The organism is Paenibacillus provencensis, assembly GCF_042678545.1.
GTDB classification, from domain to species: domain Bacteria; phylum Bacillota; class Bacilli; order Paenibacillales; family Paenibacillaceae; genus Paenibacillus; species Paenibacillus provencensis.
The window spans coordinates 1,095,358-1,210,700 of sequence record NZ_JBHTKX010000001.1; the positions used below are offsets into that span (position 1 = coordinate 1,095,358).

The window sequence follows — 115,343 nt, forward strand, 5'->3', positions numbered from 1 at the left end:
TCTGGCTGTGGTTGCTCGTTTGGAAAGGAAGCTTTCTGATCTTTTATCCCATAGATGTGATCACACAACCCATGTCTTTACTTTATTTTGATGGTGGGGAACGCGGAAGATGGATAGCAAGTCTGGTTACGGCTTCCTATATCTGGTACAGAAATTCGAAACAAAATTTAAGCGTCAAAATGTGGATCGATATGGGGATTTGGTTTACTTTATCGGGCTGGTTGGTCTATCACTTGTTGTTGCTTATTACAGGCGAGGAGTCTTCCTTGTATCATACAGCAAACGCTGGAATGACTGTTCTTCTCCTGATCTCATTATTGGTTTCTCAAAAAGGATCCGATTCGGGAAGTGGATTAAACCATGCCGTTTGGTTTTCGATCGGAAATGTGTTGCTTTCGTTTCTGGTTGCCGATCGTCCGGTATGGTTGTTGTCCTTCAGTAAACAGCAGATCATTTTTCTATTGGCTGCCGCGTGTTTAACAGGATGGTCCTGGTTGGATGAAAAGCAACAGAAAGGAGGTCCTCATGGATAATCTTACAATCCTGGTAGCCTTTGCAGCGGGGATGCTTTCTTTTTTATCCCCTTGCGTATTTCCGCTTATCCCCGCTTATATTTCCCATTTAACAGGCTCTACCTTTCAAGATGGCAAACTTGTCGTGAATCGGTGGAATCTGAGCCTTCAGGCGTTTAGTTTTATCGTGGGGTTTAGTCTGATTTTTATTACGATGGGTGCGTCTGCAAGCTTCATTGGACGCTTCTTCGCGCAAGAACGCGAGCTGGTACAAAGAATAAGCGGTCTGTTGATTGTTGTGTTTGGTCTGCAAATGGCCGGATTTCTAAATTTTCGTCTGCTGATGTCCGGTAGAACGTGGCAAACCAAACCAACTGCGAGCCGCGGCATAATCCGTTCGCTTCTTACTGGTGTGGCGTTTGGAGCAGGTTGGAGTCCATGCGTTGGGTTGGCGTTATCGTCTATTTTGCTTCTGGCCGGATCTACGGAGACACTGTGGAACGGAATAGGGATGCTGGCCGTGTATTCGTTTGGGTTGGGAGTTCCTTTTCTATTGATTTCGTGGTTGTTGACGTATTCGATGAGCATGATGAAAAAAATGAATCGATGGATGCCTCTTCTGTCGAAAATTAACGGTTGGCTTCTTATTGGAATGGGACTGCTGCTATTTACCGGCCAATTGCAAAAGATCAGTGCTTGGCTTTCTCAATATACATTTTGGGACATTACATTCTAACAAGGGGGATCAATAGAGATGAAGAAAAGTGTGATTGCCATCATTGCCCTCGTTATGCTTGTTGCTTATGGGGCTTATGATTATTATGAAAAAAAATCGTCTGAAGGGACTTCTGTCAGGGAATCCGCAGGCCAGAATATTAAAGTGGGCATTCAAAAGGGACAACAGGCGCCGGATTTTACCTTGAATGATTTGCAAGGCAATCCTGTCAAGCTATCCGATTATAAAGGAAAAACAGTACTTATTAATTTCTGGGCAACCTGGTGTCCGCCTTGCAGAGTAGAGATGCCCCATATGCAGCGGTTTTATGAAGACTATAACCAACAAGACGTCGTCATTTTAGGGGCTAATTTAACACCGACGGAGGAGAAAACGGACAAAGTTATGTCATTTGTTAAAGACTATGGCTTGACATTTCCTATCTTATTAGATTCGGAAGGAACGATCATGCAGACGTATCAGGTCGTCGCGTATCCAACTACGTATCTGTTAGACTCCAGCGGAGTTATTCGCGAGAAATATCAAGGAGCTATCAATTATGACACCATGAAAGAAGCTGTTTCCAAAATCAAATAATGGAAAAGAGGTGTTCAACATGAATTTGCCCGTTAAAAAAATGATGTTGTTTACGTTGTCGGCGTGCCCATTAGGCAGATCTATGAACAATGTGCTTCGCGAAGTTCAAATATGTCAGGATGAACTTTCTTATGAAGTCGTACATGTGGATGTTCATCCCGACCTCGCGAACCATTACCGGATCAAGACAAATCCGACTACGCTTCTTGTAGACGCAAGCAACCAAGAGTTATATCGGTTCGAGGGCTTCAAAGAGACAGAGGAAACGCTCCGAATCATCGGACAAGTCAATAACAAATCGTTGCGGTCATCAGACGATCTTCCTGAGAACCAGGAAATTACAGAAACCTATGTTATTTATTTATATCAGAACGGTATGGCAGTGCCAGTCGAGACTTTCTATGTGAATAAAACGTCCATTAAGGCACCTCGAATTACAGCTATTGGGCAACTGTTAAATACTCGTATTGATAAATATGATAACCCGTTTCCGCCGTCTTCTGCTCTGGAAGGGGTGCATTTTGAACAAGGGATTGGCGAGGTGACGATTCTAGTTCATCCTTCGGAAGCAGAATTGGATCAGGAAAAGATGAAGATTGTATTGGAACATACCTTAGCGCCATATGGGATCAAGAGTGTAAATATAAAGTGGATAGTCAGCGGGGACTCACAGTCATAACCCTGAAGTTAACTATTCTCCCCTGTTGACAATGCCTTTCTTTAGGATGTAATATACCTATAGGGGTATGAGTAATTATATTATGTGAATCCGTAGGGTAAACTCGTACAGGATATGTAAGCCCCGGCAAAACACCAATATAGGAGGGTTACGATTTGACTGCACATTCAGAAATCAAAGCAGATCAGACGCTCGATTGCAAAGGTTTGGCCTGTCCCATGCCTATCGTCAAAACCAAGAAAGCGATGGATCAGTTGCATTCCGGGCAGGTCATCGAGGTTCAGGCAACCGATAAAGGTTCACTGGCGGACATTCAGGGCTGGGCCAAGAATACCGGCCATCACTATTTGGGCACGATTCAGAATGGCGATGTGCTTAAGCACTTTATCCGTAAATCGAGCGCGGATGAGATCAAGGAAGAGAAAAAATATCCTCACACCGTGACCAATGATGAGCTGGAGAAAAAGCTGGGCAGCGTAACCGTTCTCGATGTTCGCGAGCCTGCCGAATATGCGTTTAACCGGATTCCTGGCGCCGTCTCCATTCCGCTTGGGGAACTGGAAGAGCGCCTAGGCGAGCTGAATACCGAAGATGATATTCATGTTGTATGCCGTACCGGCACGCGCAGTGATCTGGCTTGCCAGTTGCTGTCCGAGAAGGGTTTCAAGAACGTAAAAAACGTGGAGCCCGGCATGTCTGGGTGGTCCGGACCGATAGAAAAGAACTTTCAAATCTAATCATGGACCAAGGAGGTCGTTTAAAATGAGCACGAAAGTAGCGATTATCGCAAGCAATGGTGGAATGTTCGATGCCTATAAGGTTTTCAACATCGCGACGGCATCTGCAGCAACCGACGCGGAGGTAGCCATCTTTTTCACCTTCGAAGGACTGAACCTGATTCACAAGCAGGTCCATCACCAGCTTCCGCTGCCGGCAGGCAAAGAATATTTTGCGGAAGGCTTCAAGAACGCCAACATTCCTTCCATCCCGGAACTGGTGAATATGGCGCAGGAAATGGGCGTGAAAATCATCGCCTGCCAAATGACGATGGACGTCATGAACTTAAAGAAAGAGGATTTCATTGAAGGAATCGAAGTCGGCGGCGCCGTCACATTCCTGGATTTCGCGAAGGACGCAAACGTGTCCTTGACGTTCTAATTCATCAAAGGGGGAATCAACATTGACTACTGCAACCGGACTCCGCCCGATGACAGCGGGAGAACTGACGAAAATCGTTCTGAACAAAAAAGAACTCTTCATTCTCGACGTGCGCAATCAAAGTGACTTCGACGATTGGAAAGTGGAAGGAGAGAGCGTCGAGATAATCAACATTCCGTATTTTGATTTGCTTGACGGCGTGGATCCAGTGCTAGACCAAATTCCAAGCGACAAACCTTTGCTTGTGGTATGCGCCAAGGAAGGTTCGTCCAAATTCGTGGCAGAACAATTGGTTGGAGCAGGAAGAACTAACGTCTCTTATCTGGAAGGCGGCATGAAATCTTGGAGCGAGCATTTGGAGCCGGTGAAAATCGGAGATTTGAAAGACGGGGGCTCCCTGTACCAGTTCGTGCGGATCGGAAAAGGCTGTCTTTCCTACATGGTCATTTCCAGCGGTGAAGCAGCTGTAATCGATACGCTCCGAATGACGGATGTATTCGAACGCTTCGCTGAGGAACAGGGAGCGGCCATTAAACATACGCTGGACACGCACTTGCACGCGGACCACATTTCCGGCGGGCGCAAATTGGCGGAGCAAACAGGTGCAACGTACTGGCTGCCGCCCAAGGACGCGACAGAAGTAACGTTCCAATATGAGAAACTGGAAGAAGGTCGTGAGATCTCGGTAGGGAATATCAAGATCAAAATTCAACCTATATACTCGCCGGGTCACACCATCGGAAGCACGTCGTTTATCGTGGATGATCAATATCTGCTTACGGGCGACATCCTGTTCATCGAATCGATCGGCCGCCCGGACTTGGCCGGCAAAGCAGAGGACTGGGTCGGCGATCTTCGCAACACCTTGTACAACCGTTACAAAGGCTTGGCTCAGGATTTGATCGTACTGCCTGCCCACTTCGGCAAAGTGACGGAGCTTGGAGATGGCGGCCGCGTCATGGCCCGATTGTCAGATCTCTACCGCGACAATCCGGGCTTGAACATTAAAGACGAGGAGACGTTCCGGCGGACGGTAACCGTGAATTTGCCGCCTCAACCGAACGCCTATCAGGAGATTCGACAAACGAATATGGGTAAGATTACACCGAACGAAGACGAGCAACGCGAGATGGAAATTGGTCCGAACCGCTGTGCGGTTCATGATAAATAAAGGAGGACATCAAAGTGAATACAGATATCACGGTAGATACGAAAGGTATGGCCTGCCCGATGCCGATCGTTAAGGCGAAGAAAGCCTTGGATAGTCTGCAACAAGGTCAAGTTATGGAGGTCCTGTCTACAGACAAAGGCTCCGTCAATGATTTTCAAGCCTGGGTTAAACAGACGAAACACGAACTCATTCAGCACGTCGAAGAAGACGGCGTTTATAAATTTTACGTTCGCAAAGTATAAAAAAAGCGGGACCCGGAAGGGCCCGGAAGGGCCCGCTTATTTCGCCTCGTCATATACGATAGTGATGCCAAGGGAACAGTAACTTTCTTCGGTATAATGGCCATGGGGGCAAGTTTTCGTGCTGCAAGCCATATCGATTTTCGCTTGCAGTCTTTGATTGCACACCGGGCATTTATCTTCGAAAAAGCTTTTTAAATGTTGAAGCAATCGGATCACCTTATTTCTGATAAGTTTACTTGGTTTTAATTATAACCTGTATTCAACTTGATGTCACGCATTAGAGAAAACTTTACGACAGGAGGGTGTCATGGATTTCTTACTGCTCATTGTCATGGTGCTCATCGGTCTGGTCGGCTCTTTCTTTTCAGGGTTGCTTGGTATTGGTGGCGCAATTATTAATTATCCCCTCCTACTGTATATTCCATCCCTTTTCGGTGCGGCACACTTTACAGCCCACGAAGTTTCCTCCATCAGCATGTTTCAGGTCTTTTTCGCTTCACTTGCTGGTGTTATCGCGTTCCGGAAAAAAAGCAAAAAGGGCGGAACGGGCGTCGTCAATAAACAGTTGGTCCTTTATATGGGGTGCAGCATCCTCGTCGGCAGCCTGGTCGGCGGCTTTGTTTCGGGTATGTTGAACGGAGATGTCATCAACCTGATTTACGGCATCCTTGCGGTACTGGCGGTCGTGCTAATGCTAATACCCAACAGGGGGACACAACAAGATACGGATGACCTCCGTTTCAACAAAATCATCGCCATTACTGCGGCATTTGTAGTAGGTATCGTTTCTGGAATCGTAGGGGCCGGCGGAGCGTTTATCTTAATTCCCATTATGCTCACCGTGCTCAAAATTCCCACGCGCACAACGATTGCATCCTCGCTCGCGATCGTTTTTATTTCGGCCGTTGGAGGCGTCATCGGAAAAATCACGGGCGGGGATATCCCTCTGTGGGCGACGGTATATACCGTCATCGGCAGTTTGATCGGAGCACCGATCGGCACGATGATCAGTTCGAAAATCAATGTAAAGGTACTTCGATATGGTTTGGTCGTCCTGATCGCACTTACGGCCATTAAAGTGTGGTCGTCCATTTTGTGAATGCATTAATCGTATCTGCAAACATTTGCCGCGGCAGAAGGGTTGCATTCTTTATTATTGTCCGTTAATATACCTATAGGGGTATGAGTAAATATTATGAGAGAGAAGGTATGTGACGTTGGAATTGGAAAAAGATAAAACGACAATCGTGCTCTTCAGCGGCGATTTGGATAAAGCAATCGCGGCGTTTATTATTGCGAATGGAGCGGCGGCTTATGATCACGAGGTGACAATCTTCTTCACGTTCTGGGGATTAAACGCGCTTCGCCGGGACGAACCGATAAAGACAAACAAAGGCCTTCTTGAAAAAGCTTTCGGATGGATGATGCCGCGCGGCGCGAAGAAGCTGGGTTTGTCAAAAATGAACTTCGGCGGCCTCGGGCCCCAGATGATCAAGCATGTGATGAAAAAGCACAAAGCATTGTCGTTGCCCGAGCTGGTTGAACTGGCTCAAGAACAAGGCGTTAAGTTAGTCGCTTGTACGATGACGATGGACTTGCTCGGTCTGAAACAGGAAGAATTGATCGATGGTCTGGAGTATGCAGGAGTAGCCGCATATCTGGGTGACGCCGCGAACGGAAAGGTAAACTTATTCATTTGAACAAGCGTATATGAACTTATAATTTTTTCCTTTATACTATACCCATACTCGTATAAGGAGTTGTTGGACATGAACTACGAATACACGGACGAAATCAAAACCCGGCTGCGCAGAATCGAAGGACAAGTCCGCGGGGTGCTGCGTTTGATGGAGGAAGGAAAGAGCTGCAAAGAAGTTGTGGCACAGTTGTCCGCCGTTCGCAACGCATCGGACAAGGCTATCGCGCAGATCGTTGCAGAAAATTTGCAGCAATGCATCATGGCGGAACATGCTGCCGGTAACGATACAGGAAAGATGGTCAAAGAAGCTGTGGAGCTTCTGGTTAAGAGCCGCTAATACAACAACTAACAATCTGAGGGAGTGAAAAACATGGCATTCAAAATTCCGAAAGCAACAACGCCGCAAGAAGTGGCCGCAAGGTTAAAGAATGGCGAGAAGCTGAACCTGCTTGATGTCCGGGAGCCCGACGAATGGGCATCCGGCCATGTCGCAGGCGCCAAGCACATTCCACTTGGACAGCTCACCGAGCGGCTAAAAGAACTTGATCCGTCGAAAGAGACGATCGTCATCTGCCGTAGCGGCAATCGCAGCGGTCTTGCGTGTGAATTGCTAAGCGAGAAGGGCTTCGACGTCGTAAATATGACCGGCGGATTGAACGCCTGGACAGAAAAGCTTGTATGAGGTTTTGCCTCTCTAATAACCATGGTCTGCGGCAGCTGTGTCATTATTCAGCTGTCGCAGTACTGTAGAAAGGACTTCATATGATAACACTCTTGTATATTCTTGCCGGAGCCGTGATCCTGTGGGTCCTGCGCGGCTTTTGGCCCGTTCCTTCTTTCCAATATGTGCCCTGTCATGAATTGGAGAAAGCACGAAATCAGTCAAGTGTGAAAATACTCGATGTCAGGGATGCATCGGACTATCTGCATGGGCATGTTCCCGGCTCGATCAATATATCGCTCGGACGTCTGCCTTATGTGTGGCATAAAGAGCTCTCTAACGACGACTCCGTCATTATTTTGTCCTCAAGTTGCTATCAGAGTAATAAAGCAGCCCGCATCCTGCATAAGCGCGGCTTCCGGCAGCTGTGTGCCGCGCAGGGGGATTTTTTTCAGCCGACAGGCAAACAAGTGAATACGAAAGGATGTGGAATCTTTGGACACAGGTACAATCATTAATATCGGAATCCTTGTGCTAGTCGTGTGGTTTGCATATTCGCGCTTTAAACCGGCCAAAGGACTCCGAAACCTTAACGCAGAGGAATTTAAGAGCCATATGGGCAAACCCGGCAAACCGCTGGTGATCGATGTCCGAGAACCGAATGAATATAAAGGCGGATATATTGCCGATGCGAAGAATATTCCTCTTTCGCAATTGTCCCGAAGGCTTTCCGAGATTCCCCAGGATCGTGACGTGCTGCTCTATTGCCGCAGCGGTATGCGTAGTAAAAGTGCGGCAAAAATATTGTTGAAGAACGGCCATAAGGAGATCGCCCATCTGCAAGGTGGCATCGGGGCTTGGAAAGGTAAACTGGCAAGCAAGTAAACGAGTGGTGAGCGTGGTTTAGGGCAAGGATAAAAACGGTTAAAGTATTTTAGTGAATGAATGGAGGACAATCCCATGCACGAGCGTCGCTTTAATCCTGAAAATATGGCTAAACTCGACAGTCCCGAACGTAAGGCTGTTCTTCCCCCGGAATCTTTGCTAGAGAAGCTGGCCCTGAATGAGAACGAGTCAGCAACTATTCTGGATCTTGGAGCTGGCACGGGGTATTTTTCCATCCCTGTTTCAGAGCGAACAAGTGGGACCATACTTGCCTTGGATATCGAGCCCATGATGCTGGAGGTTATTCGCAGCAAGACGAAACAGAAGCAGATAAAAAATATTCAGACCATCGAAGGCCGGCTTGAGCAGATTCCTCTGGAGGAAGAGTCGGTGGATCGTGTCATCGCGTCCCTGGTCCTGCATGAAGCGGAGCCGCTTCAACAGGCTTTGTCTGAGATTCACCGGGTCCTTCGCAGAGGCGGCCGGTGTGCATGCCTAGAGTGGGAAAAGCAGGAGACGGATCAAGGGCCGCCGCTGCACCATCGAATAGGCTCCGAGGAGTTGACACACTCGTTTGAGCAAGCCGGTTTTACCATACTGGAAACGGATCACCCCACCGGCGCACATTACGTTCTGGTCGTACAGAAATGATGTAAAGGGAGTTGTAAACGATGTTCCATTATACAGTTGAAACTACCAAAACACCTGAGCAGGCGGTTGAAGCACTGACGGAAAATTTGAAGGCGGAGAAGTTCGGCGTCCTATGGCAACTGGATATGAAGGCGAAGCTGAACGAGAAAGGCGTCGAATTCGACATGCCGTATCAGATTCTCGAGGTCTGCAACCCAGTGGAGGCCAGGCGGGTTTTGTCCGAAAATGCGTTGGTCGGATACTTCCTTCCCTGCAAACTGGCTGTGTATGTGGAGAATGAAAGGACCAAGATCGGCATGCCGAAGCCAACGGCTCTCATTGGACTTGTGGAGAATGAGGCCTTGATGAACATTGCTTCCGACATCGAGAAGCGTTTGACTGCTTGTGTTGATAAGAGCATCTGAGCCACATCCATACAACTGCTACTGAACGCTTGAGTTAGATGAACAGAAAAGGCTGGGACGGCGGGCCTTCGCCTTGTTGGATCGGTATACGTCTTCGAAGTGAAAGCTGCCGTTAGCCAATTACAAAGCGCTAAACGGGGTAAAGTAAGTATGAATGAACTTCAAAGCAGGAAGGCTAGTCTGGTCAATTGATTGAAAAATGAGCTTCCCCGATCGACGGAGGAAGCTCATTTTTCTCTACACACAATGGATACGGGCAGGGGGGCAGCAAGTCACTGCCTTCGAGCTCCATTGTAAACAGCTCAGGGTTGGTGGGAATGATGCAATACAAATCCTTAATTGTCAGCTTCCATGGCAGCATAGGAGTGCTGTATCCAGTACGGGCACCAGCCGATGCTCGAAGGTGATGAGTCGACCCGATTCGATCGATTCGGCCGACGAATGAAACGCTGGCCCTGATTGAATAATGAAGGCCTGTTCTTGCGAATTGGCCGCTTGATTCAGTCATGGCTGTGCGCACTGAGCAAAATATAGATGCTTGAAACCAGGGAAGCCAGCTTGATGTCTAGCGGCAGTCCCATATGACTATGGATGACAATCAAAGCGAAATTTCTTGCTTATAAAGGAGTATTTCGATGGTTACAGGGAAAACCCGGTGCTCTTGTCTTTAAGATGAGAGTGGCATCGCTGAGCGGACGTATCGCCCCATGACGTGCAGGGAACTGAGCTCTATGCACAATGCACAAAAAAAGTGCCAAACCTATATATTTGCCGGTTAAAATAAATATCGAACCGACGATAAGAAAAGCAAAAAGGCAATTCCAAAACATAACCACATGAGCCATTTGTCTTGTCGATCAAAAAGATTCATCTTATTTTCCCCTTTACATAGTCTGCATTGAATAAAAACAAGCGTAACAGCAATATCAATGCCGGTATCAACAACAGCAGCCCCGCCGTGAATGCTGCAACCAGTGCACGCCCCATCACTGGATTGGTCACGCCGCCGGTTAATGTCAAGATGGGATAGAGAAGATACGGGAGATGTGACTGTCCGTAACCGAAAAAGGCAAAGGCGAACTGGGCCATAACCAAGATAAACGCCCATCCATATCGATGCCTGCGCCAGATGAACCACACCGCAATCGCAAAACAAATAAAAGACAAGCCAAACATCCACCACACATCCAATGTGTTTAGGAAATGGTCTCGGTTATGATTTCGCAACGCCATAAACGTAAATAAGCTGGAGATGATGGTCGGAATGCCTCCCCAGAGTGCAAACCGGCGAAGCCATTCCAGCGCCTTTCGATCTTCAGCACGCGCCGCGTAATAAGTAAGGAAAGAAGAACTTATAAATAGAACGCTTGAAATGGCTAGCAGAACCACCGCCCAGGAATAGGTACTAAAAAACAACTCCTCCATCAACAAGTGGACGGAGTGGCCTTCAAAAGACAAAAAACCTCCTTCCGATATGGTGAAAACTGTTGACAGCGCAGCCGGAATCAGTAATCCCGTGGATCCGTAAGCAAGTAAGTAAAGATTGTTTTTTCTTGCCCCGTAATTCGTAAATGCGTAGAAGGATCCTCGGACCGCAAGCAAGATTAGCGCAATACTTCCGGGGATTAACAAAGCGGTACCATAGTAGTAAGCAGTGTCCGGAAAAAAACCGACAATACCTACGAAGAAAAAGACCAGAAACACATTCGTTACTTCCCAGACGGGAGACAAATATCGGGAAATCAGCGGCCCAATAACGGACTCGATTCCGATGACTCTGCCGTAATAAGCATAAAAACCAGCGCCGAAATCAATCGAAGCAACGATCAAATACCCGTACAAAAACACCCAAAGCACCGTAATTCCAAGCTGCTCCAACGACATCTCCATGCTCCTCTACAAAATAATACGCCTTTCCTCTAGTTCCATTTCCGCAGGCTTGTTTCGGAACAATCGACCAAGGACGAATAAGCAAATGACGCCGAGAAGCGCATACAGTGCGGCAAAAAGCCAAAACGTAACACCAACGTTGGGATTTGTTGTGACCGCATCTGAAACTTTCATATATCCTCTGATAATCCAGGGTTGTCTTCCCACCTCGGCATAAAACCATCCCAGTTCAATGGCAAGAAGGGATAATGGCCCTCCTGCAACAATCCCGGTCAGGAGCCATCGATTATAGGCATTCCAGCGCTTTATTTTGTTGATAGTCAGGAACAGAACAGGAATAGCAAGTAAATAAAAGCCGATGCCGACCATCGAATCGAACAAATAATGGACATATAGCGGCGGCCATTCCGATCTTGGAAAATCGTTCAACCCCACTACGGTTCCATTCGGATCGCCTGTGGCGAGAAAGCTGAGCCCCCATGGGATTTCAATTGCACCGGTTACTTCCAACGTGTCCGGGTTCAAATGACCTCCTACAATCAAAGAAACCCGATTTCCGGTTTCGAAATGCCATTCAGCGGCAGCCAACTTTTCGGGCTGTACCTTAGCCAGAAATTTGGCGGACCCATCTCCGATCCAAATGGTCGCGACAGCCAGAATGAGACCTGAATGCCGGGTATTCAAGTAGTTCATCCTCAACCATTTTGACATTTTCAATTACAGCCCGGTCAATTATGTCTTTTTCGGATATGCCAGCGGATATCGCCTTTTCAGCAGCCGGTTCAATCTTATTAACAATGGATTGTAAATAAGCTGGATGCCTCCTTCTTTGTAATGCCTCAATAACCGCGCCGCAGTTCTCATGCCCTAAAACTAACACAATCGGAACGTGTAAATGATCCACTGCATATTGGACACTTCCTATGACATCATCATTCACGATATTTCCAGCAACGCGAATCACAAAGAGATCCCCCAGTGATTGATCGAACACAATTTCCGGTGCTACTCGTGAATCGGAGCAGCTTATGATGACAGCGACCGGTTTTTGTTCGGAGATAAGCTGCCTCCGATTTCGAATGACATGTTTTTCTGCTAAATGCCCCGTAACAAATCGTTGATTTCCTTCTTCCAACAGACGAATCGCTTGCACAGGATTCATTTCCTGCTTTATCTTTTCGCTGAAAGCAGGCTGGTTCAATGAACGACATCCTGTGCTGGACAGCAAACACATCCATACAACCAAACAGAGCAGGCTGCGGGACTTCTTTAATGACACAACAAGGGCCTCCAATAAATATTTGAATTTTTGAATATTTAACTTATCTGTTCCCTCCCTTCGCAAGATTTATTCCCACTAAAACAAAGAGGCACCTTCATAAGGTGCCACCGCTACATATAATCGTTATTTATAATGGAAGAGGTTCGTTAACGACAGGATCAAGCTGTAACCTTACGAGGACGCCCGCATGCACGAGCCCAGCCCCAAACCCATACAGTAAGGCTTTATCTCCCGCACGGATTTTCCCACTCCGAATCCCTAAATCGAGTGAAAGGGGGATCGTTGAAGACGATGTATTACCGAAGTGAGTTAGACTATGCAACGTACGTTCTATAGGGAACTCCAGTTTCTCACAAAGCGGCTCAATCAGTCGCAAATTCGCGCTATGGGGAATAAACCAGTCCACATCGTTTATTGTCTGACTGCTTTTGTTCATCAATTGATGAATCGAATTGGGTATTGTTCGCATCACCCAACGGAATACTTCCCTTCCGTTTTGGACAATGCAATTGTTGTCGCACAACTTTTGCTCGCCGAGTCTATTGGCAAGCCCTGTCCGATAAATATGGACCCCACCTGTGCCATCGGAGCCAACATGATGACTGACGAATCCCTCAAACTGGTCATCTCTTTCCACGAGAACGGCACCGGCGGCATCGCCAAACAAGACGCAGGTTGTACGATCCGAATAATCTGTAATTTTGGACAGCGTTTCACCGGCAATGACCAGAACCTTCCTATGCAATCCAGAAGCAATCAAGCCATGAGCCATGATAAGTCCATAAGTAAATCCAGCACAAGCGGCACTAATATCAATCGCACCAGCGTTTTGAATTTGAAAATGGGCTTCAATTAAGCAGGATACTGTAGGAAAAGGAAAATCTGGTGTAGTGGTGCAAACAATAATAAAATCCACATCCTCGATTGTCTTGTTATACCGAGAGACGAGATTCCTGACTGCACTTATACAGAGATCGCTGGTAAATTCGTCTCGCTCAGCAATACGTCGTTCATGAATGCCTGTCCGCTGTACGATCCATTCATGACTGGTATCCACCATCTTTTCCAAATCATCATTTGTCAGTTTTCGTTGGGGTACATACGTTCCAATGGCTGTAATACGCGAATGAAACACCAATATTCCCACCCTTCATCCTTATTGAAATTGCTACGAAATCGGAAATTTTTGTCGATATTCATGAAGTTCTTTTTGAAAACGGTGGAAAGAACTGGATAACATTTTTATATTCCGTTTTATTTTGGTTTTCCTTTTCCGATTATGCTGACACTCGTGGAGTTGATCAATCTGTTTATCGATTTTTTCCCGTAGGGTTAGGATAAACCCGATCGCAATGTGAGATTTAGCCAGTTCATGAAGATCAGTAGCAAGAGCCTCACTCAAATTGCGAAGATCCGGAAGGTATAACGACTTTGTCACATAAAAGACCTCTGGCGTAAAGTCCTCACGGTAATCTTGTCCCGGGACTTGCTCCCAAAAGTCATTCCATTCTCGTAGTAGACCAGTTTCATACAAAAAGAACTTTAAAAACCCGCATAACCATGCCGTACAACTTGCATTTCGTTTTTGGCATCCAATACCTTTGACAAGATGTCGACACCCTTGACAACAGGAACCTCCATTGGCGATACAAACGTTACAAATGGAATTGGACCCAATCTCATGTAACGCATGAATCCCCATTGTTATGACGGTTTGTCTGCTTACCTGCATGAAAGGTGTAGTCAATTCGTGAGAGGATGACGAATCTTGATGTGATGAGTTATTACTCGTAGAGTCCGGCATTCGTACCCACTCCTTATGTTCTTTTAATCAAATAATCAGATATTTGAATATAATGTGTATTATATAGGAGTTGCAACCAAATCACAATCCATGCTCCGGTATGCCCTTCTTTCCAGAATGTTTTTGGGTGAAGTTGTGTTATGATATTCATATATTCAAAAGTATAGTGATTAAGGAGGCGTTAGCCATGAATCAAAATATCCAACAGTTTAAAGCCGATTTTTTTAAGGCGCTGGCGCATCCCATGCGGATTCGTATCCTGGAGGTTCTGAGTGAAGGAGATAAAAACGTAAATGAGATACAGAGTATTTTAGGATCAGAAGGTTCAGCCGTTTCTCAGCAGTTGGCAGTATTGCGAAATAAAAATGTGGTGACGGGCTTAAAAGATGGTACTTCTGTCATTTATTCGTTACGTGACCCGTTGATTAAAGACCTGCTCGCAGTCACAAAGCAGATCTTCGATAATCATCTCGTTGATGCCATTTCATTACTTGAGGTCATTCGAAATGAATCTTAAACTGAAAAACAAGGGTATCCATGAGCAACATCAAGGATCACCTTGTTTTTTCGTTTTGCAGCCGGAAACATGCGAAGCGACACGAGATTATTACGATTGACATTATTCGATGACAGGAGTAACATTTCATATATATTCAAATAATCAAATATATGAAGAATAGAAGGTAGTTCAGATGAAATGGATGGGAAGATTTGAAGGATACCATGCAGCCGCATTCCGCAAGGATCTCATTTCAGGCCTCATTGTTGGCATTATCGCCATTCCATTAGGGATGGCGTTTGCTATTGCGGCTGGTGTAAAACCGGAATATGGCATTTATACCACCATCGTTGCCGGTATCTGTATTTCCTTGTTCGGAGGTTCTAAATTTCAAATTGGCGGACCGACCGGTGCATTTATTCCGATCCTTTTCGCAATTGTCATGGAATATGGATACGAAAATTTATTGCTTGCGGGATTTTTGGCGGGAATTATTCTCGTTCTCATGGGGCTATTTAAACTCGGTGCATTGATAAAATTTATTCCTCGCCCTGTAACCATCGGATTTACCGCTGGAATTGCCGTCATAATCTTCAGCGGACAAATTGCCAACTTTTTAGGTTTGAGCGGTATCGAGAAGCATGAGAATTTTCTACCAAATATGAAGGAAATTGTAATGCATCTCACAACTACAAATCTCTACAGTGTTATCACAGCGGTGGTTTGCTTGGCTGTCATCCTCCTAACGCCGAAGTTTCTACCGAAGGTCCCTGGTTCCTTGGTAGGGCTCGTCGTATCCACTATAGTGGCGACCGTATTCTTTAAAGGGGAAGTTGCAACGATTGGATCGTCATTTGGAGCTATTCCAAGCACCCTACCCCATTTTCATTTCCCTGATCTAACCTGGGATCGCATTGAAAACTTGATTCGCCCCGCCTTTATTATTGCCATGTTGGGCGGCATCGAATCTTTATTATCGGCGGTTGTTGCCGACGGCATGACCGGCAGTCGTCATAACAGCAATCGTGAGCTGATTGGGCAAGGTGTCGCCAATATGGTAACCCCTCTCTTTGGAGGCATTCCAGCGACAGGAGCCATTGCACGAACAGCAACCAATATCAAAAACGGTGCGGTCTCACCTCTGTCGGGTATTATACATGGCATTGTTGTATTGCTGGTGCTCATTTTGTTTGCACCTTATGCATCGGAGATCCCACTTGCTAGTATGGCACCGATTCTGATGCTGGTTGCTTGGAACATGAGCGAACGAAAAGAATTCGCTCACGTCTTAAAAACCAAAACGAGCGATTCCGTTGTCCTTCTCATTACCTTTTTGCTTACGGTCTTTACAAATTTAACGACTGCCGTTGAAGTCGGATTAATCTTGGCCGTAATTCTGTTTGTGAAACGAATGAGTGATGGCTTACTGGTTTCCAAGGTATTGCCTGACCCAACAGCTAAACATGAAAAAGTGAAAGCCCACATGGTAACCGAAGGCCACGATTGTCCACAAATCGGGATCTATACCATCGAAGGCCCTCTCTTTTTCGGCGCCGCGAACATGTTTGAAAAGTCCATTATGGATACGATTCATCTTAGGCCGAAAGTATTGCTGCTGCGCATGGGAAAAGTACCTTTTATGGATACGACAGGTGAATCGAATCTGTCCAGTTTGGTGAAACATTTCGAGAAGTTTGGCGGGATTATTCTTGTATCCGGAATTCAAGCTCAGCCTTTGGATGTATTGAAGAGAACAGGGTTGTATACGCTGATTGGGGCTGAACATTTTTTTGGACATACCGGTGAGGCACTTAACTTCGCGCTATTGCAACTGGATTTGAATAAATGTCTAGGTTGTAAACATTTCGCTTTCCGTGAATGCGCGGCGTTATCAAACAAGGAGTCTCAAAAAGAAGTAATCACCAGCTTGAAGCCAGATCCATCAAGGACCTAACCTATTCTCACTCGGAGTCGCCCCAAAGACGAAATGAGGTGAATGGGAATGCAACTTGCACTTCAGCAGTACAGAGTAGATGTTTTTAAGGTCATGGCTCATCCGCTGCGATTGCAGATTTTGGAGTTATTATGTGAAGGACCGAAAGGTGTCAATGAGCTTCAAACGCGTTTACAAAGTCAAGGTTCTGCGGTTTCCCAACATTTAGGTATTTTAAAAGCGAAGCATCTCGTAATAGGAATGAAGGTTGGAACTCGCGTCGTCTATTCGGTGCAAGATCCTCTTATATGTGATCTGCTCTTCATGACCAAAAACATGTTTAACAACCAATTAATGAGCGTGATTGACATACTTGATATCAGGACTCATTGAACAGCAAGGGTCAGATCGGAAGTGTATGAAATGAGTCAAATTCATATTCAGCAAAAGGGAGAGGGGTTCTCGATCATTCTTTTGAAGCAAACGACCGGCATTCGTCAAGAATTTGGATACTGTACGGGTTATTGCGAGAGCGTCGTATTTGCTTTGGAAAAGGCGAAACAACTACACATTCCAGAACAAAACATTTTATATCAGGGGAGAAAAATTGGTTTTTTTGCTTATAGAGATCCTCTTTAAGATGAAACAAGGAGCTGCTTGATATGGTTACCCGTTCGTTTCGACTACAGGAGTATATGGAAGTTTCGACCTTGCTTGAAACAACCTTTCGGCTATCTTCTTGGAAAAAACGATAACGGTTTTCGCTAAACAACTTAAGCGAGAGGAGAAGATTATGAACGATTTAAAAAATAAAGTTTTTTGTTTGACTTGTCAGAAGGTCACGTGTATCTCAAAGGCTATTCATGTTCTTTCGACAACAACGGTTTCTGGACAATATCGGAAATCAAAAGGTTGCCATGATTGTCGGGCGGATAATAGAAAAGTGTTCCAACAATCGTATCTTCTATTTAAGCAAACAAGCTTGTGATGTCTTTTTGATCTTCAACTTTATTATTACCTTTATTGCACTGGGAATTATAGTGTATTTATTTATCAAGTCGTAGTCAAACCGATGGTATTAATCTGGAGGTGTCAGTATGTTGCTTGTTTATATCGCGGTTATTGGAGTAGCCGCCTTTATTATATGGATTACCATATGGGCAACTAGTAAAGCGTATTCTAAAAAATGGGATCGACCAGATGAATAGTTAGCTATTCATGTGAAGGATGTAATGTAAGCGGTTGGGTGTGATTGCCTTGTCCAGTAGCATAAGGAGTTCGAATGACTACCCTGAGAAAAGTGGTGGGACGCTGACCTTCGAATCATTTATTCAATATAGAAAGGAGGTCGATTTTGAGCTCCAATGGATTTGGAATTTTGATGGTTAGTGTTGTTTATTTTGGTTTAATCATCTGTTCTTTTGTTATCTTGAAGACAAACAAGACTCATTCTAAGAAGCGAAAAGAAGAGGAACATTCTGATAAATGAAAGTTTTGTATCTATATTAATTATGAACTCCGATCGCGCGATTTACGAATTATGCGTATTGCGTTCACTTAAACAACAGGTAGTTGAGTTTGGTCCGGGTTCCACCGTCCGGGCAACTTTATCTCACGTAAGGAAAGCGCCGATACAATGTTGACACTTGCCCCAGTATGGCACTTATAGGCATAACCCCGTGAATATTTTCTTTAAGTTTCCGAATCTGTTTTTTGGTATTAGAACTTAGAGTTCTATTTTAATTTTACCGGTAAATAATAAGGGGAATAAGCATTAATTGAACACCATTGTTCCGGTTCTGACCATTTTAGGAACCAACGATTACGTTTTACATTAAATACATGTAAACAAAGTGGAAGCCCTTATTTAACAAGGGATTCCACTTTTGGAGTTTGGATAACTGACACTTCGCTGGTACTACCCCTAGAAATAAGAAGGGCTTATATCTTTCCTTCGGGTACAGTGTCCGCGGTACGATCTTTGATAAAAAATGTAGTAAGTAGGGCAATCATACTTCCGATCAATCCGTACAAAAATATGTGATGGATTCCGCTCATAAAATCTTCTGATCTCGTCAGAATTGCCCCCATGATCGTTACGCCTATTGCTGTTCCTATGTTACGAGCAAACATCATAAATGAAGTTGAAATTCCTTTTTCATGCGGTTCAACAAGCTGCTGGGCGCCGATAACGCCTGTTGTCGATAATAAACCGAAAGCGAAACCTTGAATCATCAAAACAAAAAATACATACCAAAATCCATTTCCATCGTGCAAAAAAGCGAGGAAGACTCCGGAAGTAGCGAGCAGAATACTTCCAATAATAAACAGACGGCGATAGCCAAATTTCAAAATCCACTTTCCCGCCGGAACAGATGCAGAAAGCCAACCAAGGGCAGTTCCTAGTAATGCGATGCCACTTTGGAAAACGGAGAGTTTGGTTATGTCCTGTAGAAACAACGGGATATAGCTTGCGGTTCCAAATAAGGCCGCCCAACCAAGGAAACCGTTAATGTTCATCCAGCGAATCGTTTTATCTTTAACAATGGAAAGGGGAACGAGTGGTGATGCTTGCTTTTTTTCAAAGAAGTAAAAGGCGATAATGAATATTGCGCCAACACTGACATAGAGGATTTGATTGCTATCTACGACAGTTGCCAGAAGCAACACACTGACTCCAATCGTAAACAAAAGTGCGCCGATATAATCGATACGTGCTTTTTTGGGAGTATACTCCTCTTTATATGGTAATAAAGTGAGCAACGCTAGAATGCAAATCGGGATATTTATAAAGAAAATCCATCTCCATGTCATATACTCCACGAAAAATGCGCCTAATAGCGGTGCGATGACTGCAGACAGTCCCCACATTGACGTCCCCAAGGCTTGAATTTTTCCGCGCTGTTGAATGGAAAATAGATCGCCTGCAATAATAGCTGGAAAAGGCATCATGAAGCCAGCACCGATACCTTGAATTCCACGGAAAATAACAAGCTGTACCATCGTTTGCGACACACCGCACAGTATAGAACCGATTAAAAATAAAATAATTCCAAAAGCAAAGACTCGTTTCCGGCCGAACAAGTCTGATAATCGGCCTGCAACTGGAGCGAGCACGGTGCTTGCGATCATATAAGAGGCAAACGGCCAAGCAAAAAATTCAAACCCGCCAAGACTCTTTGCTATGATTGGCATTGTTGTATTCATAATCGTGGTATCCATTGATGCTACGAATAGGGCGAGTACAATACTTATCAATATTGTTGTTCTGCTTTTCAATCAAACTCCCTCCCAACATCTTGGGATCAATTATTTTACAACAATAACTGGACACAGTACTCTCTTAACCACTTTATGACTTACGCTGCCCAAGACAAATTCCTGTAAGGCATTTAGCCCGCGGCTTCCAATAATGACCAAGTCCACTTTCTCATTGTTTGCATATTCCACAATAGCTGGACCAGGATCGCCAGTAATAATCTTTGTTTCATGATTGACATTTTTAGCAGAAAGTTGTTCTGCAATAGGAAGCAACTTTTGATGTCGTTTCAACTCTATTTCCTCATGATTTTGAGAATGCAAGACTTCACTTTTAATTTTGGATAAGTCCGCCACAAATAGGATTTCAACGGTGGAATCTGGAATCAAGGATGCAATTTTCGCAGCCTCCTGGGCTGCCCGAATCGAGTTTTTTGACCCATCAGCAGCGAGTAAAATACGTTGATACATATTCATCTCTCCCCTTCATTAGTGTGCTTTTAATTGAGCATTTGCATCTTGGTATACGGCTAACTTATCTATAATTTTTTTGCTAGATGCATTTAGTCCTTTAATTGTGACATGATTATTGTTTTCACGATATTTGATGACTACTTTATCTACTGCGCCTACGCCAGAGTCGTCCCAAATGTGTGCATGAGAGAAATCAATCACAATATTTATATCATCAGCGATATTAAAGTCAAAGGCTTTTATGAAGCCTTCCACAGAGGCAAAGAACAATTGACCCGTTACATCAAATATGATTTCTTTGCTGGTCTGCCGTCTTCTAACCTCTAGTTTTGAAATTTTGGCCACAAAGAAGATAGCGCTAAGAATAACACCGGCTATAACGCCTTTGGAGAGGTCATGAGTCGCCACAACGATAATGACCGTAGTCAACATTACAAGAGCATCCGTCTTTGGAGCTTTACGCAGATACGAAAATGATGTCCAATCAAATGTGCCAATCGATACCATAATCATAATCCCAACCAAAACAGGCATCGGTATTTGTACAACCAATCCGCCTAATACAAGAATCAGAAATATTAAGAACAGACCTGCAACTAACGTGGACAACCTGCCGCGGCCCCCTGATTTGACGTTGATTACAGATTGACCGATCATGGCACATCCAGCCATACCGCCAAAGAAACCTGTAATAATATTTGCGATACCCTGTCCTCTGGATTCTCTGTTCTTGTTGCTTTCTGTTCCTGTCATATCATCAACGATAGAGGATGTAAGCAACGATTCCAGTAATCCGACAATGGCTAAAGCGACAGAGTAAGGAAAGATGATTTGAAGTGTTTCAAAATTAAATGGAATGTCCGGGATAAAGAAAGAAGGCAGGGTTTGAGTGATTCTTCCTAAATCCCCAACCGTTCCTAAATCTAAATGTCCCCAGATGGCAACCGATGTAAGGATGATAATAGCGATTAATGGGGCTGGTATGGCTTTGAAAAAACGAGGCAATACATATACAATAATCAAAGTAATAGCAACAAACACATAAGTCAGAGTTGATATGCCAACAAAATGAGGGACCTGCGCCATAAATATCAGGATTGCGAGTGCGTTAACAAAACCGATCATGACGGCTCTAGGAATAAATTTCATTAGCTTTGCAATCTTGAATAATCCAAAAATAAGTTGTATGATCCCGGTGAGTATAGTGGCGGCTAATAAATATTGTAATCCGTAATCTTTAACTAGAGGTACCATCAGCAAAGCCATCGCGCCAGTAGCGGCGGAAATCATACCTGGACGACCGCCTACAAAGGCTATAATGACTGCGATACAAAAAGAGGCATATAAACCAACCATAGGATCGACACCGGCAATAATGGAAAAGGCAATCGCTTCTGGAATGAGAGCCAAAGCGACAACAATTCCAGCAAGTATGTCGCCCCTTATGTTTGAAAACCACTCTCTTTTTATTCTTTCAACCACGTTTACTTCCACTCCTTATTTATTTTTAGTGTGACTTTTAACTCTCATAAAAGTCAGGTTCCGTATTAGGCTCATTCATTTTATCACCAAAAGGACCAAAATGGAACCTTTTAGGTCCCTTTTTTGTGGTATGCTTTCAAAAGGGCTTCTGCAGTAAGGAGGGCACGTTATGTTAATTGGTTATATGAGACCCTATCAAGATGATTTAAATTGTAAAATCCAAATAGAGACTTTGAAAGAACTGAATTGTGACCAATTCTTCACTGAGGAGCATTCATCCCCTAAAAAAAGAGTAATGTTAATAAAAATGATGAATGAACTTCAACCAGGGGATACAGTTGTTGTTGCAAGGCTATTTTCATTTGCGGATTCTACCCGGCATCTAGCAGAGCTATTAAATCAATTAAATGAAAAAAGGTCATATCTCTATACTGTTGGCGAAGGGATAAATACGAATCAATCATCAGGATACTCATTTCATGACAGCGTAAATTATTTATTGAATTTTCAAAGTGATGTCATTAGTGAGAATACTAAAAAGGGATTGTATGAGGCGAAACAAAAAGGAATGAGTCCTGGCCGTCCGCGAAAGCCTGATGAGAATGTGAAACGAGCCATTCATATGTATCAGAGTCAAAAGTATAGTCTTGCACAGATAAAGGAAGAGACGGGAATTAGTAAAACTACACTATATCGCTATTTGGAGAGTTGATCTAGTCCAATATAGACTGCCTTAGGGGGAGTACCAGCGAAGCTGATACCACCCGGCCTTCTTGGAAATTTATGAGTCATATTCAACAAACTATTTTGTTCCATACTTTTGGACTTCGTGACAGTGACGCTGGTAATACCCCAATTAACCCGGCCTGGGTTCCGGACCGGGACGAAATAAAGTTGGAATAATTGGATTTAACTAACCTTCAGCAGACAGTGCAATTGCTTTTGTTTCATGAACTGTACCATATGGATGCTCAGGAGGCGCATAGATAACGTAAACTTTAAGGGGGGTATTGCCTGTGTTGGTTACATTGTGCCATTTTCCAGCAGGTATCATAATTGCATAGTCATCATAGGCCATTACTTGAAAATCCAATTTGTCCTTCCTATCACCCATTTGAACAAGTCCCTGACCTTCTTCAATACGTATGAATTGATCAGTTGTCGGATGGACTTCTAAACCGATATCATCGCCAACATTAATACTCATCAGAGTCACTTGAAAATGTTTTCCTGTCCATAAAGCGGTACGGTAAGTTTTGTTTTGCTTTGCTGCCTGGTCAATATTCACTACAAGTGGACTTTGTCCATAATCTCTTAATTTCATTTTTCCGTAGGGATTACTATCAGTATTATACCAATTGTAATAGTGAGGATTATAATCCCGATAGTTGTTATTCCAGCTGTTATGCATCGGATTATGCCATTGATAGTGATGGCATGATTTATGGAACATACTCATTCTCCTCTTATGATTCAGTGTTTACTTTTTTATCATATGCAACTGCCTATATAAAGGAGTGCAAAACCTGCAGTAATGGGCAAGAGCCTAAATAATCACAAGACAAATACAAACTATTTACAAATGGTCCTAGATGCCCAACTCCTGGAACTTGACGAACTGTCGTTCCGGTTTTTGATCTTTAGCCGACACACGGCCATATCCCAGCTTCATGTGTACTTTCTCCCCCATATTAGTTCCACCCGCAAAGTCAATGTAATAAAATATAATTGAAAGTGCTTACGTCCTTGAAGCGAAAGGCGAAGCGTATATATGGTAACGCCAACATTTCGGAAATTCTGTACGCTAAGGACTTCCCAAAAAGCGATGTAAAAAAATGTGGGTGCACAAACATTCTCGGTAATGAATTCTTTTTAATTAAAGAGGAAGAATATCTATTTGACCCTGTACTTAAGTACAGGGTTTATACTACGTGTGAGGTGAAGCAAATGCAGTTTCGTATCGGAGAACTTGCTGATAAATGTAACGTTAACAAAGAAACTATCCGGTATTATGAACGAATCGGTTTAATTGCAGAACCTTCTCGTACCGATTCAGGCTACCGAATATATCCAGAACAAACAGCCGATCGTATAACATTTATTAAACGCATGCAGGAATTGGGATTCGTATTAAATGAAATTGACAAATTGTTAGGTGTTGTTGATCGGGATGAAGTAAAGTGCCGCGATATGTATGATTTCACTGTTCAAAAGATAGAGGACATCCAGCGTAAAATTGAAGACCTCCGAAGAATTGAACGGATGTTGGTAGACCTTAAAGAAAGATGCCCCGAAAACAAAGATATTTATGAATGCCCCATTATTAAAACAGTGATGAATTAAAGACTGCACAAGGAGTGATACAAAATGCATAGCTGTTGTCAAACTTCCACTGATAATCCAACAAAATCAATTCAATGCCCTGTTTGTTACCAAAAGGGCAAAACTATTCAATTGATTACGCTCAAGGCATTGCTTCAACCAACCGCGTTAGAAACAATATACCCTGAATTAACTTACACTTTTTGCGCGAATTCATCTTGCGAAGTTGTCTATTTTAGTGATGAGCAGACATTTGGCAAAGATATGCTCAAAGTTTCGGTGTTCCAAAAAGACGCTGCATTGGAAGTACCCGTTTGTTACTGCTTCGGATGGACAAGAGAACGCTTAATACAAGCCGTTCAGGAAAATCAGAATCCAATTGATCATATAAGAGAACAAATTCAAGCTGGTCGCTGTGGGTGTGAGGTTAATAACCCACAAGGAGCCTGCTGTTTGGGCAATGTCACGTCATTCATCCGGAGCCTTGACAAGATCTAATTTCTTGTCAATCTTACGAAATCTATATCGTTTCACCCGGTGAAAATTAATCGAAAACATCGCAGTTCCTTCCCCGGCGGCTGCTTTTTTCTTTTTCAACGTTAATACTGCGATAACAATTGGCATGTAAAATCATATTTGAAATAAGCAAATAATTATATGGCTATTTACAAGGGGTAGGGGAGTGTGGGAGAATGAAACGGGATGTTACGCGGATTTATTTCCTTTGCGGGCAAAATCGGTGCCGAAGTCAGATGGCCGAAGCCTTTGCTAAGTTTTATGGCGGGGATCATGTGGTGGTGGAGAGTGCCGGATTAGAACCATCGAAAGAAGTGCATCCTTACACCGTTGAAGCTATGCGCGAGGTAGGCATCGATCTTTCCCAGCATGTTTGCAAAAAAATCGATATGAAATTTTTTCTAGCGTCGAATGCCATCGTCAAGTTGTGCGAACAAATTGTAGAACGCTGTCCTATCGTACCGTTTAAGATCATGAACGTCGAGTGGAACATCCCCGACCCGTTGGCTGTAGACGGCGGCAACCTGGAAGACGTGAAGAGAGCGCGTGACGAGATTCGGGAGAAAGTAATCGGGTTGTTAAAAGGGATGGACATTCCCGTCGCTTAAAAGGAGTGAAGCAGTTGAGCAAACTAGAAGAAGTAGCGGATGCCTTGAAGCTATTGGGGGACCGGAACAGACTCACTATCGTAGCCTTGTTGCAGGTGAAGGAACTGTGCGTGTGCGAGATCGTGGACATTTTGAAAACGAGCCAGCCCAATATCAGTCAGCATATGCGCAAGCTGCGGGACGGGGGCCTGGTCAAAGAGTCTCGCAGGGGACAGTGGGTTTATTATTCGCTCTGCCTGGAAGACAAGCCTTATATTTTGGATATTCTAAAAGAAATTCCTTCGCAAGCGGCGCTGATTGAGCCTGCCGTTTGCGAAACCAATGATTGCTGTACGTAGTTCAGGAGGAAGCATAAATGGTTTATGTGGCGATTTTCATTTTCTTGGTAACGTTGCTTTTTGTCATTTGGCAACCGAAAGGATTAAATATCGGCTGGTCGGCAAGTGCCGGAGCGATCTTTGCTTTGCTCTTTGGTGTGGTCAGCTTCGCGGACGTCGGCACCGTAACCGGTATCGTGTGGAACGCTACCTTGGCGTTTGTGGCCATTATTTTAATCTCACTGGTGCTGGATGAAATCGGATTTTTTGAGTGGGCTGCATTGCATATGGCGCGGCTGGCCCGCGGAAACGGCCTGCTCATGTTTGTATTTATCATCCTGCTGGGATCGGCGGTTGCCGCCCTGTTTGCCAATGATGGCGGGGCCTTGATTATTACCCCGATTGTACTCGCCATGGTCCGGGCACTTAAGTTTGATGAAAAGATGATCCTGCCGTTTATTATGGCCAGTGGGTTCATTGCGGATACGGCATCTTTACCGCTTGTCGTCAGCAACTTGGTTAACATCGTATCTGCGGATTATTTCAACATCGGTTTTGCGGAATACGCGAGCCGCATGATTGTTCCGAATTTCTTTTCCGTCATTGCGAGCCTCATTGTGTTGTATCTGTATTTCCGGAAGAGTATCCCGAACACTTACAATCTTAAGCAACTGAAAAAGCCGAAGGAAGCCATCAAGGATATGCGGCTGTTTAAGTTATCTTGGGTCATTTTAGCCGCGCTGCTCGTTGCGTATTTCATTAGCGAATTTTTCTCGATCCCTGTATCCATTATTGCCGGGGTTGCAGCGATTGCCTTTTTGTTCGCGGCGAGAAAAAGCCCTGCGATTCATACCTGGAAACTGGTCAAAGGCGCTCCCTGGGCTGTCGTCATCTTCTCTATCGGCATGTATGTGGTCGTTTATGGCTTGCGCAATGCCGGACTTACGGATGCACTAGGCAGCGTCATTCAAGCGGTCGCAGACCAAGGGTTATTTGTGGCTACCGTAGGTATGGGCTTTATTGCAGCCATCCTGTCGTCCATTATGAACAACATGCCCACGGTCATGATCGATGCGCTGGCCATCCAAGGTACGCAAACCGATGGGTTCATTCGTGAGGCGCTGATCTATGCGAATGTGATCGGTTCGGACTTAGGGCCGAAAATTACGCCAATCGGCTCCTTGGCCACGCTGCTTTGGCTGCATGTCCTATCCACGAAAAACGTGAAAATTAGATGGGGCTATTATTTTAAAGTCGGTATCCTGTTAACCATTCCCACGTTGTTCATTACGCTCACCGGTCTTTATGTATGGCTTTATGTTCTCCAGACGCTACAGGTGAATGTATGGTTATGTATCGCGGTGATCGTGATCGTCCTAGTGGTAGTTGCAATGATCATGAAGACTTTTATGAGAAGTAAACAAGCGAAAAGAGTTCATCAAGGCGATTAATGAATTGAAATCAAAGGAGATTGTTCACCATGGAGAAAAAACAGTTAATTTATTTTTTGTGCACCGGAAATTCTTGCAGAAGCCAAATCGCAGACGGGTTTTTAAACGCGCTAGGCAGCGATAAATATGAAGTTAAAAGTGCAGGTCTTGAAGCACACGGACTGAATCCGCGTGCGGTGCAAGTCATGCAAGAAGCTGGCGTAGATATTAGCAAAAACACCTCCGATGTGATCGATCCGGATATTTTGAATCACGCCGATTATGTTATTACCCTGTGCGGCCACGCCGACGAGCATTGCCCTGTGATCTCCAACAAGAATGTAACGAAATGGCATTGGGGTTTTGATGATCCGGCAAAAGCAACCGGAACGGAAGACGAAATTATGAACCAGTTCCGCACCGTTCGCGATTCGATTAAGAGCCGGATTGAACAATTTGTCAAAGAAGGGAAATGAGGTGGCGACGATGATCAAACGAATGCATGTTGCTTTAAACTGCACGGAGCTGAACAAGTCTCTTGAGTTCTATCGCGCTTTTTTTGGAGCCGAACCGAGTAAGGTTAAAGATAACTACGCCAAATTCGAGTTAGAAGAACCGGCGCTTCATTTTTCGCTCAATGTACGTCCCTTCGAACAAAAGGGTGTACTGAACCACTTGGGATTTCAAGTGAATAATACGGAAGAAGTGCTGGCCATGGGGGAGAGGCTTCGTCAAAGCGGACTGCTACTGATTGACGAGATGAATACCACATGCTGCTATGCGGTGCAGGATAAAGTTTGGGTATATGATCCGGACGGCAACGCTTGGGAGATTTTCTACACAAAAGAAGATTCCGAATTCGAATCCGCCGGAGAAGCCAGGGATTTGTCCCTGTGCTGCGCGCCGCCAGCGGCCCCGGTTCCGATTGAGTTTGGATCGTTTAAAAAAGGAGTATAGTCCATGGCGTCTGAAAAAACCTACCATGCTTTGATTCCTGATAAAATTTTTATGGGCGCGGCAGCCGATGTTGAATCGATGGTAAAAAATGAAGGTATCGACGTGATCGTGGATCTGCGCGGCGAAGCGACGGATTGCGCCTATCCAGCGGCGAGTGCGGAATGGATTCAAATTCCGTTAGCAGATCATGCTGCTATGCCGCAAGAAAAAGCCTTCGAGCAAGCGATCCAGGCCGTCATCGAAGCTTATCACCAAAACAAGAAAGTTGCTTTTCATTGTGGCGGTGGAAAGGGACGGACCGGTACGGTAGCCGCTGGCACCTTACTTGCCTTGGGATTAAGCGACACGCTTGACGAAGCCGAGGCCAAGGCGAAGAGCATTCGCAACATCATTGATATTAAACCCTCCCAGAGAGAATCGTTGCACAAATTATATCCCGGCAAATAAGCAATCAGGAGACCACTCAGCCGAGTGGTTTTCTATTGCGATTATTTTATTTGCAATTTGCAAATAAATATTGTATAACTAAGTCATGAGGTGAACCACAGTGGAAAATGTTCGCGAACTATTTCAGATCATGACACGCCGTTTTGGGTTTCTCAATAAAAATTGCTGCTCCGCCGGTGGATGCGATATATCTTTGGTGCAAAGCCATATTCTTTACGAGATCGATCGTCAGCATCAACCGTCCATTCAGCAGGTAGCCGAGGCGTTAGGGACCGATATTACGACCTTTAGCCGACAAGTCCAATCGTTAATTAAAATGAATTTGGTCAAAAAATCGCCCGATCCGGACGACCGCAGGGTGTATGTGCTTTCGCTCACGACAGAAGGGAAGTACGTGGCCACGACGATTGACCAGCAAATGAACGCTTATTTAGCTGAAGTTTTCTCTCACATGAACGATTTTGAAAAAGAAACGGTCATTCGCTCCATTAAGCTTTTGAATGAAGCGATGTCAAAATCCAGCCTTTGCTGTTCCACCCCCATCGGGTGATTTCTTTTCTCTAATACTTGCAAATTGCAAATAAATCGGAGGATGTTGGGTATGAATGAGGTATTGGATACGATTGTCATTGGAGGGGGGCAGGCGGGTCTGGCTTCCGGCTATCATCTTCAGAAGAAAGGACTTCGATTTCTGATTTTGGACGCGGGCGACGAGGCGGGGGGCTCGTGGCCGCGTTATTACGATAGTCTCAAACTGTTCTCTCCAGCACGTTTCTCGTCGATGCCAGGCATGAAGTTCCCCGGCGATCCGAATGGCTATCCCAAGCGTGATGAAGTCATTCGTTATTTACAGGATTATCGGGCAAAATTTCAATTGCCGGTTCGGACCAATCAGCGCGTAGCATCGGTCGAAAGGGATGGAGAAGGGTTTAGGGTCCGTACGATAGCAGGGGATACGTTTCGGGCGCGCACCATCATTAATGCGGCCGGCTCATTTCACAATCCCTATACGCCAGTTTTGCCGGGGCAGGAGGCGTTTCAAGGCCGCACACTTCATTCCTCCGAATACCGGAATCCGGAGCCATTTCGCAATCAACGCGTAGTGGTGGTCGGGCGTGGCAATTCTGCCGTACAGATCGGTGTTGAGCTGGCCGAGGTGAGCAAGACGTCTTTAGCGGTACTCCGGCCGGTCCAATTCATGAAATCGAGGCTGTTGGGTCAGGATGTGCATTTTTGGATCAAACTGATTGGATTTGACACCTTTCCATTTTGGCGGTTCGGGAAAACTGCGCCGAGTTCAAGTGCGGTGAACGATTCGGGCGGGTACAAAGAAAAAGTAGCGGCAGGAAAACCGGATCAACAACCGATGTTTACGTCCTTTTATGAGGAGGGCGTCATTTGGCCGAACGGGACAAAAGAACCGGTGGATACGGTGATCTTTGCGACAGGCTACCGGCCGCATCTTCCCTACCTTCAAGCGATTGGCGCGCTGGATGCGGAAGGGAGGCCGTTACATCAAGCAGGCATAAGCGACGTTCCGGGGCTTTATTATGTGGGGCTGGAAGGGCAGCGTTCCTTTGGTTCTGCTACCTTAAGGGGGGTGGGGCCGGACGCGCAGTTTGTTGTTAAAAAGCTTTTGCATCATCTTAAACACTGAATACTTACATTTTTTGATAAAAGGATGGGACCGACTTGAACCTCAATTGGTTTGCTGCGGAAATACTTATGAAACAACGCCAAGGGGAAATCGAACGATCTGCTAGAGAAGCGTGGAAATGGTCAGACGCTATGCCAAAGCAATCGGCCCGATTCTTTAACCGACGGCCAATCATTCGTGCAACACCAACGGCCTGCTGCGCTGCGAGCTGCTGTTGATTGTATAAAAAAACTAGGAGTGATCTTTCATGAATCAAGTGAGTAATGATCAAATTCGTCAAAACGTTCGGAATCGGTATAAAGAAATCGCCTTACAGGACGTAGGGGCAGGGTCCTGTTGTACGCCAGCGCCAGCCAATGATTGCTGTAGTTCGGCCGCGGATGTTTCCGCTAAAATGGGCTACTCGTCAGAAGAACTGACAGCCGTTCCGGATGGGGCGAACCTGGGCCTCGGCTGTGGCAATCCGCAAGCCATTGCCGCTTTGCAACCGGGAGAAGTCGTGCTGGACCTGGGCAGCGGCGGCGGGTTTGATTGCTTTCTTGCCTCCCGTCAGGTTGGTGCTTCCGGCCGCGTCATTGGTGTAGATATGACACCGGAAATGGTCAGCCGCGCCCGCGAAAATGCCAGTAAAAGCGGATTTACCAATACGGAATTTCGGCTGGGCGAGATCGAGCATCTGCCGGTTCAGGACCATTCGGTTGACGTAATTATTTCAAACTGTGTCATTAATCTGTCCCCATCGAAGCAGCAGGTTTTTGACGAGGCGTTCCGTGTGCTGCGTAACGGCGGCAGACTGGCCATATCGGATGTCGTGGCAACAGCCGATTTTCCGGATGAAATCAAGCAGGATATCGACCGTATCTATTCAGGGTGCATTTCAGGAGCTTCCTCCATCGGTGAACTGGAGGCCATGCTTGCGCAAAGCGGTTTTACCCAAATTGAGATCGAGCCTAACGACGAATCCCGGACGTTCATCAAGGATTGGATTCCTGGCGCAAATGTCGAACAATACCTGGTGTCCGCCGCGATACGTGCCGTCAAGCCTTGAGCCATGACGGGCCGAACTGTTGCAGCTCGAGTTGAGTTGAACATGTTCGGCATAATAATAAGGCGCTGCCGGTAAACTGGCAGCGCCTTCGCCTTGTACGCCCAGCATGGGCGTCATCTCTAGGGTGAAAGTCCCGAATGGGGGCTGGCAAGCGCCTACCATTAGCCAAGGGCAAGGGTGTCCGCCGCGAGGCGGAATCTGAAGGAAGCCGGAGGCAAAAGCACGGCTCGAGGTACACGAATCCAATTTGAGGCGGTTGCAGCCGGATGAGTCACCATACCATGACGAAATCCTAAGCTGCCAAAGGCTGTAGCCGTAAACTTGGGCGAGTACGGGCGGAAAGATGGCGTTCTTATCTGGGGAGGCCTGCGGGATACGCGAAGTAACTTCGTAACCGCGGCTGAAAAGCCGCGCTGAACCCGCAGGAGTCAGCAGAAGCCATAGTACGCGTGTTGTTGCAACAACACACGGAAGGGCTGAACTTAAAGGAGAGAAGAAACCGATGCGTTCGCGCGAAGAGCAACGACAGCAGAATATCCCGCAAGGGAGCTCGCGGCAAAGAGAAACGGTGAAACCGCCAGGGTATGCCGGAGCGCCGAGTTCTTCGTCGGCACAAATCGACCATACTTCTCGCGAAGGACAATACGACTTGCTGGAGCGGATGCTCGAAGAGAGCAATCTTCGAGACGCCTATAAGCGTGTGAAACAAAACGGAGGAGCGCCTGGCATAGACCAAGTGACGGTAGCAGAGCTACAAGCGCACTTGTGGGAACGCTGGGAAACCGTAAAGTGGGAACTCCAAGCGGGTACGTATAGACCGATGCCAGTCAAACGGGTGGAAATCCCCAAACCCGGAGGCGGGGTGCGGCTGTTAGGTATCCCAACCGTGATGGATCGCTTTATTCAGCAAGCCCTCATGCAAGTGATGACGCCGATCTTCGATCTGCAATTCTCGCCGAACAGTTTCGGATTCCGTCCAAGGAAACGAGCACATGACGCAGTGAAACAGGCGCGGACCTACATCCAAGAAGGATGTCGCTGGGTCGTGGACATGGACTTGGAGAAGTTCTTTGACCGCGTAAATCACGACATCCTCATGGCAAGAGTAGCTAGGAAAGTTTCGGACAAGCGAGTCCTGAAGCTTATTCGAGCTTATCTAAACGCGGGAGTCATGGTCGACGGGATGAGGCAAGAGACGCTGGAAGGAACGCCGCAAGGCGGACCGCTCAGCCCGCTCTTAGCAAACATTCTGTTAGACGATTTGGACAAAGAACTGACGGGAAGAGGACTGAAGTTTGTGCGCTATGCGGACGATTGCAACATCTTCGTCGGAAGCAAACGCGCAGGCGAGCGCGTGATGGAATCGGTTGTCCGTTTTGTGGAGGGGAAGCTTAGACTAAAAGTGAATCGGGACAAAAGCGCAGTAGACCGCCCTTGGAAGCGCAAATTCCTTGGATTCAGTTTTCTGACCAACAAAAGCGCGACAATTCGAATCGCACCGAAGAAAGTGGAACAACTGAAAGAGCGCGTAAGAGGGATAACCTCGCGAACGCGGGGTATCTCAATGGAAAGCCGGTTGAAAGAACTAAACCGCTATCTGATGGGATGGATTGGCTACTTCCGCTTGGCATCCGCGAAGATGCACTGCGAACGCCTAGACGAATGGATTCGGCGTAGGTTGCGGATGTGTCTATGGAAACAATGGAAGCTACCCAAAACCCGACTTCGAAATTTACGCGCCTTAGGTGTGCCTGAATGGGCGGCAAGGATGATGGCAAACTCCCGGCGAGGATGCTGGGAGATGTCCCGAAATATAAATAACGCCCTTAACCGTTACTATTGGAACGACCAAGGGCTGTTAAGTCTAACTTCTCGATATCTTGAAATTCGTTAACCTTTAGGAACCGCCGTATGCGGACCCGCATGTACGGTGGTGTGAGAGGTCAGGGGCTTGCCGCCCCTATCTACTCGATTGCTTAGCGTATATTTTCGTTAAAATGTTGGCAAGAAGAGGGTTGCGCTATGTTCGAACATACGTTACTAAGGTGTGACACCAAGCAAACTTTTTGGCATCTATTGAAATATGGTAAAATAAATCAATACAAATATGTCGAATAGACTAGGAAAAAAGGCAAACCTGATCGAAAGACAGGGACGCAAAGCCACGGGTCTTCTGCACTAGTGCAATGATCGCCGGGTTACCCTCTCAAACCACACCAAGATGACAAGTAGGCACGCCAGTGAGAGGGCGTGTCTTTTTGTCATTTGAAAATAAAAAGAGGTGATCGATTATGAACAAACAAACAAGCTTTTCTGTAGAGATAAAAGATATGATCCGTAGGAACAGGAGTATCAAAGTATTACTGGCGGATGGTGACCTAGCTTGGCAACAGCGACTCGCTATGTTGCTTGAATCCGAGCCAGATATTTATTTATCTAACATCGTTTCGACAAAAGAGGAAGCGATTCGAGCGAGTGTACAATTAGACGTAGACGTAATGATCTTGGAAATGATTTTGAATTCGCCCAAACGAGACGGGCTGGACGCCGCAGCCGAGATTCTCAGAAATAAAGAGTTACCGATTATTGTCCTTTCTTCGATACATGATCCGGAAGTCATGGTCGATGCGGTTGTTGCCGGAGCGGTCAATTATATTACAAAGTCCAACTATATGGACATACCGGTTGCGATCAGAGAAGCTCACCGACGTCAGTCCTCTCTCCATGCGGATGTCGCGACGATAATCCGTAATGAGATCGAGCTTATAAAGCGAAAAGAATTGCATTGCATGCTCACACCTACGGAAAAAGAAATTTTGCAGCTCATAGGCTTGGGCTATCGACAGACAATTATCAGAGAATTACTTGGCATTACTTCGAACACCCTAAAATCGCACGTTCGTCATATCACTCGTAAATTCGACACCCGATCCATTCGAGAAGCTGCTGAGAAGGCGAAACGAAGAGGTCTGTATGATCAGCACTATGCTACGTGATTTAATGGGACTGAAATTGAAACAAGCTTTGGGAAAATTCGGGGATTTTCGACAAAATCATCATGGCAGAGGGTGACAAAAAGATCACCCTCCCCATTCGAACTAATAATAGGTAAAATGAAGGGGTGATCTAAGGAAAAATAGGAATATTATCCCTTACCAAAGGAGGTGGAGAGAAAAAAGATGAATGCTGGAGATTGTTGTCGTGAATCGGAGTCTGAAGTAAATCAAAATGGGACAGGCTCTCGTAAAATGAAGAGGATGGTGCCTTTAACTTACGTAATTATGCGGCTGTCCCCAATATAACAATGAAGGGATGATCGTCATGTATCAATTAGAAACGGAGCGTGAATTATGTTTATTAACATGGATTGATTTGCACTTCATTCAGCAGTTTTGCGGAAGGAGAGTTGTAGTATTTCTTGGAATTGGGGAGGGTGTCTGATGAATCTTACTCAACAGTCCATCCCCTATGAAAAAGTGGAAGCATGGCTTATGTCCTATAGTGATTGGAAAGCAAGGTTGGAATATGCGCAGGCAGAGCTTAAGCATATTCCGGGATTAACGAGGGCTCTGCATGAATGGGTGAATCATGGCAATGGAAGAAAACAAGAACCATTGTTGCGTACGGTCATTCATCGGATAGAGATCACTGAACATGAAATCCCGTTGCTATTATCGAGAATCGGATTGATCGATTACGCTTTCTCGGCTCTCACCACAGAGGAAATTTTGTTCGTTCGTCTACGATATTTGGATAAACTGGCGCTTTCGGTCATTATAGATCGCATTGCACTTTCCCGCCGCGCGTTCTTTTATCATCGGAAGCGAATTCTGCATAAAGTATATCGAAAAATCAAAGATCGGGCGGTCCTGTTGGAACTGGATTCCTTTGGAGAAGACTGATCATATCATTACTTCAGAAGATGCACATACGCATCTTCTATTTTTATGGTTCGTGAATTGAAGAATATCCCCGTTTTCAAACAGGCTCTAGGGTCTACCCCCATTTTTAGCAGTCAGTTCAATCTCTCCGAGTACGATTAACTCCTCACCAAGAGAAGAGATGCCGTGAATCTTTCTTGCACCGAACATGCACCGAACGCTGCACTAGATTTGCTCTTATTTTGCACGAATTATGCACCCAATATGCACGATTTTCCTGATACGATGATAGTATAGCAAGCTTAAGGGCAGCCTACAAGATCATCGGCTGTCCTTTATGTTTGTGAAGCGAGGATTGACGAAACGGGCATAACTTGTTCCATGCATGGTTTCGTCATGTTCCCCATTAATTCGTACAATAATACCGATGAAAGGAGGGCGATGATGCGGTTCCTATTAATCTGTAATTTAGAAATAGGTAGACATGCCATCCTGAACTGGATACATCTGTATTCATTCTATGCGCATTACTTTGCATTCCAGCCATTGAGCGCCGCTTCATTTTTTGCTGTGATCAGCAAAAAGAAGCGAAACGCTCTTTTTTATTTTCTGATTGAAACCCAAAAGAAGGTAGCTATTACAGTGACGAGTGCTGAAGGCATGTGATACGGGACAATCAAAAAGGAGCGTTTGAACTAAAACGTAGGACAACACCATCATAAAACAGACTGGTTATTCCTCTCGCAATGGTGTTGCCATGTGAGGAGGGAAATTGATATTATGTGCCCCACGTTGCATGCAATGTCAAACCACGATCCTTTTATGTGTTTTTACTATTCGTACGGCTCATAACGCCTCAACGATGGATATTACTATCAGACTTGGCTGCAAATCAGCATTGGATTGCTGAGCGGCAAGGTCTTTTTTATTTATGTAACACAATCAACAATCGTTTTAAAGGGAGCGTTGGCTGTCGCTCTCCCCCTCCATTTTGGTTTGCTCACAAACCAAAATGGAGGGACGAATATGAAAAGGATTAATTTGCGGGATATGTATCCCTTTATCAAAACGGATGTATGGATCGACCTAGATGATGAAGTGGCACAAGAAATCCGCCGTTTCGACTTAAACGAAAGTGCATACAAATTGCGCACCTATCGTCATCGCGCTTATTACTCGCTTGATCGGAACGACGGTATAGAACAAGATATTCTTTTCCTTTCGATTTCCCCGGAGGAATATTACGAGCGTAAGCTTTCCAATGAGCAGCTTTATGCGGCTATGTGTCGATTGCCGGAAAAATCGTTCAGACGAATTTATGCTCATTTCTTCTTAGGCATGAGCAAAGTAGCGATTGCCCAAGCTGAACAAGTTGATGAACGGGCAGTACGAAAATCTATTGAACGCGGCTTAAAACAAATGGCGCAGTTTCTCAATAAAATGTGATTGCGGTAGGTCAAAGGGTCCGATTTGCTTGCCAAAATGAACAGATAGTTAGAGAGCTTTATGTAGGCGGCGGCTGGGTATTACCAGCCGCTCATTTTCCATGAGAGGGGCAGGTAACAATGAATCCGATTCGATTTCGAGATGCTGAACACGAAAGTTTCTACTATCGGATGCTGGATGAAAGGAAATGCAGCGACGGCTATCATCGGGCACTTTTCTACACATTAGGTATTTCCCGCGATACTCGGAGTCATATCCGCGATTTGTTTGATTTTTCTAATGGGGGCATTAAGCCCGGAGGTCTCGCAGCCTCGTGGCAAACCGGTAGTTCTATCCGCGTGTGTAGGCTTGCTTTTAATCTGTGGAATGGCTGGACGGAAAAAGGTGGGGAACGCTACTCTACTCCCCACGAATTATTCGATTGCAGCTACGCTCCCTATTTTTTTGAAGCGATTCAACTTCGTTATCCGGACTATTGCCGAAGCCAGGAGAAGAATTTCAAGCGGCTGAACGAACAAGTTCGCTGAATGGCAACAAGCTAGGGGAGTGGAATAGATGAAGGATATTAAAACGAGGACTGTTGTGAAAGATATTAAACGTTTGGACAGACTGCCAAACTTGATGGATCGTGTAAAACATTCGAGCGCACGCACAAAACAACACAAAGACAATGACAAGACGATTTCACAATCTCCAAATGAATATGCGCAGCACCATTCTGCATCGGCCATAGATAAAACGGTACGTTTTCAAATTGGAATGAGCGTGGTTGCTAGCAAAAGATTGATAAGGTTCATTCAAAAAAGGCGGGCAAAGTCAGAAGGGGATACAATATCGATACAGAACCCCGCTGCTATAATTACTAAGCCTTCAGGTACACGTCAATTGCGACTTGCCCGTAGGTTGCATCTCCGCAAGCCGGTAGATGGGAAATATCACTTGTCAGCTAACCATCAATCAAAAAAACAACGCTTTATACGGAGCCGGGTCAATGCCCGGCTTTTGCATCCTCTTCGCAAAAATAGCTTTACTAACCGAATTCTAAATCGGGAAGGTAGAGATCAAGAACCGGCCGGGAAAAAAGGAGCATTTGCCGCCGCGGCATCTCATTCAGCAAATGTACGCGTGAATCGTCCAAAAGCGCTAACGTCAGTAAGCATGAGGAAGCGGCATTTCAGGCCACCGTCATCCCGAATCCCCTTCGCTATATCCAAGCAAGCAAGCCATACGATCAAACGTAAAGAAAGGAAATTTAAGACATTATCGCCATTTATAAAAACGGGACAACGGCTAGGACAGGCTAAAAGCCCCTCTGATTATCAAGCGGAAGGAAAAATGAATAGTGCCAGGACAGCGCAGCGGACTGCACAGATGGCGATGACTGCCCGCCGCTCTATTCAAAGGGCACAAGCTGCGGCGCGATTAAATCTTCGGATCATTAAAATGGTAGTAAAAGCAGCCGCTTTGCTTGTCAAAGGGGTAGCCGCGCTTTTGGGGATTAGTAGCACCGTTATTGTATTGCTGTGCATTGTTATGGCTATAGCAGCTGTCATTTCCTCTCCGTTCAGCATCTTTGTTTCCGGTGAAAACACGGATGCCGATGTAAAGCCGCTTTCCCGAATCGTTCAAGAGCTGGACATTGAGTATGCCGACCGACTGGCAGAAATACAGCAGTCCGCTGGCCGTGTAGACCGGGTGGAGTTTCATTACCCCGGTAGCGCGGACAACACGCGAATAGATAATTGGATGGATATTATAACCGTTTTTGCCGTGAAGACTGTCATGGATTCAGAAAACGGAATGGATGTAGCAACACTTGATGCAACAAGGATTGGGATCATCCAATCGGTGTTTTGGGACATGAATCAACTGGAATCCCGTATCGAAACGATCGAACATACGGAAAGTGTTACGGTAGAGCATGAAGATGGGACTACCAGCGAAGAGACGACTACCAGCTATGAACACATTTTGCATATTACTGTTTCGAGCAAAACTGCGGAGCAACAGGCTGAATCTTATCACTTTACAAATGAACAGATGGACATCATGAAGGAAATGATGTCTGGAGAGTTTCGGCCACTCATGTTTGCGATGCTGGGTAAAGAAACGGATATTGGCTTGACGCCGGGGCAGCTAGCGGATATTGGGCAGCATTTGCCCGAGGGAGAAATAGGCAGTGAAGTCGTCAAATTGGCGCTAACTCGTTTAGGTGATCCGTACAGTCAACCGAAGGCCGGACAGGATGACTTTACAGATTGTAGCTATCTCGTTCAGTGGGTTTATCGACAGCTAAGCATTAACCTGCCAAGAACCGCAGCAGAACAAGCAAGATTTTGCGTAGAAAATGGCCTGACAGTAAGCGCGGCAGACCTGGTTCCTGGCGATCTAATATTTTGGAGCTACGAGCATAATGGTAGGTTTATGGATATTACCCACGTTGGAATTTATGCGGGGGATGGCAAAGTTGTAGATGCTTCCTCAAGCCGGGGACAAGTAGTGTACCGCAATCTGTTCGATTCGGACAAGCAAGTGTTGTTTGGAAGACCTGCGGTTCAAGTGTGAGGTACAGGTGAGCGTCAAATAGCCCCAACCTACCAGTCAGATGGGAGCGAGTGTATGATGGATAGAGATTACGTGAGACGGAAGGAGTCCGGTAGTGACGGCGACTACGGCATATAAGGCTCCAGTGCATGCGGGTCTTTCAGATCTGCAAGCTTCGGCAGTTGCTCGAACAGGTACATCAGGTACTTGAACGGATGCAGGCCATTTTCTTTCGCCGTCTCGATCACGCTGTAAATGGCAGCACTGGCCGTAGCTCCCAGCGGGGTATTCGCAAACAACCAATTTTTTCGCCCGATCACAAAGGGCTTGATCGAACGCTAACTGCGGTTATTGTCGATTTCAAGACGCCCGTCATTCAGAAACGCCGTCAGTTTCTCCCATTGATTCAAGCTGTAAGCTATTGCTTGGCCGACCAAGCTCTTCGGCATCGTTCGGCATTTTTGCTGGCGCAGCCATGCAAAGTAAGCATGTAGCATGGGCTGGCTTCGCTCGGCCCGTGCGAGGTGGTGATCTTCCGCTGTAGCTTCCTGCAGATCTCGTTCAATCACAAAGAGCTGGTTGCAATACGCCAATCCCTAGGCTGCGACGGTTTCCGGGTTGCCTTTGGCCTCCGGCGCCGCTTTCATTTAATGATGCCTCCAATTTTGAACTTACAGCGAAAAAAATTTTGATGCTTTATTTTCATTAGAAACAAGCAAGAGTCTTGAGCAAATAGAATCTTTCTGTGAGATAAGTATTGATACTTTATCAGGTCAAAAAAATATGAATCGTACACTAAAATAAGACTTAATAATATCAAGGATTTGTTAAAAATGATTTGAAAGACAAAGGTAAGAAAGGTGCCCGGAACATTGGAAGTCAAGGCGGGTTAGAACAGTTTGAATGGCACTTAAGTAGGATTATCCCAGTTCATGCTAACGCGTGGATAACGGACTTTCCCTTGCCTCTGATGAGCTAATGGCAGGAGATTTGATTTTCTGGAACTACGACCGAAAGGGAGGTTTATGAATATTTCGCATGTCGGCATTTATGCCGGCGAGGGCAAAGTTATCGATGCCTCCTCCAGACGGTTACAGGTTGTTTATCGAATGTATTTGACGCCGATCTTCAAGTAATGTACGGCAGGCCGTATTTTCAAAATTGAGGCATTTCGTTCATTTTTGTGAGACTTCTTGTGCAGTGACGTATATTAAGAAACACATCTCAGCCCGTAGTAGCCATTGCGACTATTGTGCTCGCCGCCGGGCTCTTCCTCCATGTAGTGTTTGATTTCTGCACGGATGGATTCCAAGTTTTCTTTCACGAACGAGGTGATAGCATTATCAAATAGATTGGCAAGCAAGTTTAGGGTATAGTAGTCCTCGAGTAGGATCCTTTCTTGGTGGCGTCGTAACCCCGAGGATATCCTACTTTTTTGTTGTCTTTTAAGTCTCCAAATCATGGTAGACAAACAATTGTACGTCATATTAGCAACTTAGAATGTATGGGAGACCACTGCAAAAACATCGCCCAATATATTCGCTATGGAGAATAGGACGGTGCGCTGCAGGAAAAATTAAAAAAAAATAAGGGGGTGGGCGCGTGGTAACCCTAACTGATGGGACAACTTTGCCCAGAATCGGTCAAGGTACGTGGTATATGGGGGATGAGCCGTCCATGAAAAATGAAGAGCTTCGCACGTTAAGACGCGGTGTGGAGCTTGGATTGAACCTGATCGATTCGGCTGAAATGTATGGTGATGGCAGATCCGAGTCCTTGGTTGGAGAAGCGATCGAAGGGATCCGAGATCAAGTGTTTCTGGTATCCAAAGTGTACCCGCACAACGCTGGTCTGAATCGCATCGTCGGCAGCTGCGAACAAAGCTTGAAGCGGTTAAAGACGGACCGTCTCGACCTTTATCTTCTTCACTGGAGAGGAAGTATTCCTCTAAGCGAAACGGTAGAAGCGATGGAGCAGTTGGTCGAAGCGGGGAAAATTTTGCGATGGGGTGTCTCTAACCTGGACACGGACGATATGAAAGAACTGTTCGACGCGGCGCGAGGGACGAATTGCATGGTCGATCAGGTACTGTATCATCTCGGTTCCCGCGGTGTAGAATACGACCTGCTTCCTTGGTTGAGAGAGCGAAAAATCCCGATAATGGCCTATAGTCCGCTTGCCCAGGCGGGCACTTTACGAAGAGGGTTGGTTGAGCATCCAGCGGTTAAGGAAATTGCCGATCGACATGGCGTGAAGCCACTTCAGATTCTCTTGGCTTGGTGCATTAGAAGCGGTGACGTAATTGCCATTCCTAAGGCGTCAACAGCAGCGCATGTCGAAGAGAATGCGGAGGCGGAACGTATTAAGCTTACCGAGGAAGACTTGGGGATGTTGGATGAGGCGTTCTTCAAACCCACTAGAAAGGTTCGGCTCGACATTATTTAAGAAAGCCTTCACATGAAAGTTTCCGCAGGTTAGACTTGTTGGATTCCCGAATTTAAAACCGCTGCTTTTCCGTCAGTTTCGACAACTGTAGCACATCTCTCCATGTTCTCTTTTACGAATTTTTCCTTCTGTTGATTGCCCCCGTGGGCAAGCTTGCCAATAGCGAATAATCCTCAAGGAACGATGCTTTCGCATGTTCGCTTACCTCAAGATCGAACAAGGTATCTCTCACACCCATCATTATGGAGCCGAATTGATTCCACCTCTGTTAGCCAGCTCCTCAGAAACAGAAAAGTCCCGACATAAGATTGAATGTTCGGGACTTTTCGTGATATTTTTCTATTTACCAACTCTAATGTCACTGGACACAGATAAACTGGGAGAAGACGCAGATGATGAAAATTACTTGGAAGTCGCCAAAGTGTTGATTCACGCAGCGGAGCTACGGGCAAGGGAGTTCGGGATCGCGGAGGTGATAGCCATGTAGACGATGACGGGAATTTTGTTGCTTCTCATCGGATGGACACCATTCCTGGCTGGCCTATGTCCGACATCACCCATAATAAGGCATGGACGGCGGTCGCGCTAAAGATGCCTGCGGCGAGCGTTGCTCTTTTGGCGGTCCTGAACGGGGAACTTTACGGGTTCATTACGACCAACCAACGGACGCGTGGTCGTGTTCGGAGGGGGATTCCGTTGTCATTCGAAGGGAAAATCGTCAGGGCGGTCGGTGCAAGAGTCGCGGATCGGGTCTCCAGGGAGCTTGCTGTAAACCTGGCGGTTTTAGGCCTATAATGAAACTTGGTCCTGCTAATATTGAAGAAGAATCGGCTAAACACATGGGGCTGTCCCTCAGGGTACAATACCCCGTGGCACAGCCTCTTTTCTCATGTCATCATTTAAGGCTTCAGTACGAATTTAATGCATTCGTCCGCATGATTGTAAAAGGTGTTATACGCGTTATGCGCCTGATCGAGCGGCACTTTATGCGTGATGATCTCCGTCGGATCGAACTCGCCTGCCATAATTTTTTGATACAGCATCGGCATGTAATGGATCACGGGCGCCTGTCCCATGGTTAGCTTCACGTTTCGTTCCCAAATGTTTCCGAACATGAACTGGTAGTATTTAGAACCGTATACTCCCGTAATCTGAATCGTGCCGAATTTCCGCACCGCATTCATCGCGATGTTGATCGGGCTAAGTGTTCCGCCAACCAGCTTGGCCTTTTGCTCTTCCTCCTCCAATGGCGTCTTCTTGCCGTCCATTCCGACGCAATCGATGACGACATCCGCGCCCCCGCCCGTTATTTCTTTTATATGCAGCCCCATGTCTTTGAAATCTTCAAAGTTGAAGGTTTCGACGTTATTCATTTTTTTGGCATGGTTCAGCCGGTACGGGAGATTGTCGATCGCGATGACCCGTTTGGCCCCTTTCATCCAAGCGAATATTTGCGCCATCAAGCCGACGGGGCCGCAGCCGAGCACCACAACCGTATCCCCCTGCTTCACGCCGCCGTTGTCCACGCTCCAATAGGCCGTCGGCAGCACGTCGGACAGGAACAGGAGCTTCTCATCCTCCAATTCGCATGACTCCGGAATAACGAAGGGCATGAAATTGCCGTATGGCACGTAAAGCAATTCGGCTTGTCCGCCCCAATAATTCCCATACCGTTCGGTAAACCCAAAGTAAGCTCCCGTATCCACTTGGGGATTGGGGTTGGAGTTGTCGCATTGGCTCTCCATTTCATGCTGGCAGTAATGACAGCTGCCGCACGAGATATTGAACGGGAGCACGACCCGGTCCCCTTTCTTGACCTTTGTCACCTCAGGGCCTACTTCTTCGACGATGCCCATCGGTTCATGGCCGATCACGTATCCGGTTTGGGCTTGAATCGCCCCCTGGTATATATGGAGATCAGAACCGCATATGGCGGTCGAGGTGATCCTGACGATAATCCCGTCTTTTTTCTGAATCGTCGGATCCGCGACCTGCGTCACTTGCATGTTCTTCATGCCATGGAATGTTACAGCCTTCATAATCGCCCTCCTGTTATGACATGCCTTGAATTTGCATGCATGCTTCTATTATGAAATTGGAGAGAGGATTATACATTCGATATACGGTAAATTCGACAGTCGCGGAGCGCCTAAGAACAAGAAAGGAGACGGAGGACGGAAAGATTCACGTGAAAGTAAATTCAACACTAAGGGTATTTGTAAGGTTATCAAAGAACAAAACCTCACTAAATAAATCCTTGTGCTCACAGTTAATAAAACTATCTAAATACCCTTTGTTAACAACTTGACCACACTACCTCTTTATTCTGGATTATCGCGCATTGCTTGTACTAAATCTAATGTCCATTCATTACTAACAGCAAGCAATGAAGAATGTGCAGGTACGGTGCACGGCCTTCCCGTCGGAACTTTGGTCCTGTAGCAAATTCACGCGCGACTATATAAAATTGTCTTCCCAAATCCTCAAAGACATTCTCGCGAACCAGATCAAAACTTACTTCGAAGCTGCACCTAGTTCTTCTATGGCTTTAACAATACTTGTAGGTTACCAACCCAAATTTCGCAGAGCGAAATTCGTCTTGAAGTCATGTCGTTGCAGGCTTCCAAGGCGATCAGATACTGGGCTTGTTAATAGAAAAACACCGCTTCGTTTGCTAAGTGAAAGTTTTGAGCAATCACTTTAACCGAAGAGGTGGTGTCTACCTAATGATATCCCATCCATCCGAATTGATTCAAATGCCTAACGAACTAAAGCCAGCGTTCCAAGAATTGAAAGTCATGCAGCATTTGCAACAAGCTGGATTCCGTAAACGTTTTGGCTTTAGCTGCGCCCGGCTGTTCCAACTCGTCTTCGTTTTGTTATTTCATCAGAAAAACTGGTTTCGCCTGCTTGAAAGCCGCAAGGACGATTCGAAGGCCGGCAAAGCTGCGGTTTATTGCTTTCTCAATCATGCCGGCTTTGCATGGCGTCGTTTTCTGACTTCGCTTAGCGTGGCCACCATGAAAAAGGTGGAAAAGGTGGATGCGCTGACTTCTGCGGATCGGGATACCGTCTTCATCGTCGACGATTTGATGTTCGAAAAGTTAACCTATGTGCTAATGTTGTCGCGAGGGATAGCACGGTAATCCCGTGCTAAAGCGCTTCATTTGTCCGAAAGCTCATTGGAAACCCTAATCAACTTGGTATCTTCGCAAAGTCAATATTCATGGACAAAGAGAATATTGCAGAAGATTGTCGAACCATGGCATAATGTGGTTGAAGATTAACAATTGAAATGGCAAACCCATTGAAAGATGGGGACGCAAAGCCATGGGCCTAATACGCATGTTCGTTATGGTTGCCAGGTTGCCGTGTGTTGCGTTTTTTTCGTTGTCTCTAGTCTGTTTGTTGGGGATTAGAGTGGCGAGAACAGCGATAGTCCCCCGTAATTCGATAAATTCATCCTCGATACCACAGGTACTTTGTCGTCTCATCAACAACACGAGTAGGGGGAGGTAACAATGGGGATTCAACAATTAGAGAAAGATTTAAGAGAAGCACTGGAACGTCAAGAGTTCCAACTGTACTATCAGCCAAAATTGGATTTGGCTTCGGGGAAAATCACAGGCGTTGAAGCATTGATCCGATGGGAGCATCCAGAACAAGGACTTCTTACTCCAACACAGTTTATTCCACTCGCAGAAGAGACTAATCTGATTTCCCCCATCGGTGAATGGGTGTTGCGAACCGCTTGTACTCAGAGCAAGGCATGGCAGGATGCAGGTGCCCCAACACTTATAATGGCAGTCAACCTCTCTGTACGTCAATTTTATCAACCTGATTTTGTGGAAAGTGTGGAAAATATTTTGCATGAGACAGGGCTTGTTCCATCGTATCTGGAGCTTGAAATTACGGAATACATGACGATGGAAATTGTCCGAATTGTTCCAATTCTAAGACAATTAAAAAATCTCGGTATAAAAATCAGTTTGGATGACTTCGGGATAGGGTATAGTTCCCTGTATAACTTCAAAGAATTGCCGATTGACATTATAAAAATTGATCAATGTTTTGTGAATAACTGCCTGGTGAACATGAAGGATGCAACGATTGTCAAGGCAATTATTGCTCTGGGGCATGAATTAAATGTGGAGGTCGTTGCTGAAGGAATCGAATCGAAAGAGCAATTGATATTTCTCCAACAAAACCTCTGCGATTTAGGGCAAGGTTATTTGTTTAGCAAACCTTTGCCGCCATCGGAATTTCTGGTGGCATTCCATCAAATAGAGAAGATTTTTAGTAGAGATGGAATACCTTCAGCATTATTCAGAGAAAAATGGTTACAAGAAGCTTTGCACAAAACAAAGCAGGAATTAGCAGTTACGTTGAGATACCAGCAAGGTATGACTTTTAAGTTGACTCGGCATGATGGAAAATTTATTCATACTTTGTGTGATGGTGAATTGTTATATCGCATGGGTCTAACACCCGAACAAGTCGTAGGAAAGGAGCCTCATGAATTCCTCCCGCTCAATGATGCTGAACGGAAGTCTCAATATTACGAAAGAGCTTGGGGTGGAGAGGAGAACGTCACTTATGAAGGTCAATACAACGGAATTTGGTATTTGGCTTCCTTACGCCCTATCCATAGAGGGAGACAAGTAGCAGAGGTAATCGGCTCGGCTGTCGATATAAGTGATCGTATCAAAAAAGAAAGGGAAGCGTCTCTTCTCACACAATACCTCGTGGAGCAAGAGTCAAAATACCGATTGATTGGGGAGAATTCACAAGACCTGATTGCCATCTTGGATACTAATGGTGTATTACAGTACGCTTCGCCATCCCACATTCGGATGTTCGGGGGGGAAGCTTCCCAATTTGAAGGAAACTACCCTTTCTCTATGGTACACCCCGATGATCTTGCACTCATCAGAGAACGTTGGGATGAAATGATATCCACCAAGACTTCGGTACGTCTTGAGTGGCGATTCGTTAAAGTGGACGAGACCTGCATTTGGCTCGAAGGCATAGGGACTCCCATTCTAACGTCCGATGGTAAGATTGATAGCATCTTAGTAACTGGTCGGGAGATTACAGAACGCAAGATACAGGAATGGAAACTCCGTGAGAGCGAACAACGGTATCGTGATATCTCTGAACGTCTCGCTGAGAGAGAAGAAAAGTATCGTTTTATTGCCGAAAATACCCAGGATTTAGTCGGTGTCGTGGATATGGAAGGTATAGTTCTATACGCCTCGCCGTCCCATGAATTGGTCTTGGGGTTTTCGTCCAGCGAATTTGAAGGAAATTCTGCTTTTTATTTCGTTCATCCTGACGATCTTGCGTATGTTAAGAAGCAATTCAATGACATGGTTACATTAAAATCAACGTTCGATTTTGAGTGGAGGTGTAAAAAAGCAGATGGCAGTTGGGTATATATCGAGACCAGGGGCACTCCTATATTTGATGAAAATCGCAAAGTAGTGCAATGCGTGTACGCGTCTCGTGATATTTCGGAACGAAAGAAGGCAGAAGAACTCCTTCTACGAACTGAAAAGCTATTGATAGTAGGTCAAATGGCTGCAGGGGTTGCACATGAGTTTAGAAATCCTCTAACCTCGATCAAGGAATTCGCCCAGCTGTTACAACAAGGTAACGAAAAACCCGAGTATATTGAATTGATTCTATCTGAGGTTGGGAGATTGGAAGCTATAGTATGGGGATTTTTAACACTTGCCAAACCCCAAGCTCCGGAAATGCAGGAAGTTGATGCGGCGGTTGTTTTACAACAGGAGGTGTTGTTATTCAGTACACACTCCATATTAAACAACATTGAAATTATTGAAGAACACGACTCGGAAGTACCACGTATTTACTGCTATGAGAATCAAATCAAGCAAGTAATTATTAACATTCTCCAGAATGCGGTTGACGCTATGCCAAACGGTGGAATCATCAAAACACAGATTCTATGCCACGATTCAGAATTTATCAAATTTCGATTTGTAGACCAAGGAAGTGGCATTTCATTGGAACGAATTAAATCCATTGGTTAACCCTTTTATAGTTCCAAAGAAAAGGGGACGGGATTAGGCCTAACGGTCAGCAACAAGATTGTCCACGTACACGGAGGGAGTATTCACATCGAAAGCACGGTCAACGAAGGAACCATTGTTGATGTGATTTTACCCATCAGATACGGACAGAGCTTGCTCCAGGAATCCCAGTTACGGTTGTATTCGTACGTCACCGATCCAAGAATGAATGGCTTGCCATTCTGATCCCTAATATTGAAGAAAAAACTCAAAATTTCACTCGAATCAGAAGCAATTTCCTCGGCCGCTTCTTGTAAAACAATCGGTGTACGCACTTTTATTGACTACAAAGTCCTGATTCTTAATGGAATTTTGTCATTCGTCGGTAACCAAAGTTGAGATGATTCATTATAGATTTCATCAATTCGATGCATGATCCTTAAAGTGGCTATTGTCTTTGCTCTACGCCAATCGGCGAGAGACTGCGTGCTCTTGCGACCCCTTTGTAGACCGAGAGGGGATTAGTAAGCATGTCGGTGACTATTGCTGAATATCACCGACATTGTCTGTCCCTAAATTTCTGTGTTGGAAGGGGTAGAGGTGCGAAAAAAGGCCGGTGTGGGTAGGGTGAGGGAATGGGGAAGATGAAGCCCGATTAGCTTGGTATAGAGCTAATCGGGCCAATTTCATGCCATTTTTTCAAGTCAAGGCTTCGGGTTACCTAAAACGATAATAACAGTGACAGTAGTGTTAGTATGACTTGGAGTCACCCACATGTGAAGAATGCAAAGAAATTAATGTTAATGTAATCGAGCATGTGAAAGGTTACATTCAAAGAAAGGTTCAAAAAAAGGGCATCCCGCAAAGGTCCGGTCGGGATGCCCTTTCTGTGTATGCCGGTGATTATTGCGGGTTGGTCGTGAGAATGCCCGCGGTTTTTAAAACGACGCGCGACGGCAGCGTGAGGGCCGCGATCGCCAGCTGCGCCACGTCCTCGGGCTGCATCATCCGCTCCTCCGGGCCGACCGGCAAGCCCGTCCTGACGGCGAGTTCCGTGTTCACGGTGCTCGGCGTCAAGGCGGCGACCCGGATGTTGGACTTGCGGACCTCATGGAAGAGGGATTCCGTCAGGCCCATCACGGCGAATTTAGACGCGCAGTAGGCTGAACCCGTCGCGAAGCCGCGTTCTCCGGCCGTGGACGCGACATTGACGATGTCGCCGGACTTGCGCTCCAGCATCGTTGGCAGCACGGCGCGTGTAACGTAGTACGTCCCCATCAGGTTGACCTGAACGATATGCTGCCACTCCTCGGGATCCATGTCCGTCACGGTACCGAACGTCGCCGTTCCCGCGTTGTTGATCAGGATGTTGACGGTGCCGAGCTCGCCGATCAAGCGGGCGACAGCCGCTTCGACCTCGCCGCGGTTGCCGACGTCGGCCATCGCGATGGCGGCGTCGACGCCGTACGTCTCCTTCAGCTCTTTCTGCGCGCGTTCCAGGTCTGGCGCGGAACGCGCCATCAGGCCCGGACGCACGCCTTCCTGCGCGAGGGCGCGGGCGACCGCGAGTCCGATCCCCTTACCCGCGCCTGTAATAATAGCCGTTTTACCTTTGAGCATGCTTGCCTTTCCCTCCTGTCCGTTATTCCAGATTCGCGTGATTGCCGTACATCTTGCCGGAGTTCTGGCGCTGCGATTCCATGATCCGAAGGATGACGGCGTCTAGTACAACCAGAAGCGTCTGCTCGAACAACGATCCCATCGGCTGCACCGTCAAATCCCTGCCGGACGCCTGGTCCTTCGGCGCTCCCGGCAGCTGGACGACGATGTCGGCCCGCGCTCCGATCGTCGACTGCGGTTGGATGGTGAGTGCGGCGACGTCCGCATCCAGCGCCTTCGCCTTTTCGGCCATGCTGATCAAGGTCTGCGTCTCGCCCGAACCGGAGCCGATCAGCAACAGGTCACCCATAGTAATACCTGGTGTTACCGTCTCGCCCACGACATGGGCTTGCAGCCCCAGATGCATCAGGCGCATCGCGAAAGCCTTCATCATGAGGCCGGAGCGTCCCGCCCCCGCCACAAATATGTGTCCGGCCCCGAGAATCGCTTCCGTCAGCCGTTCGCCGGCGTCTTCTGTGAGCAGCGATGCGGCATGCTCGAGCTCTTGCACGATATGCGCCGCATGGCGCTTGATGGACAGCGCCATCGCTTAACGCGCCGAAATCAGCCGCTTAATTTCGGCCGCCGCGGCACGCTTGTCCGCCTGGCCCGTAATGCCGCCGCCGACGATGACCAGATCCGGGGACGCCTCGATGACTTCCGGCAGCGTGGCGAGCTTGATCCCGCCTGCAATCGCCGTCTTGGCGTTCTTCACGACGTTTTTGATCACGCGAAGCTGTTCGAAGGAATTCTCGCCCTCCGCCTGTAAATCATATCCGGTATGCACGCAGATGTAATCAACGCCGAGCGCATCGACTTCGCGCGCGCGTTCCTCCAGGTTTTTCACGTTGATCATGTCGACCAGAATTTTCTTGCCGTGCTTGCGGCTTTCCTCCACCGCGCCGCGGATGGTGGAATCGTCGGTCGCGCCCAGCACCGTGATGATGTCGGCCCCGGCTTCGGAAGCCTTCATGACCTCGTAAGCGCCCGCGTCCATGATTTTTAGATCGGCCAGCACGTCCAGATTCGGGAACGCCTCCTTGATTTCCTTCACGGCGAGAAGCCCTTCGTTAATGACGACCGGAGTGCCGATCTCGACGATATCGATATATTCCTGTACTTCCTTGACGACTTCCTTGGCTTCCTGGATGTTCACCAGATCGAGTGCAAGCTGAAGTTTCATGATGAATGAGTGCCTCCTTTGAGTGTGAATATACTAAGTATGCGCTAGGCTGAACTTAATTATAAGGAGAAGGTATCAAAACTGGAAGTAGGCACAATTTTGTTATATAGTGTCTAAAAGTATACTAAGGTGTAGGAGGCGGACTGCAGCATGAGCAGAAATGAAGACAAGGTATTCAATTGCGAGAAAGAACTGACGCTCTCCATTATCGGCGGCAAGTGGAAAATGATCATCATGTGGCACCTTGGAAAAGAGGGCACCAAACGGTTCAGCGAGCTTAAATCGCTGATTCCGGACATCACGCAGCGCATGCTGACGACGCAACTGCGGGAGCTGGAAGACGACGGCATCGTGAACCGAATAGTGTATCCCGTCGTGCCGCCTAAAGTGGAATACAGTCTGACGCCCCGCGGCGAGAGCCTGATTCCCATTCTGGATCTGATGTACGAGTGGGGAAAGGACTATATCGCGGATATGGGAGAGCAGGTAACGATTCGCGGCACCGAGAGGTGAACGGCGGAAGGCGAGCTCGGTTAGTAGCAGCAATATTAGGGAGTCATTAAGAGTGGTTTTTGGGTGTTATTTTTTATCAGGCATGGAGTTAATGCTCCAAATTTTGCATACTCGGAGTGAAACACATGTCTACTGTAATTGAAAAGTTACTAAAAACTGATGAGGATATTAAAATAGATATTATTAAGGACTTTGTGTCTGATCTATGAAGGAAGTAAGTGTTCAAAAACTAGTCAATAAATACGGTAAAGATGAGTTCGTAAAAATGCAAAAAATTTAGAAATAATAACTAGGCACAACCTTCATTTAAACGAAGGTTGTGCCTTCTCTGATACTGGTTATTATCGTGGGATACGCCCGCCTTAGGCACATGTTATAGTATTTCGAGGAAGGTGGCATTTTTGGAAAGAAAGAAAAGTGCCGTTGGGTATATCCGGGTATCACGTGGTGATACGGGGAACCGTATCATCGCTAAAGGTAAAATAAAAAGGGACTTCATCAAGTCCCGGAGGCTTTCGGTATGAGGTTCGTTGAGACTGGCGAGTACTTCCGGCTCAAGAGGTGCAACACAATCCAGTGCCTGTGTTTTCACTAGGCGACTGAGTAGGATTCCAGAATCCCTTTGCATTGATTCGATGGTAAAATCGAAGTGCAGGTTGATCTGGGTGATCTGCCGCCCGACTCGCCTTGGAGAATCCTTGGTGATGCGGATGCTTTCGACCATTAGACGCAACAGTGCCTTTTGTTCATCCGCATCGATCTTCATCATTGCGTCCTGAATCAGGATTAATAGTTTTTGCAACGAATCGAAATCAACAGGCTTGTTGAATTGTTCGTCCAGTTCGGCTTCGATGGTCTCCAGCCGTTTCTGAAGCTGTTCCTGACGAGCGTGCGTTTCCTTCAGATCGTCCTTGAATATTGCAGCCAACTCGGGATCGTTCAGGATGTTGTCTTTCAGCTTCTGAAGCTTTTTGCTGTTGGTATTCAACTCGGCAACAAGGGCTTTCTTTTCATCCATGATTGGGACGTCTGCATTTGAACGCACGGCATTGATTCTATCGACTAACTTCCTCAGAATATCTGGACGCGATGCTACTGTTACAAGTTCATCAAGCACCTGCTGTTCGGCTACGTCAGCCCGCATCATATTAGAGCGGCAAACGGTCTTACCCTTGTTGTGGAACTGTCCGCAGATATAGTATCGATATGACTTGCCTCCGGCACCTTTGGAACGTGCAGGAACCATTCCGTGACCGCAAGCAGGACATCTGAGTAATCCGCTCAGAATGTATGGCTGATGGGAGCGGGACGGCTTGTAAGAACGCTTACCAAGCTTCTGATGGACGCTCTCCCAGAGCTCGAATGTAATAAGCGGATCATGTGTTCCGTCAACAAGCAGGAAGTCGGGATTCTTTCCTTTCCGTCGTTTCTCAGACCAATCTTGTAGTTGGTTGTACCGTATCTTTCCGATGTAGATTGGATTATTGAGGATCGTCTTGATCCCACAGACGTTAAAGGGCTTGTCCATCTTAGAACGATAGCCTTCTTCATTCAGGCGGCGGGTAATGGCTTTGAAGCCGAGCCCCTGATTGGCATAATCGAAGATTTTTCGGACGATGACGGCTTCGTACTCATTGATGATAAGCTCTTTGTCGATGTTGTCATACCCCAGCACCTTTCCTCCGTTAAATTTCCCCTCCTTGGCTCGTTGGGCCATTCCGGTTTTTACACGTTCAACAATATTGTTTCGTTCAAGCTCAGCAATTGAACAAAGCATCTGAAAGGCCATACGGCCAAAAGAAGTTGTAGTATCGAATTTCTCAGTTAAGCTAATCAATCCGATATTGTTCCGTTCTAGTGTGTCGCTTATTTCCAACGAATCTCTTGTTTTGCGTGCTAATCGATCAAATTTGTAAACGATGACAGCGTTAAATCTATGATGAGCGGCATCCCTTATAAGCCGTTTCATCTGAGGACGGCCTGCAATGCTTTTGCCACTCGCACCTTCATCTACATATTCATCCACAAGCTCAAGACCGTTCTGTTCGGCATACTTCCTGATCTCCGAGATTTGGGCAGCGATGCTGTAACCTTCCTTGGCTTGCTCTTCTGTACTTACACGAGCATACAGAGCCGCTTTTAGCTTACTCATTGTTTACTTCCTCCTTGTTATGGTAGTCGCTAAAGAAGCTGTCTAGATGTTCGTTCCATGATTCACGCGGGAATACAGGAAATGCATTCGGATACTTGCCCATTTCATTCAACAGAATACTGGCTTTGACTGCCGGATGTGGCTGGTTAAACAATTCCTCAGATGGTTTAAGTGACTCCAGTTCACCAATAATGCGGCCCAAGGACGCGATAAGTTGTTCCCGATCCAGTGGATGGGGGGACTGAAGGTCATGAATAAACCGCATCATTCCGTCCGTGAAAGCTTGATAAACAATAGCACCGATATAAGACAGTGAGCTTTCCTCAGAAGAGTCGGGAGCGGGTTCGGTTGGTTCCCCGATGGCTATCGACCGAAGTTCTCCTTGATAGAAATCATCCGTCAATGCATCAAAGGGGATGCCTAAATCCTGCGTAATTTTGTAGATGAGCTGGTAAGCGGGTTTTTTTGAATCCCCGCGTTCGATAGAGATGATTGTCTGGTGGCTGACACCGACACGTTCACTCATTGCCGTCGTTGTAAAGGTTTTGTTGGAGTGAAGCTTTCCGGCTTCCTTTCTGTAGAACTTTAATCGCTCTCCCAAGTCGCTCATCTTCAAATATTCAAACTCTTCGCGAGTGAGAATCCGTCTTGGCATCGAAGATCATCCTTTCTGTACAAGCAGGTTTACAGTGATTATAAACTCTGCTATGATGGTTTGCAAATATATAATTACAAATACTTAAATATAAATATTACGGAGGTTGCTATGGACTTTATCCGCGATATTGGCATTGATCTGAATGAGATTGACGATGCGTTTGAGATCGTTCACGAAAAGCGAAAGAAGGAACAAGATTTTATTGAGGGGCTTGCTCTGGCATTGAATCGCATGTTGGATCACCCATCGGAAGCAGAAGATGAATCTCTAACAACAGGTGTACAAGAATGACAACCGAGAGGGCTTAATCCCTTGCCCCGTAAGGCTTCAGACCCTCTCGATATTTGAGGTGAAACCGTATGTTTCTGTACAATAAGCAAAGGGCAGCGGAGTTGTTGAACACCGTGCCGATCATTCAAAGCATTCAATTCGCCAGCAAGGTGAAGCACTTTGACTGTCCTTACGACAAGCTGATCCTTTGTTCAGATGAGCCGCCAACACAAGCGTTCGTTGACCTGATTCGGCCCGCGAGATTCGAGACGGACGATGATGAAACCTTTTACCGATACAGGCTGGTGCATGACTTGTTCAGCGTACAGTGGATGCAGGCCAACCCGGAGGCCCCAACGACATCCATCATGTTGAATCCTTGGAAGCACCAACTCTCACCCGATGATGTACTTGCATTGATCGACTTCATTATCGGCAGTCATCTCGATGCACATGTCGCTCACAACGACGATAAGCAGGATTGGCTCCGGTTTCTTACCTCGAAGGAGATGGCGAAGCGTGTTTATGTCGGCTATCAGAAGAAGAAACCTCGGAACTATGATGATCTTGACCAGACATTTATGTTCGGCAGTAAAAAAGGCCAGCAGGTCATCATCTACGATAAGGCGAAGGAGCAAGATCGTGATGGTGAAGAGTGGATTCGCCTTGAGAAACGCAGGAAACGGCGGGATAAGCTCGCAAGACCAACTTTGTCGCGATTTCTGCTGGATGAACAGAGTGATGCTCTGAAACACGTTGTCATTGTTGATATTGACAAGTTCAGCGGTAGGGACAAGATTATGCGACGCATCAATAAGTATGGAACATTTCAGGAAGCCTACATGACATTGACCAAGGAAGAGAAGCGGAAGTTGAAACTACATGAAGCATTCAGGCATCCCCTTGTTGATGTCGGTGCTTTGTTTAAAAAGGAACTCGATCAATGGCTGTCCATGTCGCCGCACTTGTATATGATGAGCAAAATCTTCCCGGTACTCAAAGCAAGCTGGAGCGGGAAAGACATGATAACTTACAGAACGGTGCGTATTGATCCGATAAATCTGCATTATACCCGGTCTTCCTTGGAACCGTATGTGGGCAAAGAGAAATACAGGCTGCGACAAAGCTATCTTACCGACGTTTTGAGCTGACATGTTGTACAGAGGGCCGCGAGCGAAGCGAGCGGCCCAGTCTCTGCATTGCACCTGCGTGCGGTAATGAGTCGCATGAAGCCAGTCAAGGGCCGCAGGGGCGAAGCCTTTACCCTTGACTGAGCGGTGCAACAAGCCGACACTCTTGCTTGTTCTCAGCGTTAGCTGAGGAACGCCGTACGGCGAGTGACGGGATTGTAAAGGGTGGAAACCCTTTACGTCCTCCCTCAGGGAGCGGAGAGGGTGGTCTTTAATCGGCGAGCGAAGCGAGCCGTCTTTCCGGTTGCTGATGCAGGATATGAGTAGGACTTAATCCGCATACACTGCGAAAAGCAGTTCCTTCTGGTCAAGCATCAGCTCATGGCAAACATCAAGCGGCAACGGGATGGTGTAGCCTTGGCTTCTGACCTCAATGGGAGTCTTGTAAGCATAGAAGGGCAACGGCGAATGCGTTTGAAAGAACATCCTCCATCCGTTGTCGAACCGTAGATAAACTTCATTGCCGTTGATCGATACATGAACAAAGAGTTCGTCCGCAGAAAAGACAAAATGGGAAGAGAAGCAAAGGCCATTCTTGCTTACTGTGAGCCCTACAGAGGTTTGTTCATTTACTCGAAGGGTCTTTGTCCTGCCTGGCTTGTACAATCCGTCTACAACCGATAACACTCGTTCTGATAATGCGGACAGCAGATCGGGCAAGCTGCCAATCAGTTTGGCTATTGCCCGTAGAGGCATCCACAATAAATCCACATCGATGTACAATACCTTCATCTGGCGATCCGCAAACATTCCACCGCTGACTGCTCCGGGACTGTACATTTTGAACAGATACACCTTCCAACCGCTCATTTGCTCGATTATTTCACGAATGAACCTGAATTTAATCCGCAGCCCGCTGAATGGAACATCCTTCAGCATCATGATTTCAATCCGTTCATTTCGGCATTCCGATTCACATACGAGCTTCCTTGAAGCGTCCGGTAATGTTATTTGTTGCAGTACAACAACTGTCGTAATTGAAACTGCCGAATGCGGATGTAGTTCGACCTTGCTTCCATTCGTTGCAGCTGGTAACTGAAATTGTTGCTGATGGTTGTTCATGCGTATATTCCTCCAATGTGAATTTGATGGTCAAAGATACAGCGGCCAGCTATAATAGCGAGCCGTTGCGGATGGATTGCTTTAAATATCCGTTGTTTACGAAGTCATAAGACCACGTTCCTTGAGACTAATGAATTTGTCTCCGCCTACTATGATATGATCGAGCACTTCAATGCCAGTCACATCCCCGGCTTCGACCAGACGAGTCGTGAGTTGAATGTCTTCATGTGACGGTGTGCAGTCGCCGCTTGGATGGTTGTGCGAAACTACGATTGAGGCAGCCGATCGCTTGATGGCAGCTCGAAAGACTTCACGTGGATGCACGATGGCTGCGTTGAGCGAACCCTTCGAGATCGTCTCCGGTCGCCCGATGACATGGTTCTTGGTGTTCAGAAATAGAACAACGAAGTGTTCCTGTTGCAGATACCGCATCTCAGGAATCAGCAAATCGGCTGCATCCTTGGGGGAGCGAATCACATGCGTATGACTGTAAACAGGTGCATTCAATCTCCGTGCGAGTTGCAGGGCGGCGATGATTTGGCGTGCTTTCACTTTGCCGATGCCCTTGATGGCGGTTAGTTCCTGCTCCGTGACATTCATCAGATCGGTCAGCGACGGGAAACGAGTAAAAATTTGCTCCACGACATAGGAGTCCGGCTTTTCTGCAAGTGCCTCGGTAAACAGCGTTTTAATTGCCGGCATTTCATATACATTCATGTGGTTGACCTCCATAGGGAGAAGCAGCGGCGGCTCCTCCTGTTGCGTGATAGATGAATTTGAATTATGATGATGACAACGCATTTTTTCTTGATCGCTCCGTCTCTATTTGCGGGCGATTTTTTCTTTTTCTTGGGCTTCAATCTGCATTTCAATCATGACCAGCTTGACCAGTGTCTGGGCATACACCCTACCTTCCTCAGTGTCAAAGCGGGCGTTTCGATCCATCATCCGCTTGTTGCTGTCAACCAGCTTTTTCTGGCAAGCAGTTCTTGCATGTTCTCCATGTGTCACACCTCCCTTCAATGGCATGTAAAATAACCCTCCTGTCGATGCAACAGCACGGCTATCTGCAATGACCTGTATAAAATGACTTTCCTGCTCGGTTGAATCGCGACATTTGCCGTTTCCGACGAGCTTAGCCATTCATCTGAAGACCGGGGATGTCTGGACGGTGTAAGTAATCAGAACCGTGACCTGCCCATTGCGAAGTGCGACAACTGCACACTTCCCTGCATCCAGTGTCACAGAGTAGATGTATCCTTTTTGTTCGCAGAATCCGAGGTATTCTTTCTGGCTGTTACGCCTGAATGATTCATAAGTCATCTCTCCAGTCTCCTTTCTCTCGAAATGGTACATCCTCACGCCCTCGCCAGTCGTTTTCGGTAGCGTTGCAGTTGTTGAGGGAATTCGCGTTGGAAGTAGGCAACGGTCCAGCGAGCGGCGGTTTCTTCATCCACGCCATAAGTTCGACGGCAGTAGGTTGAAAGAACGCGGCCAGCCATACTGAAGTGTCCATTCATGACGAGCTGCTTTAGAACGATAGAAACGTCTTCTGGCAATCCTTTTTTTACAACCATGTAGTTTCACCCCCTTTCAAGTGGTTTAGCGGTATAAAAACAAAGCGAGCCAAGGATCACTCCCTGACTCGCTGGAAATCAATATTTATTGTTGTACAAGATTGACGATGATTCGACCGGGATAATTGAATCCCTTCACCTCTATGGAAGGGGTGGGGCATTAAACGGCTGACGGGGGTACTTCAAATATGCATGGTGGTGTCCCGGAAAAATGTATGTAGTTTTCTCCTCTATTGGGCCGTTTTATCGATATAATCCCGTTAACTTCGCCTATGTTATCCGACCAACGTTACAATTTCACGATTCTCACGATAAATAGAATATTGATTTCGTGATGTGCATGCAGCAACAGTTGATTACGCAAGAAAAACACCGTTCTTATCGCTCTGCAATGCTTCTGAAGGCGGTACTGAAGGGATAAATCAATAAAAAGCTGATTCAACACCCAATTCACGTTACATTATTGGCAATCGGCCTATATAAACCAGAGCTTCTTTAGTGAAGCGGGGCTTCTACCGATAATTACATTATTGAGAAATGAGTAGTGAGAACTAGTCCAACAGGAATTCTGGCATTGAATGCCGAACAAGTATACTATCTAACTTCGGCTGATCAAGAGGTGAGCAATGGACATCATCAATAACATCGACCGTCTGCTCGGCGATGACCTTAAACAATCGATACGAAAAGGTTCGCGGCTGTCGATCGCAGCATCCTGCTTTTCGATCTACGCCTATGAAGCATTAATGAAAGAGCTGAATCAGGTGGAAGAAGTGCGGTTTATCTTCACTTCGCCTACCTTTATTGCGGATAGCATCAAGAAAGAGAAGCGGGAGTTCTACATCCCGAAGTTGACCCGTGAGAAAAGCCTGTACGGTTCCGAGTTTGAAATCCGGCTCAAAAATGAAATGAACCTCAAAGCGATTGCGAAAGAATGCAGCGACTGGATTCGGAAGAAAGTCACCTTCAAGTCGAATCGGACTTCAGGTGCAATGCAAGGGATGTTGAATTTGCAGACATCCGATGAAGCCATCACATACATGCCAGTCGATGGCTTTACGACGGTCGATCTTGGATACGAGAAAGGCAACGCTTTATCCAAGATGGTGAACAAATTCAATGAGGTTCCGTTTACCAAAACGTATTTCGACCTGTTTAATCAAGTCTGGAACGACAAGAGCAAGCTCGAAGACGTAACAAACCAGGTGGCCGAGCACATTTCATCCGTTTATAAAGAGAACTCGCCGGAGTTCATCTACTACGTTATTCTCTACAATATCTTCAACGAGTTCTTGTCAGATATTACGGAAGATATACTTCCGAACGAAGCGACAGGCTTCAAAGAAACGGAAATCTGGAAGCGGCTTTATCACTTTCAGAAAGATGCGGTGCTCGGTGCCATTAACAAACTTGAGAAATACAATGGCTGCATCCTTGCAGACAGCGTCGGGCTGGGGAAAACATTCACTGCTCTTGGCATTATTAAGTATTACGAACTTCGCAACAAGTCGGTCTTGCTGCTATGTCCGAAGAAACTTGGCGATAACTGGCTCACGTACAAACAGAACGTGACCAACAACATTTTGTACGCCGACCGTCTGCGATATGACGTGCTTTACCATACGGACATTTCTCGTGAGAGAGGCAAGTCCAATGATATTCCGCTCGACAGATTGAACTGGGGCAACTATGATCTGCTCGTCATTGACGAATCGCACAACTTCCGCAATAACGAAGCGAAGAAGGACAAAGAGACCCGATATCAGAAGTTGATGCGGAAAGTGCTCAAGAGCGGTGTAAAGACGAAAGTACTGATGTTGTCGGCAACTCCAGTGAATAACAAATTCATGGATCTTCGTAATCAGCTTGCTCTGGCGTATGAGGGAAATCCCGAAGAGATCAACAACAAGCTGGGCACGGAGCGGGGCATCAACGACATATTCAAACGGGCTCAGTCTGCCTTCAATCAGTGGTCTAAGCTGGATGCTACTGAACGGACGACGGAGACGCTTCTGGGTATGCTTGACTTTGATTTTTTCGAGCTGTTGGACAGTCTGACCATCGCTCGCTCCCGCAAGCACATTCAGAAGTATTACAAAGCAGAGGAGATCGGCGAATTTCCTAAGCGATTGCCGCCTTTATCCAAGTTCTGCAATCTGACAGACAGGACGGATGTCATCGGCTATAATGATATTTTTATGGAGTTGTCCAGAATCAACCTCGGCATTTATGCCCCGTTCAAGTACATTCAACCGAGTCGCTTGCGACTGTATGAAGAAATGTACGATACGAGTGTAAAGGGCGGAAGCGGGAGCTTCAAGCAACTGGACCGGGAAGGCAGTCTGCAGCTCCTGATGCGGATCAATTTGCTCAAACGGTTAGAGAGTTCCGTGGAATCTTTCCGGTTGACGCTGTCCAAGATTATATCCAAGCTCGGCCAGACATTGGAGAGAATTGAGGCTTATCAGCGAAGCGGGAAATCTGATGCGGTTGGATACACCGAAATTGAAGATGCCAGTCTCGATGATGACGATTGGTTGGATGATGACTTTACCATCGGGGATACCATCAAGATCAATCTATCCGATATGGATGTGCTTCGATGGAAAGAAGATTTGATGAGCGATCACCAAATTCTATCTGCTCTTCACGAAGAGATGCGGAAGGTATCGCCCGAACATGACGAAAAACTGAATGCCTTGAAACAAGTCATCGATGATAAAATCAGACAGCCAATCAATCCGGGCAATCGTAAAGTGATCATCTTTAGTGCATTTACGGATACCGCGGCGTATTTGTACAACCATCTATCTGCATACATGAAGTCGAAATACAACATCGATACCGCCAAAATTGTCGGCAGCGATGAGAACAAGAATACCGCCGGACTTCGGAATGATATCAGTACATTGCTTACCTGCTTCTCGCCGCGATCCAAGGAGAAGAAGCTGACCATGCCAGATGTGGATGGAGAAATCGATTTGCTCATTGCGTCCGATTGCATCTCCGAGGGGCAAAACTTGCAGGATTGCGATTTTCTCATCAATTATGATATTCACTGGAATCCGGTACGAATCATCCAGCGGTTTGGACGAGTTGATCGAATCGGCTCCCAAAACAAATCCATTCAGCTCGTGAACTTCTGGCCCAACATGACGCTGGACGAGTACATTCAATTGAAAGAACGAGTCGAGAATCGCATGGTCATCATGGATATGACAGCAACTGGCGACGACAATGTTCTGTTTAATCAGTCCAGCGATCTGGAATACCGGAAACAGCAGCTTAATCGCTTGCAGAAAGAAGTCGTCGATCTGGATGACATGAATACCGGAGTATCTATAACGGATTTAGGTCTTAATGATTTCCGAATGGATTTGGTGAACTACGTCAAAGAGAATGGCGAACTGGATACCGTTCCAAGCGGACTGCATGCAGTTGTTTCTGCTGATGAAGAGGAGGGAGTGCAGCCAGGTGTCATATTCGTTCTTCGCAATGTGAATGAAGAACTGAACCCGGACAAGCAGAATCGCTTGCATCCCTTCTATCTGGTTTACTTGAGTGACGATGGCGAAGTCGTCACCAATCATATGGATGTCAAGAAGACACTCGACGTTCTGCGTGCCCTGTGCAGAGGACAATCTGAACCTGTCTTGGAGGCATGTCGCAGCTTCAATCAAGAGACGAAAGACGGCAGGAAGATGGATGCTTACTCCATGCTGTTGGAGGAAGCGATCCGCTCTATTGTACAGGTGAAGGAAGAAGGCGATCTGGATAGCTTGTTCAGTTCGGGCGGCACAACGGCTTTAATCGATTCCGTCAAAGGTCTTGAAGATTTTGAACTTATAACCTTTGTTGTCATCCGGCAGGTGAGTGAATGATGTTCAAGCTACCATCAAGCACACTTGTGAACCGCAAAATACCGAAAAATAAGTTCTATGAGAAGCTTCACGCCAATCAACATCTAAAGGAACTGTTTACCGAGCAAGTCGAGTCGATCATCTGGAAGCACAAACTATCCAAAGAGACGATTCGCCTCGAACCGAAAGATGACATTGAGGAAGTTCAGGTGTTTGAGGTTCACTTGAAAGAGCGAACCTACTCACTTGATTTGTTGCGGAGCATCGACAAGGCGATCCCTTACCCCATACTGCACGTCATTGTATACGAAGATCAGGCAAAACTCGCAATCGCCTACAAGGAGCGGAATCAGACCGATGATAACCGCTCCGTTGTACGTTCGTATCACGAATCGGAATGGCAGCCTGTAGAAGAATTGAAGCTGGACATCATTCAAGGACTTGATTTAAAGGCCGTATACGAGAACATCATCCGTCAACTGCTGCCGATTAGCTCGAAGCCGGAAATGGAGCTTGCAGCCGTTCTAGAGCGACAAGCAAGCATAGATAAACTGAGGCTTGAATGCCAACGGCTGGAGTCCAAGATTCGCGGCGAAAAGCAGTTCAATCGTAAGGTTGAATTGAATATGGAACTGCAACGTAAACGCAAAGAATTAAATCAAATTCTCGATTAACTGGAGGTCGAACCAAAACATGAACCATCTGACGATGAAATCAACCGATCTGACTCAGGTCAATATCGGCAAGATTGCGGAACTGTTTCCTAACGTAATTACAGAAGCAAGGGATGAACAAGGAAAGATCAAACGTGCGGTGGATTTTGATTTGTTGAAGCAAGAACTATCCGATATTCTCGTTGAAGGAGAGAAAGAGCGATATCAGTTGACGTGGCCGGGGAAAAAGGAAGCTATTCTTCATGCCAATACTTCAATTGATAAAACACTTCGTCCAATAATAAGGGAAAGTAAGGATTGGGATAAAACTCAAAATATCTACATCGAAGGTGACAATCTTGAAGTATTGAAACTGTTGCAAGAATCATACTTGAGCAAGATAAAACTTATATATATAGACCCGCCATATAATACAGGTAAAGACTTCGTTTATAAAGATGATTTCAAAACCTCGTCCGATGAATATTTAGAGGAATCTGGTCAGATTGATGTTGAAGGTAACCGGCTCTTTCAGAATACAGAGTCAAACGGTCGATTTCATAGTGACTGGTTAACGATGATGTATTCAAGATTAAAACTAGCAAGAAATTTATTGAGTGAGGATGGCGTTATTTTCATTAGTATTGATGATAATGAACTCGATCATTTAAGAATGATCTGCGACAATGTCTTTTTGGGGAATTTTGTAGCACAAATAACTACATTATGTAATCCTAAGGGCAGATCCCAGGATAAATATTTTGCAACCAACCATGAATATATATTAGTGTATTCAAAGTCCCCACTACCGAAGGGGTATTTCGCAATAGAGAAAGATCAAGATCAAATAGAAGCCGAATACCCTGAACTAGATGAACTTGGAAGATACAGAACTTTAGAATTAAGAAATACTCATAGAGAGTTCGGAAAACATAATCGAAAAAATCTCTTCTATCCGTTTTATGTAAACCCTGTTACTTCTGAAGTTTCGTTAGATGAAATTGATGGATATGTCACAGTTGAGCCGATATGGGACGATGGATTTGAAGGTTGCTGGACATGGGATAGAAATAAAGCGTCCAATGATATTCATCTTCTGGTTGCAAAACAAAATCCCAGTGGTTTATGGAAAATATACCGTAAAAGCTACGCAGAAGGTGCTACAAAGATGCTTAAAACAATTTTCAATGATAAACTATTCTACACAGAAAAGGGTCAAGCCGCCTTCTCCTCTTTGTTTAATGAAAAGGCAAAGTTATTCCAGTCTCCTAAATCTGTAGAGTTAATTAAAACATTAATTAATACTGTTACAACCTCGAATGACATTATCCTGGATTTCTTCTCCGGCTCAGCTACAACTGCTCACGCAGTAATGGAGTTGAATGCAGAAGATTTGAAAAATCGCAAGTATATCATGGTACAAATACCAGCTCTGACAGAAGAAGATTCTGATGCTTACAAAGCAGGATATAAAACAATTTGTGAAATTGGAAAAGAACGCATCCGACGTGCGGCTAAGAAAATTAATGAAGAAACAAATGCGGAAATCGACTACGGATTCCGGGTATACCGATTGGACTCCAGCAACATGAAAGATGTCTACTACACACCGGACAAGCTTGGCCAATTAAATCTGGAGGATGTATCGTCTAACATTAAAGAAGACCGAACTGGTGAGGATTTACTTATCCAAGTCATGTTGGAGTGCGGACTGGATCTTTCATTGCCTATGGAGTCCAAAGAAATCGAAGGTAAAACCGTCCACTACGTTGCAGGTAACTCTTTGATTGCTTGCTTTGATGACTTGGTACCGGGGTCTGTCATTAAGAAGATTGCAGAGGTTCAACCGCTTCGCGTCGTATTTCGTGATAGTTCTTTCCAGGATGACTCTGCTCGTATCAATGTCGAAGAATTGTTCAAGCTGCTCTCTCCGAGCACTGAAATTCAAGTGCTATAAGGAAGGTGAGCTCCGATGAAAATTAAATTCAAACATCAACAGTTCCAACAGGACGCGGTAAAAAGCATTATTGACGTATTTCAAGGACAACCCAACGAATCCTCTCGATTTACGCTTGATAAAGGTCGGCGACAAAAAAGTGTAGAACAAGTAGATTTATTCCAAGGCATGGGCAGTGAGATTGATTATGGATTTAAGAATAATCCCATTAAGCTTATCGATCATGAAGTGTTGACTAATATCCAAACAGTGCAACGTCAAAATGGATTGAAATTATCTGAACGGCTTGAAGGAAAGTACAACCTTACCGTAGAGATGGAGACCGGAACTGGAAAAACATATACCTATATCCGGACGATGTTCGAATTATATAAAAAGTATGGTTGGAGTAAGTTCATTATTGTGGTACCTTCGATTGCTATTCGTGAGGGAGTACTTAAGACATTTCAGATAACTGAAGAACATTTCATGTCTGAGTATGGCTCTAAGGCTCGATGTTTTGTCTACAATTCAAAACAATTACTTCAAATTGAACAATTCGCCAGTAACGCGGGAATAAACGTCATGATTATCAACTCACAGGCGTTTGCTGCGAGAGGGCAAGATGCGAGAAGAATCTATATGGAGCTTGATGATTTCAACTCCAGACGACCGATTGATGTTATTGCAAGCACGAATCCAATCCTCATTATTGATGAACCGCAATCCGTAGAGGGTGCAAAAGGGAAAGCTACAAGGGAAGGGATAAAACTTTTTAATCCGCTGATTACGCTGCGATATTCGGCTACCCATCGAGAAGATTACAACAAAGTCTATCGCCTCGATGCTTTGGATGCGTATAACATGAAGCTGGTCAAAAAGATTAGTGTAAAAGGTATTTCGGTCAAAGGAACAAACGGGACGAACAGTTACGTATACCTTGAAGGCATTGATGTCAGCGATAAGCATGCTCCAGTAGCTCGGCTGGAGTATGAAAAACGAACCAAGACCGGTTTGACTAAAGTATCCAAGAAGATAGAAACAGGCGATGACCTCTATCAACTGTCTGAGAACCTAGAACAGTATAGAGGTTACAAGGTATCCGAAATCAATGGTCAGAATAATAGTATCAGCTTCATTAATGGTGTCTCCTTGTACGCTGGAGACGTGCAAGGTGATGTTAGTGAGCTTCATTTTCGGCGAATCCAGATTCGGGAGACGCTGAAGTCTCACTTCGAGAAGGAGCGGGTGTTATTCCATAAAGGGATTAAAGTGCTTTCGCTCTTCTTTATTGATGAAGTTGCCAAGTACCGGCAGTATGGTAAGGACGGTAGTGAACAGAACGGCTATTATGCAGATATCTTTGAAGAAGAATACACGGAGCTCCTGAACGAACAACTGTCACTTTTTGCGGATGATCCGTATGTTCAATATTTGAATTCAATTCAAGTGAAGGCTACACACAAAGGGTACTTCTCCATTGATAAAAAGAGCAGACGGTTTGTTGATTCCAAAGTGTCTGCCAAGGAAACGGATTCCGATGATGCGGATGCATACGACCTGATCATGCGTGACAAGGAACGGCTTCTCAGCTTCGAGGAACCGACGCGATTTATTTTCTCTCACTCGGCATTGAAAGAAGGCTGGGATAACCCGAATGTATTCCAGATTTGCACACTCAAACATAGCGATTCCACGATCAAGAAGCGTCAGGAGGTTGGACGTGGGCTGCGGCTATGTGTGAATCGGTACGGTGAGCGAATCGACTCCAGTGTTCAAGGTATTGACGTTCATGAGATCAATGCACTGACTGTTGTGGCCAGTGAATCTTATGAGCAATTTGCCAAGCAGCTTCAAAGCGAAATTGCCGCTACGTTGTCGGATCGCCCACGCAAAGCGGATAGTGGCTTCTTCTTAGAAAAGGTCCTTGTGAATGCCCGCGGCGAACAATTGAAGATTGATGATAGACTCGCAACCAAGTTGCAAAATGCGTTTATTCGTAACGGTTATACCGATGATGACTACAATCTGACGGATGCCTACTTTGCTGCCGTTGAAGAACAAACCATCAAATTACCAGAAGAGCTGAATGAACATCAAGAGCAGCTTATCGAACTTGTCAAATCCATCTACGTTGAAGGCAAGTCGGATATGACGAACGATGACCGGAAAAATACGATTCCGTCCATCACGGTGAACAGCAACTTCCACAAGAAAGAATTCAAGGAGTTGTGGAGCCGAATTAATAAGAGATCGGTTTACACGGTACAGTTCGATTCGGAGGAATTGGTGCGGAAGTGCATCATGGCGATTGATATGAGCTTAGATGTGCCTTCCATTCGTTATTCAATCAAACATGGGGAAATGAATGAGATCGAATCCCGTGATCAATTGAAGCAAGGTGGAGCGTTCATTCAGCGGGAGACGCAGACAGAATACGTTCACGGAGCTGCGACATCGAAGATCAAGTACGACTTGATCGGCAAACTGATGGATGAAACGAAACTTACCAGAAAAACGGTTGTGGCCATTATGAAAGGCATTAAACAAGCGAAGTTCATGTTGTTCCAGAAGAATCCCGAGGAGTTTATACTTCGAGCGTCCAGACTGATTAATGAGCAGAAGGCTACGACGATCATTGAATCCATTACGTATGATGTGATCAATGATACGTTCGATACAGATGTGTTCACGAAGAACACGCTGAAGGGACAACTTGGCCAAAATGCGATAGCGGTTGAAAAGCACATCTACGACTATGTGGTGACTGATTCCAAGATCGAGCGGGCTTTTGCGAAAGAGCTGGATACCAGTAAGGAAGTAAACATTTATGCTAAGTTGCCGCGAGGCTTCTACATCCCGACTCCAGTTGGCGACTACAATCCGGATTGGGCCATCGTGTTTAAGGAAGGCGACGTAAAGCACATTTACTTTATTGCTGAGACGAAAGGTTCTTTGGACTCCATGGAGCTGCGTGAAGTCGAGAAGGCGAAGATTGAATGTGCACGACGACATTTTGCCAAACTGAATTCGGATCAGTTGAAGTATGATGTGGTTAACAGCTATGAGAAGTTGATGGAGATTGTTAAAGGATAATATCCAATTGAAAGCCGGGGATCATTCATTCGATCCTCGGCTTTTCAATTGGATTTAAAACTCTTAGTTGGCAGGAATATGAGGGATTATGTGGAAATATGTATTACAACAAACTGCCGGGGGGCCTATATGTACTTCGAAAATACATTTGCTCACATTGAGGGAAATCCCAATCTAAGAGAGCCACAAGTGCAAGGATATTTGAGAGTGAAAGAATATTTTGAATCTCCAGTTGATCATAAACCAGCATTAGTCACTTTACCAACTGGGGTTGGTAAAACAGGCTTAATGGCTATTCTGCCTTACGGTATAGCCAAGCACAGGGTGCTAATTGTTACTCCAAATCGGACAATTCGTAATACGGTTACTGATAGCCTTGACCCTAGATACGAACATAACTTCTGGTGGAATCGAAAAGTCATTAATATTCCAACCAACTTACCCGAAGTCATTGAATACGAAGGCGATCCAAGAACGCTGGAACAAGCTAAAATTGTAATTACCAATATTCATCGACTCCAATCCCACAATGCAAGTTCATTATTACAGAAGGTACCGCGGGATTTTTTCGATATGATTATTATCGACGAAGCACATCATTCTCCAGCAGCATCATGGGTAGAGATGGAAGAGTATTTCAATTCGGCAAAAATCGTTAAAATAACGGGCACTCCTTTCAGATCGGATAAAAAGGAAATCTATGCTGAGGATATTTATTCATATCCGCTTAGTCGGGCGATGATAAAAGGTTACGTGAAGCAGTTGGTTAAAAAAGAGTACATACCAGATCAGTTGACTTTCAAGGTACAAGGATTTGAAGAAGACGTAACCTTGGAGGAAGTATTGAAATTAAAAGACAGCGACTGGGTAGAAAGAACGGTAGCGTACTCAACGCAATGCAGTGAAGCTGTTGTAAAAAGAAGCCTCCAAATCATGACTGAGAAAAGGGAAGCAACAGGAGTACCTCATAAAATCATTGCTGTTGCATGTTCCATTGAACATGCAAGGGAGATTAAGCAGCTATACGAAACCGCAGGATGTCCTGCATCAATTATACACAGTGATATGGAACCCTCTGAACAAGATCGGGAAAGAGTGGACTTTCATAATGATCGAACGCATGTAATTGTGAACGTCGGAATGCTTGGTGAAGGATACGACCACCCCTACATCTCTATTGCCGCGATATTCCGGCCATTTAAGAGCTTATCGGCATACGCACAATTTGCAGGAAGAGCACTACGTTCAATACCGGACGCAAAAGACACGGCAATAGATAATGTTGCACATCTCGTATATCACAACGCACTTGGACTAGAGGAGCTATGGGAGTACTACAGTAAAGAACAACAAAAGGCTGAGATCATCGACCGGTTAGAGAAGTTATTCGAGGAGAATGAAGGTGGAGGCTCCTCTGACGGTAATGGTGGATCAGAGCCTGATGTCGGGGAAGCTAGACAATCGGAAACCTTCAGAGAAGAACTGAAGACATTTGTTGGTGATGAAACCATATTAGAAGCTTATGAAGAGGCAATTCGTCAGAGCAGAAACAAGACCGAAGAAGCATTAGAAGCATTAAGGTCAAAGGGTATTCCAGTTACTGACGAGATGATTAAACTTATCGAAGGGTCTACGTTTGAAGATATTGCGAAATCGAAAAGACCCGACCTTGAATTGAAAGAGCGTCGACAAGAATTAAAAACATACATTGAAAATGGAATCGCGGAAATATTAACTGCAAAGGGTCTTAACCCCAAAGGGAAAGCAGATGATATTGCTACAAAATTGGGTTACTATCGTGATACACAACTGGCCTTAGATGGCCTTTGCGTCAAAATTATTAACGAACAATTGCTGAAGGCAATTGGTTACCCAAGAAAACAATGGTCTATTGCCGACTTCAAGCAAGCAAGGCCACTGGCTGAAAAACATGTGGCATATTTAGCAGAAAGACTTTAGAATGAGTTTATTAACCGAAAGGAGGGTAACAATTGCTTAGTGTGCAGGAATTAAAAGTGAAGTTAGCACATGTTCTTGCCAATAAGGGGATTCCTCCTTTTGTGTTGGCAAACAATATTAGCGAAGCAAATTACGATGAGATTTCCCTTTACAAGCGAGATCAAATGATCATCGTTGACATGTACTGCAAAGATGACGAAACAGGCGAACCGTTACAATTCAAGTATATGTATAACAAGGAAGAGGTACTGTTAAAATCAGAAATGATAATAGCAGGGCGTTCAAGTGTGATGTGGGATAGGGAGGCAGAGATAGCTAGTTTGACAAAACAAATTCAGCAAGCTGAAGCTGTAGTCAAGTTATAAATGAAGGGGCCTAGGAGATGATCCGGGCCCCTTTGCTTTAAGGTGTAAAGCATATCAGTAGATACGGTGAAAACTTTATTCGAACTGGAGTGAGTGTAGTAAATTATTATGATTTGTTAGTCGACATGTTGGAAAAAATTGAAATGGAATGTTTGGGTGTTTTACCTGAAAAATCATAGTAGTCAAAATAAGCATTATTATAGTGTGGAAGGCTTCTCAAAAATTCATTAAATTGTTCCGCTGTAAAAAGCAATTTATTTTCATTTTCTCTTGATGGAATTTGTGCAATATAAACGAACTGCCCGAAACCTATTTCTATAAACGCATAAGGGCTCTTATCATCAACCTCTTTTTTTACATATGTTGCGGCATAAGGCTGCTCATGTTTCCTTTCTTGAAAAAAAGAGAAGGCGACTACAGGTAAATTTTCAATCAAGGGAATATTGTAACGTACCCATTTCAACGTATCATTGAATTTATCTAATAGTTCGGAATTGACTACAGAGAAGAAGATCTTACAGAACATTTTATAAACATTTTCAGGGGTAAACATTTCCACGTTATTGATCTGAATAGCAAATTCATTTGCAGCCAAATTTTTATCAGATACAATGACCGGAAGTCCGATTCCATCCTCCATGTCGGAGTAGAAGAAAATTGTATCCCCATTACGAAGCTCTGGAACGCCATTTCTACCCTTTGTACCAGCAAAAATTCTGAGTGGCTTAGTGTATCTTTCCAAGTCATTTTCGATGTTACTTCCAAAGTATGAGTTGCATTCATCACATTCTTCATTTTGGAATAGCGTTGTGTTTCCTAAAAAGGCCGGAATGGTATGAGCTTCATTTTTGAATGATGCTCCCTTGTTCATGTCTCTATTACAGAATCTACAAACACGCTTATTCTTGTTTCTTTCACCTAAGTACTCCTTTTTGTTATAGCTGAAATAAGAAACGGAAAAATCTTTTGATAGCTGCTCATGAATTTGAAATAGCTTCAAATTGTTGTCGAGATAACTTTGCATCATTTTTTGAACCCATTCATGGTCAAACCTTTGATTATAATATTCAAGTGATTTCTGACAGTCTATACAAAGCTCCTGGGTCAATTTATCAGGAAACAAATAAAAACATTCGCCATCATTGATCTTAATAAAGAAGTGCATGATTTTATTAAAAGACCTATTTAGTTGAGTATAGGGATTGATAATATTTTTGATTTTCTCTTTGTTTTCCTTACTCATAATAAAGGGTTGCTCGCAGATAAGTGTTCCCTGCTCATCTCTTACTAAAAACGGTGCGACTAACGCAAAAAACAAGGTATCAAAATCATTGAAGTTAATGAACTCTTCGATAAATTTTTCATATCTGTTGATAAAAGTAATGTGTCTTTGCATAACCTGCTCACCTTATTATTATTTATGGTATGGATGATTATTTATTATTCGATAAGCCCGATAAACTTGCTCGATCAGAATAGTACTCTGAAGTCCAAAGTCCATTTCCATCTGACTAAGTGACAGGATGTCATTGTATGTAGGTGGAGTTGCTCCGACAATAATGGAGATGTCAGAAACACCAGCCGCTGCTTTGTGATCCAGTTTATCTGCCAGTTCTTCAGAGGAAATGGTATTACGTGAGGTGTTTACAGCCAATACAAAAGACTTAGGATTCAGTTTCCTTTGAACTTCGTTTATATTCTTCAAGTGAAAGAACTTTATAGCACAGTATCGGCTTAAACGCTTCTCATACTCTTTTATGGCTTCAAGGTAGAACATTTCTATTTTATCTCCAACAGCGTATACGCTGATTTTCATATTCATTATATCCTCGCATTCGTAGGGTGAAATAAACGAAGAGCCAGTCTTCATCGGACTGACTCTTCAATTAAATGAAAACGAACAGGTTTTTGTAAATAATACAGAGTTTCCATCTAATACAAAGTATATCACGTATGCTCACTCTTAGACACGGTAAGCAGGCCAGCCTAAGTTAGTGAGTTAGAGTCATTTTCATCGTTGTTGTTTACCCTATCAATAGATACGGTGAACCGTACCACAAAAGAAGTAAACTTTTTGGCATTACATGCTTGCGGGGCGAAGAAAGTCGCCCCCCGAAGAGGAACTATGCTTAACTTACATAATGGTTAATCTCGAGGAACTACATACCTAGATAATCTGATGACTTTACTAACCTCAGCTGCTTAAGATGGTCTAATCACAGCTACATCGACAAATTCCTTACACTTAAATTATTTTTGATTATCACCTCGGCATATCTAACACCAAATAAATCCACTACTCCCTTAGGCTACATATAGTATTGTTGTTTGACTCAAACCACATCTCAAAACGTTATGCGGTTTTGAAATACAAATTGCAGGTCGTATGATTTTTCGATTACAGGGCAAGATATTAACCACATGATTTTGATTACTTTAATAATGGAGAAGACTATGGTTGAAAAATACGACCCTCAAATAAAAAATCATCAAATGTCCACATGGCTTGATGAATTAAAACAGAAATTAAACCATATGGATGATGCCGAAGTCGTTGAACACAGAATGGGTACCAGTGCTTCAGTCCATCTTGTATACATAAAAACGTTAATAGATCAAGAGCGTTTAAACGAGGCGATTATTCAGCCACTTCATCGTTGTGCTGACAAGTCGCTTTCTTCATGCATAGCCAATGCTAAAGTTTCGGAAATTATATCGATCGAAGATGCTGAGCAAAAAATAATGCAAGGATTTATTCTTCTAAACGATTCAGTCAACGATCAATGGTTAGGCGTCCAACTGGAAAATCCTTTGGGTCGGGCAATTCAATCTTCCCAAACGGAAACTGTTATATATGGAGCGAAAGACAGTTTCAGCGAACAAATCGATAAAAACATTACAATGTTACGCAGGCGTTTGCCTATAACGACATTAAAAACGGAAAGCTTCACTGTCGGTTCACTGAGTAAAACGAAAGTTGTGTTACTGTACATAGACGGATTAATTAATCCGGAATTTGTTTCCCTTGCAAGAAAGAAAATTGAAAGTGTGGATTTCGATCAGTTTTTAGACTCCGCTCAGCTTGCAGCTTTTATGGAAGATCATCATCATACGGTCTTTCCACAGTTACTACAAACGGATCGGCCGGATTCCTGCGCCTACGCCTTAGGTGAGGGAAAGCTGACGCTATTGGTCTCCAATTCACCGTTTGCCTTAATTGCTCCCATTACTTTTTTTCATTTATTCCAATCGCCTGAAGACTACTTCCTTCGTTGGCCGGTAGCCAGTTTTTTACGTTTAATCCGGTACGGAAGTTTTATTGTTTCTTTGACGATGATTCCTTTTTATGTTGCATTAACGACATTTCATTACCAAATGGTTCCGCTGCCGATTCTCTTCGTATTATTGGAATCGAGAAGCAAATTGCCCTTTACTCCGTTTGCGGAAGGATTTTTCATGATCGTAACGCTGGAAATCATCAAAGAAGCAAGTTTGCGAATGCCGACCAAAACCAGTCAAACGTTAGGGGTTATCGGTGGTATCGTCATTGGACAAGCGGCTGTAGAAGCAGGCTTTGCAAGTAAAGTATTAATTGTTTTGATGGGTATATCCGCTATTGCTTTCTTTTTAGTTCCCAATTATCAAATGACAAAATCCATGGTTCTGATGCAAGTGTTTCTTCTTATCCTTGCATCGTTTCTTGGGTTGCCGGGAATCGTGATCGGGCTGATCGGGATTCTTGCACATCTCCATGGATTAACGTCATTAGGTCAACCTTATTTAGCGCCGATTGCTCCTTTTTATGGGAAGGATTGGATCGACCTCTTTATCCGCGGCCCATTAATTTGGATGAAAACGCGTCCGGGTTATCTAAAACCACTACGGAAATGGCGGCAGGAGATGAAGAAATGAAGACTTTATCCTTATACAATCGAACTTCCACCCTTGGTGGCATCTATTTCCTTTTATTGGTTAATCGCACGCAAATGCATTATTTTATTTTAATCATGCCGGTTTATTTGGTTCATTCGTATATGGTTTGGGGAATTGTCGTCATGGGGCTGCTGTCCCAACTTAATTTGATGATGCTGTCCAAATGGTTTACTTCCAGTTATGCAACGAAAGGCTATCAAGGATTTGTACAGCTTTTCGGGAAACGGATGGTTCAAATTTTCGCAATACTTGGTTTTTTGATCATATTGTTAAAAATTTCAATCATCACACTGGGATACGTTGAAATGCTCCATAGTTTTATTTATCCATCAATGAATAAAAAGTGGCTGGTCCTAATGATTCTTTTGATCAGCTTATTTGTGGCTTCACATGGAATGGAGAAAACATTGCGTTTTGTTGTCATCGCCTTTCTTTGCGGGGCTTGGATCTTAATCGTGTTTATTCCTTTTTTCTTTCCGCCGATTGCAAATTACCGCGATTTGTATCCTTTCATACCCACCGAATGGTCAGGACAATCATGGCAGGGTTTGTTGTTTATTTGGTCGGCATTTTCCGGTCCAGTATATTTGGCCTTTATGGTTCCATGGTTAAGCTCCAATAAAAAAATATCGAAATATCTTGTCATTGGAAACATGCTGACGATCATGGAATATTCATTATTGTTCATTGCTTCAGTATTGTTTTACGGTTCGAACTTCTTAAGCAAGATCAATTTTCCGGTAGTATATATGGGAAGCTACATTCAAACGAGCGGTTTAGAACGAATCGATTACATCCTTATCTCTTTTCATATGTTTAATTATGTGTTTGACATTTCAATTCTTCTGTTGTGTCTTTATGGAGCCGGAAGAGTCTTTATGAGAAAAATGAACGAACGCACGACTCGGATCGGATTATTGTCGAGTTGGTTCGTCATTTTGATAAGCATCATCATAATGGATCAATGGTTATGGGAAACGGTTCCGGGTCAAAAGATGTTACTGAACATTCAAATCTGGCTCGGCGCATTCATTTATTTACTTGTTCCTACGATCCTTTTCACTGTGGTTAAACGAAAGGAGAGTATGTAGGCATGGTACCATACAAGCACTATGGTTTATTGGCGATTGTAAGCCTTATGTGGATGGCCGGTTGTTCTTCTCCATATGTCGAGAACAATATGATCGAAGAGATCGCTCCGGTAGTTTTTTGGTCGGTTGACAAGGGGACGGAAGGAAAGTTGAAAATCAGCACTTTAGTACCACCACTCATCAAAGAAAAAAACGTCTTCTCTCCAAGGAAGTCGATCTGTTAAAGCAGGGAGGCAAGGAGTTTAATTTAATTTATTATCGGGAATTAAAGCAGGGGCAGCTGCGAATGTTATTAATCAATGAGGAGCTGGCAAAAAAAGGAGGCATTGAAAAGCTGATCAATACGATATTGGTTGATCCCGATATTTCAATGCGTGTCTATTTATTGATTGTCAGAGGCGATTTTGATGAATACATAAAAAATCAATTGACGAAGCAAGAAAACCAAGATTATTTTCTTTACCGGATGTTAAAGCATTACGAGGAGCATAACCAAGGTGAAATGAGCATCGTCAATATTCATCAATTTATGAAGATGTTCTATTCCCCTCTTAAGGATCCGATCCTACCGGTTTTTCATTCGGATAAGAACAATTTCAATTACGTAGGGACAGCCTTCTTCCAAAAAGATAAAGAAGTAATGGTCATTCAAGACGTGGACGATGAAATTTTTCAACTTCTGGATAACGATCATTTCTTAAAAGTCTTGGCCATTCCAAAGTTATCTATCAGTTTAGGACGTATTCGATCCAATGTTCGCATGAAACTATCGAGGGACTATTCATCCTTGTCTTTACACGTGGGATTGAACGGAAGAATTGAGGAATACCAGGGAGAAAAGAAAATTCAAAGTGAGGAACAATTGGAGCATTTAATTCATGAGATTGAGGTCTACCTTGAGGAACAAACGTCAGATTTATTAAATAAAATGCAACAGTGGAAAGTGGATCCCTTAGCGGTCGGAACACATTCGCTTAAGCCGTTTTCTAAAGAAATAACGGAAGAGCAATGGTTGAAATATTGGGAAAATATAAAAATTGATGTTGACTATGACATCAAAATACATCCTTAAATTAATATTGAGCGGTTGATGTGATTCAAAACAAGCAAATCGTTCCGAGCCGCTTGAAAGGTTTTTGTTTGCATTAAAATAGATGCTTAGCCGTCATTTATGATAGATAGGGTTTTACGGCCCGGAACATTCTCTTGATCCGCTGGGCGTTTACAACAAGTGCTTCCATATCCTCAAGCTCCAACAAATTGTATATCGGTTTCCTGTATGGTCCTGTACTTTCCATAGCAGCATGAGTGCATTTTTTGGTCTTGAGCACCATGAGCAAGATCAAATCGTCGGTCATGGTGCCCAACCTACGGATTTCCTTACCTTCAGACGTAATGGTGCAGGCAACGATGTTCTTTTTATGAACGTCAAGTCCGCAAACAAGTATGTCGAAAATCTATTATAGAGTTTCGATCATAATTGTCTGTATGAGTTAACAACGGTAGAACAGGGCTGTTTCCAATCATTAGGGAAACACCTGCCAGAACGTGTAAATGAACACTTCGAATGAGTAAGACTTGACGAAGAAAAGAATCCATCCATAGATTCGGAATTTTTGCATTTGAACCCAAACGATTTGAAAGTGAGGGAACTATATGCTTTCAGTTGAACAATACATAACAAAGATGAAGAAAAAAGATAACCTTGATGAATTCAATTTTAAAAATCATGCCGAAAATATGTCCACGGTTCTGAAGTATGTCATGGATTATTTCAATCATTATCTGAATCCGGAAGAATACGATTATGAGAACATCAAGACAGAACAATCAGCATTAAAAATCACCCAAGAGATAGAAGGCTTATTTCCTGAAAGCAAGGGCTTTGTTATTGAATACTATAAAAAAACAAAGAGCCGGATAGATCGATTACTGAAGTCATGGATGTATGAACGGAAATACGTTCATCTTATTTACAGTACCGAGGAGTATGAGAATACGATTCATAAGTTCTGTAGCAGTGCAAAAATGAAAGGAACAGAAATTGATCAGTATCGGGATCAATTGATCATTCTGGCAAAAGAGATAAAAGCAAAAGAGACAGAAAAACCGTCCATTTCTGGATTCAAGTATTTGGATAACTCTTTGGTTAGCTGGGTAAAGGAGGCATTCCGCAGTTACGGTGTGAATTTATTCGAATTTGCTCAGAGCTATACAGGCACTTTTTTCAACGAGTACATAGAGCGCATTTATATTAGGGAATCGGAGCAGTTCTATTACATTAATCGTTACAACCACAGATACAACGATAATCCTTTTAACATGGATATTCTTTATAGAGAGAACGAGCATCGCCCTTTTATTAATGGACGTAAAGGCGAACTGGAAATGCTGATCATGTATGTATGGGTATTTGAAAATGCAAATGATGAGGACTACTGGCCCGAATATGTAAATCTATGTATTTCGACAGGAAGAGTGAGCTTGGTTAAACGGATTAATGTGTTAGTGCCAGTAACAACGAAAGACATGATGTACCCGGCAGATGTCAAGAGTAATATGATTTTTCTAGAAACGACAACAGGTACTTTAAAGGTTGCTCCAAATGAGGCATACATTTTGCGTCTGAGCTATGAGAAAGACAATGATTTATTGTGGAAAGACACAGCAAGGCTTGATGTTGTTATAAAAAATCTGATGGACACGTTTTCCCAGTATGGAATACCTGATACACTGGAATTATTATCCCCATTGCGGTCTCAAACCTACGGTGAAGAGGAGTTCTTCAAGCAGTTCTCAATTCTCGAAAAAAGCCTGAAAAAATATAAAACTATAAAAATTGCTTTAGTTAATGGACCGCAAAAGCAAAGTGGAAAGTTAAAGTATTTGATGCAAACAGCAGAGGATGTTGTGAATATCCATAAAATAGTAAAAGAAATGAAGTTTAAATTAAAGTTTACTATAGATATTTCAAAGCTGATCAAGCGGAAGACTTATAAGGCCGAATTCGAGGAAGACTTCAATCGACTTACTGAGATCAGAACGAGCATCATTGGAATTCATTTGTCCAAGCTTCCTAACCGAACGGGATTTTCTCATAAACATTATAAAGATGGAAATACGTATCTATATAAATATGATTATCCTGAGAACTCGGATTTCTTAGGCTCGTTTTCAGCATTTTTAAATGATAATTTGAGCCGTTATGTAGTGCCTGAGGGGATGGCTTCTGAAGTTGAGCTTGAAGAATTAGTTGACGATCTGCTAAGAGGTGGTTTCTCTTTTTTTGGTAAGGAGGGCGAATAGGTGGTGTGGCGACACGGTTTTATAGAACTAAAGGACATGAGCAATTATCCGATAAATCAGCTAAAAGAGCTTGATGCAATTGAACTGCTGATGCCGGAATCAATGACCAAGTTCAATCAATGGCGTAAGGATATTCAAACTGTGAAGCACAATAAGTACTTGCATCCGTTGATCCTAGAATATCAGGATGAGATTGCTTACCGTAATGCTCGTGATGAAGAGCATCAATTTTACAAAGAGATTGATTCGTATTCACAAAGGATTTCAAAGGTGGAAAACCGCAAGAACAAAGCTGTATTGTTCATAGACGTATCCGAAAAGCAAGCGAATCGAGCATATAGAATTATGAATCGCTTGATTGATGCAGTTAGTGAATTGGGTGGGAGTGTGAGCGTTTGTGCAGGAGAGCAGGACAATATCAGGATACGTTTACTGAACCATGAGTATTCCGTCTCATTGATTGAGATTATGGTCAAAAGACGTTCTCTTTTGTCAAAGTTACAAGCTGGAAGTATGACGGCTGGCTTATGTCCCATGTATGAAAAGATCCCCAGTGGTTTGTTCAAAATGGAGTTTACAGAGATTCTCGGATATGCATCTAGGAATAAAACGGTGCAACCCCTTTGTTTTAACGAAACTCTGGATCACTCTCTTGAAAAACAAATAGGTGAGATTCTCACGGATTTTTTGAAAAATGCAATTGGGATAAGCGTATCTAGATATATAGCTGAGTACGAATATGAAGTGAAGAAAAAAGAGCAGGAACGTGTTGAAGCCTTAGAAAAGGCCAGGAAGCGGGAGCTTCAGCAACTTGAAGAGTACAATCTTCACAAACAGAAACTAAAACAAAACATTGAGAATCAAATGAAGAACTGGTATAAAGCGAACAAGTTGCGTGATTACGCCGAGGAGCTGGAGCGATTTATTATAACATGTGAGGACGAGAAGACAAAAGAGTCATTCTCCACGTATATCCAACTGGTGCGGGAAGCTGCGGAGGATTATGATCCAGTAGTGGATATAATGTATAGGGTACAGGAGTTAGAGCATGGCAGTAAATGAATCCTCCCCACAGTGAGCTGCGGGGAGGATTCATTTACTGCTCGTTCATGTATTAAAGATACTTTTGATAGTCTACTCTTTATGCGGCCTTCATGTGTATACTTTCGTGCAGACCTGGTGGGAAGGACTAAAAATCCGAGCTTCGCCGATTAACCATAACTTAGATTCAATCAAGGCCCGGTGAAAGTGGATTGATCTGGCTGGGCGCCTCTACCCTATACGCCAAGCAGTTTATGGAAGCTATAGAAATCCAGCGCGCCAAAGGCTGGCATCGGTTCATTGTCATGCAAAATAACTATAATCTGGTTTATCGGGAGGAAGAACGGGAAATGCTGCCGCTGTGCGAGTCGGAAGGAACGGGGTCACACCCTGGTCGCCATTGGCGCGCGGACGGCTATCGCCGCCCTGGGAGGTTGAACGCAAACCGAACGTGCAAAAACGGACCGTCTGCGAGCGCAAACTCATATCCAAGCCAGATATGGATAAGACGATTGTTGACAGGCTGGCCGAGGTGGCTGGAAACCGCAGTCTTCCCATGACCCAAATTACGCTCGCCTGGCTGCTTTCGAAGCCTGTCATTGCCGCTCCGCTTGTCGACGCAACCAAGATCCAGTATATAGAGGATGCGGTCACCGCCGTATCGCTCCATTTATCGGAAGAGGAAATCAGTTTGCTGAAAGAACCTTATCTGCCACATGCGCCATTAAGCCATTACCGTTTTTTGAAAGATAGGTTTTTGTCCCCTAATCAATCCCGATCGTTAATTAAAAGCAAGCGAACCTGTCTATTGCAGATTCGCTTGCTTTTTGTGTGGCGTGAATATTAAGTGATTCTTCACTCTTACAAGATGATTAGTAAGTCAAGAGGCTTTAGATGCAGGAAAAATAAGAAAAATGTAGAAATATATCATAGTGGCTTGCATTCAATTTGGATGGAAGTATGGATATTGGAATTGGGTCGGGGAATTGTCATTCTATTTCAAGGCTAAATGTCCTGAGTCTATTTTGCTATAAACTAGAGAGCTTGGTGTTCTGTCAGTAAATAATCTGTCATTTTCTTCAGGGAATGAGCTGAGTGGTGTGAAATTATTTGATGTAATTCCCGATGGACTTTTCTTATTGTTAACGGGATCGAATAAACAGATTTATGCGGAGATTTTGTTGCTTCTTTATGAGAACGTTCAAGCTGAGCGGTTTGGCATTCGATATGAAGTGATGAGGGACCTGATTCAGGAATTGCTTGAGACTCACGAAGAATTGGGCCAATCTATCCACGAACCGGATCATGATGAAAAACCATTGCTCCAACGCGAACCTGAGCAAATTTCATTAGAGGAGGCTACACGGGCGAAAGCAAATGCTATTCTCAGACGATTGGAAACCATGCGTTGGATTAGTGTTGAAACTCGCAGTCAGTTTGACCGTTATTTGGTGTTGCCTCATTACTCCAGTAAGCTTATCGGTCTATTTAAGGAATTATGTGAAGCAAAATCGGTAGAATATCAGCGATTTGCTTTTCTTATATATCAATCGCTCACAGGTGAAGCTGCCAAGCTACAGCCTTGTTCTGCGGTACTTAGCGCTGCTGATGTCAGCGCACAGTTCCGACAAGAACTCATCGCGCTGTATAACAATATGAAAGCTCATATGGAACAGGTTGTTCGTAAAACTTCAATTCAAGATGTATTGGATCATCACTTTGAACAATATAAATCACAAATTATTGATAAGAGCTATCACCGTCTTAAAACATCGGATCATGTAGCCCGGTACCGTATGCAAATTTTAAATACTGTGCAGCAATGGCTGCTTGATTCGGCAATAATGGAAGAAGCGGCTCTTGACGGGGTGAAAAGCGGGCTATACGCCGTACTGGAGTAAGCTGAAAGGGCAGTTCGTCAAGCGTTGTTTTTCATCGAAGAAACTTTCCTTGGACTGGATGAATTATTTTATCAAATTGATGTCCGTCACAACCAGTATTTACGTTCTTCATTTGAACGAGCTCGTTATTTGAGCCAGCAGAGTGAAGGAACAGAACAGCAAATCGCTAAGCTGCTAGAATTGCTTGGCAAGGTATCGCCATCTGAGGAACAAGATCGGATATTTGCAATACGTGAGATCAGAGCGCTATCTGATCACTCATTGTTGCCGCCGCGGCGGAAAAGGGCACCCCATCAACCAGAGGCCCATATTGTTATTGATATGCCTGAGCACATAAGGCAGGAGCTGAAGGAAAAAAGCGTTGAAAAAATGCGTAAAGCTATAACTCGCAAAAAAGTCAATGATTATGTATTGCAAAAGCTGGATGGCAGGACTGAAATGGAACTAATGGAACTGGCTCCTCATAATGCTGAAGAATTTATTTTACTCGGATATGTCTACTTATACGGCAACGACGGCGGGTCTTCGTTTCGCCTTCAGCGTCGGACCGATCGGCAAGTGCTTGTAATCGGTAATTATCGGTTCGACAACCACACCATTAAACGGAGAGGGGGGCAGTCGTAATGGTGTTTCAAGAATTAGGCGATTCGGAACGTGAAAAAGTGCGGGAAGCAATAAACAGATTATTAGAAGTGAATATGCTTGTCAAGGAAAAGGAAAGGGAGATGTATGCGGTAATACGTCGGAATCGTACCAACTTAGCTTCCTATTTTCAATTTTTAGGTTGGGAATTAACTGTCGATGAACGGCATGAATGCGTTTATTTGCATATTTATGACAGCCGATTGCGAAAAAGGCTCGATCGTGATCATACGATTTGGTTGCTAATCCTCCGGATCTTGTATGAGGAAAAGAGACAGGGATTGTCTCTGGCTGATTTCCCGATGGTGACACTCTATGATATTCGAAGTAAATATGAGACTTTTCAAATGGAATGGGTTAAGCCTACCGTGTTAGACAGGCTAGTACGATTATGTGTCCAAGTTCAATTAATGGAACCGCTTGATGCGGAACAGAGATCGGATGATGCCCGTTTTAAGCTGTTCCACACATGGATGTATGTAATCCAGGCGGATGAGATGAAACAATTGACGGAGCGTCTTGAACGATATGAATCAGAAAAGAAGGGGGGAATACTGGATGAAATGGATGAAGCGGCTGCGGTTGATTAACTGGCATTACTTCACGGATGTGACCATAGAGTTTGGTAAACAGACGCTTATCACCGGCCAAAATGGAGCTGGAAAATCTACCATTATCGACGCACTTCAAGTTCTGTTCGTTGCTGATCAGCGGCTAATTCGTTTTAATGCGGCTACAGATGAAGCAAAAAGGAGCTATATCAATTACTTAAAAGGAAAAATCGGAAACGACGAACGCTCGTTTCTTCGTGATGGGGATTTTACAACCTACATCGTTTCCGAATTTCTGGACGAAAAGAAGCAGGAATCGTTTATTATTGGGATTGCCGTGGATGTTTATCGGGATCGTACGTACGATGAAGAATATTTTATACTGGCAGAAACCAGGCTGGAACAGCTTGATTTCGTAAACTCTCGTCACGAATTGTTGAATCGGGAAGAGTTTCATCGTCGTTATGGCGGCGCATCTGGAACGATTGGAAAAAGAGGAGTTCGAAACAAAGCGTTGTTTGAACGTAACAAGTCCAATTACTTAAAGGCGCTGCTTGCAAGGGCTGGAGGATTACCTGAACGTTTCTTCAAAGTATTCACTAAGGCGCTCTCGTTTAAGCCGATTTCTGACATCCGCGATTTTGTCTATGACTATATTCTTGACCGACGGGAACTTCAATTAGATTTGTTAAAGCATAATTTTGAACTTCACGAACGGTACAAACTGGAACTGGAGCGACTGCAGGAACGAAAAGTACAACTGCAGAGCATTCAGGAGAGTTATCGGATGTATGTAAGATACCGGGAGACGGCGAAGGAGCAGGACTATGTGATTCGTCGTTTGAGATTAGAGATAGAGTGTGAATACAAAGAACAAAAGGAGCGCAACCTGGCCCACTCGCAGCAACAGTTAGCCTTGAATGTGGATAATATTGCTTTAGCAGAAACCAAGCGCCAAGAAGCAAGCGAGGAAAGCAAAAAAGCGTACCAACGTTGGCAAGATAATGCGGCTGAAAAAAGAAAAAAAGAGCTTGAATTGAAAGTAAAGGAAGGTCAAGCAAAGCTTGAGGAATCCAGAAGGCTTAAACAAACGTATGAAAATCAGCTGCTACAAGAGGTTGAGCTTGTAGGACAACTTATCGGTTGGTCTGACAATGAATACTGGATATTAGAAACTCAGGAAAAAGCGGCTAATAATAAGCATCAGGAGACGTTGCAATGTCTACTGGAAATCGTCCGGTTTTCGAAATTGGAAGAGCATGAGGATGAAGAATGGCAGAAGCGATTGGAGACTATAGGAGGCGAATTGTCGAAGTGGCATCAGCGCCTTGTTGTTGGCGAGTCTCGTTTACAAGAACAGCTTAAAGCCGACGAAGAACAAATTCGGGAATTGGAGCGGGTTATTAGAGAACTGGAACAGAAACGGCGCAGTTATTCGGAACCGGTTCGCCAATTGAAAGCTTTATTAGAGGAAAGATTAAATGGCCGTTCGGAGGTATGGATTTTTTGCGAAGAGACCGAACTGATGGATGAGGAATGGCGAAACGCTATTGAAGGATACCTCAATACCCAGAGGTTTGACATATTGGTCGAGCCCAATTATGTTTCGGAAGCGTTACGCATTTATGAGCAGGAGAAGTGGAAGTACAAATTGGAAGGCGTAGGTCTGGTAGATACTGAAAAGGAAAAAAGATTTCTTGGCACTTCCGAGAAGGGGGCATTAGCCCATGAGGTGGAAGCTATCCATCCTGTCATTCAGGCTCACGTTGAGCATCTGCTTGGCAGGGTTATGAAAGCGGCAAATGAACAAGAGCTTCGACGCCATCGTACTGCGGTAACGAAGAGTTGTATGGTATACAGTAATTATGTAGCGAGACAAATGGCCAAGAAGCAGTATGAAGTTCCGTATATGGGGGCAAAGGCAATTATTCGCCAGTTGGAAATTCGACGAGCTGAATTGACAGAGCTCCAGGAAGCGCATGCCCATCGCAGGCAATTGCATAGTGTTTTCCAGACTCGAATGCGCCTAACCAAGGAAAAAGAATCCCAATATGCTCGTCTTGCAGCAAATACGGGTCTTATGCGGGAACTGGACAAGCTTGCTTTCGAGCTAGAACAAGATCGGAACAGTTTAAGAACGCTGGATTTGACAGAATCTGAGCGTTTAAAAAGTGAGTATGGGCGTTGGAGCAAGCAGGAGCAGGAGTGGCTAACCAAACTAGGAGAATATAAAGAGAGAAAAGGAAAGCTGGAGGAAGAATGCAAGCAAGGCGTTGCCAGTGTCCACATACAAGAAAACAAGATCCGAGATGCAGAGGAAAGTTGCCATCAATGGGTAAACGATTGGGGTTTAGAATGCGAGCAACGGGCAGTGCAACGATATGAAGAAGCCATGAAGCAAACAATACCCACCGCGCAAAAGCTGCAGAATTATACAAGCAGTTGGAGAGGGCAGCAGACACTTCGTGATGATCAGTTCAAAGCAGTTGTTACATTACGAACTCGTTATAATGCCAGTAGCGCCGATATTCATGATGAAGAAAATACGGTCTACGATCAGTTATTTGAAACGATTGAGCATCTGAATATTCCAGAGTATCAGTCAAAGGTGGAAGCGGCTCGAGCAGAGTCCGAGGAAGAGTTTAAATCACACTTTATTTTCAAATTGCGTGAAGCTATTGAGATGGCCCGTCGTGAGTTTGATCAGCTTAACTATGCCTTGCGTCATTTTCCTTTTTCGGATGATCGGTATCATTTCGAAGTAAGAGCCAATGAACGTTATAAAAAGTTTTATGACGCTATTATGGACCCTATGCTTATGGAAAAAGGTTCATTGTTTGAGCTTCCTGAAAGCGAGCGTACAGCCAACCTTCATGAATTGTTTGAAAAACTGGTGCGGGGTGAGGTTGGTGAACTAGATGAGTTTACAGATTATCGACAGTACCTGGATTTCGATATAGTTATTACTTCAGGCAATGGGGCGAAGTCCAGATTTTCGCAAGTGTTGAAGGAGAAATCTGGCGGGGAGACGCAAACGCCTTTCTATATTGCTATTTTAGCATCATTTCATCACTTGTATTCAAACAATAAGACATCGCGGCTGGTCGTTTTTGACGAAGCGTTCAACAAGATGGACGAGCAACGAATTCAATCAAGCCTTCGGTTAATCAAGAGATTAGGGTTGCAATTGATTGCCGCTGTTCCTGATGAGAAGATGCAGCATATGGCGCCAGAAGTGTCGACTACCTTGTTTGTCAGCAAGCACAACTATCAATGCTACGTGGATATGATTGATCGTTGGGAGGAGCTTGACGAATCAGAAACTGATAAAGCACACGATATCACTTTGGACGACGATGTCGATGAAATAAGTGGGGCTATGGACATTGCCGAGCGGCAAGAAACGTTATTTTAGACAACACCCCCCAATGTCAGAGACAGGAGAGGTAATGAGTGCAGATTGAATCGGATCGATTGGAGGAGGCCTTCAAACAACATTTTTCTCGCAAGCTCCTAAGTACGCTTCTGGAAAAATATGAACAGAGCCAGTCCTTCCAAAGCGGAGAGCCTGGCAAACAACGGCCGCAACTCGTCATGTCTAAAAGTCCGTTTAACTCGGACTATACAGATGAAATGGATTTTATGAAACGTCAATGGATGAACGAGATCCTGATTGATTTGGAGTACAAGGGAATCATCTCTTTGAGATGGGGAAAGTTCAGTAATTTTCAAGAAGTTGAGCGCATTTATCTCAACTGGGACATGCTTGTTGAAGCTTATTCTCTTTCCGGGAGAATGTCGCTTAGAAAAAAACTGAATCGCTTACGAGAGATATTTGAACCTCTTGTACAACATCCGTGGGCTTGGGTTGCAGATTGGGGAGAAAGGGTTCGGGCAGGACTACTGGAAGGAAAGACGTCATATCTCGATCTGGATAATCCATCTGGCTACGTTGATCTGGTGCGGACGTTGCTACAACTGTCGAAGCTTGACGGAAAGGTTGTTTCACTCAGATTGTTTAGCCAGCAGTTATTTCAGGATTCCAAGCATCTGGAACGGGAAGTATTAAAACGACTGCTAAATGTAGTGAAGCAAGCCTCGGGGGAACAGAGAGAAACAGATGAGGAATGGCTTGATTTCATCGGACTAACCCGTAATCCGCAGTATGTTTATCTATGCGGTCCTCTCAGGGCTCGGAGTAAAAGCGGAGGTTGGATTTCTACAGAAGAACTGATGGGTGGTGTTGGGTTATCCCGTCAGACGGTTGAACTCATTAACGATATGACTACCGATGCACGTCGAATAATTACGATTGAGAATTTGTCCAGCTACCATCAATGGGTCGAACAACGTGAATTATATGCTGCTGAAGAGTTGATCATCTACACGGGGGGATTTCCCCATCGACTTTTGCAGCACTTCCTGAAAATGTTGTCGAATGCAGTGGATAAGGGAGATAAGCCCATTCCAATCATGCATTGGGGGGATATTGATCTAGGGGGCATCCGCATTTTTGAATTTATCAAAACTCGGCTGTTTCCCTCGTTGGAGCCAATTTGGATGAATTCCGCCGTCCTCCTGAATTACGAGCGGCAGGCCGCCTCAGTATCTGATGAATATGCATCTCGAATTCAAGCGGCTCTGGATGACCCTGGATACGCAGCTTGGATTCCAGTAATGCAAACCATGCTGGAGCGGAGAATTCGGCTGGAACAAGAAAGCATTACTGAAATTGAACTGTCGTCGGAAGACTAACGATCGATGTAAGGTGATCTGGTATAGGTTGACCGATTAATAAATTTAGCCTCCTGATACTTCGCGACTGAGGTGAGTCTTGAGGTCGGCCGGATTTCGATCGCTTATAAATTTATAATAAGGCGGCAGTAGACTAAGCGGCGCAGGGATAACTCCCTATACACCGTTATTTTTCATATATGTTCTTTGATTCTCAAATGAGTTGTTCGCAAAGCGAGCCAAATCTTACTTTATGGGACAGCCCTGAAATTTTCAAAACCATTGCTCCAATAACATTTGGGATGGTTGTGGAGTTGGCTGATTCGAGTGTCGTTCTCTCCGAGTTCTCTCAAACGTCCAATTTTAGTCGCCTTTCGATGATTTCCCGCAATACCTTGTAGCACTGGGGAAAGGTGGTGTGAAACGCCGAAATCCCTTGACCTTATAGGATTTTTGAGGTTTTTTGTTCCTCTATAGGGACATGCTTTCCGCTTGCTTCCTTTTAATGTGCGTGATCGTCGAATTATCAGTGCGATCTCACAGACAAGAGGAGGAATAAAAGGATTTTGATCAGATATGTCGAATTATGAAAAATATTGCACCATGTTAAATTTTACTAAATGGGCGAGTGGGAGATATGAACGAGTGCTACGTCATTTGCAGGAGTTGTTTTGACGATCTAATCGAAGTCATTAACAGGCTAAATATAAAAGTAAGTATTAGCAGAAGACCTCGGATCATAAGAGAAACAGAAAAAACAAAGTATAATTGTTTACTGTGTAATTTAAAGCTTGAAGCTTACGTTGAGTATTATCCTGAAGAGTATTTTGAAGAGAAGATCATACCCATCTTCGTGTTAATCGGAGGCAAGCTTTCAACAAAAATTTATGGGTGTTTCAAATGTGTTGGCGCGCAGCTTGATTATGATGTTTATCGTTGGAATAAAGATGAAGAAGACCCGAGTAATTTTATTGAAAACAACGCAGGACAATCCGTTGAAAGCTTTTTGTGGGGGGAAGGAATAGACGATAAGTTCCAAAAGCTAATACTTGAACATCTACGATGTCAAACTTGCCACTATGGTGAAGAGCCAATTGATTATTCCCATAATCCGGATGGAGGTACTTTTGAATCTTATGATCAAGTATATGATGAATATGAAACAAATTCGGTATTTGGATTAGATGACTTTGACTTTATTGAGTTTTCTCAGTTTGCCCAAAAATATAATATTGATCTTAGTTGGCAGGAACTCCATGAGTTTAAACAGCATCTTTTGAAATATCCTCTTCTGGCATATAAGCATGAAACGGGGAAAAAAGTATATGATCTTCTGCAAAAACATTATGAAAAGGGAGACTATATAGCATTAAGAAGTGGGACTCAACTTTTCAGGGGAAGGGCACGAAAAAAAGATAGGAAACATGTATTTGGAGAAGATGAAATCTGGAATCCACCCGAGGGATTGCCTCAGCACGGACGTTATAATGCTGTTGGCATATCTGTTTTATATCTGAGTAATCGAATGAAAGCCATCCCGTATGAAATTCATCCGTTAAACGATGAAAATATTGACATTGCTCTTTTTAAAACGAGAAAAAAATTGAAGTTGTTTAACATCGGTTTGTTTGATCATAGTTTCCAGGGTTTTTTTAATGAGATAAACGAAGAGAGTAAGCCCTTAAAAAAGGCTTATCTACTAACCAATTATATTGGTAATTGCTGTGCTGAAATTGGATTTCATGGTGTGGCTTATCAAGGTGTAAGCGATAGAAAATATACAAACTATGCATTGTTTAATTTTGAAAAGAACAATGAAATACGAATTGTTGAGGTTGTCAGTTTTGAAGTGGAAATTATATATAACCTGAAGACAGAAGCCAAAAGTACAAAACATAAAGGGAATGAAGATACCTTTCCAGAGTTCTAACACGTATATCAAATTTCAAAGGCTTAGAAAGAGGTGGGGTAATGTACATATCTGAGCTAAAAGTGGCTGGGTATAAAAATGCGAAGGAAACCTCACGAATAAAATTTAACAAAGGACTTAATGTTTTAGTCGGTGAGAATGGATCAGGGAAAACCACTATAATAAATGCATTGAGGTTAATTCTCAAAGAAAATGAGTTTTCATATATGAATATATCGGAGGATGACTTCTTTATATCGCTCGATAAACAAGTTTCTTCTGAAAATATTAAAATTGATATCACCTTTGATTCATTAACCCCAGATGAAGAAGTAACCTTCTTATCATGGTGTGATGCTGAGTTCAAAGCACAACTCCATTTAGAAGTAAACGCCAATCCCAACCGGAAAGGCTACTATAAAAAAGAAATTTGGGGAGGACAATCAAAAGCAAGTATTTTCGAAGAAGAAACCTTCGAATGTATTGATTGCATTTATTTTCCACCATTAAGAGATGCTGAAGAGAAATTAGTGAACGGAAAAAAATCTCGTCTTGCTCAGCTTTTAAAAAAGCAATATGGTGATAATAAAGAGAAACTTGTCGATAGCGTCAAAGGTTTTAACGACATAATCACTAGTAATGCTGATGGGAACTATAATGAAATAGAAGCAGCTAAAAAGAACATAAACACAAAATTAGTGGAAACCTTGGGAAGTCATCTTGGACAAAGTGTCAATTTGCAGTTTGCAGAGACAACTTTTAATAAAGTGGTTGAGAGTATTAAAATGGTGTTTTTTCCTCTTAGCGGAGAGACGGATCCCAATAAGTTCAGAGATATTGCAACAAATAGTCTAGGTTACAACAACCTTTTATACATCGCTACAGTATTCGCCGAACTTGAGTTGCTAAAAGACAATAACTTGGTGACGGTATTACTGATTGAGGAGCCTGAAGCTCATTTACATCCTCAATTGCAAGTAAAATTTATTAAGTACCTAAAGCAGTTGACAGATATGTTGCATAATACTCAAGTGGTCATTACAACACATTCCCCTGTCTTAGCTTCATCAATAAGTATAGACAACTTAATTCATATCGTGCAAAAGGATGAGAATTTTGTTGCAACTGCTTTGAAAGATATCAATATGGGCAATAGTAAAGGTTATTTAAATCGGTGGTTAGATGTTACAAAATCAACGTTACTTTTTTCAAAAGGAATCATTTTAGTAGAAGGTATCAGTGAAGCCATGTTAATTCCTGTGTTAGCGCAAATAACGCTGGCAAAATATAATATTTCAGTAATTGAAACTTCAAAAAAACCATTGCCGAGTTCCTTGGAAGAGGCAGGGGTCTCAGTTATAAATATAAATGGCATTAATTTTAAACATTTTTTGAAGTTGTTCTCCGATTGTGATGATAGTTCGGGAGAAGAAACATTACCAATCCGTTGTTCTGGTATTACTGATAATGATCCGGGGAAAACGGAAATTTCTTTATTCGATAAAGTTGGAATGCCAATTTTGAGTGATGACGGAAGGCCCAAAAAAAAGTTAATCGAGACATACCCACTTCCCAGTAATACTTCAAAAGGAAACAATAGCGCCTTAGCATTAATTGAAGATGTTAACAAAAGCAAGTGGGCACGATTATTTCATTCGCCATTAAAAACTTTTGAATATGATCTTGCTATGGAAAAAAACACAAAATTAATGGCGCAAACGCTTAAAATTTTGTGGCCTACTGGAAATGGAAAGGTAAGTAAGGATTGTGAAAAAATTATTGAGTACGATAATAAATACGTTGATGAGAATCTTTTGAGTGAGGATGCAAAGTTTATTATTGAGCATATTGAGGATGAGAATATAGGTAAAGGAACTTTTGCTCAACAATTTGCAGAAATAATCGAAACTCAAATCAATAATGAACTGTTTAAGATTGCTTCAGAAAAATCTAATTCGACGGCAATATTGCAAAATATCAGCAAGCTGATAAATGTCCCAAAATATATTGAGGATGCAGTAATTTGGTCTTGTGGTGGTGATTTACATGACTAAAGAAGAAATGCAAGAGGTACTGTCAAAAGTTTTATGCAGGAAAGACCACCCTCTTCATTGCGACAGTTGTTCTCATAATCCAAACAAGGAATCATCGTCGCAGGAAGAGCGGTATGTTTGCCGCATTTCAGAAAAGACGGAGCAGCAGCTCCAATATATATTTTCCTCAATTAAGCAAAACATTTTTTTAGAGGCATGCGCTGGAAGTGGGAAAACCGAAGTTGTTGGGATGAAGATGTCATATGAAATAAGCAAATGGACAGATAGAAACAACGGAATAGCTGTACTAACGTTCACAAATGAAGCTACAGAAACAATAAAAAATCGCGTTGAGCAATTTTCGAAACTATCCTCATTACACCCACACTATATTGGGACACTAACAGGATTTCTTCATGGATTTATTGCTCAAAAATTCGGCTACAAATTTTTTGGTAATAATGGGAGAAATGGCGACTTTTCATATCGGTTGGTTGATAAAATGATGGATACTTTTAAAAATCATTGGCTAGAGAATTATAAGTCAAAAATTCCCTATGTCTATGGAGTTGGAAAACAAGAAAGTATTTACGCAAATCAAATATATTATGATTATCAGAAAAAAGATTACTATATACAATTCTCCGAAAATTACAAATTAACTATTACTGAATACTATAACTCAAAAAACTTTCAGAGATTTGTTCAAGATACTCGAAATAAATATAATAATAACGAGTTATATAAAATTGAATACGTTAAGAAACAACTCATAAGTGACAAAGTTAAATTTTTAAAAGATGGATTTGCAAATTTTGAAGATATGAATAACATTGCTTTTAAGGCTTTGCAAGAAAATATAAAAGTAGCTTCAATAATATCCAAGAGGTTTCCAATAATTATAATTGATGAGTGTCAGGACTTATCGTGGATCGAAATTCAAATCCTTGAGAAATTAAAAGATGCTGGAAACATACTTCATTTTATTGGTGATTTAAATCAAGCCATCTACGATTTTAAGAATGCCAACCCAACATATACAAAGGAGTTCCTGTCTAACTTTATTTGTTATAAATTAACTGATAATTTTAGAAGCTGTCAACCGATTGTTGATGTATCAAATCGTATATCTTCTATCACAACAACAATAGCAGGAAGAACCAACAATAAATTAAGTGACAATAGTGTTTGTTACTATGAATATGATGACTTACAAGTACTTCAAGAAAAATATTTGTCATTCTTAAACCTATTCAATATCCAACCTGAAAGTTCCTCTATTTTAGTTCGTCAACTTTCATTAAAATCAAATTTGCAAGTACGTTTAGATCAAAGAAGCGTTCATTTGATATTAGATGCAATTCAACTTTGGAAAGCGAAACAACAATCAACTAGAATAATGGCGTTAGAACTTGCAGGAAAGCAATTGCAAAAATGGTTAGGTGGATCGAAAAATAAAGATAATTATTTTTGTCCAATTGATATTAAATCTGCATTCAGATGGCGGATTTTTATCAAGGATTTCCTTCAAGCCTGTTGCTCAAACTCTTTTATAAATAATTTTGAAAATAAAAAATATGGTGAGTGGTATAAAACAGCAAGGGAACAACTCCCTTCTATCTTGCTGAATACATATAAAAATTTAAATGAATATGATGAAAATCCGCGTGATTTTAATAGTTTACCTATTTTACGTACACCTTCAGGTACAGCAGAAAGTGCCATCGACGCGATATCAATGCTTGAGACCTCTATGTCAATAAGAATTAATACAATCCACTCTGCTAAAGGTTGTGGTTTCGAAAGTGTAATGGTCGTTTCGAGTAAAGATCAAAAGAGTATCGGTGGGCATTGGAAACAGTGGATGGAAGAGGAAGGCGAATCAAAACGAATAGGATATGTTGCAAGCACCAGAGCTAAATATTCATTAATATGGGCTGTGCCGAAACTAAATGCAAAAGACAGGAACCAATTAGAGACTTATGGATTTAAAAGAATTGAATAGTTCTATGTACTAGGGTGTGTATTCAAACTACTAAAACCCGCAATGGTTTGGTAAATTATTCATATGAGAAGACGATACGAGACGATCAATGGGAACAACTAAAAGATCTTTTGCCGCTAGAACGAAAACTCCAAAGAGGACGCCCTGCTACGGATAACCGTAAGATGCTCAATGGCATGCTTTGGGTGATCCGTTCAGGAGTGCCGTGGCGGGACTTGCCAGAATACTATGGCTCCTGGAGCAGCGTCCACAGCCGATTCCGCCGATGGGAGAAGACGGGCATATTCGATCGCATGCTAGAGGTGCTGTCCACTGAACCTGATTCCGAAAGTGTCATGATTGATGCCTCCATCGTCCGTGCTCACCAATATGGCGCGGGAGCAAAAGGGGGCAGCAATTCAAGCGATCGGACGATCTCGAGGAGGCTTAACCTTCAAGATTCACGCGGTTGTGGATGCTCTGGGCAATTCCCTCCAAATGGAAGTGACGGCAGGCAATATCAACGATTGTGTGGCGGGTTACGAGATATTGCAGTCCCTTGATATCAAGGGCAAACACATTTTAGCTGATCGTGGGTATGACACTGATAAAAATCATCTCGTTGTTGGTGGAAAAGCAAGCGAATTCTGTGATTCCCAGTTGTAAACATCGTACCGTTCAACGATCGACCGACTGGTGGTTGTTTAAAGAGCGATACTTGGTCGAATGCCTCTTCAATAAACTGAAACATAATCGGCGACTGGCTACACGTTACGATAAATTAACGTGTACTTTTGTTGCTTTTTAAAGTTAGCTTCCTCCATGATTTTGTTGTCATGAGGTTAGAATACACAGCCTAGCAGAGCTGGCTTTCATTATATAAGATGCTGCTGGTGGGTTAAAGGCGTTATGGAGCGAAGAAGCCAAACTTTGCAGTGGAGCGATTCAATGGAAGGCGCGTTTATTGAATCGCGGCGGAAAAAATTCCAGTGTTTACGCTCACGTCATTGACGGTGAATAATGCACCGACAAAGTACGTGAACGGCGACATTCCAGCGATAAGGCTAATGCGAATCATTAGATTAAGGAACTATTAACGCTGCCTCTCGTTTTTCTCCAATAATACCATATCCCCTATTTTCTAGTCCTTCATAAAAAGATACTATTTGGCTCCCCAGGCTCGTTCAGTCATACGGAGTAAGCGAACGATGGCTACTAAGAGCCGAGAGCTGCAGCTAAGTGGTCTTAGGTTACATTGACGCACTTTTCCTTATTTGCGTTCCGATTTTTTTCAAAGACCAGGAAGTTTGAAATGATAAGCCATTCCGGAAGTGCAGACGATTAAAACAAAGAACAAGAACAAAAGGAAAGGTCAAAAGCCAGGTCAAGTACGGCATATCGGAGATATCGGAGACACCCTCTTGAGTATTCAGTATAGTTTGATAATTTTATGCAGGTGTTTAGGATATCTGATACTATTATATTATGATAACTCTAGGAGTGAGTTAGTTGGCTTATTCAGCGCAAGTTTATGAAATAGTAATTGCATCACCGGGTGATTTGAAGAAAGAGAGAGAGATAGTCAGAGATTGTGTTCTTCAATGGAACAGGGATCATTCAAAATTTTTTAATCTAATCTATATGCCCAGGATGTGGGAGACAGATACTGTTCCTGAAATAAATATACGTCCGCAAGAAAGCATAAATAAACAGATCCTCCACAATTCCGATATTATGATAGCCATGTTTTGGACAAAGCTTGGTAGTCCGACGGGTAAAGACCAATCAGGAACCGTGGAGGAAATCAATCAGTTTATATCCTCAGAAAAACCAGTAGCATTATATTTTTCAGACAAAAAATATTCGCCATCTACCATTGACCCAATGCAACTCGAAGCACTGAGAGCTTACCAAAGTTCTATTAGAGACAATTCTTACTACAATGTGTTCAAAAGTACTAGTGAAATAAAAGAGCTGGTATTAAAGTATCTCAATGTAACTGCCTCAGAAATAACTAAAAAAAAAGAAAGTAATCTGTTAATTGATATACAAGAAAATGAAAAATCGAAACCCAATTCATTAGATGACTTTCATAGCTATCTTTCGTTGGCAAGTCACGCTAACGCAGATGGATTCTGGTTGAGCATTGTAGCCGGTTACGATGATGGTTACTCTAGCTTCAATACAAATGAAAAGGAATATATATTTGACTGGGCGACCACAGTATTACAGTCCGTTTATCCAGAAAACGTGGGTTCAAAACGCTATGGCAAAGATTTTGTCTCAGTAACATGTAAAACGCAAGATACAACTGCCCCAGTGTTTCAAGTTCGATATGATAACGTTGGTGTTGCAATGATCCAATGGAGGGCGATAAACCCTTTCATTCCGCTTAACTGGTTAATAACACTTTGTTTAGTTTCAGTAGCTCAAGTCGTAAATAGTCCGATTGTTTCAGGCCAGAGATTAAGAAAGCTAGGGATTACGTTAAGTAATTCTCCAGAAGAGGGTATAAATACTGATGTTGTTTTTTCATCATCAATGTCAGATGTACATTTTAACTCCCGTAATTCGATTTGGACGTCAACTGTAGATGAAGATGTTAATATTGATAAAGTCATTAAAGAATTTGTTCGGAACACTCTTCAAGAGTGGGGATACTATGATTTTGAAGATAGCTTAGATTCCCTCATTTTGAAGAATGTTAAACAGGACTACTTACTCCTGCTAAACGATTAATTTTGCTCCGCTAAAATTTGTCGATGGTAGTGGAGCAGGGCTGATTCGAGTGTCGTTCTCTCCGAGTTCTCTCAAACGTCCAGTTTCGCTCACTTTTTGATGATTTCCCGAGACGCCTTGTGGCACTAGGAAAGGGTATGTGAAACGCCGAAATCCCTTGATCTTGTAGGCTTTCTGCAGTTTTTTGGTTCCCCTAAAGGGACATGATTTCCGCTCGGTTCCCTTTACCGTGCATGATTCAGGTTCGTGTGGGCTAACCCCCCGTGGAGGTTCGAGCACTCTCGACCGTACCATATACTCAAATCAAACTCTTCTTCGGAAGGGTTTTTATTTATGCCTAATTCCCCACTTTTACTAACTATACACACTTTATCACAGGAAATTCCTATCGTCTGTCGAAAATCATTAATAAGTTGCCTATGGATTTGAAATTTTATGTATTTGAATCCTGACGATTTGAAAGTGAGGGGACTATATGCTTACAGTTGAACAATACATAATAAAGATGAAGAAAAAAGATAACCTTGATGAATTCAATTTTAAAAATCATTCCGAAAATATGTCCGCGGTTCTGAAGTATGTCATGGATTATTTTAATCATTATCTGAATCCGGAAGAATACGATTATGAGAACATCAAAACAGAACAATCAGCATTAAAAATCTTCCAAGAGATAGAAGGCTTCTTTCCTGAAAGTAAGGACTTTGTTATTCAATACTACAAAAAAACAAAGAGCCGGATAGATCGATTACTGAAGTCATGGATGTATGAACGAAAATACGTTCATCTTATTTACAGTGCCGAGGATTATGAGGATACGATTCATAAGTTCTGTAGCAGTACAAAAATGAAAGGAACAGAAATTGAGCAGTATCGAGATCAATTGATCATTCTGGCAAAAGAGATAAAAGCAAAAGAGACAGAAAAACCATCCATTTCCGGATTTAAGTATTTGGATGACAATCTGGTTGGTTGGGTAAAAGAGACGTACCGCAGTTATGGCGTAAATTTATTCGAGTTTGCTCAAAGCTATACAGGTGCTTTTTTTGATGAGTACATTGAACGCATTTATACCAGGGAATCAGAGCATTTCTATTATATCAATCGTTACAACCATAGATACAATGATAATCCGTTTAATATGGATGTTCTTTATAGAGAGAACGAACATCGTCCTTTTATTAATGGTCATAAAGGCGAGTTGGAAATGCTGATCATGTATGTATGGGTATTTGATGATGCAAGTGATGAGGGCTACTGGCCTGAGTATGTAAATCTATGTATTTCTACAGGAAGAGTGAGCCTGGTAAAACGGATTAATGTGTTAGTGCCGGTAACGACGAAAGGCATGATGTACCCTGTAGATATCAAGAGTAATATGACCTTTCTAGAAACGACAACAGGTGCTTTAAAGGTTGCTCCAAATGAAGCGTACATTTTGCGCCTGAGCTATGAGAAAGACAATGATTTGTTATGGAAAGACGCAGCACGACTTGATGTTGTTTTAAAGAATCTGATGGATACATTCTCCAAGTATGGTATGCCTGACACACTGGAATTGTTATCCCCTCTACGCTCTCAAACCTATGGTGAAGAGGAGTTTTTCAAGCAGTACTCGATTCTCGAAAAAAGCCTAAAAAAATATAAAACCATAAAAATTGCTTTAGTTAATGGACCTCAGAAGCAAAGTGGAAAGTCAAAGTATTTGATGCAAACAGCAGAGGATGTTGTGAATATCCATAAAATAGTGAAAGAAATGAAATATAAATTAAAGTTTACTATAGATATTTCAAGGCTGATCAAGCGGAAGAATTATAAGGGGGAATTCGAGGAGGACTTCAATCGACTTACTGAGATTAGATCGGGCATTGTTGGAATTCATTTGTCAAGGCTTCCTAGCCGAACGGGATTTTCTCATAGACATTATAAAGATGGAAATAGGTATTTATATAAATATGATTATCCTGAGAACTCGGATTTCTTAGGCTCATTTTCAGCATTGCTAAATGATAACTTGAGCCGTTACTTAGTGCCTGAGGGGATGACTTCTGAAGCTGAGCTTGAAGAATTAGTTGATGATCTGCTAAGAGGCGGGTTCTCTTTTTCCGGTCAGGAGGTCGAATAGTGGTGTGGCGACATGGTTTTATAGAACTAAAGGACATGAACAATTATCCGATAAATCAGCTAAAAGAGCTTGATAAAATTGAACTGCTAATACCGGAATCAATGACCAAGTTTAATCAATGGTGCAAGGATATTCAAGCTGTGAAGCACAATAAGTACCTACATCCGTTAATCATAGAATATCAGGAAGAGATTGCTTACCGCAAGGCACGTGACGAAGAACATCAATTTTATAAAGAGATTGATCCATATTCGCTAAGGAATTCAAAGGTTGAAAACCGCAGGAACAAAGCTGTGTTGTTCATAGACGTATCTGATAAGCAAGCCAATCGGACATATGGAATTATGAATAGCTTAATTGATGCAATTAGTGAATTGGGTGGGAGGGTGGACGTATTTGCAGGAGAACAGGACAATATCCGGATACGATTACTAGACCATGAGTATTCCGCCTCATTGATCGAAATTATGGTCAAAAGACGTTCTTTTTTGTCGAATTTACAATCTGGAAGTATGACGGGTTTAAGTCCCATGTATGAAAAGATCCCCAGTGGTTTGCTCAGGATGGAGTTCACAGAGATTTTCGGTTACGCACACAGAAATAAAACGGCCCAATCCCTTTGTTTTAATGAAACCCTGGATCGACCGTTTGAAAAACAAATAGGTGAGATTCTCATAGATTGTTTGAAAAATGCCATTGGGATAAGCGTATCTAGACATATAGCTGAGCGCGAATATGAAGTAAAGAAAAAAGAGAAGGAACGTCTTGAAGCCATAGAAGAATCCAAGAAGCAGGAGCTTCAGCGACTTGAAGAGTACATTCTTCGCAAACAGAAACTAAAACAAAACATTGAGAATCAAATGAAGAATTGGGTTAAAGCGAACAAGTTGCGCGATTACGCCGAGGAGTTAGAGCGATTTGTTGTAACATGTGAGGATGAGATAACCAAGAAGTCATTCTCCACTTATATCCAATTGGTGCGAGAAGCTGCGGAGGATTGTGATCCGGGAGGGGACATATTGAATAAGGTACAGGAGTTAGAACATGGAAGCAAATGAATTCTCCCGCAGCTTGCTGTGGGAGAATTTGTTGCTTCTTATCCATGTAATAAAGGCACTTTCAATATGCTTCTCTTTAAGCGACTTTCATGTGTGTACTTTCGGACAGACCCGGCGGGAAGGGATAGCAATAAATCCGGGCCTCGCCGGTTAACCAAAACTTAGTTTTAATCGAGGCCCGGTGAAAGTGGATTGATCTGGTTGTCGCAGTAACCGCACAAGTTTATCATTGGAAAACGCTGTGATCGGATCTTTGGGAGCATTTCAATCTGACAATCTGCTTCGCCTGAGGCTATAGAACGCTGACAAATTGATTTTTAGAGGGTCCGGTTTTGTCCGGAAAATGAAACGAATAGTGAGGGGGATTTCAGAGTACATCTGTTTGGAGGGACGAGGATGAGCGGAAATGTTGTAAGCCTGTTTCGGCAAAGTCAGAGTGATAGATCGAATAAACGACGCAGAAATGATTTATACGATGTAGAATCGTTTTCCAACGCGGGTTATCGGCTAACGTGGGAAGAAGCCGTGAGATTATTTGTTCAGGCCCGCCGCGCTGAAACATCAAGCGAGGATACCGTAAAGTTTGAAATGAGCACTTTGAAATGTTATGAGCGAATTTTGCGAGAGCAAGAGATCGAAGCCGACATCTATCATGTATCGACTGACTTGCTGCGAAATAAGTTTATTATGGCTATGGTTGAGAAAAAAGGCTACAAGCTCAATACGATCAATAATCGAATTAAATCCATCAAGCGTTTCTTTTTATTTTTATACGAAGAAGGCTGGATTCCAGACAACCCGGCAGAACACTTACGAACACGCAAAGGTCATCAACCAACCATTCCATCCTTCACCGAAGAGCAAGTTGTAGCCCTGCTCAAGCAGCCGAATCAAAACACGTTTACGGGGTTTCGTGATTTTGTCATTCTATCCTTGATTTGCGACAGTGGACTGCGCGTCGGCGAAATCACAAAACTCAAAATGAATCAGGTCGATATTAAAGAGAATCAGCTTCTTGGTGTCATTGGGAAAAGCAAGAAGCCGCGGGACATCCCTTTTTGTGATGATGTGCGTAAGCTCTTAATCCGATATATCAAAGCAAGAGGGGACATCCACTCATCTCATTTTTTTGTCACACTGGATGGTCGTCCGCTCGGTGTTCGCTCTTTTCAAGGAGCTCTACATCAATACGGTAAAGATGCCGGAATCACTAACGTTCGGGTAAGTCCTCATACGTTAAGGCATACCTTCGCCAAAATGTACATTATCAATGAGGGCGATCCGTATAGCTTGCAAGATATTCTCGGCCATACTTCTCAGGATATGGTGAAGCGTTACGTTAACTTGTGGCGTCCAGAAATGAAATCGAAGCATGCGAAATCTTCCCCCGTGCGCCGACTGTATCAAAACAGGTTGATTTAAATATTTCAATCAGGTTGAAGAGCGAAGGCCATTCCGTTGTGAATGGCCTTCGCTGCTGCTTATGGCAAGGTTCAAATAATACGTTTCATGTTTTCAACCGGGCTATACTTTTTGTGCTGTTGCTTAATATCGCTGCTAAATAGCTCAACATAGTATTCGACCATTTTAAGCGTGGCGTGGCCTAATATTCGCCGGAGCGTGAACGGATCACCGCCATTTAAGATATAGAACTTGGCCATCGTATGCCGGAAGGTATGAGGGGATACCCTTACCCCATTAATGCTCGAAGCAAGACCGTAATCATGCATTTTCTCCTGTAGCGCTCGGGTGCTGATCTTTTCATTGTTCAAGTTTACGAACAGCGCTTCCGTCTCCAAGTCTCCACGTATATCCAGGTAACGGCGTATCACTTTAGCACACGTTTGTTGCATAGGCACGCGGCGGGCTTTTCCCCCTTTTCCTTTTGTAATACGAATTTCTTGTTCCTTAAAAAAGACATCGCCAATCTTCAAATTACATAATTCACTGATTCGCATTCCCGTTTCAAAAAGAACCAGCATCATGGTGTAGTCCCGAAAGCCCGAGAACGTATTTCGCACCGGTTGCTCCAACAAGGCGACGACTTGTTCTTTGGTAAAGGTTTGAATCATCAACTTTTCAGCTTTGGTGGCATGAATCTCGTTTGCAAGATTCTGAAGGAGCCAGCCTTCCTCAAATAAATATCTCAGGAATTGCTTAATGGCCTTTATGCGTCCATTTACGGTATTGTCCGATTTTCCTTGTTCGAATAGATAGGCAATAAAATGATTCTTAATATCTCGGGAAGTGACAGAGTAAATATCCAGTACAATCTCCTGGTCCCGGAAGGCAGCTTCCAATTGTTTTGCGCTATCCTGATAAAAACGAATCGTGAGTGGCGAAAGTTTTTTTGATTTGCAATCGAGAATAAAAGAGTGAAGCAGATCGCTATAGCTTAACTGTTGCTTGGCGTCGCTCGCCTTATCGACCTTTGTTAATTTGTTTTGTCTGCGTCCGATAGTCATTCCCCATGCACCTCGCTTTCGGTGAAGATAGAGGGGAATTCCTGAATGATCTGTTCCAGCGGACTAAACTTCTCATGTTGGATCTGCAAATCGCGCGAGAAAAGTTCAACATACATTTCAGTTGTTTCTATCCGTGAGTGCCCGAGAATATTTTTTAACGAGAAAATATCGCCACCGTTTAATAAATACTTTTTTGCAAAGGTATGGCGAAAAGTATGGCAGGAACATTGAACATCCTGAATGTTTGCGGTTTTGCATATCCGCGAAATCATGGTTCGAATGCCACCTTCATCGAATGGGCGATTGTCCAACGTGATCCACAGCCGATCCGTGTACAACGTTCCTCGCTCCAGCAAATAAAGATGTAACTCATGAGATACAATTCGCTGAATCGGCACCATTCTGGCCTTTCTGCCTTTCCCATGCCGAACACGTACCATTCCTTCATCTAATAGAACATCTGTGATTTGGAGTTGAGTGAGTTCGTTCAGGCGTATGCCGGTTTCAAGCAAAATCAACATCATCATGTAATTACGGAAGCCAGTAAATGTTGAACGATCGTGTTGAGTGAACAGTCGCGTCAAATGAGCATCCGTGAAAGTATGCATCAAAGAGGGTTGGACTTTAAAAGGCTTTAGTCCATCCGCAATATTGCAATCAGCTTGTTTCTCAGCCACGAGAAACGCGAAAAGTTCTTTGATAATAGCCAGGTTGCAATTGACGGTTCTCAGGGACAATGCCCCATCAAGCATACTGGGGATGATGCGATGTTTTAACAAATCGGAAGTCAAATCAAACCATTCGAGATTTTGGGTTTTTAAGTGCTGTTCGATGTTTTTCAATCCGTCCCGATAACGGCGAATAGTCGTCTTGGCCAAGTTTCTGGACTTGCAGTCCATGAGGAACAAATGAACCAGGCTTGACCAATCGATCATATTAGGTTGAGACACTTCGCATTTCCTCCCTTATTGGATATGCGAAGCAAAGCAGATATACGAAGTGAGCAGGGGGAGGTTCGTAAAACATTTGGATGTACGACTGCGTTTAACTTCCACGAAATTTCGGGTTATTTACAGCCTTTTGGAAGGGTTTTACAAACGCGAAAATCCGTTGATATATAAGGGTTTTTCGGCACTTTTAGGGGGAGTGCTCACCTCCTCCCGGTTCGTATAACAACATATTCACGCTGCGGACATTCGCCCTTGGCCCGGCATTCGCCGGACACCCGACACACGTCGGGTCGTGAATACAGGAGCGTTATCTGAAATGGCTGAAAAACCAAAGTCACGAAGACAAGGGGGAGATGTTGATGAGTTATAAAATCATTGGGATAAGAGAAAACCCTGAATTTGCAGAACAAGCAATTCAATATTTTTCTGAGCGGTGGGGAATTGAGGAAAGGATATACCGGGATAGCATTGCAAACAGTTTAACCACCTCCAGTAAATTGCCCCGGTTTTATTTGATAACGGAAAGTAATCGAGTAATTGGAGGGTTTGGATTAATCACGAATGATTTTATTAGTAGACAAGATCTATTTCCATATTTGTGCGCATTGTATATTGAAGAAGATAAGCGAGGGAATAAATTAGGTTCTGTATTGCTAGAACATGGAAGAAAAAAATCGAAGAGATTAGGATTCGATAAGCTTTATCTCTGTACTGATCATAATGGATACTATGAAAAGTACAATTGGCGATTTATTGGAGTAGGATATCATCCATGGAATCATGTAAGTAGGATTTATGAAGCTGATACAACAAGTAATAATTGAATGTAATTCAGAGAAGTCAGACACATCATATAACACTAATTTCACGCATCAGGGACATTAGTCCCCTCGGTCCGAAAGAGGCAATTCGAGAAGCAATTGCAGCGGACAACCCTGCGAACCTAAACGCAAAGCGGCCGGTAGCTAAAGTTAAATGGTACTGGCCTTCAATTACAACACAAAGATGTAAGTTCGGCCATGTTAACGTTTGATTCGATTGGAGTTCCAGGGATCTTTTTATGCGAGACCCAAGATTCAAGTAGATTACAATTTAGAAATACGAATAATGAGGTTATTCATAGCGTAATCGATTTCTATACGAACGACTTGAAAGGATTTTATAATTATCTGAATGATCAAGGCGTACAAGTAGGGGAATTGAATATTAACTCTGAATTTGACTTTGGGGGATTTGGATTTAAAGACCCAGATGGAAATTTATTAAGTGCATGTAATGCGATTCAGAATGGCCAAGTTTAACCATTTGTAGTAAACTCGGAGAAGATACTTACTTCATATAAAACCGTATTAACGCATCTGGTTGGCATTCGCCGACCCTCGATCCGCCCGAAGGATTTCGATGGAACTGGATTAGGCGGACAACCCTGCGAGTCTAAGTCCGTCGGACCCGGTCGCCTGCGCTCCCTTAAGCCTCTCGGGTTCGTAGATACAAAATCGTTATAAGAAATTGGTGCACAGAGAGAGGAATATTATGCAAACTTACGCTCACTTTGTTTCGAAGAAAATAGAGAACGAGATAAAGATATTCAGACACCATACGGAGTTTCATTCTACTAATGGTCCTGGGGAGGTAATAGGATTAGTGGTCATGATGAACCCAGGAGACGCAAGACCAATTAATGAAACCCTCTATAGACGGCTCGAAAATTTTGAATATGAAACTAACGAGCCGGTTCTGACAGTACCCGATAATACAATGAAGAAGGTTATGCGGATGATCGAGGAGGCTTACTATCAAGATGGAATTACACTTCCAGATAAATACTCAATTCATATTGAAAATATATTTAATATTCGTGAAAAAAATAGTGATAAGGCTAAAAGATATGCAAAAAGTATAAACGGAATGAACCATTTAATGTTTAAATCGAGAGAATTATTGGACAATTATAATTTTGTGTTTATAGCTTGGGGCAAGTTAGATATAGGGATAGAACGTCAAAGAGACATCCTTACAAAATACCCACAAGCAATAGTGGTAAATAAATTAAACTACAAAGGTACACTCTTGGATGTTAGTTATCCAGTACATCCTCTATACATGAAAACAGAATATTTTTTAAAGGCATCAAAAGGTAAGATAAAGGTTAGATTGCTCGAAGAAGACGCCAGCATCTAATAACATTGTGTTCACGCATCGGGCATACACCCTCGGTCCGGCAGAGGGATTTCGTGGAAGCTTTAGCAGCCGAACACATCCGACTCCGTCGGACGTCGTGAATACAGGAACGTTATAAGAAATTGACGCAAGCATAATATTGGAGGTTATTTCATGACCGTATTTAAAGTGAATCCAGATCGAAGTAATTTATACGGCTCATTATCTGCTGAATTTGATCCTATATTAACAATTAGTTCCGGAGATACCGTTCAATATTCAATATTTGATGCTGGTTGGGGCACACCGTCTAATGAAGGGAAGAGAATAAAGCCATTTGAAAGACGAAAAGAAATTGATTCTGGACATGCTCTTTGTGGTCCTATAGAAATAATAGATGCAAAAAAAGGGATGACATTGGAAGTTAGGATAAATGAAATCATTCCAGGTCCCTTTGGCTTTACAGCTGCGGGTCAATATCCAAATTGGCAAAATCAAAAACTGGGATTGACCGATTACAAAGAGATTGTTCTTCAGTGGGAGCTAGATCATAGAACTATGATTGGAAAAACAACAATAAATGATCAAGTATTTTCAGTGGGTCTCAAGCCTTTCATGGGTATATATGCGATGCCTCCTGAACAAGGGGGAGTCCATATTACTTGGCATCCTCGGTTTTGTGGTGGAAATATAGATTGTAAAGAGCTAACCAAAGGAAGTGTGTTATATCTTCCCATCTCAGTAGACGGTGCCTATTTTTTTGTTGGGGATGGTCATGCTGTACAAGGGGATGGAGAAATCAGTTGCCAAGCGATTGAGTGTCCTATGGAGTTTGTTGAACTAACTTTTACAGTACGTAAAGACATGAATCTTTCAATGCCAATAGCTAATACCCCTAATGGCTGGGTTAGTTTTGGATTTCATGAAGATTTAAATGAAGCTACGGTTCAAGCTATGGATGGGATGTTAAATCTTATGTGTAAACTTTTTAATCTTAATCGTGTTGAAGCTATTGCATTAGGAAGTACAGTGGTTGATTTAAGAATTACTCAAGTTGTAAATGGAGTTAAAGGTGTGCATGCTATACTTCCACATGGTGCATTACGATGAGTAGCATATTCACAGATGGCGTCAACTCTTATAACACTGTATCTATGCTGTGGGCTACGTCCTTGGTTCGCAAGAAGTAGTAAGCAGAGAAGAGGATTCAGTTCACAACCCTGCAAGGCTAAGTCTGTCGGACCCTGTCGTTAGGCTCCTTAAGCCTCTCGGGTTCGTAGATACAAGAACGTTATAAGAAATCAGGGGAAAGCCTGTAACAAGAAGAAGCAAGAGCAGAAAGTTCTACTTTCCTATCCCATGTTTCATTCAATGGGTGAAATCGATAAGATTTTCGAATAGAACTTGTTTTTGATGGAGATAAACATGAACTCCATTTCATCGAACAATATTATAGTTGCAGGTAGGCGTCATACTGTTGGTGTTAAATCTGACGGAACGGTAAAGGCTGTGGGTGATAATAATTATGGCCAATGTATTGTAAGTGATGAAACATTTCATTATTACAGGAACGTCGAGAGGTATAGGTGAGGAAGTATCTAAGGTGCTTCTTGAAGAAGAAAACTATGTTTATGGTATATCTAGAGGAGACTCGACTAGATTAAGTGGTTACAAGAGATATCACCATTACAATTATGTGTTAAGCTATGTATCAGGAATTGAGAGTTTGCTTAGTAGGATTCTTAATCAAATGAATATAAAAATAAAGTAATGATTTGTCTTATTAATATCGCAGCGTTGCTCGAACCTTTGAAATCAGGATGATTATTAAAGTATTCTGATGGAAAGTTCGGAGAAGGCGTTGACATCATCTAACATAATATCTTGCTAAGGGCCGTTCTCGGATAAGAACTTTGTAATTAAGCGAAAGAAGAAATGAATATTGAATTGTCGTCAACAATTGTTTACAAAGCAGCATCATTTTAGAATAATTGAAGTTTTGATTTGAACAATATCGAAATTGATGAAGTAGCAAATTTGTACACGAGGAGATAAATATATGACAATTAACAAATTACTAAGAATGGACAATGTTGGCATCGTTGTAGAATCTATTGATAACGCAGTCTCTTTCTTCGAGGAGATTGGTTTGATCCTTGAAGGGAGAGCCAATGTTGAAGGCGAGTGGGCTGGCCGCGTAACCGGACTAGGTTCTCAGTGCGTAGAGATTGCTATGATGGTTTCCCCAGATGGTCATAGCCGAATCGAACTTTCGAGATTTCTCACTCCACCTGCAATATCAGATCACCGGACTGCTCCTGTAAACTCCCTTGGCTATCTACGTGTCATGTTTACAGTTCAAGACATTGACGAAATGGTAACCAGACTAAGTAAGTATGGTGCTGAGATCGTTGGCGAAGTGGTACAGTATGAGGACTCGTATCGGCTCTGCTATATTCGTGGAATCGAAGGACTTCTAATTGGTTTGGCGGAACAACTCGGCAGCAAATAACTAAGTGGCGATTACGTGAGCTCGGAATATAAAGTCCATTTTCAAGTGAAGTATTAAAACGCCTATGGAAATTGACAGAGTTATCCCAGTACGCATTCTTTCGTACAGGACCTAGAGGAGACATAAATTTAGGGCCCTAGCAATAAAGTTAGGGCTATTTCTATTTGAAGAAGATAATATGAAAAGTTCAAGAAGACGAGTAAGTTAGGAGAAATAAATGAACAGAAATAACAATTCAGTATCGATAAAGCTAAGAAGTTTAACTGTAGATGACTATAGCAAAGTTCTAAATTGGAGTAAGGACGATTCTTTCTGTTCAGTAAATGGATGGGAGAAGAATAGAAGCCCTAAAGAATTATATAAATGGTGGCTGAGTTGTGTAAATAATGCTGCTGAAGATTTTATTCGATTGGGAATCGAATTTAATGAAGAGTTAATTGGATATGCTGACTTGGCCTGTATTAAAGCTAATTCTGCTGAATTAGGTATTGCAATCGGTGAGAGTAGATTGTGGGGGAAGGGCATCGGATATTTATCAGCTATATCTATGATAGACTACGCGTTAAACAATTTAGGAATTACAGACTTTAACGCAGAAACACACGACTCAAATATTAGATCCAGAAAAATGCTTGAGAGAATAGGCTTCAAAGAAGTTAGTAGAATGGGTAGTGAAGCGTATTTAGGAATCGACACACAACTCATTCAATACAGATTAACTTTATGAAGGGACACAATCGTTAGCAAAGTCAAAATATAAGAACGCTTGTACGTAGATGGGAAGTAAAATATAACGGACAAATGTAGGTGGTCTCTTTGTAATGCCTTTAAGTGTCACAAACAATTTAACCAGAATTCGTCATGTCTATATTAGGGAAATATATGCAGTGGTAAAAGATAATGTAATAGCATTGGGAGTTTCCCATCTACGAAAGCTATTATTAATAATAGCTTATGTGGAGATTGGGATTAGTTTAATGTCATTAATGAAACGCATATCATCATTCCTGCTAATTTGATATGATAATTTGGAAATTAAGAGTTAAAGGAAGGGTATACATATGACACCAATCACGATATATGATATTGCACGTGAAGCTGATGTATCGGTTTCTACAGTTTCAAGGGTGCTGAATGATACTGCACCTGTACGCGCCAGCACCAGACAGAAGGTGTTATCGATCATAGAAAAGCACCAGTTCCAGCCCAATGCGCTCGCTAGAAGTTTGATCAAGAAAGAGACAGGGACAATAGCAATTATACTGCCTGATATTACAAACCCGTTCTTTCCAGAAGTGTTTTCGGGGGCTGAGAATGAGGCTCGGGGCCTAGGGTATACCTTCTTTCTATGCAACACAGGGGGAGATCATGATCGAGAAAGTGAATACTTATCTATTCTTCGCGAGAAAAGGGTGGATGGCATCATTTTTCTCGGTGGCAGGGTTAACTTGCAGAATTGCCCGGAGGATATGGCTCAGGAATTGAACGATATCGCGGAGCGACTGCCGATTGTATTGGTGAATGGAAATTTACCCAAGAGCCGAATTCACCGGGTCTATACAGACGAAGCTGCAGGAGCTGTACTGGCTGTTAAGCATCTATTAGATCTGGGACATCGTGAGATTGCTTTTGTCGGAGGTTTGCAGAAAATGTCTACGACCATGCTTAAAGTAAAGGCTGTTCAGAAGACGCTGAAGGAACATGGCCTTGAGATTCCAAAAGATCGTTTACTTCTGGGCAGTTTTTCAATTGATGATGGTAAAAGGTTGATGTCCGAGCTGCTAGAACAGGATAACCGACCAACAGCAGTCATGTGTGTAAACGACTATACAGCTATCGGTGCAATCAAAGCAACGATTGAACATGGCCTTTCTATTCCCAAGGATGTCTCCATTGTTGGATATGACGATACACCGCTTGCGACAGCCGTTATTCCCGAGCTGACCACCGTATCCCAGAATACATATCAGCTTGGCAAGCTCGCAGTTGATATATTACATGAGTTAATTCTTCAGAAGAAACCGAGAAGGAATACAACTTTGCAGCCAGAGCTGATTGTAAGGCAGAGCACTGGTCCTGCCCCTGCTAAGATATAAGGAGCCAAGAAAAGAAAGCGTTGACATATAATGGTCGTGAGGAATATAATGGGTCCGTAAATGAAACCCCTTTCATTAGCTGGAATGGGTTTTAAGTTTCAATGTTATGAAACCCATTTCATGAAATGGGTTTCATAAATTCTCCAAATTATATTGAGGGGGCGTCCAGTATGAAGAGAGGCTTTAGAATCATTCCATTACTTTTGTTGATCATGGTCATGATCATAAGTGGCTGCAGCAATGGAGATAGTGGAGCTGCATCCGACGGCCAGGTTAATCTCAACATGACCATATGGGGTTCTGAGGATGAGAAGAAAATTTATGAGGAACGGCTCGCCATTGTCAAAGGAAAGTATCCCGAAATTAATGTGAAACTGAATGTTGTCGCAGGTGACTACGACCAGAAAGTACAGACCATGATTGCTGGAGGTACAGCCCCAGATATTATGATGATAGCAGAGAATTATCAAGCGTATGCAAGCAAGAATCAGATTATTCCACTCGATGATTTAATCACAGCGAACAATGTGAATATGACGGAACGCTATTCCGATGACATTTCGAAGCTAATGAAGTATGAAGGTAAACAGTATGGCATGCCGGATCGTGCAGGTGCCATGGTGCTCTTTTATAACAAAGACTTGTTTGATCAGGCTGGTGTGGAATACCCGACAAAGGATTGGACTCAGCAAGATTTACTCGATGCTGCTCAAAAACTTACCATCAAGGAGAACGGAAAGACGGTGCAGTGGGGCTATTATCCAAGCAGCTGGTGGCCGCAATGGATGCAGCTGATCTACCAGAATGGCGGTTCACTGTTCGATGAGAACGGCAAGCCTACTTTTAACACTGAGCCTGTACGAAATGCACTGCAATTTATGAATGATCTAACTTTTAAGTATGGGGTAAGCCCAACGCCAACCGAAATCGCAGATATGGGGAATATCGGTGCAGATCCGCTATTTGCACAAGGAAAAATTGCAATGGAAACGACTGGTTTCTGGAATATTGGTTCACTGGCACAAGTAGAAGGCATTAACTGGGACATATCACCGGTCTGGGGTGTAACGAATGCGTTCTTTAACGGATTTACAATTACGAATGATTCCAAGCACAAGGAAGAGGCATTTAAGGTCATTGAAGCGCTGACAACCATTGAAGCCCAAATGCCTATGATCGATGCTGGCCAGGATGCTCCTGCAACCAAGGCAGGACTAGAAAGTGACGCATTCCTTAATGCAGAGTACGGTGGCAAGAAGATAAACATGGCTGCTTTTAGTGATTCCGAGATCTATGCAGAACCGCTTAATCCGCAGTGGAACGAAATGATGAAGCTGATTAACGATAAGCTGGGCGTATACTTCAATGATAAAGCGACCCTTGATGATACGGTTACTCAGATTCAGAGCGGATTGGATAGACTGTATCAGTAAACAGACGTTCGATTATACGGTAATATTTGTAGTTCAGAGATGGGAGAAAGATGAAATCCGGGTGCGGATTTCGTCTTATCTCTTGTTATAGGGAGGGTTTGACGTGAGACAAAAGGACGGAAAATGGTTCTATCTCTTTATCTCGCCTTGGCTGATCGGATTTATTAGTCTGACTCTAGGCCCGATTCTGTTCTCAATCTATATGAGCTTTACGAATTGGGATCTGTTTCAGTCACCAACTTTTATCGGACTGGATAATTACAAGACATTGCTGACGGATGATCCTCTATTCTGGAAATCGGTGGGGAATACCTTCTTCTATGCGCTGATTTCAATACCGCTCGGTATGGCCATTTCATTATGGATCTCTTATTATCTGAACAAAAAAATTAAAGGGATCACTTTTTTTCGCATTCTATTTTATCTTCCTTCGGTCGTTCCTGTTGTAGCAAGCTCCCTGTTATTCGTCCATTTACTGGCTCCAACCGAAGGACTTATTAATAAGACCTTATCCATCTTTGGTATTCAAGGTCCTGCCTGGCTGCTCGATCCGAATTGGGTGAAACCGGCCCTTATACTGATGTCTCTTTGGGGAGTTGGGGGCGGAGTCGTATTGCTCCTTGCAGGAATGAAGGGGATTCCACAAGAGTTGTATGAGGCAGCCGCGATCGATGGGGCGAAGAGCGCACAATCCTTCTTCCACATTACCTTTCCAATGCTGACACCTGTCATCTTTTTTAATCTAGTGACGGGTATCATCGGGGCGCTGCAAACTTTTGCACAAGTATTCATCGTTACATCAGGGGGGCCTGACAATGCCAGTCAGATGGTGGTTCCTTATTTATTTCAAAATGCATTCCAATTCTACAAAATGGGCTATGCTTCAGCGATTGCATGGGTGCTGTTTATCATGATCATGGCATTAACCCTGTTGGTCTTCCGTTCATCAGCTCTATGGGTGCACTATGAGGAGGGAAAGGATAATGGCTAATCTATCTACCACCGAAAAAGCGGTCTCCTACATATTCTTGATACTCGTAGGTGTGCTCCTGGCCTCACCATTTATGTACATGATCTCCATTGCCCTTGCCAGCGAGTCTACAACCGTACAATCTGCCTTTACATTTATCCCACGAGAGTTCCAGGTGTCTAATTTCCTAACGATATTCACAAATAACAATTTAGGTACTTATCTAAAAAATTCAATCATCATTACATTCTTTACGATTATTGGCTCGGTCCTGTCTGCATCCGTTGTTTCGTATGGATTTGCCCGCATCAAGGCGAAGGGAAGTCGCCTCTTATTCATTGTTCTACTTAGCACCATGATGATACCAGGTGAAGTTACGATGGTACCGCAGTTTATCATTTTCCGTCATCTTGACTGGATTAACACGTTTTATCCCTTAATTGTTCCGAGCTTTTTTGCTGGAGCCTTCAATGTATTCCTTATCCGGCAGTTCATCATGAGTATACCAAAATCATTGGATGAAGCAGCCATGATCGATGGCATGGGGCATCCCGGAATCTACTTTAGAATCATCATGCCGCTAACCTATCCGATACTTACTGCAATCGCTATCTTTTCGTTCTCTTGGAACTGGGGCAATTTCATGGGGCCTCTCATCTATATTAATGATCCTGAGAAAATGCCGCTCGCACTGGGTGTGCAGCTGCTCACTACCGTTGGTGGTGGACAGATGCCTCCGTGGAATTTAGTCATGGTCGCCTCGTTGTTCTTGACGATGCCTATGGTGCTGGTCTATCTATTTGGTCAGCGTTATGTATATGAAGCAAATATAACTGGTGGAAGCAGTGGTATAAAGTAACGGGGAACTGCTGTAAGTTGACTTTATTTATACTGCTGGAGGGGAGATCTAATGAACAAATCTATTTACGAAGCAGATACATGGATAGCGCCTTCGAGTGATGCCGTCCGTTTGAAGCTGCAGGACGCATATGAACATTTTGAGGGCTGGGGAACTTCATTAGCTTGGTGGGCGCATGAATTAGGTCAATGGGGGAATCAATCCAAGTTAAATGAAGTTCTGGATCTCGTCTTCGACCTGGAACAAGGGCTTGGTTTAAACATCGTCCGTTATAATATCGGAGGTGGAGAGAATCCAAACATGCAGAAGCTGAGACCCGGAGGTGATGTCCCTGGTTTTCAACCTGAGCCTGGAGTATGGGACTGGGAAGCGGACACAGGTCAGCTTAATGTACTGCAAGGTGCGCTGAAGCGTGGTGTTAACATTACCGAAGCATTCTCGAATTCCCCGCCATATTGGATGACGATTAGTGGGTCAGTTACAGGCGCAGTCGAAGGTGGAAACAATTTGAGAGAAGACCAATATGACGCTTTTGCCGATTATCTTACCGAGGTGGTATTGCATTATCGTGATCAATGGGGCATTATTTTCCGTACGCTTAACCCTCTGAATGAACCTTCTTCAAACTGGTGGAAAAAAGGAAATATTCAGGAGGGCTGTCACTTTACAGTTGACAAGCAAGCGGAGATTATTCAAAAAACAGCGAACTCTCTAGTTCAAAAAGGGCTGATAGGCACGAACATCAGTGCAGCCGACGATAACAGCATTGATGAAACGGTGAAAAGCTTAAATAACTATGATGACAATACATTGAATGTGATCGCTCAGATCAACACGCATTCCTATCATGGCAGCTCTATGGAGGAATTGAGAACGCTGGCCAAAGGACATGGGAAACGGTTATGGATGTCTGAATACGGAACAGGCGGAACAAAGCCACATCATCATGAGGATATGGTCTCGGTTCAGGAGCTGGCAGAACGTATCATGCTGGATCTGAGTATTATGCAGCCTTCAGCATGGATTTATTGGCAGGCGGTGGAGGATGAGGGGGCAAATAATAATTGGGGATTTATCCATGCAGACTTTGGTGGGTCAGAGCAATATGACATCACTAAGCAATACTACGGTATGGCCCATTTCAGTAAATTTATCCGTCCGGGTTCGCTGATCATACCGACGAGTGATTGTCGTACACTTGCTACATACGATAAGATGAGCCGACAGCTCGTGCTCGTGATTCGTAATGAACGTCCAGCCGAGGACAAGGCGGTTGAGTTAACTCATTTTAATTATCCAGATACTGCAGTGGCTCAAATGTATGTAACCTCTCCAGCACATAATCTGGAGAAGTTAGATGATATGCATGTACCAGCAAATGGACAACTGACACTGAATATAGGTGCAAACTCAATAACGACTTTGGTTATTAATGAAGTTGCACTTAGAGAGTCATAATCAATAGAGTTATAAAATCAAATTAATTAATGTATAAAATAAATCGGACGATACACGAGCCGGCCTAAGATAAGAGCTATCTATGGCTGGCTCGTTTTTTCACTATATGAACGAAATGCAAAAATGTAATTAAGAGATATTGGATAGTTCTTTGACAACTTCATTGAAAAAGAATAATATATACTTTGTTAATCGTAATATTTACTAATAAATCGGCTTTGCAATAGACAGGAGAATTAAGATGGGTCAACAGAAAAATAAATCGAAAATGCTGCCTAAATCAAAAGGTATTGATGCTGCTTCCGTATACACTGCTGCAGAATGCCGCAAAAAGGTAAAGCATATCGTACTTAATGAAACTAACTCTAAGATCGTTGATGAGTTTCTCCATATTCAACAATTACGAGATAAATTTGAAGCTGCTGATGTTCCGATGCCGAATAAGATGGTGATGTTTGGTCCGCCGGGCACGGGGAAGACACTTACCGCTTTTTACATTGCAGAGCAATTGGATCTTCCACTCATCATGGTTCGTTTGGATGCAATTATTCACAGTCATTTAGGGGAGACAGGCAGTAATTTGCGCAAAATATTCGAATATGCGAAGTCGCTCTCCTGTGTGCTCTTCTTGGATGAAGTGGACGCGATCGCCAGGGCAAGAGATTCTATCGACGAAGTGAAAGAGATGGCTCGTGTCGTGAATACACTGTTACAGTGTCTGGATGAATTCGATGGCGACAGCATATTTGTGGCCGCAACGAATCTTCAGGCCGAGCTGGATCATGCCATATGGCGCAGATTTGATACCCGGATGCATTATGATTTACCTGAGGAGACGGAGTGCAGAAGCTATCTATCCAAGCTATTGGGGAATGAACCTATTGAATCTTCTATGATTAAACAGGCCGCTCAGTTGTTAAAGGGCTGCAGCTTTGCAGATATGGAGCAGGTTATTATTAAAGCCAAACGCAAAGTCATTATTGAAGAGTGCAGCATGGACTATACCAAAATAAAGAATGCATTTCATGACTATTTTCCACACACCATGGTTCACTAAAGCTAGAACAATAGAAATACCGAGTTTCGTTTCTTGTTGCTAAGGTTGACAGAAGCGAGATTATGGTGTAATTTAATCTTTATTAATCGTAATAATTACGAATAAATGAAATGAACAATAATACACACATAGAAAGGCAGGATTATGATGCAAAATGGTATACATCCAAAGTATCAAACCGTTATTTTCTTGGACGCAAGTGTAGGCTATAAATTTCTCAGTGGTTCTACAAAGACCTCATCGGAGCTAATGGAGTGGGAGGATGGTAATACCTATCCCGTCATTCGTGTAGACTCAAGCTCAGCGTCACATCCTTTCTTCACAGGAAAACTAAAGAATGCGGAAATTGGCGGACGTGTTGATAAGTTTAAACAGAGATTACAGCACAAGAAGTAAATATAAGCAGTAATCTTAAGCATTATCTAAACAGAGCTTAAGTGCCAATCTGGTCTTTGGCAAAATAACAAAATGAATTAAGGGATGTGAATTCAGTGAGAGTGATCGTAACTTTGGCTTGCACCGAAACAGGTGATCGGAATTATACAACAACGAAG

108 protein-coding genes, 7 pseudogenes and 2 riboswitches (2 of these 117 only partly in view) are annotated in these 115,343 nt (G+C 43.5%); of the genes and pseudogenes, 88 read left to right on the top strand and 27 right to left on the bottom strand.

Features of this window, described 5'->3' with window-relative positions:
* The 16 genes from ACFQ3J_RS05165 to ACFQ3J_RS05240 form a co-directional block, all read left to right on the top strand.
* Positions 1–533: the 3' portion of a hypothetical protein gene (locus ACFQ3J_RS05165; protein ID WP_248551622.1), read on the top strand. It extends 148 nt beyond the left edge of the window; 533 of the gene's 681 nt are visible here — the last part of the coding sequence; its start codon lies beyond the left edge, outside the window; its stop codon occupies positions 531–533.
* Positions 526–1,248, top strand: a complete 723-nt coding sequence (locus ACFQ3J_RS05170) for a cytochrome c biogenesis CcdA family protein (protein ID WP_049868184.1) — start codon at positions 526–528, stop codon at positions 1,246–1,248. Before ACFQ3J_RS05165 ends, ACFQ3J_RS05170 begins: the two co-directional genes overlap by 8 nt.
* Positions 1,249–1,266: 18 nt before the next feature.
* The gene (locus tag ACFQ3J_RS05175; protein ID WP_169284767.1) at positions 1,267–1,824 is read left to right on the top strand and encodes a TlpA family protein disulfide reductase; all 558 of its coding nucleotides are present in this window, start codon (positions 1,267–1,269) and stop codon (positions 1,822–1,824) included.
* Positions 1,825–1,843: 19 nt separating this feature from the next.
* Complete coding sequence (locus ACFQ3J_RS05180; RefSeq protein ID WP_049868182.1) at positions 1,844–2,503, top strand: thioredoxin domain-containing protein; 660 nt, start codon at positions 1,844–1,846, stop codon at positions 2,501–2,503.
* A gap of 155 nt (positions 2,504–2,658) precedes the next feature.
* Positions 2,659–3,240, top strand: a complete 582-nt coding sequence (locus tag ACFQ3J_RS05185) for a sulfurtransferase TusA family protein (protein ID WP_084781446.1) — start codon at positions 2,659–2,661, stop codon at positions 3,238–3,240.
* 25 nt (positions 3,241–3,265) lie between these two features.
* Positions 3,266–3,661 (top strand): DsrE/DsrF/DrsH-like family protein, encoded by a 396-nt coding sequence (locus tag ACFQ3J_RS05190; RefSeq protein WP_049868181.1) that lies wholly within the window; start codon positions 3,266–3,268, stop codon positions 3,659–3,661.
* Between the two features lie 49 nt (positions 3,662–3,710).
* On the top strand, positions 3,711–4,832 hold the full coding sequence (locus ACFQ3J_RS05195) for an MBL fold metallo-hydrolase (RefSeq protein WP_049869724.1): 1,122 nt from the start codon (positions 3,711–3,713) through the stop codon (positions 4,830–4,832).
* A 14-nt stretch (positions 4,833–4,846) separates the two neighbouring features.
* Positions 4,847–5,074, top strand: a complete 228-nt coding sequence (locus ACFQ3J_RS05200; protein WP_084781444.1) for a sulfurtransferase TusA family protein — start codon at positions 4,847–4,849, stop codon at positions 5,072–5,074.
* A gap of 307 nt (positions 5,075–5,381) precedes the next feature.
* A complete protein-coding gene (locus tag ACFQ3J_RS05205; protein WP_169284766.1) occupies positions 5,382–6,173 on the top strand; it encodes a sulfite exporter TauE/SafE family protein in 792 nt (263 codons plus the stop codon).
* Positions 6,174–6,297: 124 nt separating this feature from the next.
* The gene (locus tag ACFQ3J_RS05210) at positions 6,298–6,774 is read left to right on the top strand and encodes a DsrE/DsrF/DrsH-like family protein (protein WP_372490924.1); all 477 of its coding nucleotides are present in this window, start codon (positions 6,298–6,300) and stop codon (positions 6,772–6,774) included.
* A 69-nt stretch (positions 6,775–6,843) separates the two neighbouring features.
* A complete protein-coding gene (locus tag ACFQ3J_RS05215) occupies positions 6,844–7,110 on the top strand; it encodes a metal-sensitive transcriptional regulator (protein ID WP_049868178.1) in 267 nt (88 codons plus the stop codon).
* Between the two features lie 33 nt (positions 7,111–7,143).
* The gene (locus ACFQ3J_RS05220; protein WP_049868177.1) at positions 7,144–7,455 is read left to right on the top strand and encodes a rhodanese-like domain-containing protein; all 312 of its coding nucleotides are present in this window, start codon (positions 7,144–7,146) and stop codon (positions 7,453–7,455) included.
* Between the two features lie 80 nt (positions 7,456–7,535).
* Positions 7,536–7,952, top strand: a complete 417-nt coding sequence (locus tag ACFQ3J_RS05225; RefSeq protein WP_084781442.1) for a rhodanese-like domain-containing protein — start codon at positions 7,536–7,538, stop codon at positions 7,950–7,952.
* A complete protein-coding gene (locus ACFQ3J_RS05230; RefSeq protein ID WP_310735628.1) occupies positions 7,921–8,319 on the top strand; it encodes a rhodanese-like domain-containing protein in 399 nt (132 codons plus the stop codon). The genes ACFQ3J_RS05225 and ACFQ3J_RS05230 overlap by 32 nt, the downstream gene beginning before the upstream one ends.
* A 75-nt stretch (positions 8,320–8,394) precedes the next feature.
* On the top strand, positions 8,395–8,970 hold the full coding sequence (locus ACFQ3J_RS05235; protein WP_169284765.1) for a class I SAM-dependent methyltransferase: 576 nt from the start codon (positions 8,395–8,397) through the stop codon (positions 8,968–8,970).
* Between the two features lie 20 nt (positions 8,971–8,990).
* Positions 8,991–9,374: a DUF302 domain-containing protein gene (locus tag ACFQ3J_RS05240; protein WP_049868174.1), complete on the top strand. Its 384-nt coding sequence runs from the start codon at positions 8,991–8,993 to the stop codon at positions 9,372–9,374.
* A 184-nt stretch (positions 9,375–9,558) separates the two neighbouring features.
* Here ACFQ3J_RS05240 and ACFQ3J_RS05245 read toward each other — a convergent pair whose 3' ends face one another.
* The 5 genes from ACFQ3J_RS05245 to ACFQ3J_RS05265 form a co-directional block, all read right to left on the bottom strand.
* A complete protein-coding gene (locus ACFQ3J_RS05245) occupies positions 9,559–9,882 on the bottom strand; it encodes a hypothetical protein (protein ID WP_143812100.1) in 324 nt (107 codons plus the stop codon).
* A 359-nt stretch (positions 9,883–10,241) separates the two neighbouring features.
* Positions 10,242–11,258 (bottom strand): cytochrome d ubiquinol oxidase subunit II, encoded by a 1,017-nt coding sequence (locus ACFQ3J_RS05250; protein ID WP_049868173.1) that lies wholly within the window; start codon positions 11,256–11,258, stop codon positions 10,242–10,244.
* Between the two features lie 12 nt (positions 11,259–11,270).
* Entirely contained in the window at positions 11,271–11,948 is a 678-nt protein-coding gene (locus ACFQ3J_RS05255) for a cytochrome ubiquinol oxidase subunit I (RefSeq protein ID WP_248551623.1), read from the bottom strand.
* Positions 11,869–12,543, bottom strand: coding sequence for a carbonic anhydrase (locus ACFQ3J_RS05260; protein WP_169284763.1), 675 nt, complete (start codon positions 12,541–12,543; stop codon positions 11,869–11,871). Before ACFQ3J_RS05260 ends, ACFQ3J_RS05255 begins: the two co-directional genes overlap by 80 nt.
* 130 nt (positions 12,544–12,673) lie before the next feature.
* Positions 12,674–13,684: a ketoacyl-ACP synthase III gene (locus tag ACFQ3J_RS05265; RefSeq protein ID WP_169284805.1), complete on the bottom strand. Its 1,011-nt coding sequence runs from the start codon at positions 13,682–13,684 to the stop codon at positions 12,674–12,676.
* Between the two features lie 853 nt (positions 13,685–14,537).
* Between ACFQ3J_RS05265 and ACFQ3J_RS05270 the strand changes: the two genes are divergently transcribed.
* From ACFQ3J_RS05270 to ACFQ3J_RS05285, 4 genes are all read left to right on the top strand, one after another.
* Positions 14,538–14,867, top strand: a complete 330-nt coding sequence (locus tag ACFQ3J_RS05270) for an ArsR/SmtB family transcription factor (RefSeq protein ID WP_036684721.1) — start codon at positions 14,538–14,540, stop codon at positions 14,865–14,867.
* A gap of 175 nt (positions 14,868–15,042) precedes the next feature.
* The gene (locus ACFQ3J_RS05275) at positions 15,043–16,803 is read left to right on the top strand and encodes a SulP family inorganic anion transporter (RefSeq protein WP_169284762.1); all 1,761 of its coding nucleotides are present in this window, start codon (positions 15,043–15,045) and stop codon (positions 16,801–16,803) included.
* Between the two features lie 48 nt (positions 16,804–16,851).
* Positions 16,852–17,175, top strand: coding sequence for an ArsR/SmtB family transcription factor (locus tag ACFQ3J_RS05280; protein ID WP_169284761.1), 324 nt, complete (start codon positions 16,852–16,854; stop codon positions 17,173–17,175).
* Positions 17,176–17,205: 30 nt separating this feature from the next.
* Positions 17,206–17,421, top strand: coding sequence for a hypothetical protein (locus ACFQ3J_RS05285; RefSeq protein ID WP_049868164.1), 216 nt, complete (start codon positions 17,206–17,208; stop codon positions 17,419–17,421).
* Positions 17,422–18,723: 1,302 nt separating this feature from the next.
* On the opposite strand, the gene ACFQ3J_RS05290 is transcribed toward ACFQ3J_RS05285, so the two are convergent.
* Genes ACFQ3J_RS05290 through ACFQ3J_RS05300 form a run of 3 tightly spaced genes read right to left on the bottom strand, consistent with a single transcriptional unit; the run spans position 18,724 to position 21,996 of the window.
* Positions 18,724–20,061 carry an MFS transporter gene (locus tag ACFQ3J_RS05290; RefSeq protein ID WP_169284760.1) on the bottom strand — a complete coding sequence of 446 codons (1,338 nt, stop codon included), beginning with the start codon at positions 20,059–20,061 and terminating at the stop codon, positions 18,724–18,726.
* A 30-nt stretch (positions 20,062–20,091) separates the two neighbouring features.
* Positions 20,092–20,511 (bottom strand): universal stress protein, encoded by a 420-nt coding sequence (locus tag ACFQ3J_RS05295; protein ID WP_169284759.1) that lies wholly within the window; start codon positions 20,509–20,511, stop codon positions 20,092–20,094.
* Positions 20,512–20,529: 18 nt separating this feature from the next.
* Entirely contained in the window at positions 20,530–21,996 is a 1,467-nt protein-coding gene (locus tag ACFQ3J_RS05300; protein ID WP_169284758.1) for a SulP family inorganic anion transporter, read from the bottom strand.
* Positions 21,997–22,165: 169 nt separating this feature from the next.
* On the opposite strand from ACFQ3J_RS05300, the gene ACFQ3J_RS05305 reads away from it, so the two are divergent.
* Positions 22,166–22,708, top strand: a complete 543-nt coding sequence (locus ACFQ3J_RS05305; protein ID WP_049868160.1) for a recombinase family protein — start codon at positions 22,166–22,168, stop codon at positions 22,706–22,708.
* 201 nt (positions 22,709–22,909) lie between these two features.
* On the opposite strand, the gene ACFQ3J_RS05310 is transcribed toward ACFQ3J_RS05305, so the two are convergent.
* Positions 22,910–23,449, bottom strand: a complete 540-nt coding sequence (locus ACFQ3J_RS05310; protein WP_084781435.1) for a cupin domain-containing protein — start codon at positions 23,447–23,449, stop codon at positions 22,910–22,912.
* Between the two features lie 494 nt (positions 23,450–23,943).
* Between ACFQ3J_RS05310 and merR1 the strand changes: the two genes are divergently transcribed.
* The 18 genes from merR1 (at position 23,944) to ACFQ3J_RS05400 (ending at position 39,190) form a co-directional block, all read left to right on the top strand.
* Entirely contained in the window at positions 23,944–24,339 is a 396-nt protein-coding gene (gene merR1 / locus ACFQ3J_RS05315) for a mercury resistance transcriptional regulator MerR1 (protein ID WP_169284804.1), read from the top strand.
* Between the two features lie 24 nt (positions 24,340–24,363).
* The gene (locus ACFQ3J_RS05320) at positions 24,364–24,816 is read left to right on the top strand and encodes a putative iron-sulfur cluster-binding metallochaperone (protein WP_169284757.1); all 453 of its coding nucleotides are present in this window, start codon (positions 24,364–24,366) and stop codon (positions 24,814–24,816) included.
* 194 nt (positions 24,817–25,010) lie between these two features.
* On the top strand, positions 25,011–25,442 hold the full coding sequence (locus ACFQ3J_RS05325) for an arsenate reductase ArsC (RefSeq protein ID WP_049868159.1): 432 nt from the start codon (positions 25,011–25,013) through the stop codon (positions 25,440–25,442).
* Between the two features lie 14 nt (positions 25,443–25,456).
* Positions 25,457–25,780 carry an ArsR/SmtB family transcription factor gene (locus ACFQ3J_RS05330; protein WP_049868158.1) on the top strand — a complete coding sequence of 108 codons (324 nt, stop codon included), beginning with the start codon at positions 25,457–25,459 and terminating at the stop codon, positions 25,778–25,780.
* Positions 25,781–25,797: 17 nt separating this feature from the next.
* Positions 25,798–27,210 (top strand): arsenic transporter, encoded by a 1,413-nt coding sequence (locus ACFQ3J_RS05335; protein ID WP_169284756.1) that lies wholly within the window; start codon positions 25,798–25,800, stop codon positions 27,208–27,210.
* Between the two features lie 29 nt (positions 27,211–27,239).
* Positions 27,240–27,665 carry an arsenate reductase (thioredoxin) gene (arsC, locus tag ACFQ3J_RS05340; RefSeq protein ID WP_169284755.1) on the top strand — a complete coding sequence of 142 codons (426 nt, stop codon included), beginning with the start codon at positions 27,240–27,242 and terminating at the stop codon, positions 27,663–27,665.
* A gap of 10 nt (positions 27,666–27,675) precedes the next feature.
* On the top strand, positions 27,676–28,146 hold the full coding sequence (locus ACFQ3J_RS05345) for an ArsI/CadI family heavy metal resistance metalloenzyme (protein WP_049869721.1): 471 nt from the start codon (positions 27,676–27,678) through the stop codon (positions 28,144–28,146).
* Between the two features lie 3 nt (positions 28,147–28,149).
* Complete coding sequence (locus ACFQ3J_RS05350) at positions 28,150–28,593, top strand: protein-tyrosine phosphatase family protein (RefSeq protein ID WP_049868156.1); 444 nt, start codon at positions 28,150–28,152, stop codon at positions 28,591–28,593.
* A gap of 100 nt (positions 28,594–28,693) precedes the next feature.
* On the top strand, positions 28,694–29,143 hold the full coding sequence (locus tag ACFQ3J_RS05355; RefSeq protein ID WP_169284754.1) for a MarR family winged helix-turn-helix transcriptional regulator: 450 nt from the start codon (positions 28,694–28,696) through the stop codon (positions 29,141–29,143).
* A 51-nt stretch (positions 29,144–29,194) separates the two neighbouring features.
* Positions 29,195–30,250 carry a flavin-containing monooxygenase gene (locus tag ACFQ3J_RS05360; RefSeq protein WP_248551624.1) on the top strand — a complete coding sequence of 352 codons (1,056 nt, stop codon included), beginning with the start codon at positions 29,195–29,197 and terminating at the stop codon, positions 30,248–30,250.
* A gap of 35 nt (positions 30,251–30,285) precedes the next feature.
* The gene (locus tag ACFQ3J_RS05365; RefSeq protein ID WP_379292293.1) at positions 30,286–30,468 is read left to right on the top strand and encodes a hypothetical protein; all 183 of its coding nucleotides are present in this window, start codon (positions 30,286–30,288) and stop codon (positions 30,466–30,468) included.
* 29 nt (positions 30,469–30,497) lie between these two features.
* Entirely contained in the window at positions 30,498–31,298 is an 801-nt protein-coding gene (locus ACFQ3J_RS05370; RefSeq protein ID WP_169284753.1) for an arsenite methyltransferase, read from the top strand.
* Between the two features lie 502 nt (positions 31,299–31,800).
* Complete coding sequence (ltrA, locus tag ACFQ3J_RS05375; protein WP_169284752.1) at positions 31,801–33,192, top strand: group II intron reverse transcriptase/maturase; 1,392 nt, start codon at positions 31,801–31,803, stop codon at positions 33,190–33,192.
* A gap of 226 nt (positions 33,193–33,418) precedes the next feature.
* A riboswitch (cyclic di-GMP riboswitch) is annotated at positions 33,419–33,504 on the top strand.
* Positions 33,505–33,589: 85 nt separating this feature from the next.
* Positions 33,590–34,294, top strand: coding sequence for a response regulator transcription factor (locus ACFQ3J_RS05380; RefSeq protein ID WP_169284751.1), 705 nt, complete (start codon positions 33,590–33,592; stop codon positions 34,292–34,294).
* Between the two features lie 444 nt (positions 34,295–34,738).
* Complete coding sequence (locus tag ACFQ3J_RS05385) at positions 34,739–35,200, top strand: hypothetical protein (protein ID WP_021877427.1); 462 nt, start codon at positions 34,739–34,741, stop codon at positions 35,198–35,200.
* 1,005 nt (positions 35,201–36,205) lie between these two features.
* The gene (locus ACFQ3J_RS05390; RefSeq protein WP_169284750.1) at positions 36,206–36,625 is read left to right on the top strand and encodes a sigma-70 family RNA polymerase sigma factor; all 420 of its coding nucleotides are present in this window, start codon (positions 36,206–36,208) and stop codon (positions 36,623–36,625) included.
* 119 nt (positions 36,626–36,744) lie between these two features.
* The gene (locus ACFQ3J_RS05395; RefSeq protein ID WP_021877429.1) at positions 36,745–37,152 is read left to right on the top strand and encodes a DUF6075 family protein; all 408 of its coding nucleotides are present in this window, start codon (positions 36,745–36,747) and stop codon (positions 37,150–37,152) included.
* A gap of 94 nt (positions 37,153–37,246) precedes the next feature.
* The gene (locus ACFQ3J_RS05400; RefSeq protein WP_379292297.1) at positions 37,247–39,190 is read left to right on the top strand and encodes a C40 family peptidase; all 1,944 of its coding nucleotides are present in this window, start codon (positions 37,247–37,249) and stop codon (positions 39,188–39,190) included.
* 104 nt (positions 39,191–39,294) lie between these two features.
* On the opposite strand, the pseudogene ACFQ3J_RS05405 reads toward ACFQ3J_RS05400, so the two are convergent.
* Together ACFQ3J_RS05405 and ACFQ3J_RS27070 are read right to left on the bottom strand one after the other, a co-directional pair.
* Positions 39,295–39,765: pseudogene (locus ACFQ3J_RS05405) on the bottom strand (IS66 family transposase); the annotation flags it as partial.
* Positions 39,766–40,400: 635 nt separating this feature from the next.
* A pseudogene (locus tag ACFQ3J_RS27070) lies at positions 40,401–40,543 on the bottom strand (IS256 family transposase); the annotation flags it as partial.
* A 228-nt stretch (positions 40,544–40,771) separates the two neighbouring features.
* Between ACFQ3J_RS27070 and ACFQ3J_RS05410 the strand changes: the two are divergent.
* Positions 40,772–41,614: an aldo/keto reductase gene (locus ACFQ3J_RS05410; RefSeq protein WP_248551626.1), complete on the top strand. Its 843-nt coding sequence runs from the start codon at positions 40,772–40,774 to the stop codon at positions 41,612–41,614.
* A 543-nt stretch (positions 41,615–42,157) separates the two neighbouring features.
* The gene (locus ACFQ3J_RS05415) at positions 42,158–42,409 is read left to right on the top strand and encodes a hypothetical protein (protein ID WP_372490925.1); all 252 of its coding nucleotides are present in this window, start codon (positions 42,158–42,160) and stop codon (positions 42,407–42,409) included.
* Between the two features lie 104 nt (positions 42,410–42,513).
* Here the strand turns inward: ACFQ3J_RS05415 and ACFQ3J_RS05420 are convergent, their stop codons facing one another.
* Positions 42,514–43,653: a zinc-dependent alcohol dehydrogenase gene (locus ACFQ3J_RS05420; RefSeq protein WP_169284747.1), complete on the bottom strand. Its 1,140-nt coding sequence runs from the start codon at positions 43,651–43,653 to the stop codon at positions 42,514–42,516.
* A gap of 687 nt (positions 43,654–44,340) precedes the next feature.
* On the opposite strand from ACFQ3J_RS05420, the pseudogene ACFQ3J_RS05425 reads away from it, so the two are divergent.
* From ACFQ3J_RS05425 to ACFQ3J_RS27075, 3 genes and pseudogenes are all read left to right on the top strand, one after another.
* Positions 44,341–44,718: pseudogene (locus tag ACFQ3J_RS05425) on the top strand (IS4 family transposase); the annotation flags it as partial.
* A gap of 183 nt (positions 44,719–44,901) precedes the next feature.
* Positions 44,902–44,988, top strand: a riboswitch (cyclic di-GMP riboswitch).
* A 147-nt stretch (positions 44,989–45,135) separates the two neighbouring features.
* Positions 45,136–47,670, top strand: a complete 2,535-nt coding sequence (locus ACFQ3J_RS05430; protein ID WP_248551627.1) for an EAL domain-containing protein — start codon at positions 45,136–45,138, stop codon at positions 47,668–47,670.
* Positions 47,671–47,685: 15 nt separating this feature from the next.
* A pseudogene (locus ACFQ3J_RS27075) lies at positions 47,686–47,796 on the top strand (ATP-binding protein); the annotation flags it as partial.
* Positions 47,797–48,552: 756 nt separating this feature from the next.
* On the opposite strand, the gene ACFQ3J_RS05440 reads toward ACFQ3J_RS27075, so the two are convergent.
* Genes ACFQ3J_RS05440 through hxlA form a run of 3 tightly spaced genes read right to left on the bottom strand, consistent with a single transcriptional unit; the run spans position 48,553 to position 50,491 of the window.
* On the bottom strand, positions 48,553–49,269 hold the full coding sequence (locus tag ACFQ3J_RS05440; protein ID WP_169284744.1) for a 3-ketoacyl-ACP reductase: 717 nt from the start codon (positions 49,267–49,269) through the stop codon (positions 48,553–48,555).
* Between the two features lie 22 nt (positions 49,270–49,291).
* Positions 49,292–49,849, bottom strand: coding sequence for a 6-phospho-3-hexuloisomerase (gene hxlB / locus ACFQ3J_RS05445; RefSeq protein WP_372490926.1), 558 nt, complete (start codon positions 49,847–49,849; stop codon positions 49,292–49,294).
* 9 nt (positions 49,850–49,858) lie between these two features.
* A complete protein-coding gene (gene hxlA, locus ACFQ3J_RS05450; protein WP_169284742.1) occupies positions 49,859–50,491 on the bottom strand; it encodes a 3-hexulose-6-phosphate synthase in 633 nt (210 codons plus the stop codon).
* Between the two features lie 150 nt (positions 50,492–50,641).
* On the opposite strand from hxlA, the gene ACFQ3J_RS05455 reads away from it, so the two are divergent.
* A complete protein-coding gene (locus ACFQ3J_RS05455; RefSeq protein ID WP_169284741.1) occupies positions 50,642–51,004 on the top strand; it encodes a winged helix-turn-helix transcriptional regulator in 363 nt (120 codons plus the stop codon).
* Positions 51,005–51,377: 373 nt separating this feature from the next.
* On the opposite strand, the gene ACFQ3J_RS05460 is transcribed toward ACFQ3J_RS05455, so the two are convergent.
* On the bottom strand, positions 51,378–53,156 hold the full coding sequence (locus tag ACFQ3J_RS05460; RefSeq protein ID WP_379292303.1) for a recombinase family protein: 1,779 nt from the start codon (positions 53,154–53,156) through the stop codon (positions 51,378–51,380).
* Complete coding sequence (locus ACFQ3J_RS05465; RefSeq protein ID WP_379292305.1) at positions 53,149–53,811, bottom strand: helix-turn-helix transcriptional regulator; 663 nt, start codon at positions 53,809–53,811, stop codon at positions 53,149–53,151. Before ACFQ3J_RS05465 ends, ACFQ3J_RS05460 begins: the two co-directional genes overlap by 8 nt.
* A gap of 111 nt (positions 53,812–53,922) precedes the next feature.
* Between ACFQ3J_RS05465 and ACFQ3J_RS05470 the strand changes: the two genes are divergently transcribed.
* A complete protein-coding gene (locus ACFQ3J_RS05470) occupies positions 53,923–54,105 on the top strand; it encodes a hypothetical protein (RefSeq protein ID WP_379292306.1) in 183 nt (60 codons plus the stop codon).
* Between the two features lie 68 nt (positions 54,106–54,173).
* Complete coding sequence (locus ACFQ3J_RS05475; RefSeq protein WP_379292308.1) at positions 54,174–55,235, top strand: hypothetical protein; 1,062 nt, start codon at positions 54,174–54,176, stop codon at positions 55,233–55,235.
* Positions 55,236–55,544: 309 nt separating this feature from the next.
* On the opposite strand, the gene ACFQ3J_RS05480 is transcribed toward ACFQ3J_RS05475, so the two are convergent.
* From ACFQ3J_RS05480 to ACFQ3J_RS05500, 5 genes are all read right to left on the bottom strand, one after another.
* A complete protein-coding gene (locus ACFQ3J_RS05480; protein WP_379292310.1) occupies positions 55,545–56,336 on the bottom strand; it encodes a hypothetical protein in 792 nt (263 codons plus the stop codon).
* Between the two features lie 96 nt (positions 56,337–56,432).
* Entirely contained in the window at positions 56,433–57,137 is a 705-nt protein-coding gene (gene radC / locus ACFQ3J_RS05485; protein ID WP_379292312.1) for a RadC family protein, read from the bottom strand.
* Positions 57,138–57,158: 21 nt separating this feature from the next.
* Entirely contained in the window at positions 57,159–57,365 is a 207-nt protein-coding gene (locus ACFQ3J_RS05490) for a hypothetical protein (RefSeq protein ID WP_379292315.1), read from the bottom strand.
* 114 nt (positions 57,366–57,479) lie between these two features.
* Positions 57,480–57,659: a hypothetical protein gene (locus ACFQ3J_RS05495; protein ID WP_379292317.1), complete on the bottom strand. Its 180-nt coding sequence runs from the start codon at positions 57,657–57,659 to the stop codon at positions 57,480–57,482.
* A 35-nt stretch (positions 57,660–57,694) separates the two neighbouring features.
* Entirely contained in the window at positions 57,695–57,913 is a 219-nt protein-coding gene (locus tag ACFQ3J_RS05500) for a hypothetical protein (protein WP_379292319.1), read from the bottom strand.
* Between the two features lie 626 nt (positions 57,914–58,539).
* Here ACFQ3J_RS05500 and ACFQ3J_RS05505 point away from each other — a divergent pair.
* The 6 genes from ACFQ3J_RS05505 (at position 58,540) to ACFQ3J_RS05530 (ending at position 69,782) form a co-directional block, all read left to right on the top strand.
* Positions 58,540–61,794 carry a helicase-related protein gene (locus tag ACFQ3J_RS05505; protein WP_379292321.1) on the top strand — a complete coding sequence of 1,085 codons (3,255 nt, stop codon included), beginning with the start codon at positions 58,540–58,542 and terminating at the stop codon, positions 61,792–61,794.
* On the top strand, positions 61,791–62,447 hold the full coding sequence (locus tag ACFQ3J_RS05510; protein ID WP_379292323.1) for a DUF4391 domain-containing protein: 657 nt from the start codon (positions 61,791–61,793) through the stop codon (positions 62,445–62,447). Before ACFQ3J_RS05505 ends, ACFQ3J_RS05510 begins: the two co-directional genes overlap by 4 nt.
* A 19-nt stretch (positions 62,448–62,466) precedes the next feature.
* Positions 62,467–64,383 carry a site-specific DNA-methyltransferase gene (locus ACFQ3J_RS05515; RefSeq protein WP_379292325.1) on the top strand — a complete coding sequence of 639 codons (1,917 nt, stop codon included), beginning with the start codon at positions 62,467–62,469 and terminating at the stop codon, positions 64,381–64,383.
* A gap of 15 nt (positions 64,384–64,398) precedes the next feature.
* Complete coding sequence (locus tag ACFQ3J_RS05520; protein ID WP_379292327.1) at positions 64,399–67,458, top strand: type III restriction-modification system endonuclease; 3,060 nt, start codon at positions 64,399–64,401, stop codon at positions 67,456–67,458.
* Between the two features lie 129 nt (positions 67,459–67,587).
* Positions 67,588–69,417 (top strand): DEAD/DEAH box helicase, encoded by a 1,830-nt coding sequence (locus ACFQ3J_RS05525; protein WP_379292329.1) that lies wholly within the window; start codon positions 67,588–67,590, stop codon positions 69,415–69,417.
* A gap of 32 nt (positions 69,418–69,449) precedes the next feature.
* A complete protein-coding gene (locus tag ACFQ3J_RS05530) occupies positions 69,450–69,782 on the top strand; it encodes a hypothetical protein (protein ID WP_379292331.1) in 333 nt (110 codons plus the stop codon).
* A gap of 106 nt (positions 69,783–69,888) precedes the next feature.
* On the opposite strand, the gene ACFQ3J_RS05535 is transcribed toward ACFQ3J_RS05530, so the two are convergent.
* Both ACFQ3J_RS05535 and ACFQ3J_RS05540 read right to left on the bottom strand, forming a co-directional pair.
* Positions 69,889–71,178, bottom strand: a complete 1,290-nt coding sequence (locus tag ACFQ3J_RS05535) for an HNH endonuclease (RefSeq protein WP_379292333.1) — start codon at positions 71,176–71,178, stop codon at positions 69,889–69,891.
* Between the two features lie 18 nt (positions 71,179–71,196).
* Positions 71,197–71,598: a 23S rRNA (pseudouridine(1915)-N(3))-methyltransferase RlmH gene (locus tag ACFQ3J_RS05540; RefSeq protein WP_379292336.1), complete on the bottom strand. Its 402-nt coding sequence runs from the start codon at positions 71,596–71,598 to the stop codon at positions 71,197–71,199.
* 638 nt (positions 71,599–72,236) lie between these two features.
* On the opposite strand from ACFQ3J_RS05540, the gene ACFQ3J_RS05545 reads away from it, so the two are divergent.
* From ACFQ3J_RS05545 to ACFQ3J_RS05560, 4 genes are read left to right on the top strand one after another with little or no spacing between them, the layout of a single operon-like run.
* Entirely contained in the window at positions 72,237–73,694 is a 1,458-nt protein-coding gene (locus ACFQ3J_RS05545) for a spore germination protein (protein WP_169284740.1), read from the top strand.
* Entirely contained in the window at positions 73,691–74,806 is a 1,116-nt protein-coding gene (locus ACFQ3J_RS05550; RefSeq protein WP_169284739.1) for a GerAB/ArcD/ProY family transporter, read from the top strand. Before ACFQ3J_RS05545 ends, ACFQ3J_RS05550 begins: the two co-directional genes overlap by 4 nt.
* Before the next feature lie 2 nt (positions 74,807–74,808).
* Entirely contained in the window at positions 74,809–75,030 is a 222-nt protein-coding gene (locus tag ACFQ3J_RS05555; RefSeq protein WP_379292339.1) for a hypothetical protein, read from the top strand.
* Positions 75,024–75,878 (top strand): Ger(x)C family spore germination protein, encoded by an 855-nt coding sequence (locus ACFQ3J_RS05560; RefSeq protein ID WP_449290099.1) that lies wholly within the window; start codon positions 75,024–75,026, stop codon positions 75,876–75,878. The genes ACFQ3J_RS05555 and ACFQ3J_RS05560 overlap by 7 nt, the downstream gene beginning before the upstream one ends.
* Before the next feature lie 110 nt (positions 75,879–75,988).
* Here ACFQ3J_RS05560 and ACFQ3J_RS05565 read toward each other — a convergent pair.
* A pseudogene (locus ACFQ3J_RS05565) lies at positions 75,989–76,263 on the bottom strand (IS110 family transposase); the annotation flags it as partial.
* A gap of 199 nt (positions 76,264–76,462) precedes the next feature.
* On the opposite strand from ACFQ3J_RS05565, the gene ACFQ3J_RS05570 reads away from it, so the two are divergent.
* From ACFQ3J_RS05570 to ACFQ3J_RS05645, 16 genes and pseudogenes are all read left to right on the top strand, one after another.
* Positions 76,463–78,112 (top strand): hypothetical protein, encoded by a 1,650-nt coding sequence (locus ACFQ3J_RS05570; RefSeq protein ID WP_169284737.1) that lies wholly within the window; start codon positions 76,463–76,465, stop codon positions 78,110–78,112.
* Positions 78,113–78,148: 36 nt separating this feature from the next.
* Positions 78,149–79,174, top strand: a complete 1,026-nt coding sequence (locus ACFQ3J_RS05575; RefSeq protein WP_379292344.1) for a hypothetical protein — start codon at positions 78,149–78,151, stop codon at positions 79,172–79,174.
* Positions 79,175–79,514: 340 nt separating this feature from the next.
* On the top strand, positions 79,515–80,000 hold the full coding sequence (locus ACFQ3J_RS05580; RefSeq protein WP_169284735.1) for an aldo/keto reductase: 486 nt from the start codon (positions 79,515–79,517) through the stop codon (positions 79,998–80,000).
* A 253-nt stretch (positions 80,001–80,253) separates the two neighbouring features.
* Positions 80,254–81,678: pseudogene (locus ACFQ3J_RS05585) on the top strand (Wadjet anti-phage system protein JetA family protein).
* Positions 81,678–82,286, top strand: a complete 609-nt coding sequence (locus tag ACFQ3J_RS05590) for a DUF4194 domain-containing protein (protein ID WP_169284733.1) — start codon at positions 81,678–81,680, stop codon at positions 82,284–82,286. The pseudogene ACFQ3J_RS05585 and the gene ACFQ3J_RS05590 overlap by 1 nt, the downstream one beginning before the upstream one ends.
* A complete protein-coding gene (locus ACFQ3J_RS05595; RefSeq protein ID WP_169284732.1) occupies positions 82,255–85,662 on the top strand; it encodes an ATP-binding protein in 3,408 nt (1,135 codons plus the stop codon). Before ACFQ3J_RS05590 ends, ACFQ3J_RS05595 begins: the two co-directional genes overlap by 32 nt.
* 38 nt (positions 85,663–85,700) lie before the next feature.
* The gene (locus tag ACFQ3J_RS05600; protein WP_169284731.1) at positions 85,701–87,002 is read left to right on the top strand and encodes a Wadjet anti-phage system protein JetD domain-containing protein; all 1,302 of its coding nucleotides are present in this window, start codon (positions 85,701–85,703) and stop codon (positions 87,000–87,002) included.
* A 616-nt stretch (positions 87,003–87,618) separates the two neighbouring features.
* The gene (locus tag ACFQ3J_RS05605; RefSeq protein ID WP_169284730.1) at positions 87,619–88,911 is read left to right on the top strand and encodes an RES domain-containing protein; all 1,293 of its coding nucleotides are present in this window, start codon (positions 87,619–87,621) and stop codon (positions 88,909–88,911) included.
* 41 nt (positions 88,912–88,952) lie between these two features.
* The gene (locus ACFQ3J_RS05610; RefSeq protein WP_169284729.1) at positions 88,953–90,944 is read left to right on the top strand and encodes an ATP-dependent nuclease; all 1,992 of its coding nucleotides are present in this window, start codon (positions 88,953–88,955) and stop codon (positions 90,942–90,944) included.
* Positions 90,937–92,928, top strand: coding sequence for an ATP-dependent helicase (locus ACFQ3J_RS05615; RefSeq protein ID WP_169284728.1), 1,992 nt, complete (start codon positions 90,937–90,939; stop codon positions 92,926–92,928). The genes ACFQ3J_RS05610 and ACFQ3J_RS05615 overlap by 8 nt, the downstream gene beginning before the upstream one ends.
* A 14-nt stretch (positions 92,929–92,942) precedes the next feature.
* A complete protein-coding gene (locus tag ACFQ3J_RS05620; protein ID WP_169284727.1) occupies positions 92,943–93,470 on the top strand; it encodes an IS5 family transposase in 528 nt (175 codons plus the stop codon).
* Entirely contained in the window at positions 93,379–93,573 is a 195-nt protein-coding gene (locus ACFQ3J_RS05625; RefSeq protein WP_379292349.1) for a transposase, read from the top strand. The genes ACFQ3J_RS05620 and ACFQ3J_RS05625 overlap by 92 nt, the downstream gene beginning before the upstream one ends.
* 843 nt (positions 93,574–94,416) lie before the next feature.
* Complete coding sequence (locus tag ACFQ3J_RS05630) at positions 94,417–95,646, top strand: hypothetical protein (RefSeq protein ID WP_169284725.1); 1,230 nt, start codon at positions 94,417–94,419, stop codon at positions 95,644–95,646.
* Between the two features lie 847 nt (positions 95,647–96,493).
* Positions 96,494–97,771: a hypothetical protein gene (locus ACFQ3J_RS05635; RefSeq protein WP_379292351.1), complete on the top strand. Its 1,278-nt coding sequence runs from the start codon at positions 96,494–96,496 to the stop codon at positions 97,769–97,771.
* Positions 97,771–98,829, top strand: a complete 1,059-nt coding sequence (locus tag ACFQ3J_RS05640; protein ID WP_169284723.1) for a hypothetical protein — start codon at positions 97,771–97,773, stop codon at positions 98,827–98,829. Before ACFQ3J_RS05635 ends, ACFQ3J_RS05640 begins: the two co-directional genes overlap by 1 nt.
* A 396-nt stretch (positions 98,830–99,225) precedes the next feature.
* Positions 99,226–100,251: a tyrosine-type recombinase/integrase gene (locus ACFQ3J_RS05645; protein ID WP_169284722.1), complete on the top strand. Its 1,026-nt coding sequence runs from the start codon at positions 99,226–99,228 to the stop codon at positions 100,249–100,251.
* Positions 100,252–100,322: 71 nt separating this feature from the next.
* On the opposite strand, the gene ACFQ3J_RS05650 is transcribed toward ACFQ3J_RS05645, so the two are convergent.
* A complete protein-coding gene (locus tag ACFQ3J_RS05650) occupies positions 100,323–101,294 on the bottom strand; it encodes a tyrosine-type recombinase/integrase (protein ID WP_169284721.1) in 972 nt (323 codons plus the stop codon).
* Positions 101,291–102,244, bottom strand: coding sequence for a tyrosine-type recombinase/integrase (locus ACFQ3J_RS05655; RefSeq protein WP_248551631.1), 954 nt, complete (start codon positions 102,242–102,244; stop codon positions 101,291–101,293). The genes ACFQ3J_RS05650 and ACFQ3J_RS05655 overlap by 4 nt, the downstream gene beginning before the upstream one ends.
* Positions 102,245–102,603: 359 nt before the next feature.
* On the opposite strand from ACFQ3J_RS05655, the gene ACFQ3J_RS05660 reads away from it, so the two are divergent.
* From ACFQ3J_RS05660 to rpmG, 15 genes and pseudogenes are all read left to right on the top strand, one after another.
* A complete protein-coding gene (locus ACFQ3J_RS05660) occupies positions 102,604–103,068 on the top strand; it encodes a GNAT family N-acetyltransferase (protein WP_251581464.1) in 465 nt (154 codons plus the stop codon).
* Positions 103,069–103,263: 195 nt separating this feature from the next.
* Positions 103,264–103,545, top strand: coding sequence for a VOC family protein (locus tag ACFQ3J_RS05665; RefSeq protein WP_251581466.1), 282 nt, complete (start codon positions 103,264–103,266; stop codon positions 103,543–103,545).
* Positions 103,546–103,777: 232 nt separating this feature from the next.
* On the top strand, positions 103,778–104,425 hold the full coding sequence (locus ACFQ3J_RS05670; RefSeq protein WP_251581467.1) for a hypothetical protein: 648 nt from the start codon (positions 103,778–103,780) through the stop codon (positions 104,423–104,425).
* A gap of 153 nt (positions 104,426–104,578) precedes the next feature.
* A complete protein-coding gene (locus tag ACFQ3J_RS05675) occupies positions 104,579–105,514 on the top strand; it encodes an acetamidase/formamidase family protein (RefSeq protein WP_251581468.1) in 936 nt (311 codons plus the stop codon).
* Positions 105,515–105,817: 303 nt separating this feature from the next.
* A pseudogene (locus tag ACFQ3J_RS05680) lies at positions 105,818–105,949 on the top strand (chromosome condensation regulator); the annotation flags it as partial.
* Positions 105,950–106,463: 514 nt separating this feature from the next.
* Positions 106,464–106,916, top strand: a complete 453-nt coding sequence (locus ACFQ3J_RS05685; RefSeq protein WP_251581469.1) for a VOC family protein — start codon at positions 106,464–106,466, stop codon at positions 106,914–106,916.
* A gap of 217 nt (positions 106,917–107,133) precedes the next feature.
* The gene (locus ACFQ3J_RS05690) at positions 107,134–107,643 is read left to right on the top strand and encodes a GNAT family N-acetyltransferase (RefSeq protein WP_091156969.1); all 510 of its coding nucleotides are present in this window, start codon (positions 107,134–107,136) and stop codon (positions 107,641–107,643) included.
* Positions 107,644–107,977: 334 nt separating this feature from the next.
* Positions 107,978–109,012, top strand: a complete 1,035-nt coding sequence (locus tag ACFQ3J_RS05695) for a LacI family DNA-binding transcriptional regulator (protein WP_091156967.1) — start codon at positions 107,978–107,980, stop codon at positions 109,010–109,012.
* Positions 109,013–109,182: 170 nt separating this feature from the next.
* Entirely contained in the window at positions 109,183–110,445 is a 1,263-nt protein-coding gene (locus ACFQ3J_RS05700) for an ABC transporter substrate-binding protein (RefSeq protein ID WP_091156965.1), read from the top strand.
* A gap of 103 nt (positions 110,446–110,548) precedes the next feature.
* Positions 110,549–111,436 carry a carbohydrate ABC transporter permease gene (locus ACFQ3J_RS05705; protein ID WP_091156963.1) on the top strand — a complete coding sequence of 296 codons (888 nt, stop codon included), beginning with the start codon at positions 110,549–110,551 and terminating at the stop codon, positions 111,434–111,436.
* On the top strand, positions 111,429–112,274 hold the full coding sequence (locus tag ACFQ3J_RS05710; protein ID WP_091156960.1) for a carbohydrate ABC transporter permease: 846 nt from the start codon (positions 111,429–111,431) through the stop codon (positions 112,272–112,274). Before ACFQ3J_RS05705 ends, ACFQ3J_RS05710 begins: the two co-directional genes overlap by 8 nt.
* A 51-nt stretch (positions 112,275–112,325) precedes the next feature.
* Positions 112,326–113,732, top strand: coding sequence for a glycoside hydrolase family 30 protein (locus ACFQ3J_RS05715; RefSeq protein WP_251581470.1), 1,407 nt, complete (start codon positions 112,326–112,328; stop codon positions 113,730–113,732).
* Between the two features lie 241 nt (positions 113,733–113,973).
* Positions 113,974–114,789: an AAA family ATPase gene (locus ACFQ3J_RS05720; protein WP_091156956.1), complete on the top strand. Its 816-nt coding sequence runs from the start codon at positions 113,974–113,976 to the stop codon at positions 114,787–114,789.
* Between the two features lie 147 nt (positions 114,790–114,936).
* The gene (locus ACFQ3J_RS05725) at positions 114,937–115,185 is read left to right on the top strand and encodes a type B 50S ribosomal protein L31 (protein ID WP_091159149.1); all 249 of its coding nucleotides are present in this window, start codon (positions 114,937–114,939) and stop codon (positions 115,183–115,185) included.
* A 95-nt stretch (positions 115,186–115,280) separates the two neighbouring features.
* Positions 115,281–115,343, top strand: the 5' end (the start) of a protein-coding gene (gene rpmG, locus ACFQ3J_RS05730) for a 50S ribosomal protein L33 (RefSeq protein ID WP_076313791.1). The gene runs 87 nt beyond the window's last position; 63 of the gene's 150 nt are visible here — the first part of the coding sequence; it begins with the start codon at positions 115,281–115,283; its stop codon lies beyond the right edge, outside the window.

What these genes read in the sequence shown, in the direction of transcription:
- ACFQ3J_RS05670 (WP_251581467.1), top strand. Translation starts at nt 103,778, where the DNA reads ATGCAAACTTACGCTCACTTTGTTTCGAAGAAAATAGAGAACGAGATA.
- ACFQ3J_RS05550 (WP_169284739.1), top strand. Translation starts at nt 73,691, where the DNA reads ATGAAGACTTTATCCTTATACAATCGAACTTCCACCCTTGGTGGCATC.
- ACFQ3J_RS05480 (WP_379292310.1), bottom strand. Translation starts at nt 56,336, where the DNA reads ATGAACAACCATCAGCAACAATTTCAGTTACCAGCTGCAACGAATGGA.
- ACFQ3J_RS05310 (WP_084781435.1), bottom strand. Translation starts at nt 23,449, where the DNA reads ATGTTCCATAAATCATGCCATCACTATCAATGGCATAATCCGATGCAT.
- ACFQ3J_RS05225 (WP_084781442.1), top strand. Translation starts at nt 7,536, where the DNA reads ATGATAACACTCTTGTATATTCTTGCCGGAGCCGTGATCCTGTGGGTC.
- ACFQ3J_RS05275 (WP_169284762.1), top strand. Translation starts at nt 15,043, where the DNA reads ATGAAATGGATGGGAAGATTTGAAGGATACCATGCAGCCGCATTCCGC.
- ACFQ3J_RS05430 (WP_248551627.1), top strand. Translation starts at nt 45,136, where the DNA reads ATGGGGATTCAACAATTAGAGAAAGATTTAAGAGAAGCACTGGAACGT.
- ACFQ3J_RS05500 (WP_379292319.1), bottom strand. Translation starts at nt 57,913, where the DNA reads ATGGTTGTAAAAAAAGGATTGCCAGAAGACGTTTCTATCGTTCTAAAG.
- ACFQ3J_RS05240 (WP_049868174.1), top strand. Translation starts at nt 8,991, where the DNA reads ATGTTCCATTATACAGTTGAAACTACCAAAACACCTGAGCAGGCGGTT.
- ACFQ3J_RS05710 (WP_091156960.1), top strand. Translation starts at nt 111,429, where the DNA reads ATGGCTAATCTATCTACCACCGAAAAAGCGGTCTCCTACATATTCTTG.
- ACFQ3J_RS05475 (WP_379292308.1), top strand. Translation starts at nt 54,174, where the DNA reads ATGTTTCTGTACAATAAGCAAAGGGCAGCGGAGTTGTTGAACACCGTG.
- ACFQ3J_RS05685 (WP_251581469.1), top strand. Translation starts at nt 106,464, where the DNA reads ATGACAATTAACAAATTACTAAGAATGGACAATGTTGGCATCGTTGTA.
- arsC (WP_169284755.1), top strand. Translation starts at nt 27,240, where the DNA reads ATGGAGAAAAAACAGTTAATTTATTTTTTGTGCACCGGAAATTCTTGC.
- ACFQ3J_RS05615 (WP_169284728.1), top strand. Translation starts at nt 90,937, where the DNA reads ATGACTAAAGAAGAAATGCAAGAGGTACTGTCAAAAGTTTTATGCAGG.
- ACFQ3J_RS05380 (WP_169284751.1), top strand. Translation starts at nt 33,590, where the DNA reads ATGAACAAACAAACAAGCTTTTCTGTAGAGATAAAAGATATGATCCGT.
- ACFQ3J_RS05490 (WP_379292315.1), bottom strand. Translation starts at nt 57,365, where the DNA reads ATGCCATTGAAGGGAGGTGTGACACATGGAGAACATGCAAGAACTGCT.
- ACFQ3J_RS05510 (WP_379292323.1), top strand. Translation starts at nt 61,791, where the DNA reads ATGATGTTCAAGCTACCATCAAGCACACTTGTGAACCGCAAAATACCG.
- ACFQ3J_RS05335 (WP_169284756.1), top strand. Translation starts at nt 25,798, where the DNA reads ATGGTTTATGTGGCGATTTTCATTTTCTTGGTAACGTTGCTTTTTGTC.
- ACFQ3J_RS05270 (WP_036684721.1), top strand. Translation starts at nt 14,538, where the DNA reads ATGAATCAAAATATCCAACAGTTTAAAGCCGATTTTTTTAAGGCGCTG.
- ACFQ3J_RS05320 (WP_169284757.1), top strand. Translation starts at nt 24,364, where the DNA reads ATGCATAGCTGTTGTCAAACTTCCACTGATAATCCAACAAAATCAATT.
- radC (WP_379292312.1), bottom strand. Translation starts at nt 57,137, where the DNA reads ATGCGTTGTCATCATCATAATTCAAATTCATCTATCACGCAACAGGAG.
- ACFQ3J_RS05305 (WP_049868160.1), top strand. Translation starts at nt 22,166, where the DNA reads ATGTTAATTGGTTATATGAGACCCTATCAAGATGATTTAAATTGTAAA.
- ACFQ3J_RS05545 (WP_169284740.1), top strand. Translation starts at nt 72,237, where the DNA reads ATGGTTGAAAAATACGACCCTCAAATAAAAAATCATCAAATGTCCACA.
- ACFQ3J_RS05540 (WP_379292336.1), bottom strand. Translation starts at nt 71,598, where the DNA reads ATGAAAATCAGCGTATACGCTGTTGGAGATAAAATAGAAATGTTCTAC.
- ACFQ3J_RS05715 (WP_251581470.1), top strand. Translation starts at nt 112,326, where the DNA reads ATGAACAAATCTATTTACGAAGCAGATACATGGATAGCGCCTTCGAGT.
- ACFQ3J_RS05345 (WP_049869721.1), top strand. Translation starts at nt 27,676, where the DNA reads ATGATCAAACGAATGCATGTTGCTTTAAACTGCACGGAGCTGAACAAG.
- ACFQ3J_RS05650 (WP_169284721.1), bottom strand. Translation starts at nt 101,294, where the DNA reads ATGACTATCGGACGCAGACAAAACAAATTAACAAAGGTCGATAAGGCG.
- ACFQ3J_RS05525 (WP_379292329.1), top strand. Translation starts at nt 67,588, where the DNA reads ATGTACTTCGAAAATACATTTGCTCACATTGAGGGAAATCCCAATCTA.
- ACFQ3J_RS05700 (WP_091156965.1), top strand. Translation starts at nt 109,183, where the DNA reads ATGAAGAGAGGCTTTAGAATCATTCCATTACTTTTGTTGATCATGGTC.
- ACFQ3J_RS05385 (WP_021877427.1), top strand. Translation starts at nt 34,739, where the DNA reads ATGAATCTTACTCAACAGTCCATCCCCTATGAAAAAGTGGAAGCATGG.
- ACFQ3J_RS05400 (WP_379292297.1), top strand. Translation starts at nt 37,247, where the DNA reads ATGGATCGTGTAAAACATTCGAGCGCACGCACAAAACAACACAAAGAC.
- ACFQ3J_RS05460 (WP_379292303.1), bottom strand. Translation starts at nt 53,156, where the DNA reads ATGAGTAAGCTAAAAGCGGCTCTGTATGCTCGTGTAAGTACAGAAGAG.
- ACFQ3J_RS05215 (WP_049868178.1), top strand. Translation starts at nt 6,844, where the DNA reads ATGAACTACGAATACACGGACGAAATCAAAACCCGGCTGCGCAGAATC.
- ACFQ3J_RS05575 (WP_379292344.1), top strand. Translation starts at nt 78,149, where the DNA reads ATGAGCAATTATCCGATAAATCAGCTAAAAGAGCTTGATGCAATTGAA.
- ACFQ3J_RS05390 (WP_169284750.1), top strand. Translation starts at nt 36,206, where the DNA reads ATGAAAAGGATTAATTTGCGGGATATGTATCCCTTTATCAAAACGGAT.
- ACFQ3J_RS05280 (WP_169284761.1), top strand. Translation starts at nt 16,852, where the DNA reads ATGCAACTTGCACTTCAGCAGTACAGAGTAGATGTTTTTAAGGTCATG.
- ACFQ3J_RS05420 (WP_169284747.1), bottom strand. Translation starts at nt 43,653, where the DNA reads ATGAAGGCTGTAACATTCCATGGCATGAAGAACATGCAAGTGACGCAG.
- ACFQ3J_RS05635 (WP_379292351.1), top strand. Translation starts at nt 96,494, where the DNA reads ATGAAAGGAACAGAAATTGAGCAGTATCGAGATCAATTGATCATTCTG.
- ltrA (WP_169284752.1), top strand. Translation starts at nt 31,801, where the DNA reads ATGCGTTCGCGCGAAGAGCAACGACAGCAGAATATCCCGCAAGGGAGC.
- ACFQ3J_RS05465 (WP_379292305.1), bottom strand. Translation starts at nt 53,811, where the DNA reads ATGCCAAGACGGATTCTCACTCGCGAAGAGTTTGAATATTTGAAGATG.
- ACFQ3J_RS05455 (WP_169284741.1), top strand. Translation starts at nt 50,642, where the DNA reads ATGAGCAGAAATGAAGACAAGGTATTCAATTGCGAGAAAGAACTGACG.
- ACFQ3J_RS05675 (WP_251581468.1), top strand. Translation starts at nt 104,579, where the DNA reads ATGACCGTATTTAAAGTGAATCCAGATCGAAGTAATTTATACGGCTCA.
- ACFQ3J_RS05295 (WP_169284759.1), bottom strand. Translation starts at nt 20,511, where the DNA reads ATGTATCAACGTATTTTACTCGCTGCTGATGGGTCAAAAAACTCGATT.
- ACFQ3J_RS05440 (WP_169284744.1), bottom strand. Translation starts at nt 49,269, where the DNA reads ATGCTCAAAGGTAAAACGGCTATTATTACAGGCGCGGGTAAGGGGATC.
- ACFQ3J_RS05175 (WP_169284767.1), top strand. Translation starts at nt 1,267, where the DNA reads ATGAAGAAAAGTGTGATTGCCATCATTGCCCTCGTTATGCTTGTTGCT.
- ACFQ3J_RS05645 (WP_169284722.1), top strand. Translation starts at nt 99,226, where the DNA reads ATGAGCGGAAATGTTGTAAGCCTGTTTCGGCAAAGTCAGAGTGATAGA.
- ACFQ3J_RS05695 (WP_091156967.1), top strand. Translation starts at nt 107,978, where the DNA reads ATGACACCAATCACGATATATGATATTGCACGTGAAGCTGATGTATCG.
- ACFQ3J_RS05190 (WP_049868181.1), top strand. Translation starts at nt 3,266, where the DNA reads ATGAGCACGAAAGTAGCGATTATCGCAAGCAATGGTGGAATGTTCGAT.
- ACFQ3J_RS05665 (WP_251581466.1), top strand. Translation starts at nt 103,264, where the DNA reads ATGTTAACGTTTGATTCGATTGGAGTTCCAGGGATCTTTTTATGCGAG.
- ACFQ3J_RS05235 (WP_169284765.1), top strand. Translation starts at nt 8,395, where the DNA reads ATGCACGAGCGTCGCTTTAATCCTGAAAATATGGCTAAACTCGACAGT.
- ACFQ3J_RS05170 (WP_049868184.1), top strand. Translation starts at nt 526, where the DNA reads ATGGATAATCTTACAATCCTGGTAGCCTTTGCAGCGGGGATGCTTTCT.
- ACFQ3J_RS05220 (WP_049868177.1), top strand. Translation starts at nt 7,144, where the DNA reads ATGGCATTCAAAATTCCGAAAGCAACAACGCCGCAAGAAGTGGCCGCA.
- hxlA (WP_169284742.1), bottom strand. Translation starts at nt 50,491, where the DNA reads ATGAAACTTCAGCTTGCACTCGATCTGGTGAACATCCAGGAAGCCAAG.
- ACFQ3J_RS05555 (WP_379292339.1), top strand. Translation starts at nt 74,809, where the DNA reads ATGGTACCATACAAGCACTATGGTTTATTGGCGATTGTAAGCCTTATG.
- ACFQ3J_RS05725 (WP_091159149.1), top strand. Translation starts at nt 114,937, where the DNA reads ATGCAAAATGGTATACATCCAAAGTATCAAACCGTTATTTTCTTGGAC.
- ACFQ3J_RS05250 (WP_049868173.1), bottom strand. Translation starts at nt 11,258, where the DNA reads ATGTCGTTGGAGCAGCTTGGAATTACGGTGCTTTGGGTGTTTTTGTAC.
- ACFQ3J_RS05505 (WP_379292321.1), top strand. Translation starts at nt 58,540, where the DNA reads ATGGACATCATCAATAACATCGACCGTCTGCTCGGCGATGACCTTAAA.
- ACFQ3J_RS05195 (WP_049869724.1), top strand. Translation starts at nt 3,711, where the DNA reads ATGACAGCGGGAGAACTGACGAAAATCGTTCTGAACAAAAAAGAACTC.
- ACFQ3J_RS05370 (WP_169284753.1), top strand. Translation starts at nt 30,498, where the DNA reads ATGAATCAAGTGAGTAATGATCAAATTCGTCAAAACGTTCGGAATCGG.
- ACFQ3J_RS05570 (WP_169284737.1), top strand. Translation starts at nt 76,463, where the DNA reads ATGCTTTCAGTTGAACAATACATAACAAAGATGAAGAAAAAAGATAAC.
- ACFQ3J_RS05660 (WP_251581464.1), top strand. Translation starts at nt 102,604, where the DNA reads ATGAGTTATAAAATCATTGGGATAAGAGAAAACCCTGAATTTGCAGAA.
- ACFQ3J_RS05245 (WP_143812100.1), bottom strand. Translation starts at nt 9,882, where the DNA reads ATGACTGAATCAAGCGGCCAATTCGCAAGAACAGGCCTTCATTATTCA.
- ACFQ3J_RS05470 (WP_379292306.1), top strand. Translation starts at nt 53,923, where the DNA reads ATGGACTTTATCCGCGATATTGGCATTGATCTGAATGAGATTGACGAT.
- ACFQ3J_RS05325 (WP_049868159.1), top strand. Translation starts at nt 25,011, where the DNA reads ATGAAACGGGATGTTACGCGGATTTATTTCCTTTGCGGGCAAAATCGG.
- ACFQ3J_RS05395 (WP_021877429.1), top strand. Translation starts at nt 36,745, where the DNA reads ATGAATCCGATTCGATTTCGAGATGCTGAACACGAAAGTTTCTACTAT.
- ACFQ3J_RS05610 (WP_169284729.1), top strand. Translation starts at nt 88,953, where the DNA reads ATGTACATATCTGAGCTAAAAGTGGCTGGGTATAAAAATGCGAAGGAA.
- ACFQ3J_RS05180 (WP_049868182.1), top strand. Translation starts at nt 1,844, where the DNA reads ATGAATTTGCCCGTTAAAAAAATGATGTTGTTTACGTTGTCGGCGTGC.
- ACFQ3J_RS05285 (WP_049868164.1), top strand. Translation starts at nt 17,206, where the DNA reads ATGAGTCAAATTCATATTCAGCAAAAGGGAGAGGGGTTCTCGATCATT.
- ACFQ3J_RS05605 (WP_169284730.1), top strand. Translation starts at nt 87,619, where the DNA reads ATGAACGAGTGCTACGTCATTTGCAGGAGTTGTTTTGACGATCTAATC.
- ACFQ3J_RS05495 (WP_379292317.1), bottom strand. Translation starts at nt 57,659, where the DNA reads ATGACTTATGAATCATTCAGGCGTAACAGCCAGAAAGAATACCTCGGA.
- merR1 (WP_169284804.1), top strand. Translation starts at nt 23,944, where the DNA reads ATGCAGTTTCGTATCGGAGAACTTGCTGATAAATGTAACGTTAACAAA.
- ACFQ3J_RS05690 (WP_091156969.1), top strand. Translation starts at nt 107,134, where the DNA reads ATGAACAGAAATAACAATTCAGTATCGATAAAGCTAAGAAGTTTAACT.
- ACFQ3J_RS05720 (WP_091156956.1), top strand. Translation starts at nt 113,974, where the DNA reads ATGGGTCAACAGAAAAATAAATCGAAAATGCTGCCTAAATCAAAAGGT.
- ACFQ3J_RS05595 (WP_169284732.1), top strand. Translation starts at nt 82,255, where the DNA reads ATGAAATGGATGAAGCGGCTGCGGTTGATTAACTGGCATTACTTCACG.
- ACFQ3J_RS05360 (WP_248551624.1), top strand. Translation starts at nt 29,195, where the DNA reads ATGAATGAGGTATTGGATACGATTGTCATTGGAGGGGGGCAGGCGGGT.
- ACFQ3J_RS05515 (WP_379292325.1), top strand. Translation starts at nt 62,467, where the DNA reads ATGAACCATCTGACGATGAAATCAACCGATCTGACTCAGGTCAATATC.
- ACFQ3J_RS05590 (WP_169284733.1), top strand. Translation starts at nt 81,678, where the DNA reads ATGGTGTTTCAAGAATTAGGCGATTCGGAACGTGAAAAAGTGCGGGAA.
- ACFQ3J_RS05415 (WP_372490925.1), top strand. Translation starts at nt 42,158, where the DNA reads ATGTCCGACATCACCCATAATAAGGCATGGACGGCGGTCGCGCTAAAG.
- ACFQ3J_RS05350 (WP_049868156.1), top strand. Translation starts at nt 28,150, where the DNA reads ATGGCGTCTGAAAAAACCTACCATGCTTTGATTCCTGATAAAATTTTT.
- ACFQ3J_RS05205 (WP_169284766.1), top strand. Translation starts at nt 5,382, where the DNA reads ATGGATTTCTTACTGCTCATTGTCATGGTGCTCATCGGTCTGGTCGGC.
- ACFQ3J_RS05535 (WP_379292333.1), bottom strand. Translation starts at nt 71,178, where the DNA reads ATGCAAAGACACATTACTTTTATCAACAGATATGAAAAATTTATCGAA.
- ACFQ3J_RS05520 (WP_379292327.1), top strand. Translation starts at nt 64,399, where the DNA reads ATGAAAATTAAATTCAAACATCAACAGTTCCAACAGGACGCGGTAAAA.